This window comes from Kitasatospora sp. NPDC051853 (genome assembly GCF_044452665.1).
In the GTDB taxonomy this organism is placed as follows: domain Bacteria; phylum Actinomycetota; class Actinomycetes; order Streptomycetales; family Streptomycetaceae; genus Kitasatospora.
The window spans coordinates 55,796-171,138 of sequence record NZ_JBITBY010000012.1 but is presented as its reverse complement, the minus strand read 5'-3'; the positions used below and the strand labels follow the sequence as shown (position 1 = coordinate 171,138).

The window sequence follows — 115,343 nt, the reverse complement described above, 5'->3', positions numbered from 1 at the left end:
GGGGCCAGCAGGCGTTGGGCGGCGAGGTCGCTCAGGGCCAGCAGCACCGCGCCGAGCAGGGCGGAGGCGAGCAGGTTGGGGCCGGTGGCACGGGTGAGGCGGCGGACGGCCTGGGGGGCGATCAGGGCGACGAAGGGGATCGGGCCGGCCGCCGCGGTGGCGGCGGCGGTGAGGGCCACGCCGACCAGGACCACCCCCGCGCGGACGGGTTCGGCGCGGATGCCGAGGGCGGTGGCGGTGTCGTCGCCCATCTCCAGCAGCCGCAGCGAGCGGCCGAGGACGAGGGCGGTCGGGAGGAGCAGCAGCAGGACGACGGCCAGCGGGCCGCAGTGCTCCCACCCCCGGGCGTTGAGGCTGCCGGTGAGCCAGACGGCCGCGCTCTGGGCATCGGTGAAGGAGGCCCGGGCGATCAGGTAGGCGTTGAGGGAGGCGAGCAGCGAGCTGACGCCGATGCCGACCAGCACCAGGCGGTAGCTCTGGGCGCCGCCCTTGCGGGCCAGCAGGTAGACGGCGGCCGAGGTGAGCAGGCCGCCCGCCACCGCTCCTCCGGCGACGGTCGCCGCGCTGCCGCCGATGACCAGGATCACCGCGAGCGCGCCGGTCGCCGAGCCGACCGTGAAGCCGATGACGTCCGGGCTGCCGAGCGGGTTGCGGGCCAGGGTCTGGAACAGCGCCCCGGCCAGCCCGAGGGCGGCGCCGACCAGCAAGGCGGTCAGCACCCGGGGCAGCCGCAGCTCGGTGACGACGTACCGGGTGCCCTTCGGCCCGGAGCCGAGCAGCGCGTCGACCACGCCGGAGGCCGGGACCGGGAAGTCACCGACCGTCAGGGCCCAGACGGCGCAGGCGAGCAGACCGAGGGTCAGCAGGAGGCAGACCGCCATGGCGCGCGGGTGCAGCCGGAGCGAGAGGCCGCGCGGCAGGCGCAGCGAGGTGGGGGTGTTCACAACTGGGCGATCCTCCGGCCCCGGACCAGGGCGATGAAGAGCGGGGCGCCGAGGAAGGCGGTGACGACGCCGACCTGGAGTTCGGCGGGGTGCAGGGCGAGCCGGCCGAGGATGTCGGAGCCGAGCAGCAGGACGGGGGCGAAGACGGCGGAGAGCAGCAGCACCCACCGCTGGTCGGCCCCGGCCACGTACCGGGCGAGGTGTGGAACGGCCAGGCCGACGAAGGCGATCGGGCCGACGGCGGCGGTGGCCGCGCCGCACAGCAGGGTGATGGCGAGCAGGCTGAGCAGCCGGGTGCGCAGCGGCCGGGCGCCGAGGGCCTGGCCGGTCTCGTCGCCGAGGGCGAGGGCGTTGAGCGGGCGGGCCAGCGCCAGGCAGAGCAGCGCGCCGACCGCCAGGAAGGGCAGCACCTGGCGGAGCACGGCGGCGTCCAGGCCGCCCAGGGTGCCGACCTGCCAGAACCGGAAGCGGTTCAGGGTGAGCGGGTCGAGCAGGATCAGGCCGTTGACGAAGGCGGTGAGCACCGCCGTGACGGCGGTGCCGGCCAGGGCCAGCCGGGCCGGGGTGGCGGAGGCCCGGCCACCGGAGCCGAGCAACTGGACCACCAGGGCGGCGATTCCGGCCCCGGCGAGGGCGAACCAGACGAAGGAGTGGAAGCCCCGCAGGCCGAACAGCGCCGTCCCGGCCGCCACCGCGGCCGCCGCGCCGCCGTTGACGCCGAGCAGGCCCGGGTCGGCCAGCGGGTTGCGGGTGACGGCCTGCATCAGGGTGCCGGCCAGGCCGAGCGCGGCGCCGATCACGACGGCGAGCAGGGTGCGGGGGATCCGGGCGTGGTGGACCACGATCCAGTCCTCGTCGGTGGGCTGACGGTGCAGCAGCACGTCGACGACCCGGGCGGGCGGCACCCAGCGGGCCCCGACGGCGATCCCGGCCAGCATCAGCAGCGCGAGCAGGACCAGCCCGCCGAGCAGCCAGCCGACCCGCCGCCCGGTGGACTGCCCTCGCCGGGTGGCCGCCTCCCGCCGCAGCGGGGGCGGGGCGGTGAGGGTGTCGGTGCTCATGGGGGTCCTCAGGAGGAGTGCGGTCGGACGACGGGCTCAGGCGTGCTCGTGCTCGTCGTCCTCGTGGTGGTCGTGGTTGGCGGTGCCGCGCTTCCAGTAGCCGTCCACGTCGACCTGCTGCTTCAACAGGCCGCGATCGTTGCGCAGGTGACGGCGGATCGGCTTGAGGGTGTTGGCCTCGCCCGCCACCCAGCAGTAGCCCATGCCCTCGGGGAGGACGGCGGCGCGGATCGCCCGCTCCAGCAGGTCGGTGGTGCCGGCCGGGGCGGTGCCGCGGTGCAGCCAGGTCATGGTGAGGTCGGTGGCGGTCTCGAAGACCTGCTCGTCCTCGGGGCCGGGGACCTCGGCGAAGGCGAGCACCTTCACCCCGGCCGGCAGCATCTCGATCCAGCGGGCGAGGGCCGGCAGGGCGGTCTCCTCGGCGGCCAGCAGGTACCAGTCGTGGACGAAGTCGATCACCTCGGAGCCGCGCGGCCCGAAGACGCCGAGCTTCATCCCCGGCTCGGCGGCGGCCGCCCAGGAGGATCCGACCCCGGTGCCGTGCAGCACCATGTCGATGTCCAACTCCTGCTCCGCCCGCCGGTAGTGACGGATGGTGTAGTCCCGGGTGAGCGGCTCGGACATGCCCTCGGGGGCGTCCACCCAGGTGTCGTCCACCACGACGGGCTCGACCGGAGCAGCAGCCCCCTCCTCCGCGAAGCAGAGCTTCACGTGGTCGGTGGGCTGCTGCTCGCAGAAGCCTTCCAGGGCCTCGCCGCCGAAGGTGACCCGCACCGTGCCCGGGGTGACCCGGAGCACCCGCTTCACTTCCAGGAAACGGTACTTGAGCGGGTGCCGGACGATCCGCAGCCGGGGCGGAACGGTCACGGCGGGCACGGCGGCTTCGGTGGTCATGGTCGGCCCGTTCGGTGCGGAGGCAGAAAGGTGATCAAGTGAGCTTAGGCTAGCCTAACTTCACTGCAGAACACCAGCCGCCTCCGAATCCGCCACCACCCGGCCGTCCGCCATCCGCACCACCCGGGGCAGCCGCGCGATGGTCTCCGGCCGGTGCGCGATCACTATCAGCGTGCAGTCCGCCCGCAGCTCGTCCAGCGCGTGCTCCAGCCGGGCGGCCGTCGCCGGGTCGATGTCGGCCGTGGCCTCGTCCAGCACCAGCACCGCCGGATCGGCCAGCACCGCCCGGACCAGGCCCAGGATCTGACGCTCCCCCGCCGACAGGTTCCCGCCCCGCTGCCCGACCTCGGCGTCCAGGCCGCCGGGCAGGCCGGCGATCCAGTCGGCCAGGCCGAGCCGCTCCACCGTCCACTCGATCTGCGCGCGGGTCGGGGCGCCCTGCACCAGGGCCAGGTTCTCCGCCACCGTGCCGGTGACCATCCGGACCTCCTGCGGCACCAGCACCACCCGGCGCCGCAGTTCGGCCTCGGGCACCTCGCGCAGGTCGGTGCCGCCGAAGCTCACCGTTCCGCCGTCCGGCGGGTAGAGGCCGCAGAGCAGCTTGGACAGGGTGGTCTTGCCGGAGCCGGTCTCGCCGACCACACCGGTGCGGCTGCCGGCCGGGAAGGAGAGCGAGACGGCGTGCAGGGTCCGCCGGTCGGCGCGGTAGTGGTAGTCCACCGCCTCGCAGCGCAGCTCGCCGTGGTCCGGCAGCGAGGCCGGACCGGCGGGCCCCGACGGGGCGGTGGCGTCGAGCAGTTCGAGCAGCCGGGCCAGGCCGGTCTTCGCGCCCTGCACCTCGCCGACCAGCTGGGAGAGCTCGGTGAAGGAGTCGAACAGGTTCCGGCTGGCCAGCACGAAGACCACCACCGTGCCGAGGCTCATGGTGTCCTGGGTGACCATCCAGCCGCCGACCGCGAGCAGCACCACCAGCGCCAGGCCCTCGACCAGCGAGACCAGGTCGATCCGGTTCTCCACCAGCAGGGCCCGCCGGGCGGCGGTGACGGCGTGGGCGTTCTCCCGGTCGAAGCGCCTGCTCCAGCCGGACAGTCCGCGCGAGGTCTGCAGCGCCTCACGGGCCGTCAGGGTCTCGGTGAAGGTGGCCGCGACGGCCGCCTCCGCCTGGGCCTTGCCGCCGAAGGCGGCACCGGCGTCGCGCTGGAACCACCGGGTCACCAGCAGGGTGAGCGGCAGGAAGACGGCCAGCTGCACCAGCAGCATCAGCCAGGAGTACCCGGCCAGCAGCACCACGGTGAAGAGCAGGGTGGCCCCCGAGGAGACCAGGTTGCGCAGGTGCAGCCGGACGAAGGCGGCCAGCGCGGCCACCTCCCCGGTCGCCCGGCGCAGCAGCTCGCCGCTGCGGTGGGTCTCCAGGAAGCGCAGCGGGGCGGTGGCCAGGTTCTCCACGGCCCGCTCGCGCAGCGTGCGGACCACCTCCTCACCGGACTTGATGAGCAGCAGCTCGCCGGTGCGGGCCAGCGCGAGCTGCGCCACCGCCACCACCACCAGCAGGGCCACCGCGAGGCCGAGCACCCCGCGGTCGCCGTCCGTCAGCGCGTCGGTGGCCAGGCCGACCAGCGGCGCGACGGCCACCAGGGCGGCCGAATCGGCCAGCCCGACGCCCAGCGCGATGCCGAGCTTGGTGCGGTGCGGCCGCAGGTACGGGGCCGCGCGGCGCAGCACCTGCTTCTGGTCGGCCTCGTCCTTCAGCACGGCCTGCTCAGCCACGGGACACCTCCTCGGTACGGTCCTCCGCCTCGGCGGAGTGGAGCGGGGCGGCCAGCGTGACCACCCGGTCGGCGGCGGCCAGCACGGCGGAGCGGTGGGTGCAGAAGACCACGGTGCGGTCCTCGGCCCAGACCTTCAGGCGCTCCAGCACCAGCTGCTCGGTGCTGGTGTCCAGGGCGGAGGTGGAGTCGTCCAGCAGCAGCACCTTCGGATCGCCGAGCAGCGCCCGGGCGATGGCCAGGCGCTGGACCTGACCGCCCGACAGGGCGGTGCCGCCCTCGCCGAGTTCGGTGGCGTAGCCGTCCGGCATCGCGGCCAGCTGGTCGTGGATGCCGGCGGTGCGGCAGGCCTCGACCAGCGCCTCCTCGGGCAGGTCGCGGCCGAGCCGCAGGTTGTCGGCCACCGTGCCGGAGAGCAGCACGGGGCGCTGGGCCACGTAGGCGATCCGGGTGCGGACCTCGTCCAGCGTCACCTCCCGCAGGTCGGTGGGGCCGTAGCGGACGGTGCCGGTGGCCGGGTCGTCCAGCCGGACCAGCAGCCGGAGCAGGGTGGACTTGCCGGAGCCGGTGGCCCCGTCGAGCGCGAGGAACTCGCCGTGCGCGACGGTGAGGTCGAGCGGGGCCAGCACGGTGCGGCCGTCCCGGACGGCGCTGACGCCCGTCAGGGTGAGCGCCCCGGTGGCGGGCAGCGGCTTCGCGGCGCCGGGGGCGGGCTCGACCACGGTGGGGAGGATGGAGAGCGCCTCGTCGATCCGGGCGGCTGCCACGTCGGCCTGGCCGCGCTCCAGCAGCCGGTCCACCAGGACCCGGGTGGCCAGGGTGATGATGGCCATCCAGGAGATGAAGGCGACCAGCGCGCCCTTCTTCAGCGAGCCGTCCAGGACGGCCAGGCCGCCGATGCCGACCCCGGCCGCGACCGCGATCCGCGGGACGAACGGCGCCGCGGCCGCCCAGCTCGCCTCGACCCGGGCGGCGATCACGGTCCGCCGCTTGACCTCGGCGCTGGCCAGGTGGTGACGGTCCACCAGGGGGCGGTGGCCGCCGGTGCCGCGCAGGCCGGTGCCGACCTGGAGCAGGTCGGCCACCGCGTCGGCCCGGTCGCCGTGCGCCGTGGCCAGCTCGCCGCTGGCGGCGGCGAAGCGCTTGGGGAAGTACAGGTTGACCCAGACCAGGAACGGCAGGGTGGCCAGGGCGACCAGCAGCAGGCTGACGTCCGTGGCGGCGAGTGCGGGCAGCACCACCACGAAGGTGGTGGCCAGCACCACCCAGATCGCCAGGCCGTGCACCCACTCGCGGACCAGGTCGGTGTCCCGGGTGGCCCGCATCGACAGGTCGCCGTGGCCGCGCGAGGCGAGCGCGCCCCGGTCGAGCGAGGACAGGTGGCGCAGCAGGCGCGAGCGCAGGTCGGCGCCGACCTTGCAGTCCGCGTAGGCGGAGAGGAACTGCCAGCCGAACAGGCCGGCGAACTGCACCACGGCGGTGGCCAGGGTGGCCACGCTCCAGAACAGCAGGGTGCCGCTGTCGTTCTTCTCCAGGCCCTCGTCGATGGCCTGCTGCACGCACCACGGCACGGCCAGCAGGGCGAGTTGGCGGATCGCGGCGGCCACCATCGCGGCGGCCACCAGGCCCCGGTGCGGGCGCAGCGCGCCGCGCAGCAGGGCGCGGGCCCGGCGGCGGCGCTCGGGCGAGAGCGCGGCGGGGTCCAGGTCCTCGTCGGCGAGGTCCTCGGCGGTCAGCCCGCCGGGGTCGGCCGGGGCGATCTGATCGGTGCTCAACTGGTGTCCGTCTGTTCGGGAGCGGAAGTGGTCCGGGGCGGGGGCGGTGGCGCGGGGCTCACCGCCCCCGGATGCCACGGATCAGGCGGAGGCGGCCTCGGTCCGGGCGATCAGGCTGGCCGGGCGCATGTCGGTCCAGTGGGCGTCCACGTAGTCGGTGCAGCCCTGGCGGCTGTCCTCGCCGTGCACGACGGTCCAGCCGGCCGGGACCTCGGCGAAGGCGGGCCAGAGCGAGTGCTGGTTCTCCTCGTTGACCAGCACGTAGTACTGGGCGGCGTCGTCCTCGAAGGGGTTGGTCGAGCTCATGGGGTTCTCCTCTGGGGTGGGGAAGGTGAGTGGGTGTCAGTCCTGGCAGGTGGGGGCGTCCGCCACCGGGCCGGCCAGGAGTTCGGCGAGGGCGGCGACGGTGGGCCGGGCGAGCACGTCGCCCAGGCAGAGGCCGTCGCCCTCGAAGTCGGCCCGCAGGTGCTGGAGCAGCGCCATCGCGAGCAGGGAGTGGCCGCCGAGGTCGAAGAAGTTCTCGTCGATGCCGAGGTCCGGCAGCCCGAGCACGTCGGTGAAGGCGGAGTGCACCAGTACCTCGGCGTGGGTGCGCGGTGCCCGGACGGGGCCGGTGGCGGTGAAGTCCGCGCCGGTCGGCGCGGGGAGCGCCTTGCGGTCCAGCTTGCCGTTGACGGTCAGCGGGAGCGCGTCCAGCACCACGAACGCCGAGGGGACCATGTAGTCCGGCAGACGCTCCGTCAGCATACGACGGACGGCGGCGGTCTCCACCCGCGCCCCGGCAGCCGACACCAGGTAGGCGGCCAGGCGCTTCACACCCGGAGCGTCCTCCCGCACCACCACGGCGGCCTGAGCCACCGTCGGGTGCAGGGCGAGGGCGTCCTCGATCTCGCCGGGCTCGACCCGGTAACCGCGGATCTTCACCTGGTCGTCGACCCGGCCCAGGAAGTCCAGCAGCCCGTCCGGCCGCCAGGCCACCACGTCGCCGGTCCGGTACATCCGGGAGCCCGGCTCGCCGAACGGGTCGGCGACGAAGCGCTCGGCGGTCAGCCCGGGGCGGTTGAGGTAACCGCGGGCCAGGCCGACGCCGTTGACGTACAGCTCGCCGGGGACGCCCACCGGCACCGGGCGGAGCGAGCCGTCCAGCACGTGGGCCCGGGTGTTCCAGATCGGACGGCCGACGGTCGCGGTGTCCGAGTCCAGGGTGCCGCCGCCCAGGGTGTTGATGGTGTACTCGGTCGGCCCGTAGAGGTTGTAGCCGAGCAGGCCCGGGGTGTCCCGCAGCTTGGACCACAGGGTCTCGGCGACGGCCTCGCCGCCGAGCAGGACGAGCACCGGGCGGTGCCGGTCCTCGTCCAACAGGCCCTGGTCGACCAGTGCCTGGGCGTACGAGGGGGTGACGTTGATGACGTCGACGGCGTGCTCGGCGCAGTAGGCGGCGAGCGCCTCGGCGTCGCGGCGCAGCGCCTCGTCCATCACGTGCACCTCGTGGCCCTCGACCAGCCAGAGCAGCTCCTCCCACGACATGTCGAAGGAGAACGACACCGTGTGCGCGATCCGCAGCCGGCGGCCCGCGGCCAGCGCCACCGTCGGGTCGAAGATCGCCTCACGGTGGTTCAGCTGCATGTTCGTCAGACCCCGGTACGGCGTGACCACGCCCTTGGGGCGGCCCGTCGATCCCGAGGTGAAGATGACGTACGCCGGGGAGTCCTGATCCACCGTCACGCCCAGCGGGCCGACCGGCAGGGCGGCCAGCTCGGCTGCCACGGCCGGGTCGTCCAGCAGCAGGCGGGGCACACCGGGGGCCTCGGGCATCCGGGGCAGCGCGGTGGAGTCGGTGACCAGGACGACCGGGGCGGTGTCCTCGACCATGAACTCCAGGCGGTCCTTCGGGTAGTCCAGCTCCAGCGGCAGGTACGCCGCCCCGGAGCGCAGCACCGCGAACAGCGCCGCCACCATCTCCAGCGAACGCGGCAGCCCCAGCGCCACCACCGTCTCCGGACCGGCGCCCCGCGCCGTGAACAGCCGCGCCAGCCGGTCGACCTGGGCGTCCAGCTCGGCGTACGTCCACGAGCGCTCGCCGGAGACCAGCGCGGTCTCCGTCGGCACCAGCGCGGCCCGCTCGGCCAGCAGGTCCGCCACCGTGGCGTCGGGGAGCTCGCGGGCGGTTGCGGCCCACTCCCCCAGCACCAGCTCCTGCTCACGGACCGTCAGCACGTCCAGTGACCCGATCCGGCGGGCCGGGTCGGCCGCGACCTGGGCCAGCACCGCGAGCAGCCGCTCGACCAGGGCCTCGGCGGTGCTCCGCTCGTAGAGGTCGGTGGCGTACTCGAAGGCGATGTCGATCTGCTCCTCGGAGGAGACCTCCTCGAAGTTGAAGTCCAGTTCGAACTTCACCGCGCCCAGCTCGAAGGGCAGGATGCGGCTCTTCAGCCCGAGCAGGCTGCCCTCTCCGCCGGCGCTGTGCTGGTAGCCCAGCATCACCTGGAAGAGCGGGTGACGGCCGGGCACCCGGGGCGGGTTGACGGCCTCCACCAGGCGGTCGAAGGGCAGGTCCTGGTGGGCGAAGGCGGCCAGGTCGGTGTCCCGGGTGCGGGCCAGCAGCTCGCTGAAGGTCGGGTCGCCGGCCAGGTCGTTGCGGAGCACGACCGTGTTGACGAAGAAGCCGACCAGCCCGTCCAGGGCACTGTCCGAGCGCCCTGCCACCGGGGCACCGAGCGGGATGTCGGTGCCGGCGCCGAGGCGGTGCAGCAGGGTGGCCACGGCGGCCTGGAGCACCATGAAGGTGGTGGTGCCGCTCGCCTGGGCTGCGGCCCGCAGGCCGCGGTAGACGACCGGGGGCACCTGGGCGTACACGGTGTCGCCCGCCAGGCGGGCGGTGGGCAGCCGCGGGTGGTCGGTCGGCAGCGGCAGCTCCTCGGGGAGCCCGGCCAGCGCCTCGCGCCAGTAGCCCGCCTGACGCTCCGCCAGACCCGTGGCTCCGTCCAGCAGCTCCTGCTGCCAGAGGGTGTAGTCGGCGTACTGCACCGGCAGCGGCGCCCAGCCGGGCTGCCCGCCGGTCAGGTGGGCGGCGTACGCCTGGTTCAGGTCCTCGATGAACGGGAGCATCGACCACTCGTCACCGGCGATGTGGTGGAACAGCAGCACCACCACGTGCTCGGCCTCGCCCAGCTCCAGCACCGAGACCCGGAGCGGGAGTTCGGCGGCCAGGTCGAAGCCGTACCGGACCTCGGCCTCGACGTCGGCGGTCAGCGTCTCCTCGGTGGAGCGGCGGACGTGCACCTCGCCGGCCGGGGCCAGCACGGTCTGGAAGACCCCGCCGTCCCGCTCGGTGAAGACGGTGCGCAGGCTCTCGTGCCGCTCGGTGACGGAGCGGACGGCCGCCCGCAGCGCGTCCAGGTCCAGCGCGCCGCTGACCCGGACGACCAGCGGCACGTTGTACGTGGCGCCGGAACCGTCGAGGTTCTGCAGGAACCACATCCGGCGCTGGGCGTGCGAGAGCGGCAGGTCGGCCGGGCGCTCGCGGCGGGCCAGCGCCGGGCGCGGGTCGGTGGTCTCGGTGCGCAGGGCCAGCCCGGCAGGGGTCGGCGCCTCGAAGAGGTCACGGACCGTCAGGCGGGTGCCCAGCGCGGCCTTGACCTTGCCGACCAGGCGGGTGGCCAGCAGCGAGTGGCCGCCCAGCTCGAAGAAGTGCTGCTCGGGGCCGACCTCGGCCAGACCGAGCACCTCGGCGAACAGGCCGCAGAGCAACTCCTCGCGGGCGTCGCGCGGGGCCCGCCCGGTACCCGTGCCACCGCTCTCGGGGGCGGGGAGGGCAGCGCGGTCCAGCTTGCCGTTGACGGTCAGCGGGAGCGCCTCCAGCACCACGAAGGCGGCGGGCACCATGTACTCGGGCAGCCGCGCGGCGAGCTCGGCCCGGACGGCGGCCACGTCGATGCCGGCCTCGGTGGCCGGCACCAGGTAGGCGGCCAACCGCTTGACGCCCGGGGCGTCCTCACGGACCAGCACGGCGGCCTGAGCGACCGTCGGGTGGAGGGCGAGGGCGTCCTCGATCTCGCCGGGCTCCACCCGGTAGCCCCGGATCTTCACCTGGTCGTCAGCCCGGCCCAGGAAGTCGAGCAGGCCGTCGCCGCGCCACCGCACCACGTCGCCGGTGCGGTACATCCGGGAGCCCGGCTCGCCGAACGGGTCGGCGACGAAGCGCTCCGCCGTCAGCCCGGGGCGGTTGAGGTAACCGCGGGCCAGGCCGACGCCGTTGACGTACAGCTCGCCGGGCACGCCGACCGGGACGGGACGCAGGAAGGTATCCAGCACGTGGGCCCGGGTGTTCCAGATCGGACGGCCGACGGTCGCGGTGTCCGAGTCCAGGGTGCCGCCGCCCAGGGTGTTGATGGTGTACTCGGTCGGCCCGTAGAGGTTGTAGCCGAGCACCCCGGGGGTGTCCCGCAGCTTCGACCACAGGGTCTCGGCCACCGCCTCACCACCCAGCAGCACCAGCACCGGACGGTGCCGGTCCTCGTCCAAGAGCCCGCAGTCCACCAGGGCCTGGGCGTACGAGGGAGTGACGTTGATGACGTCGATGGCCTGCGCGTCGAGGTAGTCCGCCAGGCCCTGGGCGTCACGGCGCTGCGCCTCGTCGAGGACGTGCACCTCGTGGCCCTCGACCAGCCAGAGCAGCTCCTCCCACGACATGTCGAAGGAGAACGAGACGGTGTGCGCGATCCGCAGCCGTCGGCCACCGGCCAGCGCCACCGTCGGGTCGAAGATCGCCTCGCGGTGGTTGAGCTGCATGTTCGTCAGACCCCGGTACGGCGTGACCACGCCCTTCGGGCGGCCCGTCGAGCCGGAGGTGAAGATGACGTACGCCGGGGAGTCCTGATCCACCGTCACGCCCAGGGCCTCGGAGGACAGCCCGGCCAGCTCGGCCGCCACCGCCGGGTCGTCCAGCAGGACGGTCGCGGCGTGCTCCGGCATCAGACCGGCCGCCGTGGAGTCGGTCACCAGCACCACCGGCGCGGTGTCCTCGACCATGAAGCCGAGGCGGTCCTTCGGGTAGTCCAGCTCCAGCGGCAGGTACGCCGCACCCGTGCGCAGCACCGCGAACAGCGCCGCCACCATCTCCAGCGAACGCGGCAGCCCCAGAGCCACCACCGTCTCCGGTCCGGCACCCCGCGCCACGAACAACCGCGCCAGCCGGTTCACCGTGGCGTCCAGCTCCGCGTACGTCCACGACCGGGCACCGAACACCAACGCCGTCTCGGACGGCACCAACGCCGCCCGCTCCGCCAGCAGATCCGCCACCGTCGCCTCCGGCAGCTCCCGCGCGGTCTCCGCCCACTCCCCCAGCACCAGAGCGCGCTCACGCACCGTCAGCACGTCGACGTCACGCACCCGCAGGCCCGGGTCGGTCACCAGGGCGGTGAGCAGGGCCACCATCCGCTCGGCGTGCTGTTCGACGGTCTCCCGGTCGAAGACGTCCGGGCGGTACTTGAACTCGAAGTCCAGCACCTCGCCGGGGTTGGTGATGAAGATCAGCGGGAGGTGGGTGGCGTCCACGTCGGCGATCTGCTCGACGCCGAGCGCGGCCCGGATGCGGTCCCGCAGCTCGTCGTCGGCGGGGGTGTTGCGGACCACCTGGAGGGTGTCGAAGAGCCGGCCGAGGCCGGTGTCCCGCTGGATCTCGCCCAGGCCGGTCTGGTGGTGCGGGAGCAGCTCGGTCTGCTCGCGCTGGAGTCGGGCCAGGAGGTCGGCGACCCGCTCGCCGCCGTCCAGCCGGGCCCGCACCGGCACGGTGTTGAGGAACATGCCGATGGTGGCGTCGATGCCGGGCAGCTCGGCCGGGCGGCCGGAGACGGTGGCGCCGAAGACCACGTCCTGACGGCCGGTCAGTCCGGCCAGCAGCAGCGCCCAGGCGCCGGAGACCACGGTGTTCAGGGTCAGGCCCTGGCCGCGGGCGTACGAGGCCATCCGGGCGGAGAGCTCTGCGGAGAGCCCGAAGGTGACCTGCTCGGGCAGCAGGGCGGCGCGCTCGCGGGCCTGCGGGGCCAGCAGGGTGGCCTCCTCCAGGCCGGCCAGCGCGGTGCGCCAGACGGCCCGGCCCTGCTCCTGGTCCTGGGCGGCGAGCCAGCGCAGGAAGTCCCGGTAGGGCAGGCCGGGCTCGGGGAGCGAGGGGCCGTCGGCGGTGCCGGTGAGGCCGAGGTGGCAGCGGGTCAGCAGCTCCTGGAGCACCAGGCCGGCCGACCAGCCGTCCCAGAGCAGGGCGTGGTTGGTGAGAAGGATACGCTGGCCGCCGTCGGGGGCGAGCACCGAGACCACCCGCAGCAGCGGCGGATTGGCCAGATCGAAGCGGGTGTGCGCCTCGGCCTCGACCAGGCGGTCGAGTTCGGCCTCGAAGGCCGGTGCGTCCAGCTCCGAGAGGTCGGTCTCGGTGAGCGGGACCTCGACCTCGCGCGGCAGGAAGGCGACGGGGCGCTCCAGCGCGTCGGCCAGGAAGCCCGCCCGCAGGTTCGGGTGCTGCTCCAGGAGTCCGGCGAGCGCGCCGTGCAGCACGGCGAGCGGGACCCGGGTGGAGAGCGAGATGACGTCCCGTGAGGTGTAGACGTCGATGCCCTGGTCGTCGTACCCGGCCTCGAAGAGCAGGCCCTGCTGGAGCGGGGAGACCGGCCAGAGCTCGGCCACCTCCAGCTTGGGCACGGCGGCGGCCGCGAGCCGCAGCTCCGCCTCGGTGGCGGCCGGGAGTTCGGGCAGCTCGGGCCCGGCCTCGGCGCTCTCCCGCTGGTCCGCGAGGGCGGCCAGGGCGGCGGGGGTGCGGAGCTCGAAGACGTCGCGCGGGCTGAGCGCCAGGCCCTCGGCGCGGGCGGCGCCCACCAGGCGGATGGAGGAGATGGAGTCGCCGCCGAGGCGGAAGAAGTCGGCGTCGGCGCCGGTCTCCGGCAGTCCGAGCACCTCGGCGAACAGCTCGCAGAGCAGCTCCTCGGTCTCGGTCTCGGCGGCCCGGGTGCCGCTCTCGCCGGTGAAGTCGAGGGAGAGCGCGGCCAGCGCGGCCCGGTCCAGCTTGCCGCTGATGTTCAACGGGAGGGCGTCCAGCACGGCGAAGGCGGACGGCACCATGTACTCGGGCAGCCGGGCGGAGAGCGCCGCGTGCAGCTCGTCCGGGGTCGGCGCGGCCGCACCGGCGGCGGGCACCACGTAGGCGGCGATCCGGCGGACGGCGCCGGGGAGCACCAGCACGGCGGCGTGGGCGAGGCCGGGCAGCCCGGTCAGGGCGGCCTCGATCTCGCCGGGCTCGATCCGGTGACCGCGGATCTTCACCTGGTCGTCGGTACGGCCGAGGTACTCGATCACGCCGTCGGCGCGGCGGCGCACCAGGTCGCCGGTGCGGTACATCCGGCCCCCCGGCTCGCCGTGCGGATCGGCGACGAAGCGCCCGGCGGTCAGACCGGGACGGTCCAGGTAGCCCCGGGCCAACTGGGGTCCCGCCAGGTACAGTTCGCCGACCGCACCGGCCGGGGCGGTCCGCAGCAGGCCGTCCAGCACGTACGCGCGGGAGCCGCGCAGCGGGCGGCCGACCACCGGCTCGGCGGTGTCGGCCAGGTCGGCGAGCAGGGCGTCGACGGTGGCCTCGGTCGGGCCGTAGTAGTTGAGCGCGGTCAGGCCGGGCACGGCGCGCAGCTCGGTCCAGAGCGCCTCGGGCAACGCCTCGCCGCCGAGCAGCAGTACCGAGGGGCGGTGAGCGCCCGTCAGCAGGCCGCTGTCGAGCAGCTGACGGGTGTAGCTCGGGGTGTTGTCGAGCACGTCGATGCGCTCGGCGCCGACGTACGCCACCACGGCCTCCGCGTCGCGGCGGTCGGCCTCGCCGAGCAGGTGCAGCTGGTGACCGCCGAGCAGCCAGAGCAGCTGGTCCCAGCTGGAGTCGAAGGCGAACGAGGCGGTCCCGAGCACCCGCAGCCGGCGGCCGGCGGCCACCTCGGCGAACGGGCCGCCGAGGTGCTCCTCGGCGAGCGTGCCCAGGCCCCGGTGGGTGATCACCACGCCCTTGGGGCGGCCGGTCGAGCCGGAGGTGTGGATGACGTAGGCGGGGGTGTCCTGATCGACCGTCACCGCCGGGGCGGTGGCGGGCAGGGCGGCCAGCTCGGCGGTGACGGCCGGGTCGTCCAGCAGCAGCACGGTGGCGCCGGGGACGGCGGGCAGGCGGGGGGCCACCGCACGGGTGGTCAGCACCACGGCGGGACGGGTGTCCGCCAGCAGGGCGGCGAGGCGCTCGTCCGGGTGGTCCAGGTCCAGCGGGAGGTAGGCCCCGCCGGCCCGGAGGGTGGCCAGGATCGCGGTGACGGCCTCGGCGGAGCGGGGCAGCGCCAGGGCGGCGGTCCGCTCGGCGCCCAGCCCGTTCGCCAGCAGCAGGTGGGCCAGGCGGCTCGCGGCGCCGTCGAGTTCGACGAAGGACAGCTCGGCGGTGCCGCCCGCCAGGGCCGGGGCGACCAGCGCGCGGTCGTGCGGGGTGGCGGCGGCCTGCGCGGCCAGGCGCTGGGTGACGGGGCCGGCCGGGACGGCCAGCGGGCCGCCGGAGACGGCGGCGGGAAGCGCGGCGCGCTCGTCCACGGTGAGCAGGTCGAGCCGGGCCAGCGGGGTGTCCGGGTCGGCGGCGAAGGCGGCCAGCAGGGCGAGGAAGCGCCGGGCGGCGAGGGCGGCCTCGGCGGGGGTGAACAGGTCGGTGCGGTGGTCGAGTTCGATCCGCAGCTCGCTGCCGGGCAGCAGGGTCAGGCCGAGCGGGTAGTGGGTGGCGTCGCGGGCACCGAGGCCGGTGATCGCCAGCCCGGCGGGCGCGCCGAAGGACTCGACGAGGCCCTCGCCGCTGCCCTGGTAGTTCTCCACCACCAGCAGGGTGTCGAAGAGCGGGCCCTCGGCGGCGGCCTGCTTCTGGATCGCGGCCAGGCCGAGGTGCTGATGGGCCATCAGGGCGGCCTGCTCACGCTGTACCCGGGCGGTGGCGCCGGCCAGCGTGTCGGCGGCCGAGAGCCGGACCCGGACGGGCACGGTGTTGATGAAGAGGCCGACCATGCCCTCCGCGCCCGGCAGGTCGTCGGGGCGGCCGGAGACGGTGGTGCCGAAGACCACGTCGGCGGTGCCGGTGAGCGAGCCGAGCTGCACGGCCCAGAGGGTGTGGGCGAGGTTGCCGAGGGTCAGGCCGCGGGAGCGGGCGGCGGCGGTCACCGCGGCGGACAGCTCGGGCCCGGCGGCGAGCTCCACGGTGGCGGTCGGCGCGCCGGAGACGGCGGGGCCGACGGGGTGCGGCTGGTCGAACCCGGCCAGCGCCTCGCCCCAGGCCGCCTCGGCGGCGGCGGTGTCCCGGGTGGCGAGCAGCGCCAGGTGGTCCCGGTACGGGCGCACCGGCGGCAGGACCGCGGCGTCGCCGTGCGAGCCGTACAGCGCCAGCAGTTCGCGGACCAGGATCGGCATCGACCAGCCGTCCAGCAGCAGGTGGTGACAGGTGATCACCAGCCGCGCGGAGTCCGCGCCGAGCCGGGCCAGGGTGAGCCGCAGCAGCGGCGGCGCGGAGAGGTCGAAGCGGCGCTGCCGGTCCTCGGCCATCGCCGCGTCCACCGCGGCCGCCTGGGCCTCCCCGGCGAAAGCGGTCAGATCGGCCTCGCGCAGCGGGGTGGCCACGGTGCGCGGGACGAACTGGACCACCGCCTCCGGGTCCTCGTACCAGAACCCGGCCCGCAGGTTGGCGTGCCGCACGAGCAGCGCGTCCACGGCGGCGGCCAGCCGGGTGGTGTCGACGTCCCCGGCCAGGTCGAGGTGCGACTGCACCACGTAGACGTCCTGCGCGGTGTCGTCGTAGAGGGCGTGGAAGAGCAGGCCCTCCTGGAGCGAGGACAGCGGGTAGACGTCCTCCAGGTCGGACATGGCCGGCTGCTGGTCGGTCGGTTCGGCGGAGTTCGTCACGGTGCTCTCGGTGCTCTCGGGGTTCTCGGGGTTCTCGGTACGGACGGGGCGGTCGGGGGCGGTCACGGGCGGCGCCTCCGGCTCGGGCGGGCGCCGCCGCGCAGGCGGGCCTCCAGGCGGTCGATCTGGGCCTGCTTGAGGGTGACCAGGCCGAGGTCGGAGGGGGTCAGCCCGCCGGCCCCGTCTCCGGTGCCGTGCCGGGCCAGGGCGTCGAGGGCGGCGAACCAGGCGTCGGCCAGTGCCTCGGCCTGAGCGCCGGTCAGCAGGGCCTCGGGCCAGCTGAGTTCGACGGCCAGCTCGGGCCGGCCGTCCGGGCCGCCCTGCACCACGGCGTCGATCTCCAGCGGGTACCCGGCGGCCTGGGCGGCGTCCGGCCCGGCGGCGCCGGTGACCACCGCGCGCTCCTCGGCCGGAGCGAGCGGCCAGCCGCCGAGCGGGGCGCCCGCGCCGTCCAGTCGGCCCCGGTAGTTGAACAGCACCTCGGAGCGGCGGACTCCGGCCAGCACGGCGGCGGTCTGCGGGTTGAGGTGGCGCAGCAGACCGTAGCCCAGCCCCTTGTCGGGGGCGGCACGGAGCTGCTCCTTGACCTGCTTGAGCACCTGCCCGGCCTGCTCGCCGCCGCCCAGGGCGGCGGCCGGGTCGAGCCCGGCCAGGTCGAGCCGGACGGGGTGCACGGTGGTCAACCAGCCGACGGTGCGGGCCAGATCGGGCGCGGGCACCCCGGTCAGCCCGGCACCCCGGCCGTGGCCCTCCAGGTCGATCTGGAGGACGGGGGCGGCTTCGGGGTGGGCGGTCGCGACGCCGAGCGCGAGCCCGGCCAGCAGCACCTCGTCCACGCCCGCGTTGAACGCCTGCGGCAGCTCGGTGAGCAACGGCGCGGTGCGGTCGGCGGGCAGGGTGCGGCGCAGCGTGCGCAGGGTGGCGACGGTGTCCCGCTCCGGGTCGGCGGTCAGGTCGCCGAGCGGGCCGGCCGGGCCGGCCAGCGCGGTGCGCCAGTACGCCGCCTCGGCCACCCGGGGACGGCAGTGGGCCTCGGCGAGCAGGGCACGGGCCCAGTCGGCGAGGCCGAGGGCCTCCGGTTCGGCGGCGGGGGCGAGCCCGGCGGCGGCCCGGGCGTAGCCGGCGGCCAGTTCGGGCAGCAGGGTGCGCCAGGAGACGCCGTCCACGGCGAGGTGGTGGACCGTCAGCAGCAGGCGGCCGTCCTGCGGTCCGGCATCGAACCAGACCGCGCGCAGCACCCGGCCGCTGTCCGGGTCGAGCCCGGCGGCGGCCCGGTCGGCTTCCGCTGCGAGCGCGCCGAGTCCGGTGACCACGCGGAGCGTCGCCGGGTCGGTGGCGGCCGGGGCCTGGGCGGCGGGCAGCACCTCCTGGGTCCACACCCCGTCGGTGCGGTCCAGCTTGAGGCGCAGCGCCGGGTGGTTGCTGGCGAGGGCGGCCAGCGCGGTGCGCAGGGCGCGCTCGTCCAGGCCCGCCGGGACGGTGAGCAGCACGGACTGGTTGAAGCGGTCGATCGGGCCGCCGCGCTCGCGCAGCCAGTGCACCACCGGGAGCGAGGGCAGCTCGCCGTCCTGCACCACCGGGAGCACGGCCGCTGACGGTGTGTCGGCCACTCCGGTGGCGGCCGCGGCCAGTGCGGCCGGGGTCGGGTGGGTGAAGACGTCCTTGGCGGTGATCTCCAGTCCGGCCTTGCGGGCCTTGCTGACCAGCTGGATCGAGACGATGGAGTCGCCGCCGAGGGCGAAGAAGTTCTCGTCCTCGCCGACCGAGTCGAGGCCGAGCACCTCCGCGAAGACCCGGGCCATCGCGGCGGCGGGCTTCCCGCTCGGTGCGGCCGCGGCGACCGGGCCGCGCGACGGGTCGGGCAGCGCCTTGCGGTCCAGCTTGCCGTTGACGCTCAGCGGCAGCGCGTCCAGCACCGTGACCACGGCGGGCACCAGGTGCTCGGGCAGGGTGGCGGCCAGCGCGGAGCGGACGGCGGCCGGGTCGACGGCGCCGGTGACGTAGCCGAGCAGCTGCCGCGCCCCGCCCTCGGTGAGGGCGCGGGCGGTGACGGCGGCCTGGGCGACGCCCGGGACGGCGGCCAACGCGGCCTCCACCTCGCCGAGTTCGATCCGGAAGCCGCGGATCTTCACCTGGTCGTCGGTGCGGCCGAGGTACTCCACCTCGCCGTCGACCCGGCGGCGCACCAGGTCGCCGGTGCGGTACATCCGGCCGCCCGCCGCGAACGGGTCGGCGACGAACCGGCCGGCCGTCAGGCCGGGGCGGCCGAGGTAGCCGCGGGCCAGCTGGACGCCGGCCAGGTAGAGCTCACCGGGCACGCCGACCGGCACCGGCCGCAGCCGCGCGTCCAGCACGTACAGCTTGGTGTTCCAGACCGGGCGGCCGATCGGGACGGTGCCCGCGCCGGACCAGGCCCGGTGGTAGGTGACGTCCACGGCGGCCTCGGTGGGGCCGTAGAGGTTGTGCAGCTCGATCTGCGGCCAGAGCGCGGCGAAGCGGTCCACGGCTGCGGCGGGCAGCGCCTCGCCGGAGCAGAACACCTTCCGCACGCCGGTGAAGCCGTCCCGCAGCGCCGGGTCCTGCTCGGCCGCGGTGGTGAAGGCGGTGAGCATCGAGGGCACGAAGTGACAGGCCGTCACCCCGGCGGAGGCGGCCAGCCCGGCCAGGTAGACCGGGTCGCGGTGGCCGCCCGGGCGGGCGAGCACCACCCGGGCGCCGGTGACCAGCGGGAGGAAGAACTCCCAGACCGAGACGTCGAAGCTGGCCGGGGTCTTCTGCAGGATCCGGTCCTCGGCGGTGACGCGGTAGACCTCGGCCATCCAGTCGAGCCGGTTGACGATGGCCTGGTGGGTGACCAGCACGCCCTTGGGGCGGCCGGTGGAGCCGGAGGTGAAGATGACGTACGCGCCGTGGTCCGGGCCGGGGGCGGCGGGTTCGGCCTGCGGCCCGTCGGCGTCCACCGCGAGCAGCGGCGCCCCAGGCAGCGCGGGGAGCTCCACGCCCGGCACCGTGAGCACCGCGACGGGCGCGGCGTCCTCGACCATGGCGGCCAGCCGCTCGGCCGGGTACTCGGTGTCCAGCGGCAGGTACGCCGCACCGGACTTGAGCACGCCCACCAGCGCCACCATCAGCTCGGCGGAGCGCGGCACCGCGACGGCCACGATCCGGTCAGGACCGGCGCCCCGGGCGGCCAGCACCCGGGCCAGCCGCCCGGCCCGCTCGTCCAGCTGACGGTAGGTCAGCGTCTCGCCCTCGAAGTCCACGGCGACGGCCTCCGGCGTGGCGGCCACCCGCTCCGCGATCCTGGTCAGCAGGGTGCCGTCCCGGACCTCGCGGTCGGTGGCGTTCCACTCCCCCGCCAGGCCCCGGCGCTCCTGCGCGGAGAGCGGCTCGATCAGCCCGGCCTCCCGGCCAGGGGCGGCCAACGCGGCGGTGAGCACGGCCAGCAGGCGCTCGCCGAACAGGCGGGCGGTCGCGCGGTCGAAGAGGTCCTCGGCATGGATGACGGTCAGCTCGGTGCGGGAGCCGTCGGCGGATTCGGCGAAGTTCAGCGCCAGGTCGAAGCGCGCGGCGTGCACCGGGTCGGGCAGCAGCTCGGTGCGGGCGCCGAACAGGCCGGTGTGCCCATCGGTGGCCTTGCGGTGCTGGACCATCACCTGGAACAGCGGGTGGCGGCCGAGCGAGCGCTCCGGGTTGACGATCTCCACCAGCCGGTCGAACGGCAGGTCCTGGTGGGCCAGCGCGCCGAACACCACGTCCCGGCTGCGCTCCACGAGTGCGTCGAAGCTCGGGGCGCCGCCGAGGTCGTGACGGAGCACCAGGGTGTTGACGAAGAAGCCGACCACCGACTCCACCGCCTCGTCGGTGCGTCCGGCCACGGGGGTGCCGAAGGCGACGTCCGACGTCCCGGCCAGCGTGCCGAGCAGCAGCGCGGCGGCGGCCTGGGTGACCACGAAGGGGGTGACGCCACGTCGGCGGGCGTAGCCGAGCAGCTCGGTGTGCAGCGCCTCGGGCAGCGCCAGCCGGACGGCGCCGCCGCGCCCGCTCGGCTCGGCCGGCCGGGGCCGGTCGGTCGGCAGCGCCAACTCCGCCGGGAGGGCTTCCAGTTGCCGCGCCCAGTAGGCGCCCTGCTGGGCGGCCGGGCCCTCGGTGGCGGCCAGCAGCTCGGCCTGCCAGAGGGCGACGTCGGCGTACTGGAGCGGCAGTGGGGCGAAGGCGGGCTCGGTGCCGGCCTGTCGGGCCGCGTACGCCTGGTCGAGCTCGCGCAGCAGCACGCCCTCCGACCACTCGTCACCGGCGATGTGGTGCACCGCGATGCTCAGCACGTGCCGCTCGGGCCCGGTGGTGAGCAGGGTGGCGCGGACCGGGATCTCCTCGGCCAGCTCGAAGGCGTACGCCCCGGCGGCGGCCACCGCCCGGGACAGCCGGTGCACGGTGGTCTCCTCCACCGTGAACGGCACCCCGGCCTGAGCGGGCGTCAGGATCCGCTGGTACGGACGGCCGTCGCGGTCCGGGAAGACGGTGCGCAGCGCCTCGTGCCGGGCCAGCACGTCGCCGAAGGCGGCGCGCAGGGCCTCGGTGTCCAGCGGGCCGTCGATCCGCACCGCGCACGGGATGGTGTAGGCGGCGGTGGCGCCGTCCAGCCGGTACTGGAACCAGAGCCGGGCCTGAGCGGCGGAGAGCGGCAGCAGCTCCGGGCGCGGGCGGGCGGTCGGGCCGGGGCGCCCCGCGGCAGCCGTCGCGAGGCGGGTGGCGAGGGCGGCGGGGGTGCGGGTCTCGAACAGGTCCCGGACGGCGGTCTCCACGCCGAGCCCGGCCCGCAGGCGGCCGGTGACCCGGGTGGCGAGCAGGGAGTGGCCGCCGAGGGCGAAGAAGTCCTCGTCCGGTCCGACGGCGGGCAGGCCGAGCACCTCGGCGAAGACCGAGCAGACCAGGGCCTCGCGCTCGTCCCGGGGCGGACGGCCGCTCGGCGCCGCGTAGGCGGCGGCGTCCGGCGCGGGCAGCGCCTGGCGGTCCAGCTTGCCGTTGACGTTCAGCGGCAGCCGGTCCAGCGCCACGATCGCGGACGGCACCAGGTACTCGGGCAGGGTGGCGGCCAGCGCCTTGCGCAGCACGGCGGTGTCCAGCTGCGCGGGGGCGGCGTAGCCGACCAGGCGCTTGGCCCCGCCGGGAGCGGGCAGCACCAGCACGGCGGCCTGGGTGACCCCGGGCAGGGCGGCCAGCGCGGCCTCCGCTTCGCCGGGCTCGACCCGGAAGCCGCGGATCTTCACCTGGTCGTCGCCCCGGCCGAGGTAGTCCAGCGTGCCGTCGGGGCGGCGGCGGACCAGGTCGCCGGTGCGGTACATCCGGGTGCCGGGGGCGCCGTACGGGTCGGCGGTGAAGCGCGCGGCGGTCAGCGCCGGGCGGTTGCCGTAGCCGCGGGCCAGGCCGGGGCCGGCGATGTAGAGCTCACCGGCCACCCCGGCGGGGACCGGCCGGAGGCGGGCATCGAGCACGTAGACCCGGGTGTTGCCGATCGGGCGGCCGACGGACGGGGTCGGGCTGTCGGCCAGGTCGGCGCCGAGGGTGTCGACGGTGTACTCGGTCGGGCCGTAGAAGTTGTGGCCGATCACGCCCTCGGTCTCCCGCAGCCGGGTCCAGAGCGCCTCGTCCACCGCCTCGCCGCCGACCAGGAAGAGCAGCGGCCGGTGCGCCGGGTCGTCCAGCAGGCCGCACTCGACCAGCTGGCGGCCGAAGGACGGGGTGACGTCCAGGGTGTCGATCCGGTCGGCCAGCAGACGGGCCGTCAGCGCCTCCGGGTCGCGGCGCAGCTCCTCGCCGTAGACGTGCAGCGGGTGGCCGGTGAGCAGCCAGAGCAGCTGCTCCCAGGAGGAGTCGAAGGAGAAGGAGGCGGTGTGCGCGGCGCGCAGGCGCCGGCCCCCGGCCGCCTCCACCGCGCGGGCGAAGACCGTGCCGGCGTGGTGCTCCAGCATGTTGGCCAGGCCCCGGTGCGGCACCTGGACGCCCTTGGGGCGGCCGGTGGAGCCGGAGGTGTGGATGACGTAGGCCAGGTCGTCGGGGTGCGGGGCCACCGGCTCGGCCGACAGCGCGCCCAGACGCTCCGTCAGCACCGGGCCGAGGCCGTACGCGTCCAGGACCGGCAGGCGCTCGGCCACCTCGGCGGTGGTCAGGGTGAGCAGTGGCTCGGCGTCCTCCAGCATCAGCGCGACGCGCTCGGCCGGATGGTCCAGGTCGACCGGCAGGTAGGCGGCGCCGGACTTCAGCACGCCGAGCAGGGCGGCGACCGACTCGGCGGAGCGCGGCAGCGCGAGGGCCACCACGGTGCCGGGGCGGGCGCCCAGGGCCGCCAGGTGACGGGCGGTTAGCTCGGCGCGGGCGGCCAGCTCGGCGAAGGTCAGGCGCTGCTCGCCGCAGACCACGGCGAGCGCCTCGGGGGTGGCGGCCACGGTGGCCGCGAAGACGTCCAGCACGGTGCCGCCGGGCAGCGGGCGGGTGGTGGCGTTCCACCCGTCCAGCAGCTGGGCGCGCTCGGCCCCGTCGAGGACGTCCAGGGTGCCGACGGGAGCCTGCGGGGTCTCGGCGACGGCGGTGAGCAGGCGCAGGAGGCGGGCGCCGACGGCGGCGGCCTGGGCGTCGGTGAAGACGTCGGGGCGGTACTCGACGGTGAGCTGCGGGTGCTCGCCGGGGAGGGTGAGCACGGTCAGCGGGTAGTGGGTGGCGCCCCGGTGGGTGAGGCCGGCCACCCGGAGCCCACGGGCCGTCAGGGCGTCCGGGTCGACGGGGTAGTTCTCCACCACCAGCAGGGTGTCGAAGAGCGTGCCCTGCCCGGCGAGGGCCTGGATCTCGGCGAGACCGAGCAGCTGGTGGTCGAGCAGCGCGGACTGCGCGGACTGCAGGCGGGCCAGCTCCTCCACCACCGGCTCGTCCTCGCGCGGCTCGAAGCGCACCGGCACGGTGTTGGAGAACAGGCCGACCATCGACTCCACGCCCGGCAGGTCGGCGGGGCGGCCGGAGACGGTGGCGCCGAAGACCACGTCGGCGCGGCCGGTGAGGCGGGTCAGCAGGATCGCCCAGGCGCCCTGGACCAGGGTGTTGAGGGTCAGTCCGTGGGCGCGGGCGGTGGCGGTCAGGGCGGCGGCCAGCTCCGGGCCGATGGGCAGCTCCAGCTCCCGGCCGGGGGCGCTCCCGGCGGCGGGCGCGCCGAGCGCGTCGGCCAGCAGGGTCGGGCCCTCCAGTCCGGCGAGCGCCGCGCTCCAGGCGGCGGAGTCGGCGGCCTGGTCCCGGCCGGCGAGGCGCTCCAGGTGGCGGGCGTAGGGGGTGGTGGCGGGCAGCGCGACGATCTCCGTGCCGCCGTAGGCGGCGAACAGCTCGCGCAGCAGCACCGGCATCGACCAGCCGTCGATGACGGTGTGGTGACGGGTCAGCACCAGGTGGTGGTGGTCGGCGCCGAGGGCGACCAAGGCGCAGCGCACCAGCGGTGCGGCCGCCAGGTCGAAGCGGCGGGCGGCCTCCTGCTGCTCGATCTCGGCGAGCGCGGCGGCCTGCCCCTCGACGGGCAGGGCGGTCAGGTCGTGCCGGGTCCACGGGACGGTGACCTGACGGGCGATCAGCTGGACGGGGCGGCCGAGGGCGTCGGTGGTGAAGGAGGCGCGCAGCGCGGCGTGCCGGTTGACGACGCCGTCGACGGCGGCGGCCAGGCGCTCGCGGTCGAGCGGGCCGTGCAGTTGGAGGGAGGTGAGCGAGGTGTAGAGGTCGTCGGCGTCGTCGGCGCGCTGCTGCTCGGCGTGGAACAGCAGGCCCTCCTGGAGCGGGGAGAGCGGCAGCACGTCCTCGGCCCAGGGCTGGGCGGCGAGCAGCCGCTCGCGCTGCTCGGGGTCGAGCAGGGGGCCGTGCTCGGTCTCGACCGGCCCGGTCGCGGCCTCGACGGCGGCGGCGATCCCCGCCACGGTGCGGCGCTCGAAGACCACCCGGGGCGTGATGGCGTACCCGGCCCGGCGGGCCCGGCTGCCCAGCTGGATGGCGGAGATCGAGTCCCCGCCGAGGGTGAAGAAGTTCTCGTCCACGCCGAGTTCGGCCAGGCCGAGCACCTCCTTGACCAGGTCGGCGATCACCCGCTCGGTCTCGGTCCGGGGTGCCCGGCCCGCGGTCGCGCTGAGCTCCGGGTCCGGCAGCGCCCGGCGGTCGATCTTGCCGTTGGCGGTCAGCGGGAAGGCGTCCAGCACCACGAACGCGGCGGGGACCATGTACTCGGGCAGGGCGGCGGCGACCTCGGCGCGCAGCGCGGCCGGATCGACCTCGGCACCGCTGACGTAGGCGATCAGCTGCGGCCGCCCGGGGGACGTCTCGCGGACCACGGCGACGGCGCGGGTGACGCCCGGACGGGCCGTCAGCGCGGCCTCCACCTCGCCGAGTTCGATCCGGAAGCCGCGCAGCTTGACCTGGTCGTCCACCCGGGAGAGGAAGTGCAGGCCGCCGTCGGGAGTGCGGCGGACCAGGTCGCCGGTGCGGTACATCCGGGCGCCGTGGTCGAAGGGATCGGCGACGAAGCGGCCGGCGGTCAGGCCGGGGCGGCCGAGGTAGCCGCGGGCCAGCTGGCCGCCGGCGAGGTAGAGCTCCCCGGGGACGCCGGGCGGGACGGGCCGCAGGGCGCCGTCCAGGACGTGGGCCCTGGTCCCGGCGAACGGGACGCCGATGCCGGGCACTCCGGTGTGGTCGGGCGCCAGCTCGGCGGAGGTGGCCCAGACGGTCACCTCGGTCGGGCCGTACACGTTGGTCACCCGCCGGGTCGCCCGGGCCAGCCGCCCGGCCAGCTCGGCGGGCAGCGCCTCGCCGCCGACCAGCGCGTGCACCCCGGCCAGCGCCGGGAATGCGCCCTCGGCGGCCTCGGTCAGCAGCAGGTGCCAGAGCGTCGGCGTCGCCTGAACGGCCTTCGGCCGGTGCGCCTGCACCAGGGCGCCGAGCGCCGCCGGGTCGAGCACGGTGTCGCGGTCGGCGAGGACCAGGGTGGCGCCGGTGCTCAGCGGGCCGTGCAGCTCCAGTCCGGCGATGTCGAAGGAGACCGTGGTGACGGCCACCAGCGAGTCGCCGGGTCCGAGTTCGAGCTGCGGGCGCATCGCGGCCAGGAAGCCAGCCAGTGCCCCGTGCTCCACCACCACGCCCTTGGGCCTGCCGGTCGATCCGGAGGTGTGGATCACGTACGCGGGCGCGGCCGGGTCCGGGGCGGTCACCGGGGCCGGGGTCACGGCCGCGAGCTCCGCCTCGGTGGCCGGGTCGTCCAGTACGACCACCGGTACGCCCGCCGGCACCAGGTGGGCGACGGCCGCCGTGGTGACGGCGCAGACCGGGCGGGCGTCCTCGGCCATGTAGGCGAGGCGGTCGGCCGGGTAGTCCAGGTCCATCGGCAGGTAGGCGCCGCCGGCCCGGAGCACGGCGAGCGCGGCCACCGGCAGCGCGGTGGTCCTCGGCACCGCGAGCGCGACGAAGCGCCCCGCCGCGCCGCGACCGGCGAGCAGCGCGGCCAACCGGCCCACCCGCTCGTCCAGCTGACCGTACGTCAGGGTGCCGTCCACGGCGCTCACCGCGGTCGCCTCCGGCGCGGCGGCGGCCCGCTCGGCGAACAGCTCGACCACCGACCGGGCTCCCGCCGGGTGCCCGGTGGCGTTCCAGGCGGCCAGGGCCTCCTGCTCCGCGGCGGTCAGCAGCGGCAGGTCCCGCAGCGCCCGCCCGGGGGCCTCGGCCAGCGTCACCAGCAGCGCGGCGCAGCGCTCGGCGTGGGCGGCCAGCTCCTCGGCGGTGTACAGCGCGGGGTTGGCGTCGAACTCCAGGGCGATCACGTCGTCCGGGCTCTTGGTGACGGCCAGCTGGAGGTCGTCCACCGGGCCGGCCGCCAGGTTGACGGTGTGTCCGGCCACCCCGGCGAAGTCCAGTGCCAGGTCGAACGGCTTGATGTTCAACAGCGGCCCGTAGAGCCGCTGTTCGGTGCCGACCAGGCCCAGGTCGCGGCGCAGCTCCTCGCCCCGGTGGTGCTGGTGGCGGCGGGCCTCCTTGAGGGCGGCGGCGGCGCGGCGCAGCAGCGCGGTGAAGTCCTCGGTGCCGTTCACCGGCAGCCGCAGCGGGAGGATGTTGACGGCGGTGGCGGCCACCCGCAGGGTGCCGGGGGCGGTGCGGGCCATGAAGTGGGTGCCGATCACCGGCTCGGGGCTGCCGGTCATCCGGTGCAGGTACGCGGCGTACCCGGCGGTGGCCGCCTCGGCCCAGGTGGCCTTGGCGGCGTGGGCGGCGGCCAGCACCGCGGCCGACCGGGCGGCCGTCAGCTCCAGCCGGTGGCGGAGCACGGTGGCCGAGGCCGGGGCAGTGAGCTCGGTCAGCCCGGGGGCGCCGGGCAGGTCGGCGAAGCGGGCCGTCCAGTAGGCGCGGTCCTCGGCCGCCCGCGGGGAGGCGAGGTAGGCGGCCTCGGCCTCGGCGAGCACGGCCGGCGGGCGCAGCGGCGAGGGCCCGGGCTCCCGCCCGGCGGCCAGCTCGGTGTACACCTCGGCCACCCGGCGGGTGAGCATCGCCACCGCGTAGCCGTCCACCACCAGGTGGTGGAACCACTGGAACAGCAGGTACCGCTGCTCCCCGGTGCGGGCCAGCAGCGCGCCCGGCTTCGGCCCCTCACCGGTCAACTCGACCGGCCGGGCCAGCACTTCGCGGACCACCGCGACCGCATCGGCATCCGGGTCGGCGGCCGCCCGGGTGTCCAGGCGCTCCAGCCGCCACGCCTCGGCGTCGAAGGCCGGAGGCAGCCGGAAGGCGGCGCCGTCCCGTTCGGCGAGCCGGAAGTCCAGCCCGCCGGCCTCGGTGAGCACCTGCCGCAGTGCCCGCTCCAGCAGGGCGGCGTCCACCGGGCCGTCGAGCTCGACGTACTGGCCGACGTTGTAGCAGGGGTTCTCCGGGTCGATCCGCTGGGCGGCCAGCACGCCCGCCTCGGCGGCGGTGAGCGGCAGGGCGGCCTGCGCGGTGGTCTCCGTCGGCTGGTTGCTCGCCTCTGCCATGCTCGGTCTCTCCGGGGGTGCGGTGCGGGAGTTGCGGGGCGCGGCCCGGCCGTGGTGCGGGCGCGCGCGGGGGCCGGGCGGCCGCCACTGCTCGGCGGCCGCCCGGGGTCTCACCGGGGCTAGAGCCCCTTGAGGATCGTCTCGATCTGATTCAGCACGTCGATCGAGGTGCCGTAGCGGTCGGTGGTGGCGTAGCCGACCGGCACGACCTTCCCGGCCTTGACGGCCTTGAGGTTCTGCCAGGAGGGCTGCTTCTCCAAGTCCTTGGTGTCCTGCGGCACCTGGCCGGTGGCCACCGTCTTGGGCACCAGGATCACGTCCGCGTCGCCGAGCACGTCGAGCTTCTCGGTCGAGTAGGTGACCTCGTGCTCCTTGTCGTCGGCCGAGGCGGTGGAGAACTGGGCGCCGGCGTCGGCCAGCACCCGCCCGACCCAGCTGCTCCTGGTGTCGACCAGGAACTCACCGCCGCCGTAGGAGGAGGCGATGGTCCACTTCACCGAGTTGAGCTTGGCGGCGTGGTCGGTCCTGATCTTGGCGGCCTTGGCCTCGTAGTCCGACTTCAGCTTCTTGAACTCGGCCTCCTTGCCCACCGCGGTGGCGATCTTCTCCTGCGCGTTCAGCAGGTCGACCGGCTTGTCCACCGCGAAGTACAGCACCGGGGCGCCGAGGCCCTCCAGCTTCTTGATGCCCCAGTCGAAGGCGCTGGCGCCCTCGACCACGATCAGGTCCGGGCGGAGCGAGGCGATCTTCTCGATGTTGAGCTCGATGCCGGAGCCGATCGGCTCGATCTTCGCCGCCGCCTCCTTCTGCGAGGGCAGCAGCTCGACCGGGTTGTTCTCGTCCAGGGTGGACGTGCCGACCGGCTGGACGCCGAGGTCGAGCAGCGCGCCGGTGGCGTACGAGACGGTGACGACCCGCTCGACCTTCGCCGGGACGGTGATGGCGCCGTTGGTGGCCTGGACGGTCTTGGGAGCAGCGGCGGACGCCTTGGCGTCGCCGGACGTGCTCGCGTCCTCGGCGGCGTCGGAGCCGCAGGCGGCCAGCGAGAGCACCGCGGCGGCCGTGGCGGCGGCGGCGATTCTGCGGCTGGTCAGGACACGGGTGTTCATGGTTCTCCTAGAGAAGGGGGGTGCTGACGGCAGGTCAGGCCGCGAGGGCGGCGGCCCAGCCGGCCAGGGTGGGGGTGGGGGCCAGTTCGACCAGGTCGGCGAACCCGAGGGCGGCCCCGCGGGCCCGCCAGGTCTCCACCAGGCTCATCAGCCGGATCGAGTCCAACCCGAGGTCCCGCAGGTCGTCCTCGTCCCCGATGTCCTCCGGCTCCTCGCCGAGCACCTCGGCGAGATCGGCCCGCAGGCTCTCCAGATCGAGTCCGGGCATCACGTCATCCGTTCGTAAGCGGCGGTCACCCCGCAGGGGCACCGAAGGTTGCTGGTGGTCACCCCGGAGGCACCGGAGGTTGGCGGCGGTCACCCCGCGGGGCCGGAGGCTGGTGGTGGTCACCCCGGGGGCGCCGGAGGTTGGCGGCGGTCACCCCGCAGGGCCGGAGGCTGGTGGTGGTCACCCCGCAGGGCCGGAGGCTGGTGGTGGTCACCCCGGGGGCGCGGGGAACTGCGCGAGTCGGAAGGGGGCGGCCCGTGTGCCGGGTACGGAGAACCACTTGCAAGTGCAGGCCCGTACCCGACAGTCGGGCCACTCCCTTCCGCTGCGCGCAGTTCCTCGCGCCCCTGGGCACTGCCTAGTTGGCCATCGCGCAAAGGCGCCGCCGCAGCAGCAGCGAGTCGCTGATCTCGCCGGAGCGCACCGCGAGGGTGGAGAGCAGCGAGGACGTGATCCCGTGGGTGTGCTCGGTGCCACCCTGGAGGTAGATGCCGACCTCCACCTCGTCGGCGGTGAGCACCCGGTGGTCGCGGTCCACCCGCAGGCGCCCGCCCCCGTCCACCAGGCAGTCCGCCGCGAGCGGGCCGAGCAGCTCGCGCGGGTCGACGTGGGCGTACCCGGTGGCGAGCACCACGGCGTCGGAGTCGAGCCCGTACTCCTCGCCGGTGGCGAGGTTGCGCACCGCCGCCCGGGCCCCGTCCGCGATCTGCTCGACGCCGGCCAGCCGGGTGGTGTTGAGCATCCGCAGCCGCTCCCGCCCGGCCACCTTCTCCTGGTACACCGTCCGGTACAGCTGCTCGATCAGGTCGCCGTCGACCACCGAGTAGTTGGTGTTCGCGTGCAGGTCGAGCAGCCGCTGCTTCACCGGTTCGGGGGCGCCGTAGTAGTGGTCCACCGCCTCCGGGTCGAAGATCCGGTTGGCGAAGGGGCTGTCGTCGGCCGGGCTGTAGCCGTACCGGGAGAAGACCGCGCAGACCTCGGCCTCGGGGAAGGTGCGGTGCAGGTACTCGACCGCCTCGGCGGCCGACTGCCCCGCACCGACCACGGTGAACCGCCGGTGCCTCAGCTCCGTCAACTCCGGTGCGCGGTACAGCAGGTCACGCGTGTGCCAGACCCGCTCCCCGGCCGTGACGCCCTCCGGCAGGCACGGGGTGAGCCCGGTGCCGACCGACAGGTTGCGGGCCCGGTGGGTCCGCCGCTCGGCCCCTCCCGCCGCGGCCTCCGTCACGACCTCCACCGCCACCACCCGGCCCGCCTCGGCCACCGGCCGGACCTCCACCGCGCGGCGGCCGTAGTCCACCGCGTCGGTGAACTCGGCGGCGCACCACTCCAGGTAGTCGTGGAACTCCAGGCGGGTGGGGTAGAAGGACTTCTGGTTGATGAAGTCGGCCAGCCGGCCGCGCTCCTGGAGGTAGGACAGGAAGGTGAAGCGGCTGCGCGGGTCGCGCATGGTCACCAGGTCCTTGAGGAAGGCGACCTGCATGGTGGCGCCCTCCAGCAGCATGCCCCGGTGCCAGCCGAAGCGCTCCTGCCGCTCCACGAAGCGGGCGGAGAGCGCCTCCTGCGGGTTCCGCTCGTTGTGCGCGTCGACGGCGATGGCCAGCGCCAGGTTCGCGGGGCCGAAGCCTATGCCGATCAGGTCCTCGGCACCGGCGTCCCGCCCGGGGCTGGTCTCGCGCAGACGCGACATCGTGGTCCTTCCGTTGGAATCAAGGTCAGAAATGATTAGGTAAGGCTTACCTAATCAACCTCTCGCATGACTGATCGAGAGTCAAATTCGGTACGTGCACCAACTAGGGCAGCACGGTGGTGCCCGTGCCGGAGCCGCCCAGCGCCGCCAGCAGGCTGTGCCGCACCCGCCCGTCCAGCACCTGGGCCGCGCCCACCCCGGAGCGCACCGCCCGCAGGCAGGCCTCCATCTTGGGCAGCATCCCCCCGGCCAGCGAGGGCAGCAGCCCCTCCAGCTGGCCGGCGGTCAACTCCCCTATGACTTCCGGGGATTCCGGCCAGTTCGCGTACAGCCCCGGCACGTCCGTGAGCACCACCAGCACCTCGGCGCCCAGCGCCACCGCCATCGCGGAGGCGGCGGTGTCGGCGTTGACGTTGTAGACGTGACCGTCGGCCCCGCGCGCGATCGAGGAGATCACCGGGATCCGGCCGTCCGCGATCAGCGCCCGCACCGCACCCGCCTCGACGCTCACCACGTCGCCCACCAGGCCGATGTCCACCGGCTCGCCGTCCACCACCGCGTACCGCTTCACGGCCGTCATGGTGCGGGCGTCCTCGCCCGTCAGCCCCACCGCCAGCGGCCCGTGCCGGTTGAGCAGCCCGACCAGCTCGCGCTGGACCCGGCCGGCCAGCACCATCCGGACCACGTCCATGGTCTCCGGCGTGGTCACCCGCAGCCCCGCCGTGAAGCTCGACTCCAGCCCCAGCCGGTCGAGCTGGGAGCTGATCTGCGGACCACCCCCGTGCACCACCACCGGGTGCACCCCGGCCCGGTGCAGGGCGACCACGTCCCGGGCGAAGGCGGACTTCAGCTCCTCGTCCACCATGGCGTTCCCGCCGAACTTCACCACCACGATGCGGCTGGCCAACGGACACCCCTTCGAAAAGACTTAGGTAAGGTTTACCTTACTGTCTTTTCGGGGCATCCGTCACCACCCTGACCGCCCGTCACCCCGCCACGGCCGTTCCGCCCTTGCGGAACGGCCGGTGCCCCGGCGGACCGCCGAAGCGGACCACCGGGGCACCGGGGAGGTGGATCACCCGCGAAGGGCTCAGAAGTCGGCCGAGACGGTCACCCCCGAGAAGCCCTGCCGGGCCTGCAGGCTGAAGAACACGTAGCCGGCCGGCGGGTCGGTGACGGTCAGGGTCTCCGCGTTGTCCGGCCCGGCCGAGGCCGTGACGTAGGCGTTGTCGTAGGCCCAGCCGTACGGGTTGTAGCGCAGGTCGCCGTTGCCGGTGCCGCCGCTGGTGGTCACCCGCAGCTGCCTGGTCCCGGCCGGGACCAGGACGTAGAAGTGCGCGTAGTTCCCGGTGGTGGCCCAGACATCGGTCCGGGCGCAGTTCGCGCCCAGCTGCCGCCGGTCGCCGCCGCACTCCGCCAGCACCGGGCCGGTCGGCAGCACGGCGCAGGCCCCGGCCGCGCAGCGGTACAGCCACTGGTCGAAGTCCGCGTCGTAGCGGGTGCCGATGGTGGACTTCAGCAGGGTGCGGGCACCCTCCCAGTCACCGGTGCGGTACTTCGCCAGCACCGCGTCCGTGTCGGCCCGGCGCTGCTCCAGCATGTAACGGACCGCCAGGTAGCCCCACCGGTAGGTGCGGTCCTGGGTGGTGTTGGCGTAGGTGGTGTCGAACAGCTCGCTCAGCCGGTAGTCGTGCCGACCCGCCGCCAGGGTGATGGCGGCCTGGTTGACCTGCTTGGTGTAGGAGGTGGCGAGGTACTCGGCGAAGCCCTCGGTCCACCAGACCGTCGGGGTGACGCTGCCCTCCTCGAAGGTGCCGTGCATGGTGAACCGGGCGTCGAGGTAGTGGGTGTACTCGTGGTTGAGGTTCCACACCTCCCACTGCGGGCGCCAGTCGGCCTCGTAGGCCACGAACCGCGCCTCGTTGCCGGGCCTGGCCGGGTCGCCCTCCAGGTACATCCCGCCGTTGTCGGTCCTGATCCCGTAGATCGCCGCCGCCAGGGCGGTGTACTCCCAGGAGGTGTCGAAGATGACGACCTCCATCCGGGAGTTGAGGTCGTTCGCCACCGGGCCCTTGTCCCGTGCGATGGCGTGGAAGAAGGCGTCCTGGCCCGTCAGGCTGGTGCAGGCACCGGCCAGTTGGGCGGTGGTGGCAGCCTGGGCCCGGATGGCGATGCTCGGGCTGCAGGAGTGGGAGACGGTCAGGTTGGCCGCCTTGAGCCGCTCCGGCTCCTCGCAGGTGCCGTAGTAGCCGCAGTTCTCGGGGTCGGAGTAGCGGATCGAGGCGACCACGGCGGCCCGCTGGTAGCGGGTGTCGCCGGTGACCGAGGAGCGGTCCAGCAGGGTGCGCAGCATCGGCTGGAGCCGGGGCCGGAAGTCGGGATAGGCGACGAAGCGGCCCAGCTCGTTGACGGAGTGCCAGAACACCCGGCGGTCGGGGCCGCTGAGCAGCGCCTGGTTGCGCAGGGTGAAGCCGTACAGGGCGTCCAGCACGCCCCGGTCGGCGCGGACGGCGTCCACGAAACCGGGCTGCGCGTGGCCGGTGAACAGCAGGGTGAAGACCGGGTTCACGGCCCAGGCCAGGCCCTGCCGGTCCCAGGTGGCGCTGTCGTAGGCGTTCAGCAGCCGCTTGACGATCGGCAGGTAGCGGGTGCTCTCCCGCAGGCAGTCCAGCAGGACGGCGGCGCGGGTGAGCGGCTCGGCGTTGGCCGAAGTGACGTCCCCCGAGCGGGGGTTGGCGAAGAAGGCGTCCACCGCGGCCCGGACGGCGGTCCGCAGGGCGGGGCTGTAGGGGCCCTGCACGGCGGTGTTGTTGGACTGCCAGAAGTAGCCGGCCTGGAGGTAGTACATCAGCTGGACGATGCGCCCGCCGTTGTCGCCCCGGTAGGCGGTGGCGGCCTCGGCCGCGGCGTTGGCCACCGCGGTCATCTGCGCCTCGGCGAAGGCCAGCCTTCCCTCGGCCGGCGGGAGCACGAACAGGCCGTTGATGCACCAGAAGTCCACCGCCTTGACCTGTTGGACCAGGGCGGCCCCGGTCCGGCCGGTGAAGTCGGAGACGTTGCAGGCGGCGGCCTCCGTGTCCGCCGCTGCGGCGCCGAGGCCCTTCGCCGTCGCCGGCTCCGGTCGCGGCGGGGTGAGTTGGACCGGCGCCAGGCTGTCCGGCGCCAGGTGTTCGTCCCGGGCCGCCTCGCCCTGCACGGTGGGCGGGGCGGCGGTTGCCGGGCCGGGCATGGGGGTCTCGGCCCGGCCGTCCGGTGCGACGACGGCGGGGCCGGTCGGGGTCGGGGTCGCGGCCTGCCCGTTGGGGGCGGACAGGCCGACGGCCAGCAGCAGGATCAGGGTGGTCGTCAGGAGTCTTGCCGACTGCGGGAGTCGCCAAGGACGTGAGGTACTCACGTGGGGGTGCTCCGGTGTGCTCATCGGCCGCGCAGTGGGGTGCGGCCGGTGTGGGGTAGCGGACCGGCGAGCAGCGGTGACCCGTCGGCCTCCGGCGTGAACGCGGTGGGGAATGGTGAATACCATGGCACATGTCACACGCCGTTGGAATGCGGATTTCGGCCACGCGTGTGCGATCGCGTTCGGAATCGGTGCTTGACAGCCCGCTTCGGTTCGGATCCGGTGCGGAATCGTTCGGTCAACGGTGGGCGGGGCGCGGCCAGCTGTGGTGGTGACGGTCGATCACGTACCGGTGCCCGTGGGCGAATCCGCCCTCCTCCGGGCGCGCGTCGGCCAGGTGCGGGTGGCCGGGCGGCAGGTCGGTGTGCCGGTGCTCCAGCGCCTCGGGGTCACCGGCCGGCCAGAGCCGCACCGCCGCCACCGCCGCGCCGAGCGCCACCGCCCCCAGCACCGCCGCCGTCACCGGCAGCCCGGCCACCACCGCCGACCAACCGGCCAGCGGGTAGGTCAGCAGCCAACAGGCGTGCGAGAGCGAGAACTGCGCGGCGAACGCGGCCGGCAGGTCCGCCTCCGCCGCCGACCGCCGCAGCACCCGCCCGCCCGGCGTCAGCGCCGCCGAACCCGCCGCACCGATCAGCGCCCAGGCCGCCAGCAGCGCCGCCCAGGCCCAACTCCCCCGCCCCGCGCCGAGGATCACCACCACTCCCCCGAGCGCCACCGGCAGCGCCAGCGCGGCGGGCAGCATCACCGCCCGGTCGCTCAGCCCGGCCAGCAGGCGCGGCAGCAGCAGGGCCGCCACCATCGAGCCGGCCCCGAACGCCCCGAGCGCCAGGGTCACCGCCCCGGCCGGACGGTGGAAGTGCTCGCGGACCAGCACCACCGTGTCCACGTAGACCAGCGCCCCGGCCGCGGCCACCGCCAGGTCCAGCGCGAGCAGCGCCCGCAGCCGCGGTGTCGCCCGGAACAGCCGCACCCCGGACACCGCCCGCCCGTAACCGCCCTCCTCCCCCTGGGGGTTCGGCAGCACGACCGACACCACCAACGCCGCCGAGGCGACGAAGCCGAGCGCCGTCCCGGCGAACAGCCAGTGGTACGACACCACCGTCAGCAGCACGGCCGCCAGCGCCGGACTGAACAGCGCCTCCAGGTCGTAGGCCAGCCGGGAGAGCGACAGCGCGGTGGTGTACTCCCGCTCCTCCGGCAGGAGTTCGGGAATCACCGCCTGGAAGGTCGGCGTGAACGCCGCCGAGGCGGACTGCAGCAGGAGCACCGCCAGGTACACCTGCCACACCTCGGTGACGAACGGCAGCGCCACCGCCACCCCGGCCCGCACCACGTCCGCCCCCACCAGCACCGCCCGCCGCGGCACCACCCGCGCCAGCACCCCCGCCAACGGAGCCACCGCCACGTACGCCACCATCTTCACCGCGAGCGCCGTCCCCAGCACCGCCCCGGCCCTCGCCCCGGCCAGGTCGTACGCCAGCAGCGCGAGCGCCACCGTGGCCAGCCCCGTCCCGGCCAGGGATACCACCTGGGCGGCGAACAGCCGCCGGTAGGCGCGGTGTCGCAGGACGGAGATCATCGGCACGCCCCCGTGGGTTCGCTTCGGGCCACTCCCCACCAGCATAGGGACATGTGCACGGCTGCGCACATGTCCCTATGCTGGAATCCGCCCCTCGCCCTGCTCGGACTACGGCTTCTTGACCGCGACCAACGCGTTGGGCAGACGGCGCTCGTACGGGTCGCTCCGGTCCGGGGTGCCCCAGTCGTCCATCGGGTTGTTCTGGAGGACACCGTTCAACACCAGCCCGGTGTCACCGCCGCAGCCCATCGAGAGGGCCTGCTCGGCTCCCAGCCACCGCATCAGCCCGGCCGTCTCCAGGAAGGTCATGCCGACGCTGGCGCTCGGGTCGCGACCGTCCACGGTGACCATCTGGATCTTGCCGTCGGCCGTGATGCCGACCAGCGTCCGAGGATGCCGCTCGGCCGACCCGCTGTTGAGCTTGCCGTTGCCCCCGAGCAGGCCGTTGGCCTTCACGTTGAGGAAGACCTGACCGTCCCTCAGCAGGGACGGGCCGCAGCCGCCCGCGACGACCCCCAGGTCGGCGTTGGTGATGGACTTCCCGGTCGGGGTGTCCAGGATGTCGGCGGACGGCTTGAGCACGGTGCCCACGGCCTGGTACTTCATCAGCCAGTCCCGGCTCGCGCCGATGCCCTGCAGCACGATCTTCCCGTTCGGGACCGGCACCCCGGGCTCGTGCACCCCCTGGACCACCCAGGTGGAACTGAGCAGCAGTTCGAAGGGCTCCGCCCCGAGGTCCGGCGAGACCGCCGGCACCTGGGTGCCCCACTCCGGCCTGATGACCGTGAGGTCGTCCGGGTTCGTACAGGGGAAGTACCGCCGCGGCGCCGCCTCCTCGGGCCTGGCGCTCTCGAAGCCGCAGCCGATGACGTAGCCCGCGGGACGGTTGATGCCGAAGGCCCTGCGCGGGTCGGGCTGCCCGGTGACCGGGTCGGTCGCGGTCACCTTGACCGTGGTGGTGACCTCCCCGATCCGGGCGGGGACGATCGGGCCGGCCTGGTTCGCCGGGTTCCTGCCGTTCAGCACCAGGGCGCTGCGGCCGTTGTTGGCCTCGCTGTCGATCCGGTTGTTCCGCACCTGGACGCCCTGGACGTCCCCGGTGTAGGTGTCCGGCGCGGGCACCCCCGGCTGGTACTTGCCGGGCACGCCCTCGGAGGCGTTGATCCCGACCACCGCACCGCTCGCCCTCACCATGTCCCGCACCGAGTTGGGGTTGGCTATGGTCCCGCCGAAGGTGCTCTGGACGTTGTACTTCGCCGGGTCGACGGTCACCACCCGCACCGACCACGGCCCGGTCGTCGGGCGCCCGTCCAGGGCGTCGTAGAGCACCCGGGCCGTGTAGCGCACCGGCTTGCCGTCCACGACGACCGGCTGACCGTCCTTCAGCACGTACCCCAGGTTCCCGCCGTCCTGGAAGGCCGCGGCCTCGGCCTTCGAGCCGAAGCTCCCGACCCGCACGGCCCAGGCCACGGGCGCGTCGGCCGCCGGGACGTCCCCGGCCCAGCCGTCCGCGGCCGTCGGGGCGGAGACCGGCACGGCGCGCGCCACCCCGGCCAGCGCCGGCACGTCCTGGACGAGCTTGGCCACCTGCGCGTCCGCGTCCGCCTTCCGCGTCTTCAGGACCTCGGTGCCCCCGGGCTCGTAATGGACCGACAGGGTCCAGTGGTCACCGGCCGCCTCACCGTACGGCGCGCCCGAGGGGAAGCCCTGGGTGTACGTCCGGTAGGTGATGCCGTCCGCGATCTGCTGCGGCCCCTCCTTCGGCCAGGCCACGGTCCACGTCCGCGGGTCGGCCGGATCGTACGGACCGATCGGCATCTGACCCGGCGGCAGAGCGCTCAGCGGAGCGTCCGTGGCGAAGGAGCTCGACGGCACCGCGACGGGCACCATGCCCAGCACCAGCAGCGCCGGAAGCAGGGAGCGGATCTTGCGCATGTTCACCCTCGCGGTTCGTACGACAGGAGAAGGACCGGGCCACCTCGTCCGTGACCGCCGATGATCTTCCCACGCACACCCCCGAGGGCCCGCACCCTCCACAGAGCGTCAGCCGACCACCAGGACCGAGGAGAGCTCCGACACGTCGAAGCCGCCCCTCGCGAACTCCCCCACCAACTCCCGCCGTTCCTCCGTCAGCCGCGGCCTCCGACGACCGGCCCGGTACGCATCGACCACCGTCCCGGCGGCCTCAGCCGACCCGAACCGCCGCGCCATCAGGTACGCCGGCCCACTGACCGTCAGTACCAGTCGAAGCCCTCACCGAGCACCTCGGCCACGAGACGCCGCGCGACGGCGGGGGCCGTCCACTTCGCCATGCCGCCGCCCCTTCCGTCCGTGTTCGGCGACTCCCCGCCCCGTTCCGGATGATCCCGCACCGCCCGGAACCACCGGAGGTTCAGTCGTGCGGCGGCAGCGCCCCGATCTGATGGTCCGCCACGTTCAACGCCTCGTCCACCAACCGCCGCAGGTGCCCGTGCCCCAACGCGTACACCACCCGCCGCCCTTCCTTCCGCCCCACCACCAGCCCGGCCGCCCGCAGCTTCGCCAGGTGCTGACTGACCGCCGTCCGGGCCGCCCCGGTCGACTCCACCAGCGTGGTGACGTCCGCCTCCCCGCGGCCCAGCCGCTCCATCAACGCCAGCCGCGTCCGGTCCGCCAGCAGCCCGAGCACGGTGGCGGCGACGGCGATGCGGTCGGGGCCGGGCGGATGCGAGTGGCGTGCAGTTGCGACATGGTGGCCAACGCTCATACAGCCCATGCTATGCCGGGAAAAACCGTGCGCGTGGGCGAACGTGATGGCCTCCGCCGTTCAGCTCGATGCTCACTCCTTTCCCTCTGCTCCGCCGACCTGACGAGCGAAGACCGGCAGCGGCTGGGCCTGAACCCACGGAGTGCGGGCGACGAAGAGCTTCAGGACGTCGGACACGCTCTGCGTGAACTCCAACGGCGCGTCGAAGGGAAGGTCAGCCAGATGCCCGGAAATGAAGGACATTCTCAATTGAAATGCCTGGTCGTCGTACCAGACGTACACGGTGCCCGGCCGACCCGATCCATCGGTCGCCGCATCCTGCAACCAGGCATCAATGGCATCGTTCACGACTGCGGCGAGTTCCTCCTGGTCCACCCCCAAGGCATCCGAATCGAGCGTGAAGCACTCGAGGTTCTCGATGGCCTCCTCGAAGACGTCTCCTTCCCCTCGCCAGACACCGTATCCGGCCACTTCTTCGACCGTCTCCACCAGACTCCGGAATTCCATCCAGCTCCTCCTTCTCGCACAACCGACGATGGCGGTGCCCGCAGACCATGCGAGCACCGCCATCAGCTACATCGGACTAGCCGTCCGAGGGAACTTTACCTTCTCCGGACAACCTTGCCCTTCTTGCCCTTGTGCTTCTTGTCGGCGTAGGTGCCGCAGACGCAGGCGTCCTTGTGATGGACAAACTCCTTCTTCACCTTGCGCATCACCTTGAACCGGATCTTGGCGTGGCCGGCAGTGTCGGCGGACCACCAGAAAACATCACCGTTCCGGTCCGGCTTCTGCTCGTGATAGGTGTGGCCACCCTGTCGCTCGACCCGCCCGGTGCTCCTCCTCGAGGTCAGCTTCCACGGCCGCTTCACCGCACCGTGGATCGGGCAGACCTCGGTGCTGTTGTGCGTGACGATATCGCCGCCGGCCCCGTCGGAGACCGTGAAGGTGTGCACGTTGCCGACGTTGAGGTTGATGACCAGCTGCTCGGCCACCTCACCCTCGTCGACGACGGTGACAACCTCGCTGCGCCGACCGTTCGCGGCAATCAGGTGGTCACCGGGCCGGATGTTCTCTGCCTCAGTCCACCCCTTGCCATCCACCCAGATGGGATGGTAAGCGGTCGCACGAAGACCGGGGGTCTGCCCGTCGGCGTCCGTCGAGATGTCCACCATGTGCTTCGTGGCGTAGGTCGTGAAGACCGCGACCACCGGCTCGGCCGTGGTCCGCCCCGTCACCGGATCGGTGGCGGACACCAGGTCTCCCACTTCGATGTCACCGATGGCGACGTACGAGCCGTCGGCCATCAGGACCGGTGTCTGCTGGTCGAAGGAGTTGCAACCGGACCGTCGGACCGCGTTCCTGACGGAACGCACCGTGGCCCGATAGGCGTTCCTCGCCACCGAAGCTGCCCGGCCGACGCGAGTCGCGGCCCTGGTGGCCTTCACGGCGGTGAACCCCGCCTTGACGGCCGTGTTGGCTCCTACCAGGCTGGCGGCAGCCGTGACGGCCATCTCGGCGGCCTTGGCCCAGTTGCCGGTCGCCGCGTACGACACCGACGAGACCGCTGCGGCGATGCCGCCGATCGGACCCGGGATGTAGGACGCGACCTCTGCGACCTTGGCGACGACGTTGAGGACCTTCTTGAAGGAGAAGCCCCAGTTGCCGTCCAGGTCGGTGCAGTTGACCGGGTCGCCCGAGCAGTAGTCGTACGGGCTGGCGTTGCCGCCCGGCTGCGGGTCGACCTGGAGGAAGCGGCCGAGCGCCGGGCTGTAGAGGCGGGCACCCATGAGGATGTCGCCGTCCAGGGCCTCGGCGGAGCGCTGCTTGCCGCCGAGCCAGCCGTAGCGGACCTTGGCCTGGCCGTCCTGCGGGATGCCGAACTCGTCGAAGTCCAGCACCACCGGAGTGGTCAGCGCGGTGTCGGTGGTGACCACCACGCTGCCCTGGAGGTTGGTCAGCTGGAGCCGGACGTCACCGGTCTTCGAGGTGGTCGCCGAGAGGTCGGCGTCCGGACCGGAGACGTTGCGGGTCAGCGTGCCCTGGGTGGTGTCCTCGATGACCCAGCGGACCTCGTCGCTGTCGTCACCGTAGTGGTTGAGCTTGGAGGTGGCGTTGGCCCAGGAGCCGTCCGCCTGCTTCTTGCTCGTGGTGAACGCGGTCAGACGGTGGGCGATGTCGACGGCCCACTCCTGCTTGTCGTCCCCCTTCACCTGGGACGCGACCTTGTCGTTCGCCCAGTAGGTGTTGGTCGCGCCGGTGCTGGTGGTGACGGTCCGTCCGAAGGCGTCGTAGCCGAAGCCCTGGTCGGTGATCCGGTCCGCACTGTCGTAGGTGTGGTTCTCGGCGACCGCGTTGTCCGTCGAGCAACCGGTGGCACTCGTCGGCGAGGTCAGCTTGGACGTCCGGTTGGAGTGACCGTCGAAGGAGTACTGACGCGTCACGCAGCCGGCCGCGACCGTGGTCTGCTCCGCCTTGGTCAGACGACCCAGACGGTCGTAGGTGTACGCACGGGTGGCCGCCGACGAGGTGTCCTTGGCGACCGCACCCTGGGTGGAGAGCTCGATGCTCTGCGACCAGACCACCGCGCCGTCCGACGCCCTGGTGTAGCTACGGCCGGTCGCACTGCCCACCGCGTTGAAGCTGTCCTTGCGGACGATGCCGCCCGGGTAGGACTGCTCGACCAACTGGCCGTCCGGACCGTACGTGGCGGTGAACTCACCCGCCAGACTGTCGTTGACGGAGGTGACCAGACCGCGCGGTTCCTTCGTCCGGTCGTAGGTGTAGGTGGTGAAGCCGGTCGGGTCGGAGACCTTGGTCGGCTTGCCGAACTTGTCGAACTCCGTGGTGGTGGTGCCACCGTCGGCGTCCGTGTAGGAGATCAGCCGACCCAGGGCGTCCTGGTTCCGGGTGATCGACTTCTCGGCCGCAGTGCCCTTGCCGGAGTACGTCTTGACGATGTCTCCGGTGGCCTGGTCGTACTCGGTGGTGACCGCCGGGAGGGCCTTGCCCTCGTCCGAGGTGATCTCGGTGGACAGGATCCGGTCCGCACCGTCGAAGACGGTCACGGCCTTCCGGGTCTTGCCCGCGTTGGTCTCGGTGGTCTCCTCCGCGTCGCCGAACCGGGAGTAGCGGGTGATCCGCTTGACCGGCAGGGTGGTCGGCATCCGGGCCGAGTCGGCCCCGACGATGGCGCCGCCCGGGCCGGTGGTGCAGGGATTGCCCGCCCACTCCGGACGGTTGCCGCACGCCACGTCGTCGGCGTTGGCACCGGCGGTGTAGAAGACGGTCTTCACCGTCGAGGCGTCCGCGCCGGCGCTGCCCGGCTTGCGCGACTCGAGCGCGTGGCCCGAGGCGTCGTACTTGATGGTCGCGGTGAGCGCCTGGCCCGCCGCGTCGGTGGTCACCGAGGTCGGGGTCTTCAGGACCCAGCCGGAGGTGCCACCGATCGGGGTGCCGTAGCCGTTCTTGGTGACCCGGAGCTCGGCATCGGCGGCGTAGCCCTCGATCCGAGCGCCGTCGGTCGAGGTGGTGACGAGGTGGTAGGCCTGACCGTCCGGCTTCCCTTCGTCGTAGGTGTTGGTGTTGTGATCCCGGACCAGCACCGAAGTACCCGCGAGGATGGTCGGGTTGACGGTGGTCTTGGTCAGGGTGAAGGTGTCGAAGCCGGCGTGGAACCGCTCGCCGGTGGAGGCGGCGTTGGTGCCGGTCACCAGCATCTTGAGCGAGTGGTCACCGCGCGCCAGGTGGATCGGCGCACCCGTGGTGAACGGCGCCACCGCCGGAGTCGCGGAGTACTCGTCGATCGGGGAACCGAGGTTGGTGCCGTCGATCGACAACTGCACGATGCCGTGGTCGTTGTACCGGGTGAGCTGGCCGCTGAGGACGTAGTCGCCCTCCTCCGGCACGCTCACCCGCACCGTGTCCTCGGCACCGGCCGCCGTGCCGCGCAGACTCAGCTGCGCACCACCCGACCAGGTCAGGCCACAGCAGTCGGCATCCATCTTCAGCGGGTAGTTCGCACCCAACTGCGGAAGGGTCTCCGCCTCCGCCGTGACGACGACCGGGTTGGTCTGGCCCGCCATGGTCTCGGCGAGGGTCGCCCGGTAGAGCGGACCGAGCGTCTCGGCGACGTCCTGACCGTCGAGGGTGTAGGTGGTGCGGGAGTCGAGCAGCCGCGCCCGGTCCGCCGAGGCGGTGGGCAGGCCGAGCTCGGCCTCGAAACGGGTGGTGTCGGGGTGCTTGCCGAGCGCGATGGAACGGTTGGTCGCCTCGAGGGACCTGACGACGTGTCCGAAGCGGTCGTACTCGCTGGTGTCGATGTCCCCGTCCGAAGTCACCGACGGAGTGGCGGTGTTGACCTCCTGCCCGGAGGCGTTGAGGTAGTGGACGGTGGCCGGCTTGTAGCCGTCCTGGCCCGGGGTGGTGGCCGAGGCACTGTGCGTGCCCGGCTCGTCCTCCGGCCCGAAGACCGCCGTCGCATCGGTCGGCGCATCGGTCTGCGCCCACTTCGCGACATCCGCACCCGCCATGTCGTACGGACCGCCCGCGCCACGGGTCAGCGGCACGCCGTAGACCACCTTGGTCGCGATCTCGCCGTTGACGACGTCCTTGCTGCCCGTCGCCAGGGTGCCCCGGCGGACCTTCAGCAGCCGACCGGCGTCGGGGTCACCGACGGCCTGGCCGTAGTCCACGTTCCACGGCAGCTCACCGACCGGGCTGAGCTTGGTGACCCGACCCGCGGCGTCGTAGGTGTACGAGGTCTTCAGCGGGGTCGCCAGACGCGGGTCCCAGACCTGCGCCAGCCGGCCCTGCTCGTCGTACGCGTAGTGCGCGACCTCCACGGCCTCCTGCTGGGAGGTGGCCGGGTTCCACGACCAGACCTTGACCGAGCGGACCCGGTCGACGTAGTCGCCGGGGGTGCCGGCCACGGCCGTGGTGACGACCGGGTAGTCGTAGTCCATGACCTCGCAGCCGCGCGGCAGCGGGTTCAACGTGCAGCCGTTGAGGTCGTCGACCCCGGGCTCGACCGGTGCGATCACGCGCTTGGGCAGCGAGCGCCCGTCGGTGGTGTCGTAGGAGTACCGGGTGGTCGACGCGGCGTCAGGACCGGTCTCCGTCGTCACCTGGTAGACCTCGGAGCCCGCCTGACGGGAGAACAGCGTGTACGAGCCGTCCAGCTCGGAGAGCTTGTACGCGGTGCCGTTGGTCTGGAGGTCCCAGATCTGCCAGGAGCCGCCCCAGCAGGTCCAGATGGTGCCGCCGAGGTTGGCGTCCAGGCACTTGCCGGACTGGCCGTTGACCAGCGACTTGTTGGCCTGCAGGCGCCACTGCTGGTTCGGGCTGCCCGAACCGCAGGTCCACAGCACCATCCGGGTGTTGTCAGCGGTGGCGCCCCACGGGTTGTCCAGGCAGTAGCCCATGATCTTCAGGGACAGGTCGGCCCCGTAGGTCCACTGCTGGTTCGGTGCACCGGTGCAGGTCGCGTACTGCAGGTTCACGCCGTTGGCCGGAGCGCCGTTCGGCACCTCCAGGCACTGCCCGAAGGAGGTGACCAGCGCACCGGCCGGAGCCGGGCTCGCGGTCAGGGTCAGCGACTCCGCACCGGGCTCCGGGAAGAAGGTCCCGTCGGTGCCCTTGGCGAAGGTGGTGACCGAGTCGTCGGTGTGCTTGATCTCGACCAGGTCGGACTCCGGGAAGGAGAGCGACCGGTACTCGGAGCCGGTGCCCGCGTCGGGACCGCCCGCCCACTGCGGGCCGAACGGGGCGACGATCTCCTTCAGCGAGATGTCGTCGAAGAAGACCTCCTTCCCGCTGCCGCCCACGTTGCCGTTGTAGAGCCGGAACCACGCCTCGGTGGCGTCCTTCGGCACGACCATGTCCAGCGTCAGCTGCTGCCAGCCGTCCGTGAACGAGGCCTTCGACGAAGCCGTCTCGCCGTACGTGCCAGCGTTCTTGTACACACCCACGATCCGCAGACCGCGGTGCGGCAGCGCGCTGGTGTCCAGGCCTGTCGCCGACGGGACGTAGATCCAGGCACTCAGCCGGTAGGTCTTGCCGGGCTTCATGCCCTGGCCGAGGGTGTACTCCGGGCCGACCGCCGCGAAGGAGTCCCAGCCGCTCGCGGCCGGCACCACCCGCAGCGAGTCGGTGGAGTTGTCGTGGCCGCGCACCGTCGAACGCTCCACCGTCGCCTGGCCGGCCGTGAAGCCGGTGGTGTCGGTGGAGACCTGACGCTGATTGGCCGTCAGACGCTCGCCCTGGGTCTCCCAGCCACGGCCGAGGCCGCGCGAGGAGAAGGTGCGCTTGACCGACATGCCGAACTCGTCGGCGTCCGTGACGTCGGTCGAGTAGTCACCGGTCAGCAGGTTGACCGAACCCGGTCCGACCTCGGAACTGGCCGCGCCGTCCGCGTTCTGGTCCACCGTCATGGTGTTCCAGCCGGTGGCGACACCGGCGCCGGAGCCGTCCTCGGGGAACATCAGCGCCCGGACCTGGACCACACCGCCGACGTTGCCGAGGGTGTCGACCACCGTCCAGTTGGCGTGCGTCCCCAGGTCTGCCAGGCGCGGCTTCGGGTCGGTGACCGGGGTGTTGTCGGCCTTGGTGAGGTTGGCCAGCGGCACGTTGTACTCGGTGGCGCCCGGGCCACGGCGGTACTGGTAGACCACCCGCTTGAGGTCGGCCTGCGCCTCCACCGAGAGCTTCACGCGCTTGGCGGACTGGCTGCCGTCGACCGGCGAGGTCAGACCGGCCCGGCCCACCTGGAAGGCGAAGCTGGTGGCGTCGGAGAGGTTTCCGGCCCGGTCCTTGGCCTGCACCTTGAGGGTGTGCTTGCCGTCGGTGGCCGGGGTGATGGAGGTGGTGATCGTCTGGTTGGCGGCGACCGTCACCGGCGCCCCGCCGTCCAGCGTGTAGACGAACCCGATCAGGTCGGTCTGGCCGGCCACCGGCGTGAAGGTGAACTGGCCCGCCTGTCCGGCCCCGCCGTGCCACAGGCCGTCGGCCGGGTAGGTGGGCGAGGTGACGAACGGCGCACCGGGCTTGACGGTGTCGACCACGAACGCGGTGCCGACCCAGCCGGACTGCGCGTTGGCGTCGGAGACCCGGCCCCAGATCGAGTAGGTGGTGTCCTCGTCGAGCTTGGCCACACCGAGGTCGGCCGGCGTCACCTGGAGGTAGGTGCCCGCGGGCACGGTCCGGTAGATGCCGTTGACGAAGGTGGAGCCCTTCCAGAGGTCGACGTTGACGCCGACGTTGCCGCCGTCCGCGTCGGCCGCCAGCACCTGGAAGCGCGGGGTGGCCGAGCTGGTGTAGGCCGGGTTGCCCGGCACCGACGGCAGCACGTCCATCGAACTCGGCGTCGGCGGGACGGAGTTGTACGTCACCGACAGGTAGGGCGGGTAGGCGCCCTCGGAGGAGTAGAAGCGCTTCCAGGCGTAGGAGTCCGACTCGTTGTCGGCCTTCAGGCCCAGGGCGTTGTAGTCGTTGGAGTTGGCGGCCCAGGCGGCGGCCAGGTTCTTGACGTCCGCCTTGACCCAGCCGCTGCCGTCACCGTTGGCGCACTGGTACGCGTCGCCGGTGTCGGTGTCGCGGGTGTCGAAGGACCACGCGTACTCCTGGCCCCAGGCCGGCTGAGCCGTCCAACGGGTGCCGGTGGAGGCGTAGTTGGTGTTCCAGACCTCCCACTCCTTGGCCGTGCAGGAGAAGGAGTGGTAGTTGTACAGGTTCAGCGTGGCGCCGAGGATCTGCTTGCCGCGGAACCCGTACGTCGGAAAGTGCAGGAACGAGCGGGCCACCGTGGTGCCGCCGTCGTACGTGCCGACCTTGAGGTCGGTCGAGGACGACTGGTCGGTGGTGGTGCCCTTCTGCACGAAGGTGTCGAAGTTGGTGCCCAGGTCCACCGTCGGGTCGATGGTGACCGGGTACTGGGTCTTCGGGTCCGTGAGGAACGCGGCGTCGGCGGTGAACACCAGCTCGGCGTCCGCACCCTGGCCGCGCAGCTCCATGGAGACCGCGCCGCGGTTGAGGTGCTCGCCGGACTTCTCGTCCACGGCGGCGTCCCACATCACCGGGGCCGGAACCTTGACGGTGGGCTTGTGGCCGACGTGGTCCACCAGGTGGATCGAGCCGTCGTCCTGCTTCTCCACCGCGTAGCCGGTGGTGTCCAGCGGGAGGTTGAGCGTCCCGGCCTGGGAGACCGCGTTGCGGTCCTTGACCACCAGGAACTGCTCGAAGCCGGTCCGGGTGGCCTCCAGCACCAGGTCGACGCCCGGGCGGGCGTTGACGTAGGTGGCCTTGTTGCCGGACAGCTTGGGCTTCGGGAGCTTGCCGAGCCAGCCGAGCTCGACCTGGGCCTCGCCGTTGCCGACCTTCACGAGGTCGCGCTCGGCGGGGGCGGCCGGGGTCTTCGGGTCGGCGGCCGGTGCGGCGGCGCGCAGCGCCGAACGGGCGGCGTGCTGCTGGGCGGTGGCCGAGGCCGTCGCGCCGGGCGTCGCCGTGGCGGAGGCCGTCGCCGACGGGGAGGCCGACAGGGGTGCGGTCTCCTTCGCCGTTGCGGACACCGAGGCCGACGCGGACGGGGAAGCGGCCGCTGACGGAACGTTGGCCGGCGCGGCCGGGGTGGTGCCCGGCAGGGCGTCGCCGATCTGGACGGCCGCGTCACCGCCGGAGAACTTCAGGCCCTCCGGGTGCGCCTTCGGCGCGACCGCGCCGTCGGCCGTCTCGACCAGGGTGGTGTCCACCGGGACCCACGCCTCGCCGACCTTCATGCGGACCGGACCGCCGGCCACCTCCTGGGTCAGCGTGCCCTCGGGGTTGGCCCAGAGCGTGGTGTTCTCGGTCCGGGCCCCGGTCACCTCGATCCGGCGCTTGTTCAGCCGGGCGGCGAGCAGTGCTGACGCCTCGTCAGGAGCCTCGTTGACGGGCGAGGCCACCGGCGGCTTGGGCTCGGCGGCAGCGGTGGAGGCGGGGGTCAACGCACCGAGCGCGACGCCGGTCTCCACCACCAGCCCGAGTGCGGCGAGCACGGCTATTCGCCGCACCCTGCGCACAGAGAAGGCTCCGCCCGCGTACGCGTGCGAAGCCTGGGAATTGCGTAGCAAAGCTACTCCCATGAGTAGATAAAGGATACATAAGCCCACGACATGGGCGGGGCCAACCTCTCATACGGAGAAGGCATCCGATCTTCTGGGGGATGTCCAGCACTCGGCCATCAATGACGAAAAATCATCCACAATCGGTCATTTGACGCCGCTCCTGCTCACGACCTCCTCACTTCCTCCGCAATGTGCTCCTTCCAGCAGGTCATGACCGTGGTCGCCGCCATCACCGACACATCGGCCCGGCCACGCGCCGGAGAGCCGAAGACCTCCGGCAACCCGCTCACGTCCACCACCAGCACCATCCCGTCCTTGCGGACCACCGCCGACCCGTCGGCCCGGACGAAGGCCGCCTCCCCCAGCCCGGTCAACTCCCGCACCACACCCCCCGAGCCGCGCAGCCCCTCGAAGTCCGCACCGGCCGCCCCGCCCGACTCCCGCACCGAGAGCACCATCGTCCCCGCTGCGTACACGTACGGGCAGCTGTACACCCGCCCGTCCCAGCTCCCGACCGGTGCCGTGACCGGCTCTCCCCCGAGGGCGCCGGCCAACTGCCGCAGCACGAAACCCCCGCACACCATCCGGGAGGCCTCCGACGGACCGGACGACGCCGAGGCGGCGGAGCGCGCGCCCTCGTGGTGGTGCTCCGCCGGCCCACCGGGAGCGCATCCCGACCAGATCAGCAGGAGGGCGAGCACGGCGAGCGGTCGGAATCGGCGCGGGTGGATCATGGGCTCCTCCTCGGGAACGGAACGGCCCCGGGGCCCACCCACCCGTAGGAGGTGGAAGGCGGACGGGCCCCGGAGCCTGACTGCGGGTCGACTGCTTCGGCTACGGCACTACGGCAGGCGGTACTGCGCGTTCAGCGCGGCGCCCCTCTGCGGCTGGTTCTGGTCGTAGCCGCGCGGGTCGCACTGGAGGCCGCCCACGATGCAGTGGTTCACCAGGGCGGCCAGGGTCGGCGGGTCCCAGGCGTTGAAGAAGTCGTAGTGGAAGGTGAAGCCCCGTCCGCTGGAGAGGTGGAGCTGCGCCAGGTGGTCGAGGTCGGCCGGGAAGCCGACCTTGAACTCGATCATCGGCACCGCCACCGGGTGGGTGGCGGGGCAGACGCCGTTGATCGGGTAGGCCATGTGGCTCTTGTGGTCGGGGGTGTCGAGGTGGACGCCGTTCCAGCAGCTCGGCGCCTGGTAGCGGATCGCCACGTCACCGCCGCCGGGGCAGGCGGTCGGCAGGTCGACGCTGTGGTAGCCGTCGCCGCACTCCCAACCCGCGACGTAGCCGGGGCTGGTGGCGAACTCGGTGGCACTGGCCGTCGGGCTGCCGACCACGAAGCGCAGGCCCGGCGGGAACGGCCGGACGCTGGTGTAGTCGGTGACCGCGCCCTTGTAGTAGATGGTCTGGAGGTTGTTCGGCATCACCGGGGTGTTGCCGTCCAGCACGGTCGGCATCCAGTACCCGGACTTGTCGCCGGGTGCCAGGCACGTGGTGGTCCCGGCCGCCAGCGAGGCGAGGGTGCTGCCCGCCGTCACCGTCGGGTTGCCGAGGAAGGTGTGCAGGTGGGAGGCGCCGGCCTTGCCCGGGTACACAATCGGGTCGTCCGGCAGGTTGTGGGTGGCGGTGCAGTTGGCCTGGAACTCGTGGAAGTACGCGTGCGGCGGCTGGTACGTGGAGGGCACCACCCCGGTCACCGGCGGGTCGGCGTACACGTACCCCGTGGTCGGGGTGGTGACCTGCCCGTAGACCTTGAACTCGTACAGCGAGTACCCGTAGCCGTTCGCCCGCTGGGTGGCGGTCAGCCGCACGTAGCGGCCGCTGCCGGAGACCGACAGGCTCTGGTCGCCGCCGGCGGCGGCCGCGTTCTCGTAGACCGTGCTCCAGCTGACCGCGTCCGGCGAGGTCTGGATCCGGAACGCCTTGGCGTACGCGGCCTCCCACTGGAGCTCGACCTTGCTGACCGTCGCCGGCCCGCCGAGGTCGATCTGGATCCACTGCGGGTCGCTCCACGCACTGGCCCACCGGGTGGCGGGGTCGTTGTCGACCACCGCGCCCGCCGGGAAGTTGGCGCTCTCGATCGAGGAGGCCGTCACCGGCTTGGAGACGGAGATCAGCGGATCGGCGGCCGCGGCCGCGTGCCAGGTCGCGCCGGTCAGGCCGGCGAAGGCGAGCACCGCGGTGAACGCGGCGGCCAGCGCCGCGCGCGGGGCACCGCGCGAGAGGAATCGGGGTCGCATCGGACCTCCAGGTCGGGTGGATGGGTGGGACCCCGGACCGGGCCGGGTGGGGCAGGCCCCGGCCGGGGGGAATGTGGGAGCGCGCTGAGGGACCGTCAGGCGTAGACACCGAACTCGTACAGCGAGTAGCCGTAGGCGGTGCCGCGCTGGGTCATCAGCACCCGGACGTACCGGCCGGTGCCGGAGACCTCCAGGTCCTCCAGCCCGCCGGCGCCGGCCGTGGTGGTGTACCCGGTGGTCCACTGCGTGCCGTCCGCCGAGAACTGCACCTGGTACGCCTTCGCGTACGCGGGCTCCCAGCCGAGCCGGACGTGCCGCACTACGGCCACCCGGCCCAGGTCCACCTGGAGCCACTGCGGGTCGCTCCATTCACTGGCCCACCGGGTGGACCAGTTCCCGTCGGTGGCGTTGGCCGGCGGGTAGGGCGCGCCGTTGCCGTTGGCCTGGTAGGAGGATGCGGTGGCCGGGCGGCCGGTGGAGAGGTCGGTGCCGGGCGCGGGGCCGGGCACCACCCGGACGGTGCGGGTTTCGATGCCGACGTTGCCGTGGCCGTCGTGGGCCTGGAGGTAGACCTTCCAGACCCCGAGCGTCCGGGGCGCCGTGACGGTGAAGGCGCCGTTGCCGCCCTCGGTCCACTCCGCCTGCCGGAGTCCGCCACTGCCGTCCAAGGTCCGTGTCCCGTACAGGACTTGGTAGCGGATCAGGTCGGCGTCCGGGTCCGTCACGGTGGCGGTGAGGGTGAGTTTCCCGCCCGCCGCCACCGTGGCGTCGGCCGTCAGGGAGGAGATCACCGGCGGGGTGTTCCCCTGTGCGGCCGTCCCGCCGTACGCGGCGGCCAGGGCGTGGAAGCCCAGCCGCTTCCACCGGTTCGGCGTCAGGTTGTACCAGACACCCGCGAAGTCGTACTCCTGGCCGTAGTTGAACATCGTGGCGCCGAGCGCGACGCCGGGGTGGCCGGTCACGCAGCCCCAGGCCCGGGTGTAGCCGTCGCGCTTCTCCCGGTCGGTCGGCTCGGTCGGAGCGCCGTTGGCGTCGTTCGGCACCTCCCACTCGCCGCGCGGGCCGGTCTCGGTGACGATGTACGGCTTGCCGTACCCGCCGTTCAGCCAGTCCTGCCGGACGTTGCAGACCGAGCCGTAGGCGTTCACGGCCAGCAGGTCCAGACTGGGGGTGTGGTCCCGGTAGTAGGCCCAGGCACCGGTGTAGGCGTCGGTGGAGGTGACCGGGTGGTCGGGGTCCACCGCGTGGACGGCGCGGGCGAGTTGCTCCACGAACTGCGCGTAGGCGACCCGCTGCTGCTCCACCGTCGCACCGCCGCGGGCCTGCGCGGTGAGGATCACCTCGTTGCCGAGGTCCCACATCAGGACGCCGGGGTGGTCCTTGTAGGTGGTGACCCACTGGCGGACGGAGTCCAGGGTGGCATTCTTGTACGCCGTGTCGTTCACGTAGTCCGCACCCTGGTCGAGCCAGAAGCCGGCCACCACCTTGAGGCCGTGCGCGGCCGCCGTGTCCAGCAGCGGCCGGCTGCTCGCGTCGGTGCCCCAGGTGCGCACCGTGTTGACCCCGGCCGCCTTCAGCTCGCGCACGTACGCGGAGGCGTCGGCGGCGGCCGGGCCCCAGGTCACGCCCTTCACTTGGTACGGCGCACCGTTCACCGTCAGACCCCAACTTCCCTGCGATCCAGTCACCTTGACGATGGATCGACCGCTCGGCACCGCCGGGTCGGCCATCGGCGCCGGGGCCGGCCCGGAGGCCGTACGGACCGTCACCGAGTCCACGGCCAGCGTCCCGCCGGGGGTGGTCGCGGCCGTCGGCGTGGTGCAGCCGCAGACCGCGTCCGGGTAGCCGCCACCGATGCCGAGGTTGAGCACCAGGTAGAAGCCCCGGTGGACGGCCCGGTCCCAGGCCGCGACGCCGACCTGCGACTCGTTCACCTGCCAGACCTGACGGCCGTCCAGGTACCAGCGGACCTGCTCGTCGGTGGTCGAGCGGTCCAGCACCACCGAGTACTCGTGCACGCCGCCCTGGCAGCCCGGGCAGCTCGCCAGGCCACTGGTCAGACCGTTCGGCTCGTTGCAGACCCCGCCGGGGTTGCTGCCGCAGTGCAGGGTGGCGCCCAGCCGGCTGTGACCGTTCACCGCCTCCAGCAGGTCCAACTCCCCCGCGCCCGGCCACTTGTCGAGCCCGTCACGGTTGCCGGCGCCCATCACCCGGACCGAGGGCCAGTAGCCGGCGGCCTCGGCCGCGTCGGGCTGACGGGCGTTCACGGTGATCATCAGCTTGCCGCCGGCGGGGGCCGCGAAGTCGGAGCGGCGGCTCTCCACCCGCCCCGAGGTCCAGGCCCCGGCCCCGTCCCGACGAGCCGTCAGAGCCAGCTGCCCGGCGCCGTCGAGCCCGACGTTGGCGGCGGCGTCGGTCGCGGTCTGCACCTCCCCGGTACCCCAGCCGGCCGGGCCGCCGGGGTAGGAGCGGCCGGTCTGCACCGTCCAGTCGGCGGCTGACGGGCGGGTTCCGGCGGCGCCGTCGAAGGTGTCGCTGAAGACCGTGCTCCACCCGGGCTCCGGAGTGCTCCCGTCGGTCCCGTACACCTGGAACTCCCAGACGGAGTAGCCGTACTGGGTCGCCCGCTGAGTACCGAACAGCCGGACGTACCGCCCCTGCCCGGTGACCGCGAGCGTCTCGGTGCCGCCACGGCCATCGGCGGTCGAGTAGGCCGTCGTCCAGGCGGAACCGTCCGCCGAGAGCTCGATCCGGTACGCCTTCGCGTACGCCGTCTCCCAGCGGATCACCACCTGCCCGACCGCCCGCACAGCGCCCAGGTCCACCTGGAGCCACTGCGGATCGGCGGCGGCACTGGACCACCGGGTGGCCGGGTCGCCGTCCACGGCGTTGGCGGGCACGGTGCCGTAGTGCTCGGTGCTCGACGCCGTGACCGGGCGGCCCTGCGAGAGCAGCAGCGGTGCCGCCTGGGCCCGGGGCGGCGGGAGGAACAGCAGGGCGGCCACGGTCAGGGCGAGCGCGAGCAGCAGGGCCAGGGCGGGTGGGCGCACTGGTGATGCGGGCATGGGGGACTCTCCGGGCGTCGGGGTGGGGGATGACCGGAACGCGACGGGAGAGCGCTCTCCCACTCGCTGAGAGAGTGCTGCCAGCCTGAGCTACTGTCAAGAGTCGTACGGATAAAGGCAGATGGAGGCGCCGATGACGACACCTCCTGAACCATTCGGGCCTCGCGAACGACTGCGCCCCGGCCGGTGGGGTCCGGCCGGGGCGCAGGGCCTTGCGGGGTGGGTCAGTTGACGTTCACGACCGGGCTGCCGGCCTGGCTGGTGTCGGCGACCGGGCCGTAGGCGGCGGAGAAGTAGCCCTCGCCCGGGCAGAGGCTGGAGCCGCCGCTCTTGACGAAGTACTCGTTGCGGAAGGAGAGGCTGTGGGCGGCGTTGTCGGCGTTGCCGGCGAAGGCTCCGCTCAGCTGGTACGTGCAGGTGAGCGTCCCGAACCAGGAGTTGAGCACGGCCGTCGCCTGGATCGGCCCGGCCGTCCCGCCGGCCATGGTGACCGGGAGGCCGGCCGCGTCGCTGACCGAGACGGTGTAGGGCAGGTTTCCGACCGTCAGGCTCTTGACGGAGGTGACGCCGGTGACGTTCGCCGTACAGGAACTGAAGGTCTGTCCGGTCAGCGCGGCGGTCGCGACGCCGGGCGCGGCGGGATTGGAGGTGACCTTGGAGGTGTACTGCGAGACCGCGCAGGTGACGCCGGTGCCACCGGCGGCGGTGGAGTAGAAGGTGGCCTTGCTGCCGGACACCAGCGGAGCGGTGAGGACGTCGCCGACCGCGACGGCCGGGCCGGCCACGCCGCCGGTGGTGAGGACGGCGGCGGCCACCGGCGAGGCGGGCGCCGCGGCCGAGGCGGGGAGGGCACCGACGGCGAGGGTGGCGGCCGCGGCGGCGAGGGCCAGGTGGGTGCGAACACGCATGGGAAAGCCTCTTTCTCGGTAGGGGCGAGAAGGTGAACTTCCACGACCACCCGAAGACTTGGGGCCCTCCGGACGGCGTCCCTACGTTGTAGGCCCCTGGCGGTGCGCGGTCAACCCTTGCTGACGAATTGTCAGCACTATCCGCCGATGCGGCAGATCCAGTGGCTTCCCCCCGCGTAGTACCTGCGCTCGGCCCCGGACGGGCCGGTCACCACCACGTCCCGGCCGCCGTAGTCGATCCGCTCGCCCGCCGCGACGAAGACCGCCCGGTCCAACCCCACGTGGAAATCGGTGCCGAGCAGGAACTCGGAGACCATCGTCAGCCGCGGCAGGGGCTCGTTCCGTTCGAGGAGGAGGCTCATGCCACGACCCTCCCGCACCGCCCGCACCGCGGTCGACCGCTTTTCCCCGGCTACGCCCCCTCGCCCGGGTAGACGTCGGCGATGGTCCTGCGGGTGGTGTCGAGCTTCTTCAGGACGTGGGCGACGTGCTGTTCGACGGTGCGCGGGGAGAGGAAGAGGGCCTGGGCGATGGCCTGGTTGGTGGCGCCCTCCAGAAGGAGGTCGGCCACCTGGCGTTCGCGGGGTGAGAGGCTGCTGCCGTAGCCCTGGCGGCCGCGGGCGGCGGGGCGGGTGAGGCCGAGTTCGCGGAGCAGGGGGCCGCAGCGGGCGGCGTCGGCGGTGGCGCCGAGGCGGGTGAAGGTGTCGACGGCTTCGGTGAGCCGGGCGGCGGCCCGGTCGCGGGAGGCGGACGCGAGCAGGGCCCGGGCCAGGTGTTCGGTGGCCCGGGCGGTGTCGTACGGGCGGCCGACCGCCTGCCAGAGGTCGCGGGCGGCGGTGAAGTGCTCGGTGGCGAGGGCCGGTTGGTCCTGCTCGACGACCAGGCCCCGGGCGACGTGCAGTTCGGCGGAGGCACCCGGGCCGTCCCGTCCGCGCAGGCCCTCCCCCGCCTGCTCGACCAGGGCCGTCGCGGCCGTCACCTCCTCGCAGGCGAGGGCCGCCGCCACGGCCACCGGGAGCAGTCCGGTCGCCCGGGCCCAGGCTCCCGCGCGGGCGAGCAGCCGCACCGCCGGGCCTGCGGTGGCCCAGGCGTCCTGCGGGGCGCCCTCGGCGAGGCGGGCGGCCGCCAGGCCGGCGGCGGCCCGGACGGCGGAGGTCACCTGGGCCTCCCGTTCGCCGCGCTCGGCGGCGGCTCGGAACAGGCGCAGTGCCTCGGCGGTCCGGCCCCGGGCGGCGGCCAGCCGGCCGAGGGTGAGGCTCTCCTCCGTCCCGGCCATCGCCATGTCGGGGTACTGGTCGGCCAGTTCGGCGAAGCCCTGCTCGATCCCCTCCCACCTCCCGGCCAGCGCGTCCAGCCGCAGCAGGGCGATCCGGCTGTAGCACTCCAGGTAGGGGATGTCCGCCCGGCGGGCCAACTCCCGGCTCTCGGCCAGGAGTTCGGCGGCCCTTCGGTCGTGGCCGAGCTCGACGGCGAGTTCGCCGACGTTGTAGACCGCCCGGGTGGTCTGGCGCAGCACGTCGGTGTCGGCCGAACGGCGTGGGAGGCGGTCGAGTTCGGCCCAGACCGCCGGGTCCCCGTCCCGGGCCAGCAGGGTCAGCCGGGTGGCCCGGGCGGCCGCCCGGACGGCCTGGTCGGGGCTGCCGGTGAGGGTCTGCTCGGCCCGTTCCAGCCAGGACCGGGAGCGGGCCGCCGCCTCGTCCCGTTCGTTCATCGCCATGGCGATCATCGCCCGGGCGGCCTTCTCCGGCTTGGACTCCAACTCCTCGATGGAGCGGGCGATCTCCTCGCAGCCGGAGCGGTCGCCGCCGTGGTTGACCATCAGCAGACCGAGGTCCATCCGGATCTCGCCGCAGGTGGCGGTGGGCAGCCGGGGGTCGGCCAGGATGGAGCGCAGCACGGCGGCGTTGGCCAGGTGGTCGGGTCCGTTCACCGCGATCCGGCCGAGGGCCAGGGCGGTGCGGGAGCGCTCCTCGGCGGAGAGGTGGGGCTGTTCGAGCGCCTGGTGCAGCAGCGTGGCGGCGGTGCCGGTGTCGCCGAGGGCGATGGACTGCTCGGCCGCCTCCTCGACCCGGGGCAGCCAGGCCTCCCGGTCACCGGCGGCCAGGGTGTGGTGGGCGATCTGCACCAGCGGAGGGGGCGTCAGGGCGCGCAGCGCCTCGACGGCCTGGCGGTGGAGCCGGGCCCGCTGCGGCCCGGGCACGTGACGGTACGCCACCTGCTGCGCCAGCACGTGCCGGAAGACGTACCGCCCGCCGTGGCCGGGGCCGTCCCCCGCCCCGGGCCCGGCGCCGTGCGGCGCTCCGTCGTCCCGGCCGGTGTCGCGCGGCCCGGTGTCGCGCGGCCCGGTGTCACGCTGCGTCTGGTCGCCGCGGCTGTTGTCTCTGTGCCCGATGTCCCGGTGCCCGGTGTCGCGGTGCCCGGTCTCGCGCAGGACCGCCGCCTGGAGCGCCTCGGTCAGCCCCTCCGCGCCGCGCTCCGGGTCGAGTCCGGCGACTGCGGCGAGCAGCTCCTCGGTGGCGGGGACGGCCAGCACGGCGGCGGCGTCCACCACCGCGGCGCCGGTCTCGGAGAGGGTGGCCAGGCGTTCGGTGACGGCTTCGCGCAGGCCGCGGGGGACCTCGGCGTGGGCCAGGCGGGCGGCGGCCTCGGCCGGAAGGCCGTGCGGGCCCTGCTCGGCGAGGGTGATCAGGTCCTCCTCGGCGACCAGCGGTAGTCCCTCGCTGCGCTGGTAGAGGGCGGCGGTCAGGTCGGGAGTGGCGTTCTCGCCGAGGGCGGCGGTGGCCAGTTCGCCGATCGCCGCTTCGGAGAGCGGGGCCAGCCGGATCACGGCGCCGCTGGTGCCGGGCGGGCGCCGGTAGGCGGCGCCGAGGACGGGGGTGCGGGGCGGCAGGTCCTCGGCCCGGTAGGTGCCGACCAGGCCGAGCCGCTCGGGCAGGTCGCGGGCGAGCAGCAGGAGGAGTTCGCGGGTGGCCTCGTCGACCCAGTGCAGGTCCTCGACCACCAGCACGGCCGGGCCGATGGCGGAGAGGAACGCCCTTACCCCGTGGACGAGTTGGTACCTCTCGGCCTGGGCGTCCCGGGCCCGGGGCGGCGGGGGCGGCAGGCGGTCGGCGAGGTCGGGCAGCAGCGGGGCCAGGGCGCCGGCGGTGGGCGGGACGCCCTCGGCGGGGAGCCAGCGGCCGCCCTTGCGCAGGGCGTCCATCACCGGGCCGTAGCGGAAGGGCTCGCGCAGCGGGTGGCAGTGGCCGGTGAGCACCCGGTGGCCCTCGGCGGTCAGGGCGAGCGCGGCCTCGTGGACCAGCCGGGACTTCCCGATCCCGGCCTCCCCCTCGACCAGGACCACGGCGGGCGGGTGCCGCACGGCCGCCAGCAGGAGCCCGAGCTCCTGCTGGCGGCCGACGAACTCGAAGCTCCTGCCGGGGGCCGGTCGCCCGGGGCCTGCTGCCACGCGATCACCTTCCCTGTCCTGGCCACGCTAGATCGGCGCAGGTCAGGGGGCAAACGGCGGAGCACCTCCAGCGGGGCGGCCGCCGCTGCCCGGGCCCGGCGGTCAGCCGTCGTCGCGGCAGAGGCAGAAGGGGTGGCCGGCCGGGTCGAGCAGGACCCGGACGTGGGCCTGCGGCTGGTGGCCGGCCGGGGTCGCGCCGAGGGCGAGGGCCTCGGCCACCGCCTCCTCCAGGTCCCCCACCTGGAAGTCGAGGTGCATCATCGGGCGCTGCGCACCCTCCGCCGGGGGCCAGACCGGGGTGCGGTAGCCGTCCGCCTGCTGGAAGACCAGGAACGGGCCCTGCGGCGAGGAGGCGACCACCGAGGTGCCGGGCTCCTCGTGGGCGAGGTGCCAGCCCAGCAGGGCGACGTAGAACGCCGCCAGTGCGGAGGGATCGGGGGCTTCGATCGTCGTGCCCCACCACATGCCCTCGGTCCGTGATCTCATCCCCACACCCTGGCACACCGCGGTGACATCACGCGGCTTCGGGCACCAGCAGTTCGGCCGTCACCTGGGTGCCTGAGCCGGTACGGCGGATGGTGCAGCCGGCCGCGTAGGCCTCGACCAGCATCAGGCCGCGGCCGGTGCAGTCCTCGGGACCGGTGGCGGCCTGCGGGCGCCAGTGGCCGTTGTCCCGGACCTGGACGACCACCGTGACGCCGTCGCTGGCGAGCAGCAGGGCCACCTCGGGGCTCCCGCTGTGCCGCACCGCGTTGGCGACCAGTTCGGTCACGATCAGCGCGAGGGCCTCCTCGACGCTGTCCGGTACCTCCCACTGCCTGGCCAGCACCTGGGCGAAGTGCCTCAGTGCCGGTACCGCGGCCGGATCGGCCGGCATGGCGCAGGCTGCCGAACCCTCGCGGACGGCGAGGACGGGGGCGGTCTGGTCGATGGCGATCATCTGCGACTCCCGAAGGCGTGTGGGGCGGGCCTCCTGCCGGACAGCCTCGCCCGAACCCGGCACGGGATCAACCGGGGGCGCCCAAGTCACGGGTACCTATTTAATGCGCGGAGTCCCGCGTTCCGGCCCGTCCGACCCCTCCGAGCCGTCCGACTCCGCCGACCCCGCCGGCCCGTCCGACCCCACCGGCCCGGCCCGCCGCCGTCCCCCTCGCCGCCGCTCAGCCGTAGGTCCGCGCCATCCAGGTCTGGAAGTGCGGGGCCCGGCTGATCAGCTCGCGGTAGGACTCCACGGCCGAGCGGTAGAGGGTCTCGGCCACCTCGCCGGCCCGGCCGTCCCGGCGCCAGACCAGCAGGTAGCGGGTCCACAGCGGGGTGCCGGCCAGCGGTTTCACGATCACGCCGGGGATGGGCTGGATGGTGGCCTGCACGACGGAGACGCCCAGGCCTTCGGCGATCATCCGCTGGAGCTGCACCTGGTCGCCGAGGAACTCGTGCACCACCGCCGGGGTGAAGCCGGCCGCCGCGCAGGCGGCGTGGAAGAAGCCGGGCCAGCCGGCCCCGTCGTCGGGGGTGAGGAACCAGGCCTCGTCAGCCAGCTCGGCCAGCGAGACCTCGGCCCGGTGGCGCAGCCGGTGCCCGGCGGGGAGGGCCAGGAAGACCGGCTCGGTGATGATGCCGCGGTGCTCGACGGCGGTGGAGTGCGGCAGTTCCTGGCCGGGGTAGTCGACGGCCAGCGCGGCGTCGATCTCCTCCTGCTCCAGCAGTTCGACGATGGCGGAGGAGGCGTAGACGCTGCTGACGGTCAGGGGGACCTCGGGCAGCTGGCCGCGCAGCCGCCGGACCAGTCCGGGCAGCACGGGGGTGTTGGTGGCGGCCAGCCGCAGCGCGCGTCCGGTGGGCAGGGCCGGGCCGGCCTCGCCCTCACGGCGGCCGATCCGCTCGACCGCCGCGAGTGCCTCGCGGGCCTGGGCCAGGATCTGGGCACCGTAGGCGGTCGGCTTGACACCGGTGGGCGTCCGGAGGAACAGGTCCTCGCCGAAGTGCCGTTCGATGCGCCCGAGTTGGGTGCTGACGGCCGGTTGGCTGTGGCCGAGCACGGTCGCGGCCCGGCCGAGGCTGCCCGCCTCGGCGATCACGCACAGGGTGCGCAGGTGGCGCAGCTCCAGTTCCACGCGCCGTCCCCCCTCTCCTCCGGTGAGCACCACTGCTCCCGCCGGGAGGTTATGGGAGATCCGCCGTCCCGCCAAGAGCCGGGAGCGAACCCGTCCACGGGGCTCGGTACCGGCTCCGACCTGCTGAAACACCGTCCGGAGATTCCTGTTATCCGGGCCGTTCCGCTTGCTCTCCCAGATGTCGGCTGTGGCCGTCCGGGCGCCTCCCCGGGTCCGGACGTGCCGGACGGCCCGGCCCACCGTGCTGGGCCGGGCCGTCCTGCGTACCGGGCGGTCCGGGTTACCCACGATCCGCTCCGCCCGGGTCCCGCCGGTCGCGCGGGGTCGGTCAGTACGTGGTGGAGACCGACGCCCCGCTGAACCCCTGCTGGGCGTAGAGGCTGATGTAGTTCCAGCCCGCCGGCGGGTTGCTGATGGTCAGGGTCTCGGCGTTGGTGGCGCCGGTGGACCGCGAGGTGTACGAGGTGCTGGTGGCCCAGCCGTTGGCGTTGTAGTAGAGGTCGGCGTTGCCGGTGCCGCCGCTGCTGGTGATGGTGAGCTTGGGGGTGCCGGCCGGGAGGTAGATGTACAGGTAGGCAAGGTTCCCGGTGGTGGCGGAGAGGTTGGAGCGGCCGCAGTTCTTGTCGAGCTGACGGCTGTCCGCGTTGGTGCACTGGGGCACCGGCGGGGTGGTGACGGTGCCGCAGTTGCCGGCGTTGCAGGCGGTGAGCCAGGTGTTGAAGTCGGCGTCGTAGCGGGTGCCGATGGTGGACTTCAGGTAGGTGTAGGCGCCCGCGTAGTCACCGGTGCGGTACTTGGCGAGGACGGCGTCCACGTCGGAGCGGTGCGACTGGAGCATGTAACGGGTCGCCAGGTAGCCCCAGTTGTAGGTGCGGGCCTGGTCGGTGTTGTCGTAGGTGGTGTCGAAGAGCGTGGAGAGCGCGTAGCGGTGGGTGCCCGCCTCGGTGATCGCGTCGGTGTACGTCACGCCCCGGTAGTGGTAGGAGACGTACTCGGCGAAGCCCTCCACCCACCAGATGATCGGCTTGACCTGGCCGGCCTCGAAGTCGCCGTGGGTGTCGTAGCGGCCGTCGAGGTAGTGGGTGTACTCGTGGTTGAGGTTCCAGATCTGGAAGTCCGGGCGGACCCACTCGGCCTCGTAGGCGATGAACCGGGCCTGGTTGCCGACCACCTCCGGCTTGCCCTCCAGGTACATGCCGCCGTTGTCGGTGTCGATGCCGAAGATGACGCCGGCGTAGGTCTGGTAGTCGCTGCTGGAGTCGAAGACCGAGACCTCGAGGTTGGTGTTGTTGTCGTTGGCGACCGGGCCGTTGTCACGGACCAGGCCGTGGAAGAAGGCGTCCTGGTTGGCCAGGCTGGTGCAGGTGGCACTGAGTTCGGCGGCGCTCATCTGCTGGGCCTGGATCTTCAGGCTGGGGCTGCAGGTCTGACGGACGGTCAGGATCGCGGCCTTCACCCGGTTGGACAGGTCGCAGGTGCCGTAGTACGAGCAGTTGGCCTGGTCGTACGAGTCCGCCATCTCGGCCACGCCCATCCAGAGCGCGGAGGTGCGGCCGGTCAGCTGGCTCTGGTCGAGCAGGTGCTTGGCCAGCGGGCGGACGGTGGGCTGGAGCGGGGCCTCCTGGAGGAAGCGGGCGAGCTCGCGGCCGGCGTTGGAGACCAGGTAGCCGGTGTCGGTGCCGAGCTTGGCGTTCCACTTGGTGGCGAAGGAGTCCAGCTGGGTGAGCACGCTGGTGTCGTTCTGCACCGCGGTGACGAACTCGGGCATCTGGTGGCCGCGCCAGAGCACCGTGTAGACGTTGTTGACGGCGGCCTTCATGCCCCAGTAGGCGTCGTAGGAGGTGCCGTAGCCGTTGAGCAGGCGCTTGACGACGTACAGGTAGCGGGCGTTCTCGCCGGAGCTGTCGATCAGCGTGACGGCCTCGCTCAGGATGTCGCCGTTGGCGTCGGTGACGTCACCGGAGCGCGGGGCGGCGTAGAAGGCGTCCAGCGCGGGCCGGACGGCGCTCTTCAGGGCCGTGCCGTAGCTGCCGACGGCGGCGGAGTTGTAGAACTGCACGTAGTACCCGGCGCGCAGGTAGAGCACCAACTGCGCGGTCGAAGTGGTGTTGTTGCCGGGGTAGTTGACGGCCACGTCGCGCAGCGCGTTGGCGATGGTGACCATCTGGGCCTCGCGGAACGCCTTGTTGGCGTCGGTGCCGGTGAGGCTGAACAGCGTGTTCACGCAGTCCACGGTGGCGCCCTTGACCGCCGTCACCAGGGCGCTGCCGGTGCGGGAGGTGAAGTCCGCGGTGTTGCAGGCGGCGGCCGCCTGGGCGCTCGGGGCCGACCGGGCCTTCGACGTGGCGTTCGCCGACTCCCGGGTACGGGGCGCGGTGCGCGGGGCCCGCTGGCTGAGGTCGAGCCCGGCCTCCTCCTTGGCGTGCGCGGCCCGCTCCTCCGCGACGGTGGCCGCGGCGGGCTGCGGGGCGGGGCGGGTGGGGCCGGTGGCGCTCGTACCGCTCGGTGCCTGGAACGGGCTGTTGGGGGCAGCCTGGCTCTGGGCCGAGAAGGCGCCGAGCGCCATGGTGCAGGTGAGCGCTGCGGTGAGCAGCGCTCTGGGCATGCCTGTCAGGCGCATGGTGAAGGTCCTCCGACAGCAGTGGGGGGTGCTGGGTGACATGTACCATTGCACGCCCATTGGCTGTTCAGGAAGGGGATAACCCCCAACTTGTCCTGCCCATAACAGGGTTAGGCCCCGTACCGGCACGGGTAGCGCGGCTTCCCGCATCCCGGCCCTCCGTGTCCCTAGGATCACCAGTGCTTCGTACGGACGGGACGTTCGTATGGACGGGACGAGGGAGGAGAACGCCGGATGAGCACCGCGGACGAGGTGGCCCGGGCGTACGGGCTGGTGCCGCTGCCCGCCGAGGGCGGCCGGTTCGACCGGATCTGGGCCGGGCCAGAGGACGCCGCCGGCCGCCCGGCCGGCTCGGTGATCCTCGCCCTGCTCGGCTCCGGGCCCGGCGACTTCTCCGCCCTGCACCGGCTCCCCCGGGACGAGGTCTGGCACTTCTACCGCGGCGACCCCCTGGAGCTGCTGCTGCTCCACCCGGACGGCACCGACGAGTTGGTGCTCCTCGGTGGCGACGGCCCCGCCCCGCGCGTCCAGCACGTGGTGCCCGGCGGCAGCTGGATGGGCGCCCGGGTCGCCCCGGGCGGCGACTGGTCGCTGTTCGGTGCCAGCATGGCGCCGGGTTTCCTCCCCTCCGACTACCAGGGCGGCAGCGCCTCGGAGTTGACCGCCGCCTACCCGCAACGAGCCGGGCTGATCCGGCAGTTGTGCCGCACGGACGGACCGCTCACCATGGCGGCCGAATCGCACTGGAAGGGCCGCCATGACTGACCCTCACCCCACTCCGCCGCCGACCGGCCGACCGGGCGGCCCCACCGACGCCCTGGGCCTGGCCGGCCGGGTCGTGCTGGTGGTCGGAGCCACGGGTGGCATCGGCGCGGGAGTGGCGGAGCGCTTCGCCGAGGTGGGCGCGGCGGTGGTGCTGCACGGCCGCCGGCCCTCCCCCGCCCTGGCCGAGGCCGCCGGGCGGATCACCGCCGACGGCGGCCGCGCCACCACCGTCCACGGCGACCTCGGCAACGAGGCCGAGACCGTCCGGGCCGTCCGGCAGGCCGCCTCGCACCACGGAGGCCTGGACGCCGTGGTCAACTGCGCGGGCATCCAGCCCGTCACGCCCTTCGGCCAACTCACCGAATCCGACTGGCAGTCGGTGGTGGACACCGACCTCCACGGCCCCGTCCGCCTGACCCGCGCCGCCGTTCCCCTCCTGCCCCGGGGCGGCTCGGTCACCCACCTCGCCTCCATCGAGGGCTCCCAGCCCGCCCCCGGCCACGCCCACTACGCCACCGCCAAGGCCGCCCTGCTGATGTTCGCCCGTGCCGCCGCCCTGGAACTCGGCCCCCTCGGCCTGCGCGTCAACACCGTCTCCCCCGGCCTGATCACCCGCCCCGGCCTCGCCGAGGCCTGGCCCGAGGGAGTCGACCGCTGGCAGCGCGCCGCCCCGCTGACCCGCCTCGGCACCCCGCGCGACGTCGCCGACGCCTGCCTCTTCCTCGCCTCCCCGCTCGCCTCCTGGATCACCGGCCACGACCTGGTCGTCGACGGCGGTGTCAGCGCCCACCCGACCTGGTGACGTCCCGTCACCCGGCCGGGCCCGCAGGCCGTACCGCGCCGTGTCGCGCTGCGCCGCGCCGGCTCAGACCAGTGAGGGAGCAAAGTAGTCACGGAGGCGGGCGATCCTCCCGTCCCGGAGGCGGAACACCTGCACCAGCGAGACGGTCTCCTCCTCTTCGCCTTCCTCGCCGTCGAAGACGGTGTCGATCTCCGCGATGAAGACGTCCGGGTCGGCGGTGGTGTGGAGCACGTACCCCGACTTCTCCAGGTTCGGCGTCCTCGGGCCGCCCACCGGCCGCGCGTAGTACTCGGCCAGTGCGGCGCGGATCGCCTCCCGGCCCGCCGTCCGCCGGGGGAACGCCGAGCCCGCTGCCAGCAGCGGCGCCTCCAACACCCCGTCCTCGGTGAAGAGTTCGGCCAGGGCGTCGGCGTTGCGCGTCATCGCTCCGGCGTACACGTAGCGCTGAAAGATCTCCTGCGGCGTGGCGGACACCACGGCCTCCTCATCTCGCACCGGCAACTCACCCCCAGCCAACCACACTCAGGACCGCGTCCCCGGCAGCCCCCTCCACAGCGCGACGTGGTCGCCGGGCGCCCCGTCCGGCGCGTACTCGCGGTCGCGCTCCAGGCCGAGCACCGTGCCGTCCGCGAACAGCAGGACGTGCAGCCCGGCCTCGGACGTGAGCCAGACCTCCGCCGAGGCCCGGAACTGGTGCCCGGTCATCCTCAGGGCGGCAAGGACGTCACCCTCCCGGACCACGAGCGTCACCTCCGCCCCGGGCTCGGGGAGCTTGGTCACCACCTCGGCGACACCCCGCCACAACTCCTCGAACGGCACCACGAGTTGCGGGTCGCGCTCCGACATCACCGTCGGCGTCGCCGCCGCCCTCGCGGCCTCCAGCACCGCCGGGCCGAGCTCCGCCAACCGCTCGGGGGCATCCGTCGGCACCGCTCCGAGCAGGCGGAACGGCGTGTCGAAGTGCTCCGACCACCACTCCCCCAGCCCCTCGACCGTCCGCCGCAGCTCGATCTCCTTCTGCAGCGCGACCATCCTGGCCTTCACCGCCACCCGGTCGATCCCGGCCTCCCGCCCTGCCATCCGTCCGTCCTTTCCCGACCGTCCACGGACCGTCATTCTCACCCGGCGCGCCCCCGATCCCTGCCCCCGCCTCCGTCACGCGGGTACTGTGGTCCCATGACGCTGCGTCAACTGGACCCGCTGCTGCTGGACGCCGACCTCGCGGACTGGCTCGAAGCCACCGCCGCCAAGGCCGGCCTCAGCACGGCCGAGTACCTGACCGGTCTGGTCGCCGCCGACCGCCACCACGGCGACGTCCTCGACCGCGCGCACCGCCTCGCCGCCCCGGCCTACCGCTCCTGGGTCGACGACGGCCGCCCGACCGGCGACGGCCTCACCGCCGACGAGGTCTTCGGCCCCTGACCGCCCGCGCGCCCCGTCCCACGGAACCGCGCCCGCAGCGCCCCGTCCTCCGCGACGATCCGGTTCGCCCCCTCCCGGTGACCGCCCGCGCCCCCACCCGGCCCGGTCCGCCACCAGCGGTTCTCCCCCCGTCCCGTCCGCCGTCCGGCCGCGCCGCCCCACCGGGAATTCCAGCCCACGAACCGTCCGCGAACTGCCATGCTGTGCGGGCACCGCCGTCGCACCCACCGCGCGCCCGCCTGAGGAGCCGTCATGTTCCGCAGCTCTGCCCCGCTCCCGCCCCCCGAGCTGCCCGGTTGGCCGGAGCTGCTGCGGGAGTTCGGCTGCCCGGCCGCCGCGCTGGCCCGCCCCCGCCCCACCTGGCTCCGCCTCGCCGGGAGCTCCGGCACCGACGGCACGACCCACCAGCTCGACCTGGACTACTACGAGGACCACACCCTGCTGGTCCGCGTCACCACCCACCGCGTCCCGCCGCCCCTCGCCCCCGACCCCGCCGCCCTCCTCCTCGACTTCCTCCCCACCACCTCCCCTTCCGGTCCCCTCACCCCGGCCACCGGCACCGGCTGGCTCTTCGTCGACGGCAGCGCGGTCGAGGGCCGACGCCTCACCCACCACGACCACGTCCTCACCATCGCCACCATCGCCGCCGAGACGGTGGCCGTCGCCAGCACCGCCGTCCTCCACGACGAGGCCGTCCACCTCACGTTCCACACCCCGCCGCTCCCCGCCTGACCGCGGCCCCGCACGCGTCACCCGACCAGCGGACGCCGACATGCGGGTCGTGGGCGAACCGGGGCTCCATCATGTGCTCATGACGAAGAAGATGCTGCTCGTCGCAGCCCTCACCATCGCCGGGACCTTCCTCGCCGGCGGCACGGCGACCGCCTCGGCCCCGACGACCGTCAGGACCGGAACGGAACACCGGTCCACCGACTTCTGGGCGTTCGTGCCCGTGCAGTTCGTCGAGGAACTGCTCGACGAGTGGACCCCCGTCGGGTAGGAGCTCACCCGACTCGACGGCTGACGCCTCACACCAGCGCCGCACCGCCGTCCACCGCGAGCGTGGTGCCGGTGACGTAGGCGTTGGCCATCGCGAAGAGGTAGGCCGCCGCGGCTTCCTCCGCGGTGCCCACCCGTCGCGTGAGCAGCCCGGACCCGGCGCCCTGCAGGAAGGCCTCCGGGTCCGGGACGCTGCCGTCCCACAGCTCGGTGCGGATCACCCCGGGCTGGACCACGTTGACGCGCAGCGGGGCGAGTTCGACGGCGAGGGCGCGGGTCAGTGCCTCGACACCGCCGGTGATGCCGGCCGCGAGTGCGGTCCCCGGCAGGGGGCGGACGGCCAGGACGCCGGAGCTGAAGGTGATCGATCCGCCCTCGCGCAGCCGTGGTGCGGCGTACTTGGCAGAGAGGAACGCGCCCCAGAAGCGGCGCTCGAAGACCGCCCTGGCCTCCTGCGGGGCGGTGTCCGCCAGAGGCTTGATCAGCAGGGACTCGCCCGCGGTGTAGACGAGGTGGTCCAACTCCCGCACCTGCTCGAAGAACCCGGCGATGGCGTCGCCGTCGGCGACGTCCAGACGGTGCCCTTCGGCCGGCCCGCCCAGGTGCTCCACCGCGGCGTCCACCCGCTCCTGACTGCTGGAGGCGACCACGACCTCCGCACCGGCCGCCACGGCCTGCCGGGCCACCGCGAGGCCGATGCCGGAGGTTCCACCGATGATCACGATCTTCTTGCCGGCCAGGGACACGGGCCCACTCCTTCGTCGATGCGGCGCCGGGATTCGGCCGCCGCCTGGCAACGAACGTAAGCCCCGGCTCCTGAGACGCTGAATGCCTCCGAATCTTGATTCCCTGTCAGATCGTCTCGCCGCAGAGGGACTAGAGTGCCGCCGTGGACATCCTGAGCGACACCCTCGAAGTCCTGCGCACGGGACGCCCGATGGTGACCCGCACCGACGCGCACGCCCCGTGGGCCCTGAGGTTCCGGCCCCTCTCCGGAGCCGGTTTCCACGTGGTCGTCGAGGGCCGCTGCCACCTCCTGCCCCCGCACGGCCGACCGGTCGCACTCGGGCCCGGCGACATCGTCTTCCTCCAGCGCGGCAGCGGACACGTCCTGTGCGACCTGCCGGGCCGCGACCCGGTGGACTTCGTACCGGAGCGCGTGGACCGTTCCTCACCGATCGGCCGGCTCACCGTGGACGGACCGGGGCCGCGCACCGTACTGGTCTGCGGCGCGTACGCGATCGACGTCGACCGCCCGCACCCCCTCTTCGGCGACCTGCCCGAGGTCGTCCACCTCCCCGCCGTCCCCGGCCGCCACCCGGTGCTGCGCTCGGCGGTCGACCAGCTGTGCGCCGAATTCCACGCACCGCAGCCGGGATCGGACGCGGTCGTCACGGCCCTCGTCGACCTGCTCCTCCTGTACATCCTGCGGTCCTGGTACGCCGAACTCCCGCAGGACCGCACCCGCGGCTGGGCCGCCGCCCTCACCGACCCGGCGGTCGCCCCCGCCCTCAAGGCCATCCACGACGACCCCGGCCACCCCTGGACCGTCGAGTCCCTGGGCGCCCGCGCCGGACTGTCCCGCGCGGCGTTCGCCCGCCGCTTCACCTCGGTCGTCGGCGAGCCCCCGCTCACCTACCTGACCACCTGGCGGATGGCCACCGCCGCACGGCTGCTGCAACAGTCCCCGTCCTCCCTCGGCACGATCGCCCAACGCACCGGCTACACCTCGGAGTTCGCCTTCGCCAAGGCCTTCAAACGCCACTTCGGCACCCCACCCGGGGCCTACCGCAAGCAGGCCAGGACCGCGGTCGACGAACGGGGCGCCCACGGGCAGGAGAACCTCCCGTCCTGATGGTCCCCCGCGGGGCCGTGACATCGGCTCACTTTCCATGACAGGAAGCGTGTTTCATGATCCGTCCAGAAGTCACCGCATTCGTCGCCCTGGGCAGACTGCCCGCCGAGGACGACGACCGGCCGGACGAAGTCGTCGAAGCGGCCATCGACCGCGCCGTGGACCTTCTGGAGCGCATCGCTCACCCCGTCACCGATGAAGAGGCGCACGCCCTGGCGGAGTGCTTCGGTGAGGACCTGTGCTTCGGCGTGGCCTGGACTCTCCTGCACACCATCGAAACGGCGCCGCACGCGCGCGAGGACCAGCCCGAGGCCGCGCGACGATGGCGCGAGGGCCTGACGAACGAATAGCCCTCCGGACCAGGGCGTTTCGCCACTAGTGACTACGGCGCCGCCGTCGCCCCTCGGACGTGGACCACTCGGTCGGGTTCGCCCAGGTCGGTGCGGTTGATCCGGCCGCGGCCGCGGTCGGCGCCCTCGGCTGCGAGACGCGCTCGGAGTTCGGGTGGGGCGAACGGTGTCTCGAAGCCTTCGCAGAGGCCTCTTCCGTTGTCGGCGTACTCGTAGCGCTGGGCGTAGACCTTCCCTCGTGAAGCCACACGCAACGGACCAGCGGTCGCACCGGGACGGCCTCGAAAGTGCCTGGCCGGTGCCCGGTCGACCGGAACGGTCGGCGCGCTCGGCGGCATACTGGCGGGATGAGCTTCGGGGCGGAGTCGGGCGAGAACGGCGGGGGCGGCGTGACACTCGGGGAGAGGTTGCTGCGTACGGCGGAACGCCTCGGGGTCGTCCTGCCCGCGCAGGAGACGTGGAGCAGCGCAGCGGAGCGCCTTGGGGTGACCTTCCCCGAGCCGGAGAAGTTCGGTTACGAAGCCGAGTACGCCGACGCGGGGCTCGACCGGCGGGCGACGGTGACTCCGGCCGACGAGGAGCATGGGGCCTACTGGGTGTACCTGCGGAGCGGCCGTCTGCACCTGGCCGACGGGTTCACCGCCGATCCGGCCGAGATGGTCAGGGCGGTGGTGGCCTGGCTCGGCGGAGCGGGGCTGGAGGAGACCAAGGAGCAGGCCCCGTGCATCGAGTACCGCCCTTGGGCTCTCGCGCACGAGCAGGAGCCGCTCGATACGGTCGAGTTGGAGTGGTGCCTCAGGCTCGATCGCTTCCGCAGGTGGCCGATGAACCGGTTCCCGCGCGTGCACGCGCTGTTGGTGGCGGCGTACGCCCAACCGGTGCTCCGCCAGCTGATGCCGGTGACCAGCCACAACAACCTCTGGTTCTCCACCAGCACCAAGCCGAACCGGCGGATCACCGGGGTCGGACCGATGATCTGGCCGCACTACGAGAGGTCCTACGCGGTACGGGACGGGCATGAGGTGCTCGCGCGTTTCGAAACGCCGGAGGAGGCCGTCGCCTTCGTGGTGGCCGGCCTGCCGGAGGGGATCGGGCCCGCAAGTTGACGCGTCGTCCGAGCGGTACCGGCAGCGATCGTGGTCGTCGTCGGGTTCGGCCGCACCCGCACCGGCGCTCCTCATCGCCGGGACACGGCCCAGCCACGCGGCCGCGCCCTCACCGCGCAGCGGCGGCGGCCGGGACGAGGTCGCTGCGGAGGCGGGCGTGCAGGTGGGCGTCGTGGCGGCCGTCGGACTGGAGCCAGGCGCTGCGGCGGGTGCCCTCCAGGGGGAAGGCGGTCTTGGTGGCCACCCGGCAGGAGGCGGTGTTGCCCACGGCGTGGGACAGTTCGAGGCGGTGGAAGCCCGCCGTGCCGAAGGCCCAGTCCGCCATCGCCTCGACGGCGCGCGGGGCGACGCCCCGGCCGCGGGCCTGCGGGGCCACCCAGTAGGCCACCTCGGCGGTGCCGTCGGCGAGTTGGAGGTGCTTGAGGGCGGCCCGGCCGAGCAGGGCGTCACCGTCGACGACGGCCCACTGCGCCTCGGTCTCGGTCGTCCAGCCGCCGCGCCAGTCGGTGATCCACTCCTCGGCCTCGGCCACCGAGTCCGCCCGCCGCACGTGCCAGTGCTGGATCGCCGGGTCCTGGTACGCCGTCACCACGGCCGGGGCGTCGCCGAGTTGCCAGGGGCGGAGCAGCAGGCCGCCGGGGGCCGGCAGGACGGGCTGCGGCCGCGCCGCCAGCGAGCCGGTCGGGACGGTCGGCGTGACGAGAGTGGGCATGCACCGGATCATGCCGCACCGTTCCCCGGCTCCGGACGGCGGGGGCTGTCGGAGGCGTGCGGCAGGATGGCGCCTCATGACGGACCATGTGGACCCCACGGACGGCACGCACGGCACGGACGGAATCACCTGGCTCGCGAAGCCGCGGAGCATCTCCTTCGAGGGCTACAGCGTGACGCTCGGCCGGGGCATCGCGCTCGCCGAACTGGCCGCGCGGGTCGTCGAGTCGGCGGAGCACGAGGCGCTGCGGATGGTGATGCTCGGGGACCTGACGGCCGAGGAGCTGGTGGAGGAGATCGAGGAGGTGAACCGGGACGACACCGGCCTGAGGTTCGGCGAGCACGGGGAGTGGGCCTTCGTCGTCAAGCACGGCAACTGGCCGGGGAAGTTCGGGCTCGATCCGGCACTGTCCGTGGACGGCGCCGAGGTCTTCCTCCTCGAGTACGAGGAGGAGAACGGCAAGCCGGTGCCACCGGAGTTCTGGTACGTCCGGGACGGGCGCACGATGTGCCGGTTCAACCTGCACCTGGACGACTCCTGGGGCCACGGGGAGGTCTCGGGTGACCCTGAAGTCGCCGCACAGGTCCGGGAGTTGCTGGCCGCCGCCGGGCTGCCCGATCACGACCGGCCGCGCCGGGAGGTGCACCGCACCGTCCTGGAGGTGCTGGAGGGGCACTTCGGTCTCTCCCTCCCCCGGGCGCTGGCCCTGAACGCCCCGCTCCCGGCCGTCATCCTGGAGGAAACCTGACCTGACCTGACCGATTACCGCTTGCGGAGCAGGAGTTGGACTCCCCGCGAGCGGTTGCCGTTCATCGTCGCCACCTCGATCGGCCGCTCCTCCAGCACCTCGAAGCCGTCCAGCAGCGCGTGCAGATGGGCGCGGTCGTGGTGGCGGCAGACCGCGCCGTCGTCCGTGGCGAAGACCCCGTACGGGGTCCCGAACTCCTCGGCGTGGGCGGCGTAACGGAGTTGGTTGCGCTCGTCGTCCTGGAGCAGCAGGTCGCTGACGTACAGCAGTCCGCCGGGTGCCAGGACGCGGTGCAGCTCCTCGGTCAACGCCCGCTGGGCGCCCTCGTCCGGCACACAGGTCAGCACCGCGAACAGCAGCACCACGTCGAAGCTCTCGGCGGGCACCGCGAGACCCGGTGGGGCCTCCAGCACGTCGAACCGCAGGTCCGGGCGGGCCCGCCGGCCCCGCTCGACCAGCGCCGACGAGACGTCGACCCCGGACAGGTCGAGGAACCCCTGCTCGCTCAACTCGGCCATCAGACGGCCGTATCCGCACCCGTAGTCCAGGATCCGGGCCGCCGGGCCGACCCCGGCCAGCAGGCCGGGGTCCAGGGGATGGGTGAAGGTCTTCGTGGCTCCGACGCCGTCCCAGTACTCCCTCTGATCACCAAGATCCGTCATGCGGACAGAGCATAGCCGCCGCGAACGCCGCCAGCAGTTGCCGCGAGGCCTCCCGCATCGCGGCGTGCGTCATCCCCGCCGCGTGCGGCGAGAGCGTGCAGTACGGGTTCCCGGCGAGCACCGAGCCGTAGCCGACCGTGCCCTCCCGTTCGAAGACGTCGACACCGGCCGCGGCCAACCCCGCCGACGGGTCGCGCAGGACCCGGTCCAGGGCCGCCTCGTCCACCACGCTCGCCCGCGCCGTGTTCACCAGCACCGACCCCGGGCGCATCAGGCGCAGCTCCGCCTCCCCGATCAGCCCCGCCGTCTCCTCCGTGGCCGGGACGTGTACCGAGACCACCTCACACTCCGTCAGCAGCTCCGCCAGCGAGCCGGTCCGCCGCCCCGGCCACCCCGCCGCCCGTCCGGGCGTGAAGCGGGGTGAGCCGTGCACCAGGACCTCGGCCCCGAAGGCCGCCGCCAGCGAGGCCACCCGCCGGGCGACGGCACCGGTGCCGACCAGGCCGAACCGTGCGCCCGCGAGCCCGGCCACCGGGAGGCCGGCCACCGCGCCCGCCCAGTCGCCGCCGTGCAGAGCGGCCGAACGGCGCGAGACACCGCGCAGGGCGTCCAGGGCGAGTGCGAGGGTGAGTTCGGCGACGGCGGCGGCGTTGGCGCCCGGGGTGGTCAGCAGGGTGACCCCCGACTCCCGGGCGGCCACCGGGTCGAAGGTCTCGGAGCCGCTGGCCGCCCGGCCGGCCACGGCCAGCCGCCGGGTCAGCCCGGGCGCGGTGGCGCGGGCCAGGACCGCCCGGGTGAGCGGGATGCCGGCCCGGCACTTGAGGGCCTGGTGGCCCCGGCCGCCGTCCTCCAGGTGGGTGGCGAGCTGCTCGGCGTCGAAGCCGTCGAAGTCGACGACGGGCCAGCGGGCGGCGATCCGCTCGCGCAGGGCGGGGTCGGTGACGCGGCGCAGGTTGACGGTCGGCCGCAGGCCCATCGCCTCGAAGGCCGCCAGTTCGGCCAGTGCCTCCTCGGGCGGTGCGGTGTCCACCACCAGGACGCGCCCGGGGGCCGGGTCGCTCACCGCTTCCTCGCGGAGAGGGCGACGGCGGGCAGGACCGCCAGGGAGAGCACGCCGCCGGTGAGGGCGAGCGCGGGGTAGCCGGCGGCGGAGACCATCAGGCCGGAGGTGATGCCGCCGGTCGCGCCGGCCAGGGCGATGGTGACGTCCACCATGCCCTGGGTGCGGGCCCGGGTGGCGAGCGGGACGGTGTCGGTGATGATCGCGGTGCCGGTGACCAGGCCGAAGTTCCAGCCGATCCCGAGCAGGGCCAGGGCCAGCGCGAGCAGGCCGACCGAGTCGGCGGGGGCGGTGGCGGCGATCAGCCCGGCGGCCAGCAGGGTGGCGCCCGAGGCGAGGGCCAGCGGCATCCGCCCGTAGCGGTCCACCAGCCAGCCGGTCAGCGGGGAGGGCAGGTACATCGCGCCGATGTGCACCGCGATGACCAGGCCGGAGGCGGCGGTGCCGTGGCCGTGGTCGTGCATGTGCACGGGTGTCATCGTCATGACGGCGACCATCACCAGCTGGGTCACCACCATCACCAGCACGCCGAGCATCAGGCCGCCGGAGCCCGGCACCTCCTCGTCCGCCGCCTGCGCACGCCCCGGCCCCGAGGCACCGTCGGCCGGCTGTCGGGCCGCCAACTCCCGTGCCAGCAGCAGCGGGTCGGGCTTCAGGAAGAGTGCCAGCACGCAGGCCGCCAGCGCGTACGCGGTGCCCGAGAGCAGGAACGGCCCGGCCAGCGCGGGGATGCCGATCGACTCGGCGAACCGCCCGGTGGGCGCGGCCAGGTTGGGCCCGGCCACCCCGCCGAGGGTGGTGGCGACCAGCACGGTGGAGACGGCCCGGGCACGGCGGTCCGGGGCCGCCAGGTCGGCCCCGGCGTAGCGGGCCTGGAGGTTGGTGGCGGTGCCGGCGCCGTAGACGAAGAGCGCGAGGAAGAGCAGGACCGGCTGGTCGAGGACGGCGGCGGCGATCACCCCGGCCGAACCGATCGCGCCGACCAGGTAGCCCCCGGCCAGGCCCGGACGGCGGCCCCCGGTCTGCGAGATCCGGCCGACCGCCACGGCGGTGAGCGCGGACCCGGCGGTGAAGAGGGCGCTGGGCAGTCCGGCCAGGCCGGTGGAGCCCAGCATCTGCTGGGCCAGCAGCGCGCCGACCGTGATCCCGGCGGCCAGGCCGGCACCGCTGAGGATCTGCGAGGCGACCAGGACCCGCAGGACGCGGCGCTGCGCGGCGGCCTGGTCGGGTATCGGGGCGGCGGAGCCGGGTCCGGCGGTGGCGGAGCTGGTCATGGTTCTCCGTGACGGTGGTCGGGGCGCCCGTCCGGGCGCGAACACGTGCACCGCCGATCGTGCCAGCCCCGCGCGCCGCCGCACCCACCGAGGGTCCTCGTGGCGCGAAGTGACCGCCCGTCACCGCCGGAGGGCGGTCAGCCCTGGCGGGCCTTGGAGCGGGGGTCCTTCCGGTTGATCACGTAGACCTTGCCGCGGCGGCGCACGATCTGGGCACCGGGCTTGTTCTTCAACGACCGCAGCGAATTGCGTACCTTCATGCGAATCCCTCCAAGGGGTCGTGGCCCGCCGGTGCGGGTCGTGGGTCCCAACCACGGGACCCTGGTGGTTCATTCCACCGACCTAACGGCTTCTTGCCACCACAAGCATGAGAACCGAGGAGACCGGATCAGACCCGGCGGGGCAGGGTAGGACGAAAATCCGTCGACGGCCGGGCGCCGCCTCGGGCAGGATCCGCGCTGATGAGCGAGACGGAAACGGAAGCGGACGACGCACGGCGGTACGCGCGGCCCGACACCCTGGAGGGCATGCTCCAGCGTGGCCGGGGCATGGGCGCGATCCTGGCGGCCCGGGACCCGGCGGGGGCCGCGGAGCCGGTCCGCCGGTGCCTCCGGCAGGACTGGCGGTGGGACTCCGTCGACGAGCGGAGCGTGTACCTGGCGCGGCTGGTCAGGGACCTGGAGCTGCCGCTGGAGCCGGTGGTCGAACTGCTGGCGGAGGACCGGGAGAGCTGTGAACGGGCCACCGGTGTGCTGGAGTTGCTCGCGGTGTCCGGTTCGGCGCAGGCCCGGGAGGCGCTGCGCGACCACGTCCGGACCGGGCCGCACTGGCTGGACGTCCTGGAGTCGGTGGCGGACCGCTGGCCCCCCGCGTGGTGGCGCGACCTGGCCGGGGTCGCGCGGGCGAGGCTCGACGGCGACGAGCAGCTGTCGGCGGACGAGGAGGCGCGGGGGACCCTGGACTCGCTCTTCTCGCCTGACGGCCCGCCACCTCCCCACCCCTCGCGCCGCCTGAGCCGGGTCGAGCTGACGCCCCCGAGCCCGCGCCTGCTGGCCCTGCTCGCCGACCCCGGTGCGCCCGAAGGCGCGAAGGGCCCTGCCCTCCGGCTGCTCGCCGGCCGCGCCCCGGAACCGGACCTGCTCCCCCTGGTACCCACGCTCGGCAGCAGCTACGGCTCCTTCCCGGCCCCGTTCCTGGCCGCCGCGGTCCGCCGCTGCGGCGCCCTCGCGCTGCCCGCGGCCCGGACCTGGGTGGCGGACGACCGGAGCTGGCTCGCCTGGATCGGGCTGGAGGTGCTGGCCGAACACGGCGAGGACGTCGACCTCCCGGTCCTGTCCGCGCACCTCACCGACGAGTACCGGCGGCGCGGTTGGTGCGGCCCCAAGATGATCGCGGCCGGACTGGCCCGCTTCGGCCCCGCCGCGGCCGAGGCCGTGCCGGTGCTGCGCCGGTACTACGTGCACACCCCGCACTCCTACGAGCGGGCCGCCTTTCTGGAAGCCCTGGCCGCGATCGACCCCGAGGGGCTGGAGGCGGCGTACACCGAGGGGCTCTGGGACTGCGAGGCGGACGTCCGCCTGCTGGCCGTCGCCGGCGCGCCCGACCTGCCGCACGTACGCGACCGGCTGGAGCTGCTCCGTGACGACCCGTTGGAGACCCCGGAGGTCCGCCGCGCCGCGGCGGCACGGCTCGACCGGCCCGGGCTCCCCGGGACGCGCCGGGAAGCCGCGGGCGCGTGACGGTCAGCGGGAGAGGACGGCCCGCAGGTGCTTCTTGTCGGGCTTGCCGACCGGGGTGAGCGGGATCTCGGGGACCAGGTGGACGGCCTCCGGTGCGTAGATGCGTCCCTTGTGGGTGGTGACGAAGGCGCGCAGCTCGTCGAGGTCGGGCCGCTGCCCCGGGGCGGGGACGACGACGGCGTGGACGTGTTCGACCTGGTGGGCGTCGCGGAGGCCGACCACGGCGGCCTGGGCGACGGAGGGATGGGTGATCAGCAGGTCCTCGACCTCGGAGGGGTGGACGTGGCCCCCGACGACGATGATCTTGTCCGAGTGACGGCCGGTCAGGTAGAGGTAGCCGTCCCGGTCGAGGTAGCCGATGTCTCCGGTGTGCAGCCAACCGTCGCGCAGCACCTCGGCGGTGAGGTCGGGCCGCTTCCAGTACCCGGCCATCAGGCCGTAGGAGCGCACGTGGATCTCGCCGACCGCCTCGGGCGGCAGCTCCGCGCCGGTCTCGTCGCGGACCACCACCTGCACCCCCGGCAGCGGGCGGCCGACCGGGATCCGGCCGTCGGGTCCGGCCCGGTCGTGGTCCCGGGGTTCGAGGACGGCGATGTTCATCGCCTCCGACATCCCGTAGCCGCTGGTCAGGATCGGCCCGAACACCTCCAGGGCCTCGCGCACCCGGGTCGGCGAGGCGACGCTGCCGCCGTAGCCGATGAAGTGCAGGCTGGAGAGGTCGGTACGGCCGATCGCCGGGTGGTCCAGCAGGCGGTGCAGCAGCGGCGGCAGGACCCAGAGGTCGGTGATGCGCTCGCGTTCGACGGCGGCCAGCACCTCGCCGGGGTCGAAGGAGCGCTGCAGGATCACCTCCCCGCCGTGGTGGAGCGTCAGGTCGCTCAGCACGCCCGCGAGGTGGGCGAGCGAGGTGGCGGCGAGGAAGCGGGTGCGCCGGTCGGCGGAGCCGAACGGGACGTCGAAGGCCCGGCGGTAGGGGCCGTGCAGGCTGAGGATGCCCTTGGGGACGCCGGTGGTGCCGCCGGTGTGCCGGATGCCCAGGTGGTCCTCCGGGCCGACCCGCGGCGCCGGGGCCCCGGCGGGCCGCCCGGCCGAGGCCGCGATCACGTCCTCGCCGATCTCCCCCGCGCCCGGCCCCAGGGTCAGGACGGTCGGCACGTCGGCCAGGGCGAGCAACTCCGGTGCGTCTGCGTACCGTTCGGCGTCCACCAGGAGGACGGCAGTGTCGACGCTGGTGACGATCTCGGCGAGCACCTCCGCGCTCATCCCGTCGTACAGGTTGACCACCCGCGCGCCCGCGATCCCGGCCGCGTGCCGGGCGCTGAGCGCCTCGGGGGTGTTGCCGGTGAGCAGGGACACGGTCGTGCCGCGGCCGACGCCCCGGGCGATCAGCTCGTGGGCCAGCCGGTGGGTCGCGGCGACGTACTCGCCGGCGGTGATCCTGCCGCCGTCCGCGGTGGTGAGCGCCACCCGGTCCGGCTCCCGGGAGAGGGACCGGAGGATCAGGGCGGGCGCGCTGACGAACTCCGGTTCGCTCATGGCCGGTTCCCTCCTGCTGCCGTTGGTTGGTGTCCGAATCGACAGCCTAGACGAGCGCTCCGGCGGCCGTACGGGGTTTCCCGCCACCGCCCCTGACACCGCGTCACCCCCTGCCGGGGCCCACCTCGTGGCGGACGTACCACTCGGTGCCGGTCAGCGCCTCCCGCTCGGCGGCGCTCATCGCGGCCAGCCGGCCGGGCAGGGCGCCGCGCTCCACCTCACTGCGGTGGGCGAAGACCGCGCAGAGCTTGGTCCGCAACCACGGCCGGACGTCCACCGCCTCCCCGACCAGCTCGTCCGGCATCGCGTACCGGACCCGGCCCGGCTTGAGCAGCCGCCGCCCCAACTCCCTTGCCACGGACTCCGGGTGGGTGGCGGCGTACACCGCCGCAGGCCGCCAGGCGGGCCCCGCCTCGGGGTACAGCAGCCCCAGGCCGGCGGCCTCGGCGGCGAGCAGGGTGACCCGGTGGGTCTGCCGGTGGTCCGGATGCCCGCTGAGACCGCCGTACGCGTCGTGGGTGAGCAGCACCTCTGGCCGGAACTCGCGGATGTGCGCCACCAGCCGCCCGACCGCCTCGTCCAGCGGCACGTCGCACCAGCGGGCCGCCCCCGGCGCCGACTCCGCCACCTTGGCGTCGGCGTACCCGAGCAGCCGGGGCTTCCCGGCCCCCAGGATGCCGACCGCCTCCGCCAGCTCCGCCGCGCGGCCGGTGCCCTCCGCCCAGGTCGCGGTGACCACCGCCGTCCGCGCCCCGGCGGCGGCCCGGGCAGCCAGGACACCGCCGGCCCCGAGGGACTCGTCGTCCGGGTGCGCGAATACCGCAAGCACGCTGCCCGCCACCTCGAGCTCCACAAGTCCCCCTGGTGTCACGGTGGTTCACCACGTCCCCACACCCACGGACCACCGATCCTGCCACCGGCCACCCTCCCCCGGAAGCCCCGCGCCCGCCCGTCACCCGATGGTGTGCCACTGCCGCCCGTCCGGGCTGTCGGCGCGCCGTGCCAGACTCCCGCCCCGACAGTGCGTCCCCGACCGAAGCGTGCAGCCATGAACCCCACCCCCGAGCAGTACCGCCCCGCCATGTCCTGGGACCGCTTCTGGGAACTGGTCCGACGCCTCGGCGTGGCCGAGGACGGCACGGTCGCCTGCGCCGCCCTCGACGAGGCCTGCGAGGAGCTCACCGCCGCGCTGGCCGAGGAGCCGGTCGAGCAGATCCTCGGCTTCGGCGAACGCCTCGCGGAGGCCCTGTACACCCTCGACCGGAAGGAGTTCTGCGCCCTCCCGGTCCTCGGCCCGACCGAACCGGACGGCTCCCCCTTCCCCCGGTCCGCCGACGGCTTCCTCTACTCCCGCGCCGCCGTCGTCGCCGCCGGCCGCCGCACCTACGAGAGCGTCCTCGGCCGCCCCGAACGCTTCGCCCCCTTCACCGGCCTGCACGCCGAGCCCCTCCTCTACGTCCACGAGGAGGCCTACGAACGGGCCACCGGCGAGCAGTGGGACCACCTCACCTTCCACGACTACGAGACCGGCTCCAACGAATCCGGCCGGCCCGGGCCGGACTCCTGACGCACCGTCCGACGGGGCCCCAGGCGGCGGCACCTGCACGGCCTCGCTGATCGACGCGGGCTCCGCCATGCTTTCCGTCCGTGCTCCGGGCCACTAGGGTTTCCCCGCCCACCCATGATCGGAGTCAACGGTGCCGCCTGAGCCGAACCCGGCCGTGCTCTACCCCGACGTGGCCGCGTACGGGAGTCTCGCGGCGGCGCTGCGCGCTCTGGCGGACGCCGACGGCACGGTGCTCGACCTGACGGCCAGTTCGGTGGACCCGCTGCGCCAGGCCTCTGCGACCGGCGTGCACGCGCACCGCAAGTCGCTGGCCGTCTCCGCGCACCCCACCGAACGGCGGTGGAGCGTCACGGCGTTCGGGAACAACGGGCTGCTGCTCTCCGGGAGCACGGACGACCTCGGCCACCTGCCGCCCGTGATCGAGGCCTGGGTCTCCGGGGCCCCGCTGGAGGCGGTCGCGGAGAGCGCGCGGTTCGACGTGCTGAGCGGACGTCCGGAGGTCGTGGACGGCACGGCCGCCGACGTGATCGCCGCGGAGTGGGCGTGGATCCTCCGGCAGGCCCGGGACGCCGACTGGCCCGAGCACCTGGCACTGGTCGAGGCCGCCCACGCCGAGCCGCGGTTGCGGGAGCTCTACCCCTTCACCAGCCACTGGGCCCTGAGCTTCGCCGCCGGACCCGACGCCCCGCCGGACGCCCCGCCCTTCCTCTCCCTCCAGGCTCCGCACGGTACGCCGCCCTACACGGTCAGGGAGTCCTGGAACGGGCCGGTCCTCGCCCGGGTCGACGGCCCGGCCGCGGCGGTCGCCTTCGCCGTGGCCCGCCTCCCCGGGTGGCGGACCCTCGTCTCCCTGCTCTGAAAGCGCGGGAAAGCCCGACGGCCCGCCGGTCACGAGGACCGACGGGCCGCCTTGGGGCCTACCGTGCTTACTTCAGGCCGGTGTTGATGGCGCTGACCAGCTCACCGTTGCTGGTGTCGCCGCTGAACTCCCAGAAGAAGGCGCCCTTCAGGCCCTGCGACTTCGTCCAGGCCATCTTGGAGTTGATGGTGGCGGGGGTGTCGTAGCTCCACCAGTTGGTGCCGCAGTGGGCGTAGGCGGTGCCGGCGACCGTGCCGTTGGCGGGGCAGGTGTTCTTCAGGACCTTGTAGTCCTCGATGCCCTGCTCGTAGGTGCCGGTGGCGGGGCCGGTGGCGGTGCCGCCCGGGGCGGACTGGGTGACGCCGGTCCAGCCGCGGCCGTAGAAGCCGATGCCGAGCAGCAGCTTGCTGGCCGGGACGCCGATCGACTTGTACTTGGCGATGGCCTCGGCCGAGCTGAAGCCGGCCTTCGGGATGCCGTCGTACGAGGTGAGCGGGGAGTGCGGGGCGGTCGGGCCCTTGGCGTTCCACGCACCGAAGAAGTCGTACGTCATGACGTTGAACCAGTTCATGTACTGGGCGCCGCCGGCGTAGTCGGCCTTGTCGATGTTGCCGCCGGTGGAGGCGTCGGCGGTGACGGCCGCGGTGATGAGGTCGTTGCCGAACTCGGCGCGCATCGCCTGCATCATCTTCTTGAAGGAGTCGGCGCCGCTGGTGTCACAGGACAGGCCGCAGGCGTTCGGGTACTCCCAGTCCAGGTCGATGCCGTCGAAGACGTCGGCCCAGCGCGGGTCCTCGACCAGGTCGTGGCAGGACTTGGCGAAGGCGGCCGGGTTCTGCATCGCCTGGCCGAAGCCGCCGGACCAGGTCCAGCCGCCGAAGGACCAGATCACCTTGATGTGCGGGTACAGCTGCTTGAGCTTGCGCAGCTGGTTGAAGTTGCCGCGCAGCGGCTGGTCCCAGGTGTCGGCCTTGCCGTCCACCGCGAGGTCGGCGGTGTAGGCGCGGTCGTAGTCGGCGTAGGCGTCGCCGATGGTGCACTTGCCGCCCTGGACGTTGCCGAAGGCGTAGTTGATGTGGGTGATCTTGGCGGCGGAGCCGGAGGTCACCAGGTTCTTCACGTGGTAGTTGCGGCCGTAGACGCCCCAGTTGGTGAAGTAGCCGAGCTTGACCTTGTCGCCCGGGTCGATCACGGTGCCGGAGGTCTTGATCGCACCCGCGGCGCTGGCCGGGCCGGTCAGGTCCTCGGTGTCGCGGGCGACCACGGTGTAGGTGTACGTCGTACCGGCCGTCAGGCCGCTGTCGGCGTAGGTGAGTCCGGTGACGGTGGCGATCTTCACGCCGTCGCGGAAGAGGTCGTAGTTCTTGACCCCCGCGTCGTCGGTGGCGGCGCCCCAGGAGACCTTGAGCGAGGTCTCCAGGATGTCGGAGCCGGTGGGGGTGCCGGGCGCGGTGGGCGCCTTGTTGCCACCGGGGATCTCGGTGCCGTCGCAGGAGCCGCCGTTGAGCTTGCAGCCGCTGGGGTTGCCGGGGCCGACGCCGTTGAAGCCGAAGGTGGCGGTGGCGCCGGGGGCCAGGGTGCCGTTCCAGCCCTTGTCCTTGGCGGTCCAGTGGGTGCCGGTGTTGGTGACGGTGGCGTCCCAGGCGGAGCCGACGCTGGTGCCGGCGGGGAAGTCCCACTCGACGGTCCAGGAGGTGAGCGTGGTGGTACCGGTGTTCTTGATGGTCCACGAGCCGCCGAAGCCGCTGCCCCAGTCGGAGCCCTTGGTGAAGGTGGCCGTGGCCGAGGTGGCCGCCTGGGCCGGGGTGGACAGGCCGACGACGGCGGCCAACGGAAGCACCAGCGCGGTCAGGCCGGCTGCTGCCGCCCTGAACCTGCTCCTGGGCATGGTGGTTCGAGTGCTCAACGGGGCTCCTCGACGTGGGGGAACGGACGAAAGGTGGGGAGTCCGGGCAGACCGCACGGCCGTCGCGGCTGCTCCGCCGACCTTAGAAAGGTCCGTACCAACTCGTCAATAGGTCCAGACCACTTGGGCTTTACTCCGTTTTTGCCTCGCCCTCCGGCGCCCCGCTCCGCCTGACGGCCCGGCAGCACGGGCCTCCCCCGGGCCCGTTCCGGAATTCCGGGATCGTTCCGACCGGGGGGAGAGAACTGCGGAGAATGCGGTGGCGATCGCCACGAGATCCGTTTCCCCACCGGCATCGTGACTGTTCAGCAGCACCACCGGAATTCCCGGAAACCGCCCGGCGCCGCGGCCGCACGCCGGATGAATGCGAACCCGCCCCGCATTCCGCCGCCCTGACACCCCCTCGGCCCGGGCACCCCGGCGGGGCCCCTGGGGAGCGGACTGTCCGTCCGAGCCGCTAGCTTTGCCGCAACACCGCACGGAGTGTCCGACTCCCTCCGTCTCTGCGGTGGTTTTCGACGACTTGACACGTACGTGGCACGAGATCGAGGTGTGGAGCGCATGGGCTGGCTGGCAGCTGGCGAGGGGTACGAGATATCCCTGGTGGAGGGCAAGGTGACGGCACGTTCGACGTCCGGGCGGGCAGCGGGACGGGAGTTGAAGACCCTGCCCAAGGCCGTCCGCGAACATCCGGAGACGGAGAAGCTGCGCCGCTTCGCCGAATGGCTGGACCGGCACGCCGCCTCCTGCGTGGCGCAGGCGGACGCCTGGATGGTCTCCTCCCTCCCCGTCCCGACCGGGCTGCTGGCCCGGGTCTGGCCGGACGCCGCCTGGCAGGCCGCGCTGCGCGACCTGGTGGTGGTCGGCGCGGACGAGACCGAGGTCGGCCTGCTGCGCGACGTCACCGCCGAGGGCGAGCTGCGGCTGGTGGACCTGGACGGCGAGACCGTCCGGATCTCCCCCGCCACCGTCACCTTCCCGCACCCGGTGCTGCTGCCGGACCTGGCGGACCTGCGCGAGTTCGCCGCCGAGCTCGGCGTCGTGCAGGGCGTGGAGCAGATCCACCGCGCCACCTGGGAGCGCCCGGCCGAGTTCGCCGAGAACGTCACCGAGGTCAAGGACTTCGCGGGCGGCCGGTTCCCGTCCCGCTTCGGCCTGGCCGCCCGCGCCACCTCGCTCGGTTACAAGGTGACCGGCGGCTACGCCTCCACCCGGGTCCGCGACGGGCTGCGCACCCTGGAGGCCAACGTCTGGATCGGCGAGCCCTACTGGGACGGCGACTCGGAGACCGGCGGGCTCAGCTGGCACGGCGAGGACGGCCGGGCACTGCCGCTGCGCGAGGTCGGCGCGGTGGCCTGGTCGGAGGGGATGCGGATGGCCGCGGCGCTGTACGCCGGCCGTTCGGTGCAGCAGGAGGGCGAGGACGCATGAGCGGGACCACCACCGAGGACGGCGCGACGATGAGCACGGGGACGACCCTGACCGAGGCCCAGGCCGAGGAGCTGCTGCTGGCCGGTGCGGTGCTGCCGCCCGGCACCGAGGGCGCGGGCCGCCGCGCGGTGCCGCTGACCGCGCGCACCTACCACCACCCCGCCGTCGAGGGCCGGGTCGTGGTCCGCCTGGTCCCGGCCGAGCTGGGCGCCGCCGAGGACCTGGCGGCCGGCTACCTCGGTCTGGCCCCGCAGGGCGAGCCCGCCGAGGTCGGCCTCGGCATGCGCCAGGCGCTCGGCTTCCCGGAGTGGGTGCTCGCCCACCACCCGGCGGACGGCCACCACGCGCTCGGCGTCATGCCGGAGTTGGAGCGGATCGCCCGCCAGGCGAAGTCCAAGCCGAAGGCCGCGCTGGACGCCTACCAGGAGCTGGCCGGGCGCCTGGCCGCCGCCGTGCCGCACTTCCTGCCCACCTTCTACGAGCAGGCCGGCCGGGTCTTCCTCGGGGTGGAGAACGTCACCTACGCCTCCCAGATGTTCACCAAGGCCCGCCGCGCCGAGGCGCAGCACGGCCTGGCCCTGGACGAGGAGCGCCTGGACGCGGTCTTCCTGGAGTTCGCGCTGGCGGGCGCACTGCCCGTCAAGGTGCTCTCCGGGTACGGCAAGGAGCTGACCGCCCGGGTGTCGGCCGAGGAGGCGTTCGCCCGCTTCCGCGAGCTGTGCGTGCGCCGCACGGCCGGCGGCCTGCAGCCCTCCGCGCAGATGGCGACCGACCTGCGCCGCCTGGCCAGGTCGGCCGGCCTGGACCCGGACACGGCCGAGGGCGAGTACCTCGCCGAGCTGCTGGAGCTGCCGGCCACCCTGCGGGCGGCGGCCGGCTGGTGGAAGGGCCACCGGAGCGCGCTGATCGCGCTGGGCCGCCGCGACGAGGCGGTGCGCGGCCGGCTGCTGAACCTGATGCCGACCGGCGACGACTACGAACTCCCGGGCCTGTGGCTGGAGATCCTCTCTGAGTCGGGCGCGGACGCGGGCCTGGTCGACGTCTCGCTGCCCGAGGCGCAGCGCCCGGCCGACGGGAGCGCGGGCTGGTTCCGCCGGTTCACCACGTGGCGGAACCGGGGCTGGTACCAGGTGGCGCGGATCCCCGTGCTGCACCCGCTGACCGAGCGGATGGCCGAGGTGCTGCGGGCCGAGCTGGCGGGCACCGGGGAGGTGCTGCCGCTGCTCCCGTCCGACGTCGACCTGGTGGACCAACTCCTCTCGCTGGAGCTTCCGTTGGAGGAGCCGAAGGAGAACACCACGCTGTTCCTGGAGGCGTGGGCGCAGCAGGAGGAGGGCCGCCGCGACCTGCTGGCGCTGGCCGCCGACGAGCGGTTCCACCAGGCGTTCCGCCGGGGGCTGGACCGGATCTCGGACGACCACGAGGGCCGGATCGCCCTCTCCGTGCTGGCCGGCTCCCCCGGCGGCCGCCCGCTGCTGGCCGAGTGGACCGCGACGGTGGCGAGGAGCTCCGCGGCCGCCGGGCTGCCCGGTCTGCCGAGCGCCCTCTCCCGGCTGGGCTGGCTGCCGGGCGAGGTGCTGGCGCTGGCCGAGGAGGAGGTGCGGGAGGCCGCGGCCTTCGACCTCGGGGAGACCCTTGCCAAGGCGCTGCGGGCCGGCGTCATGGACGAACTGGGCTGGGACGCCTGGGACTCGGCCACCTCGGAGCTGGTGCCGCGCAAGGACGTGGACGAGATCATCGTGGCGGACGCCTGGCCGTACCTGATCGCGGCCGGCCCGTCCCAGGCCCGGGTGCTGGGGGCCGACGGCGCCGTGCTCACCCACGACCTGCGGATCCCGGCCGGGGACTCCGGCGGCCGGGACCGGGGCTACCTCTACACCGACGGCTCGCTGCTGGTGCAGTGGGACTCGCGGGCCAACAACCACCGCTCGACCGGCTACTGGCACACCGCCGCGGACCGGACCTTCGCCTTCGGCGAGCGCACCGAGTCCCGCGGCATGCGGACCACCTGGCTGGGCGCGCTGCGCAGCCACGGACTGCCGCTGGCCGGCGGCGGGTTCACCACCGGCATGGGCGTGGTGCACGTCGGTGACACGGCCCTGCCGGGTGACCGGGCGATCGTCTCCGACGGCACCTCGTTCTGGGTCTGGGAGGACCCGGGCGGCACCGACCCGTACACCTGGTTCGAGTACGACCCCGCGAGCAACACCACCGGCCGCGCCTCGCTGCCCGCCTTCCTGGCCGACGCCGCCAAGGACGACCCGGCCGGCAGCCGCCGGATCGGCGGCTGGCTGCTGCCCACCGCCGACGCCGCCGAGGGCCCGTCCTCCGGCCCGGCGGGCGGTCTGCTCGGCTGGCGCACCGTCAAGCTGGCGGACGGCCGGTACCGGGGCGAGGACATGGCGGGCCGTCAGGTCTTCCTGCCCGAGGACGCGGAGTCCCCCGACGCCCTGGTGGTCTTCCCCGGCGCCGAGCGGCCGGTCGCCGTGGTGCGCGGCAGCTACCGGGCCAAGCTGTACCAGGAGGACGGCAGCCTGCTGGCCGAGATGCGCACGGACGACGTGCCGGGCGAGTTCGCCGAGGGCACGCCGCTGCTGCCGCCGATGCGGTACTGGCACCGGCTGCGCCCGCGCGACGAGGCGGGCTCGCTCGCCCTGCGCGCGATGGACCGGGAGACCGCCTCCGCGCTGCTCAGGGCCGCGGTCGCGGCGGACGGCCCCCGGCCGGGCGACCTCCAGGTCACCCTGGCCGTGCTGCTGCCGCAGGTGACGCACCCGGCGCTGCGGGCCGGCCTGGCCGGCGTGCTGCGCTACGCCGCCCGCCAGCAGGCCGTGCTGGACCAGGTGACGGTGCGGCTCACCGAGCGGCTGAACGGCGGCCCGAGCACCGACGCGCCGACCGGCCCGGCCGACGTGGAGCTCTCGGCGGCGCTCAGCGGCACCGGGCTGCTGTCCCGCTGGTGGGGACGGCACGCGACCCACTACGTCTCGGGCCAGTTCGCCTTCCTGGAGGCCGCCGCCCGGCCGGAGTCGCCCGCCCTGCCGGCCGGCACCCTGCACGTGGACTGCCCGGAGACCCCGTACAAGGCGGTCCCCTGGGAGCAGTTGCCGCTGCTGGCGGAGGCGGCGGCGCTGCGGGCCGCCACCGCCCCGGACGGGGACCAGCGGGAGGCGGCCGCCTGGTTCGCCGGGCGGCTGGCCGGGCTGGGCCTGACCGGATCGGCGCCGCACTGGCGCAAGGCGGTGCTGGAGCTGGCGGGCCATCACCTGCTGGGCCCGGACGGGGACCACCGCGGCGGCGGTCGGGACGCGCTGCTGGCGCTGGGCGGCGGGGCGTTCGTGCTGTTCGCCGACACCCGGCAGCTGACGGACGGTTCGACCGTCTCCACCGTGCTCCTGCACGACCCGGCGGGGCTGTTCGAGGTGCCCTCGCCGTACACCGTCCACTCGATCGGCGAGGTCGGCACCGGCGGCCCGGAGGGCGTGGTCGCGGCCACCCTGGAGCTGGCGGCCGAGCGCGGCCCGGCGCCGTGGCGGCCGGCGGCGGCCGAGCGGTTCGCCGAGCTGACCGGTGTGACGCCGACCCTGGCCGCGCTGGTGGTGGCCGGTCTGCCGCAGGTGGACTCGCACGAGCGGAACTTCCTGTCGGCCGAGGCCCGGACCGCCCTCGGGCTGAAGGTGGCCGAGGCCGCCGTGGCCCGGGACGAGCTGCGGGCGGTGGCGACGGAGACCCGTCAGCACCTGATCCGCGCCCTGCTGCCGGCCGACCCGGCCGCGCTCTGGGAGGACGGCCCGGACGTCGAGGCCGTCGCCGCGGTCTGGGTCCAGGCCCTCGGCCGCCGCCTGGCGGTGCCGGAGGCCCTGCTGGCCGACGCGGTGAAGGGCCTGCGCACCTCCTGGACGGTCGGCCAGGCGCTGGCGGCGGTCCTGGAGCCGGACGCGGCCGAGGAGTTGGCCAAGGACCTGGACTGGACGGTGCGCGGCGACCGCTGCGTGCCGGTCGAGTCCGGTGCGAGCGGCTTCACCGCGAACATCCTGACCGGCGCGCTGGCCACCGCCGCCTGGCTGGCCCACCGGCTGCCCGCCGGCGACCCGCTGCGCGCCGCCCTCCCGGCCGCGCTGGCCGCCGTCCGGGCCCGGCTGGCCCACCCGGGGCTGATCCTGGACTTCGGACGGTACGTCAGCCTGCCGGACTTCAAGAAGTCGGCGGGCGCGCCGACCGAGGTGGGCGAGGGTTACGAGCGCTACGGCGCCGTGATCATGGCCACCCACGACGACCGCCCCGCACCGGGCATCCGCACGGCGCTGCTCGACTCCGCCGGGCAGGACCCGTACCTGCCGGTGCTGCGCGGCGACGGCGGGCCCTTCGCCGCCGAGGTGGCACTGCGGCTCGCCGCGTCCGCCGACTTCGCCGCGCTGCTGGCCGACCCGGGCGCCCCGGCGGCCGGCGAGGCGGGTGCGGACGGCACCTGGTGGCCGCAGGACCCGTCCCGTTCGGTGCCGGAGCTGGTCGCCGGGGTCCGCGAGGCGCACGGGCTCGGCGAGGACGCCGCGGTGCTCTACCTGATGCTGCTGGCCATGCCCGACCCGACGGACAAGAACACCGCCCGCTGGACCGGCTGGCGCCCGGCCCGGCTGAAGGCGGCGCGGGCCGAACTGGCCGCCACCGACCTGGTGGTGACGGCCACCCGGACCAGGGCGGGCCGCTCGCTCTTCCTGCCCGGCGCCTGGACCGAGCGGCGCACCCCGTACCTGCCGCTGGAGACCTGGAAGCTCCCGCTGCTCGGCGAGCTCGCGGAGGAGGACGTGCCGCTCGGCACCCTGGTGCCGGGCGCGCCGGCGGCCGAGCTGTACCGCCGGGCCTGGCAGCGGATCCAGGACGGCGACCTGCCGCGCTTCGAGGAGCTCAAGGTGAAGCGCGCCGGCCGGCGCCGCTGACCCTCCGTCACATCCCCCGGCCGGGGTGCGGCCCCCGCCGCACCCCGGCCCCCATCACCGAGGAACCCTTCATGACCACCGTCACCGAACAGCCCGCCCGGCAGGTCCTCCCCGCCGAGGAGAAGCACGCCGAGGAGCTGGCCTTCCTGGCCGCCCACGACAACGGCCCGCGTCCGCCGGGCTGGGCGCTCACCCCGGCCGCCGTCGTCACCTTCGTCTGCGGCAGCGACGGGGCGCTCACCCTCACCCCCGCCCGCCGCAAGGGCACCGGGCTGCCCGCCTCGCTGACCGTCAGCCGCAAGTTCGTCGGCGACCGCGCGCTGGTCGAGCGCTGCGTCGTCACCCTGGCCGGGGAGCGCGGCCTGCTGCTGGTCGGCGAGCCCGGCACCGCCAAGTCGATGCTCTCCGAGCTGCTCTCGGCCGCCGTCAGCGGCACCAGCGAGCTGACCGTCCAGGGCACCGCCGGCACCACCGAGGACGCCTTCCGCTACGGCTGGAACTACGCGCTGCTGCTGGCCCAGGGCCCCACCCCGCAGGCGCTGGTCGCCTCGCCGGTGCTGACCGCGATGCGCACCGGGAAGGTCGCCCGGATCGAGGAGGTGACGCGCTGCCTGCCCGAGGTCCAGGACGCGCTGGTCTCCATCCTCTCCGACCGCCGGGTCTCCGTCCCCGAGCTGGCCGGCACCCCGGACGCCACGGTGCCCGCCACCCCCGGCTTCACCGTGATCGCCACCGCCAACCTGCGGGACCGGGGCGTCTCCGAGATGTCCGCCGCGCTCAAGCGCCGCTTCAACTTCGAGACCGTGGAGCCGATCGCGGACGCGGACGCCGAGACCGCCCTGGTGCGGGAGCGGGCGGGCGCCGCCGTCGAGCGGGCCGGGGCCGCGTTCGGCGTCGACGACGCCGTGCTCGACGCGCTGGTGACGGTCTTCCGCGACCTGCGCAGCGGCCGCTCCGCCGAGGGCTGGGACGTCGAGCGCCCCGGCACCGTGATGTCCACCGCCGAGGCCGTCCAGGTCGCCTCCTCCCTGGGCCTGGCCCGCGCCTACCTCCCCGGCACCTCCGCCGACGCCCTCGACCTGATGCCCGGTCACCTCCTCGGCGCCGTCCGCAAGGACGACCCCGCCGACCACGCCCGCCTCCTCGGCTACTGGGACGGCCCCGTCCGCCGCCGCGCCGAGGACGGCTCGGCCCTGTGGCGCCGCCTCTGGGACCTGCGGGAGAACCTCCGGTGACCGACGCACTGACCACCGCCGCACCGACGGCGGACCCGCGCGAGGCGATGGCCGAACTCGCCGACGGGGACGGGCCGTTCCTGATCGGGGTGCGGCACCACAGCCCGGCGCTGGCCGCCGTGCTGCCGCAGCTGTTGGAGGGCGCCGCACCGCAGGTGCTCTGCGTCGAGCTGCCCGCCGACTTCGACCGCTGGCTGCCCCACCTGGCCGACCCCGGCACCGTCGCCCCCGTGGCGCTGGCCGGGGCCGGGGCGGACGGGCGGCTCGGGTTCTACCCGTTCGCGGACTTCTCCCCCGAGCTGGCCGCGATCCGCTGGGCGCACCGCAACGGTGTCGAAGTCCGCTGCTGCGACCTGCCGTTGGGCGATCCGGGCTGGTCGGCCCACGGTCCGTCCGAGGACGGCCCGGAACGCCCCGGCCCGTCCTGGGCCGACGGACTGGCCGCCGGGAACACCGGGCGTGCCGGTGACGACCTGTGGGACCGGACCGTGGAGGTCCGGGCCCCGGGCAGCACGCCCGAGGCCGTCCGCCGCGCCGCCCTGGCCGTCGGCTGGGCCCTGCGCCAGGACTCCGCCGAGCGCGGCGGCGTCCCGGCCGTGGACCTGGCCCGCGAGGCGCACATGCGCCGGGTGGTCGCGGAGGCCGCCGGGGGCGGGCGCCGGGTCGCCGTCCTGGTCGGCTCCTTCCACGCCGCCGCGCTCACCCCTTCGGCCTTCCGCGCCACGGAGGCCGGGCCCTCCCCGGACGGCGCGGCGGACGGCGCCCCCGGGGCCGGGACGGGCACCTTCACTGCCCAGCCCGCCGCCCCGTCCGACGCCCCCGAGGTGACGACCTCTCTGGTGCCGTACACCTTCGGCCTGTTGGACGCCCGCTCCGGCTACCCCGCCGGCATCCGGGACCCGCGCTGGCAGCAGGCCGTCCTCACCGCGGGCGGCTCCCCCGAGCGGGTGCAGGAGGCCGCCGCCCGGACCATCACCGAGGTCTGCCGGGAGCTGCGCGCCGCCGGCCACCCCGCCGGCACCGGCGAGGCCGCCGAGACGCTCCGCCTGGCCGGTGACCTGGCCCGGCTGCGCGGCCTGCCCGCCCCCGGCCGGGGCGAGCTGCTGGAGTCCGTCACCACCGTGCTCGGCCAGGGTGAACTCCTGGGCCGCGGCAGGGCCTTGGCCCGCGCCCTGGAGACCGTGATGGTCGGCACCGACCGGGGCCGGACGGCCCCGGGCACGCCCCGGTCGGGCCTCGGCCCGGCCGTGGAGGCGGAGCTCGCCGAGCTGCGCCTGCCGGCCCCGGAGGACCCGGACTCCCGCGAGCTCCGGCTGGACCCGCTGCGCTCCGCCCTCGACCGCCGCCGCGAGACGCTGCTCCAGCGTCTGGAGGTCTGCGGCGCGGGCTACGCGGACCGCGTCGCCGTCTCCGGCACCGGCGACGGCAGCGCCCTCGGCACCCGCTGGCGGGCGGCCTGGACGCCCGGTGTCCCGGCCCGCTTGGACCTCGCGGGGGTGCGCGGCGTGACGGTCGAACAGGCCGCCACCGGCACCCTGCGCGAGCGGGCCCGCCAGCAGGCCGCCGACGGCGGCCCCAGCTGCGCGCAGCTGCTCGACGGGCTGCGCGCCGCCGCCCTCTGCGACCTCCCCGCCCTGGTGGCGGAGCGGCTCGCCGAGGCGGCGGAGGCCCTGCCGGCCGCCGCCTCCCTGCCCGAACTGCTGTCCGCCCTCGACCTGTTGGAGGCCCTGCGCCTCGGCCACCTGCCCGGCGCCACCGACCCCACCCGCGCCGAGGCGGCCGTCCTCGCCGAGACCCTGCTGGACGCCGCCGTGCGCGGCCTGCCCGGCCTGGCCGGGAGCGAGGACCTCGCCGACGCCGCCGCGCTCACCGCCCTGGCCACCCGCGCCGCCGAGCACCGCCTCGGCCTGCGGTTGGACGGCGCCCTGGCCGAACTGGCCGCCACCGGTTCGCCGTTGGTGCAGGGCGCGGCACTGGCCGCCCGGGTGCTGCTCGACCTGGACGCCCCGGAGTTGGTCGGCACCCGCACCGCCGGGTGGATCGACACCGCCACCCACCCGGACGCCCGGCGCCGGCTCGCCCGGCACCTGGCCGGGCTGCTCACCGCGGGCGGCCCGCTGCTCCAGTACGCGCCGACCGCCCTCTCCCCGCTGCTGGACCGCGTCGACCACCTCCCCGACCAGGGCTTCCTGGACCGGCTGCCCGCCCTGCGGGCCGGGTTCGACGCGCTCAGCCCGGCCGCGCGCGGCCGCCTGCTGGGCGAGGTCACCGAACGGCTCGGCGAGCAGCCCGACCTCACCCTGACGGCCGCGCCCGGGCTGCTCGCCCTCTGGACGGCCGCCGACACCGCCGCCGCCGCGGCCCTCGCCACCCTCGGCCTCGGTGCCACCGGGGCCGGAACAGCCGAAGCCCCCTCCCCGGGAGCGGAACCGGAGGTGGAGCCGGCCGAGCCCCGGCAGGCCGACCCGAAGGCCCTGCTGGCCCCCGTCGACCGCTGGCGGCTGCTGCTCGGGCGCGAGCCGGAGAAGCTGGCGAACGGCGCCCGCCGCTACGCCAACGCCCTGGACGAGCTCTACGGCACCGGCCGGGGCGAGGGCGCCGACGACCTGTCGGCCGGTGACGGCGGCGGGAGCGACGCCTCCTTCCCGACCGCGCGCGAGTGGTCCGAGGAGCTGGCGGCGCTGTTCGGCGCCGAGGTCCGTGAGGAGGTGCTCGGCAGCGCGGCCGAGGCCGGACGCACGGACGTGCTGGCCGAGTTGGACCCGGCCTCGGTCCGCCCCTCGGTCGAGCTGCTGAGCTCGGTGCTCAACCTGGCCGGCGGCCTGCCCGAGGCCAGGATCGCGAGCCTGCGTCCGCTGGTGCGCCGTCTGGTCGAGGAGCTGGCCAAGGAGTTGGCCACCCGGCTGCGCCCGGCCCTGCACGGTCTGGCCAACCCCCGCCCGACCCACCGCCCCGGCGGCAGGCTCGACCTGCCGCGCACCCTGCGCGCCAACCTGGCGCACACCCAGCGGCTGGCCGACGGCCGCACCGTCGTCCTCCCCGAACGGCCGGTCTTCTCCACCCGGGCCCGCAAGGAGGCCGACTGGCGGCTGGTGCTGGTGGTGGACGTCTCCGGCTCGATGGAGGCCTCCGTCATCTGGTCCGCCCTCACCGCCGCCGTGCTCGGCGGGGTGCCGACGCTCTCCACCCACTTCCTGGCCTTCTCCACCGAGATCGCCGACCTCACCGAGCGGGTGGACGACCCGCTCTCCCTCCTGCTGGAGGTCCGGGTCGGCGGCGGCACCCACATCGCCAAGGCGCTGGCCCACGCCCGCTCCCTGGTGACCGTGCCCAGCCGCACCCTGGTGGTCGTGGTCAGCGACTTCGAGGAGGGCGGCTCGGTCGGCGGCCTGCTGGCCGAGGTCCGCGCCCTGGCCTCCTCCGGGGTGCACCTGATGGGCTGTGCGGCGCTGGACGACACCGGTGCCCCGCGCTACTCGGTGCCGATCGCGCGGCAGCTCGTCGCCGCCGGGATGCCGGTGGCCGCCCTCAGTCCCCTCGCCCTGGCCCGCTGGGTCGGCGACCGTCTCCGCGGGGAGCACCGATGACCGCAGCCGACACCACCGCCCTGCCGCCCGCGGCACCGGAGTTGACGGCCGCCGCCGTGGGCGCCCTCACCTCCCGGCTGGCCAAGAAGCTCGACGCCACCGTGGAGCAGTACGCCCAGCTCCCGGTGGAGCCGGCCGAGGGCGGCGGGGTGACGGTCCGCTGCGGCGAGGACGCCGTGGTGACCCTGGCCCCGGGCCCGGACGGGGTGCTCCGCACCGAGGAGCAGGCGAGCTGCGGCTGCCTGCTCGCGCCGCGCTGCCTGCACCGGGCCGCGCTGCTCCAGCTCTGCCCGCTGGCCGACGCCGCGGCTCCGGAGGCCGTCGCACCGCCGTCGTCGGCGCCCGGGGCACCGGCGACGGCGGACGGCCCGGCCCCCGAGCCGACGCAGCCCGCGCAGTCCGTGCAGCCGGCCGCCGAGCCGGAGGCCCCCGCGACGGCAACCGCCGCCCAGGTCAAGGCGGCTGACTCCCTGTGGGCGGCGGCCGCGGCGGTCCTCGCCGCCGGCCTGCCCTCCGCCGGGGCGGTGCCGCAGGCGGAGCTCCTGCGCGCCGCCCACACCGCCCGCCTGGCCGGCCTGCTCCGGGCCGAGGCGGCGGCCCTGCGGGTGGTGCGCGGTCTGCGCGGCGCGCGGGCCCGCACCGGCAGCCGTCCGCTGGCCGGCCTGACCGCCGCGCTGCGCGAACTCCTGCTCACCACCGCCCTGGTGCGGGCCGGACGCGGTGACGCCGCACTGGTCGGCACCGCCCGGCGGGCCTACCAGGCGGGCGGTGCGCTCCGGGTGACCGGGGTGTTCCGCGAGCCGGTGCTCACCGCCACCGGGTACGGCGGCGTGGTCACCCATCTGGTGGACGCGGACGGCCGGTGGTACTCGGTCGCCGACGTCCGCCCGGGCGGCCCGGGCCGGGCCCGGGGCGCGGCCGACGCGCCGGTGGCGATCGGGGCGGCCGCGATGGACCACCGGCAGCTCTCGTACGGCGGTCTGCTGATCTCGGGCGCCACCGTCTCGGCGGACGGCCGGCTCGGCTCCGGCAAGGGCGTCAAGGCCAATCCGGTGCCCGGACTCCCGTGGACGGCGGGCCCGTTGGCCGCGCTGTTCACCCGCCCGCTGGCCGAGGCGGCCGCCGAACGCCTCGGCGACGGCCCGCTCGCCGACCCGGCGGACGACTCCCGGCAACGGCAGCCCGTCGGCTGCGACGTGGTCCTCCTCGGCGCCGTCGGCGACGCGGTCCTGGCCCGCGCCGTCGCCCCGGCCCCTGCCGCCGCCCCCGGAGGCACGACCGGCGGCACGACCGGCGGCACCGCCGCCCTGGAGGCCCCCGCCGGGAGCGGCCCGGCCCCCGACCCGGCCGAACCCGCCGCCCCGGCCGCGCTCGCCGCGGACGACCGCGCGTACGGCCCGGTGCTGCGCCTGGCCGCCGCGCACGGCCACCCAGAGCTGTCCCACGCCGAGAACCTGCGCCAACTGGCCGCTCACCCGGGCACCTTGGTCCGGGTCCTCGGCCGGGTCGACCCCGACCGGGTGGCCACCCTGCGGGTGCTGGCCGTCGCGCCGGTGCCGGGCGAGGACCCGGAGCTGACGCTCCGTCTGCCCGACGCCTGGAACGGCCGCGCCGACCTCGGCTACGACCGCCTGGTGGGCGCGCACTTCCCGCCGGCCACCGGGGCGACGGCCGGCGCCGGCTCCCCGGGCCCCGACCCGCTGACGGACTCGCCGCTCTGGCGGCTGCGGCGACTGGTCGAGCTCGGCGTGGCCGGCGGCCGGCGGGCCGTCGCGGAGTCCGCCCGTACCGGCGGGGCGCGGACCGATGCCGCCGCGCTGACCCGTTCCGGCTTCCAGCGGGCGGCCGCCCTGGGCACGGCCCTCGCCGAGGCGGCGGACCGGCGCGGCCGGGACGTGTTCGGCCGTCTGACGGACGACGCGGGCGACGCGTACGCGGAGAGCTGGCTGGCAGCCGCTCTCCAACTGACGCTCGCCGAGCGTGAGTTGGTGCGGAGCTCCTGGCGTTCCCCGGAGCACTGACGACTGCGGGGAGGGGGCGGCGCCCGTGCCGGGTGCCGCCCCCTCCCCGCTCCGGCTCCCCGCTGCGGCTCAGCGCTCGGAGAGCTCCGTCGGCGCCTCCTGCACGGTCCAGCCGTTGCCGTCGGGGTCGGTGAAGGAGAGGAAGGAGTTCCACTCCCCGCCCTTGCCGTCGGCCCAGCCCGTCTCGCCCAGGTGCCTCACCGGGGTCACCTCCACGCCGCGCGCGACCAGCTGGGCGTGGGCGGCCTCGATGTCGGTGACGCAGAGCTGGACGCCCTGGAGGCTTCCCGGCGCCATCCCGCCCGACGCGGGCGCACCCGGCATCCCCGACATCATCACGACCGAGCAGCGCGAGCCGGGCGGGGTGAGCTGGATGATCCGCACCCCGGGCGCGACCTCACTGTCCAGGTCGACCTTGAAGCCGACCTTCTCGGCGTAGAACTCCTTGGCGCGGTCCAGGTCGGTGACCGGGACGGGGACGACCTCGAGGGTCCAGTTCACGGCGGCTCTCCTTCTCGTGCGGGCGGTCCGGCCCACCGTCCCGCAGACCGTACCCGGAGTGCACGGCGAAACGCCGGGCCATCCGGCGAGAAAGCGCTCTCAAAGCAACAGAAGCACCCACCGTCGCACCCGAACTGACGGAGATTCACAGCACAGCAGGTCAGAGCCCTGCGCCTGACATTGCCATGACGACCACCCCTCCGTACCATTCAGGCGAACACGGCAAGGCCACGTCATTTCAGAGAGCGCTCTCACCCCCACAGAGAGGCCATCCATGGCTGCCACACTCCGCAGGCCCCGCCGCCTGCTCGGCGTCCTGCTGCCCGCACTCGCCGCCGTCCTCGCGCTGGCCGGCCCCACCGCGGCCCGCACCGAGCCGGCCCCCGTCACCGCCGCCCCGGCGGCCGCCGCCGCGGCCGTCACCACCTGGGCGGACGAGTTCAACGGACCCGCCGGGGCCGCCCCCGACCCCGGCAAGTGGACGATGGAGACCGGGGGTTCGGGCTTCGGCAACCACGAGCTCCAGTACTACACCGGCGGCAACGCCAACGCCGCCCAGGACGGCCAGGGCAACCTGGTGATCACCGCCCGCCGCAACACCAACACCAACCTCGGCTGCTGGTACGGCACTTGCCAGTACACCTCGGCCCGGATGAACACCGCGCAGACCTTCACCCAGGCCTACGGCCACTTCGAGTCCCGGATCAGGATCCCGCGCGGGCAGGGCATCTGGCCCGCGTTCTGGATGCTCGGCAACGACCTCGGCTCGGTCGGCTGGCCCAACAGCGGCGAGATCGACATCATGGAGAACATCGGCCGCGAGCCCTCCACCGTGCACGGCACCCTGCACGGCCCCGGCTACTCCGGCGCCGCCGGTCTCGGCTCCGCCTACAGCCTGCCGAACGGCCAGGCCTTCGCCGACGCCTTCCACGTCTTCGCCGTCGACTGGAGCCCCGGCTCCATCACCTGGTCGGTGGACGGCCAGGCCTACCGCACCCGCACCACGGCCGACACCAACGGCAACCGCTGGGTCTTCGACCACCCGTTCTTCCTGATCCTCAACCTGGCCGTCGGCGGCGACTGGCCGGGCAGCCCGGACGGTTCCTCCACCTTCCCGCAGACCATGACGGTGGACTACGTCCGCGCCTCCACCTCCAACGGCGGCCCGACCCGCACCGGCCAGATCTCCGGCATCGGCGGCATGTGCGTGGACGTGGCCGGCGGCTCCAGCGCCGACCGGACCCCGATCCAGCTGCACAACTGCACCGGCAACACCGCCCAGCAGTGGACCACCGGCGACGGCACCGTCCGCGCGCTCGGCAAGTGCCTGGACGTCGACGCCGCCAACAGCGCCGACGGCACCGCGATCCAGCTCTACACCTGCAACGGCACCAACGCCCAGCGCTGGAGCATCAACGGCGACGGCACCATCCGGGCCCTCGGCAAGTGCCTGGACGCCGCCGGCGGCTCCTCCGCCGACGGCACCCGGCTGATCCTGTGGACCTGCAACGGCGGCGCCAACCAGCGCTGGACGCTCGGCTGATCCACCCACCCCCCTCGGGCTCCCTGCCCCCGCCCGCAGCGTCCACCCTCCGCCCTCTTCCCTCCCCCACGCGAAGAACGGACACCGCCACCCATGACGTCCCGTCACCACCGCCCGCCGCTCTCCCGGCGCGGCGTGCTCACCGCCGCCGGCGCGGCCCTCGCCGTCCCCGCCCTCGGCGGTCTGCTCCGCTCCACCGCCTCCTCCGCGAACGCCGCCACCACCCCCACCCTGGCGCTGGACCTGGCCAACACCACCGGCAGCAACACCGTCTACGCCTACGTGGTCGGCCGCGACCCGTCCGCGGGCGGGAGCTGGGCCTTCCTGCGCTCCGACGGCGTCTCGCTGTACCGCCCGCCGAACCCGCCCGCCAACCAGACCCCGCTGGGCGTGGACTGCGCGATCGCGCTGGGCGCCTCCGGCGCCGGGCCCCGCCGGGTCACCCTGCCCCGGCTGGACAGCGGCCGGATCTACTTCTCGGTCGGCGCCAAGCTCACCTTCCTCATGAACGTCGGCGGCGGCCTGGCCCTGCCCTCGGTCTCCAACCCGACCGACCCGAACATCGACGTCCGGCACGACTTCTGCGAATTCACCTACAACGCGGACCAGTTGTACGCCAACATCACCTTCGTCGACATGGTCGGCCTGCCGATCTCGTTCCGCCTGGAGACCGGCCAGGGCACCCAGACGGTGGCCGGCCTGCCCACCGACGGCCTGGCCCGGGTGGCCGCCGCGCTGCGCTCCCAGTCCGCCGCCGACGGCTCCGACTGGAGCCGTCTGGTCGTCACCCGGGGCGGCGGGGACCTGCGCGTGCTCAGCCCCAACCTGGCCATCCGGGGCAACACCTCCCTCTTCGCCGGGTACTTCGACTCCTACGTGGACCAGGTCTGGAGCAAGTACCGCACCACCGACCTGCGGATCGACACCCAGTTCACCTGGGGCACCGTCACCGGCCGGGTCTCCGGCGAGACCCTCACCTTCCCGGGCGTGGGCAGCTTCGGCCGCCCCTCCACCCTCGCGGTCTTCTCCTGCAGCGACGCGCCCTTCACCACCGGCAACGACCTGATGGGCAATCTGAGCGCCCGCCTGGCCGCCGCGTTCAACCGCACCACCCTGCTGGACAACGCGCTCCAGCCCACCAACGAGAACCCGGCCGCCTTCTACACCAAGCCGCGCACCAACCACTACGCCCGCATCCTGCACTCCACCACCGCCGACCGGCTCGGCTACGCCTTCCCCTACGACGACGTGCACCCCTCCGGCACCGACTTCGAGGGCAAGGTCCAGTCGGGCGACCCGCGGCTGTGGACCATCACCGTCGGCGGCGGCGCCACCGGCCCCGGCCCGTCCCCCAGCCCCACCCCGACCGGCGGCACCGTCAGTGCCTTCTCCACCGTCCAGGCCGAGTCCTTCCGGGCCCAGAACGGCGCCCAGGTGGAGGCCTGTTCGGACACCGGCGGCGGCTCGGACGTCGGCTGGCTGGCCAACGGCGACTGGCTCCGCTACAGCCTGGACTTCGGCTCCACCGGCGCCACCCGCTTCTCGGCCCGGGTCGCCTCCGGCGCCGCCGCCGGGGTCAGCGGACTGGTCCAGGTCCGCCTGGGCAGCCCCACGGCCGCCCCGGTGGGCAGCTTCGCCCTCGCCAACACCGGCGGCTGGCAGGCCTGGCGCACCGTCCCGGCCGACATCGCCCGCACCACCGGCGTGCGCGACGTCTACCTGACCTTCGACAGCGGCCAGCCCGCCGACTTCGTCAACCTCAACTGGTTCACCTTCTCCTGACGCCCCCTCACCCCGGCACCCCGGCCGGACGCCCCGCTCCCACCCCTCGGGAGCGGGGCGTCCCCGGAGCGCCCTTCTCATGGGTCGTGGCCGTCCCTACCATGAGAACCATGAGAGTCGACGAGCTTCCCGGCGGTGGGGCGCCACTCCTCGGGGAACCCCTCCCGATCGAGCTGGCCAACACCACCCACGCCGTGCGCGGCCGCCTGCTGGACGGCCTGGACACCGCCGAACACCTGGCGGCCTGGCTCCGCGACACCCGCGCGCGCCTCAGCGAACCCGTGCCCGACCACGCGCTGCTCGCCCTCGGCCCCGCCGAGCTGGAGGCCGCCCGGCAACTGCGCGACGCCGTGCGTCAGTTGGCCGCGGCCGCCGCCCACCGCACCCGGCCGCCGCAGCAGGCGCTGGACACCGTCAACCAGCGGATCCGCGCCGCCCCGCGCTGGCGCGAGCTGAGCTGGGACGCCGAGGCGCCCGCCGCCGTCCCGCGCAGCTCCGGGTCGCCGGTCGGCACCGCGCTGGCGGAGCTCGCCCAGCAGGCCGTGGACCTGTTCAGCGGGCCCGAACTGCCACTGGTGACCGCCTGTCAGGGCCCGGGCTGCGTGCTCCACTTCGTGAAGGACTCGCCGCGCCGGGGCTGGTGCTCCCCCGCCTGCGGCAACCGGGCCCGGGCCGCCCGGCACTACGCCCGCACCAAGCAGGCTGGCTGACGGCGGCCCGGCCTCCTCCGGGGTCAGCCGCAGTGGGTCCAGCCGCTGGTCCAGCTGGTGCCCTGGTAGGAACCGCCCCACTGGACGCAGGTGTCGGGCGCGCGCTTGACGACCGGGCCCGCGTAGGAGGCGAAGTTGCCCGGGTTGCTCCCCGACGCGCCGCCCTTGACCGCCAGCGTGGCGTTCATCGGCACCGGGCCGGCCGGCTTGTTGACGACGGTGGTGACGCAGTTGTCGCCGGTGGCGGACTTGTAGAGCAGGTAGATCGTGGCACCGCCGAGGCTGTGCGAGTCGATCACGTTGAACCCGCTCCCGCAGATCTCCACCGGGGTGTAGGACTTGCCGGGGCTCTGGGTCGGCGTCGGGGACGGCGGCCTCGCCGAGGTGGTACCGGGGGCGGGCTGCGTGGCGGGCGGCTGCGGACCCTGGGTGGCGGCGGGCGGGGTCGGCTGACCGGGCGCCGTGGTCGCCGGCCGGGTCGGGCCGGCCGAGGTCCGGCCGGGCCCCGGGGCGGAGGGCGCGGCGGAGGTGCCCGGGGCCCCGGGGGAAGGGACGGCCTCGCCGCTGGCGGGGGCGGAGGCGGCCGGTGAGGCCTCGCCCGGCGCGGTGGCGGACGGGTCCCCGGTGGGTGACGACTCGTCGGCCACCGGGACGGAGGCGGTGTCCTCCCCCGCCGCCACCGGACGGCCGCTGCCGCCGCTGCCGCCGTCCTTCGCCGCCTGGCCCTTGCCGCCACCGGGCAGCGCGAGCGCCACCATGCCGCCGACGGCGGCAGTCGCGACCACGCCGACCGCCACCGCCCGCAACTGCTTGCGGCGTCGGCGCTGCTCCTCGTGACGGTCCGCCATGGCCTGCCAGTCCGGCTCCGCCGTGGTGGTCACCACAGTCACCACCGGCTCGCCGATGCCGTCCGGCCATGATCCCCGTTGCTCCGTCATGGCCCGAAATAATAGAACACCCGTCAGTTCGCCCAGGTCCCTGGCCCTTTGAAGAGCTTGTGCGGACCTCGTGAACCCGTCCGCGCCTACACCGCCGTGAGGGCCACCGGCAGGGTGTCGTAGGCGGCCACGAAGTTCGACGCCCGGCGGGCGGGCGTCCCGGTCACGGCGATCGACTCCACCCGGGCCAGCAGGGCCTCGAAGACCAGCCGCAGCTGACTGCGGGCCAGCGCCGAGCCCATGCAGAAGTGCTTGCCGCTGGTGAAGGCCAGGTGCGGGTTGACCGCCCGGTCCACCCGGAAGGAGTCCGGGTCGTCGAAGACCTCCTCGTCGCGGTTGGCGGAGGGGATCCAGAGGCAGAGCAGCTCGCCGGGCTCCAGCGCGGTGCCGGCCAGCCGGACGGGCCGCAGCACCGTGCGGGTCAGGTGCAGCGGCGGCGTGGTCCACCGCAGCACCTCCTCGATCGCCCGTTCCAGGTGCTCGGGGTGGCGGCGCAGCCACTGCCACTGCCCGGGGTGGGCGGCGAAGGCGGCCACCCCGGCGGCGAGGGTGTTCTTGGTGGTCTCGTTGCTGCCGATCGCCAGGTTGAGGCAGTTCAGCAGCACCTCCTCCCGGGTCAGCCGGTCCCCGTCCAGTTCGGCGTCCAGCAGCCGCCGGACCAGCCCGTCCTCGGCCAGCTCGCTGTGGTCCAGCAGTCCGGCCAGGTGCATCAGCAGCTGCCCGTTGGCGGTGGCGGTGGAGCGCCGCCGCACCGTCAGGTCGCCCACCCCGGGGTCGTGTTCGCCGAGCGAGCCGCAGACCGCCCGGCTCGCCCGGTCGGCCAGGGTCGCCCACTCCCCTTCCGGGAGGCCGAGCAGCATCCCGGCCGCGGCGGACGGCACCCGGGCGGCGACGGCCCCGACGAAGTCGGTCTCCCCGTCCCGGACGGCCCGCTCCACCCAGCCCTCGACCCGGTCCCGGAGCAGCCCGTCCACGGTGCGGGCGGCCGAGCGGTTCAGCCCGCTGCTGACCAGGCGGCGCAGCCGCTGGTGGCGCGGCGGGTCGGTGAGCTCGATCATCCGCCCGGCCGCCGGGTCCCGTTCGCCGAGCGAGGTGTCCAGGGTCATGCCCCACTCGGAGCTGAAGCCCGTCGCGTCCCGCAGCACGGTGTCGACGTCCCGGTAGCGGGTGACCGAGAGGAACGGCGGTGCGCCGTCGCGCTCCTGACGGTGCAGCGTCCCGCTGCGGCGCTGCTCGCGCCAGAGCGCGTGGGGCGGGTCCGGTAGGAAGGCCCTCGGGTCCGACAGGTCGGTGGCGGGCCCCGCCTCGAGGAGCTCAGACACGGACGGCCCCCTCGGCGACCCGGCTCCCCGCGCTCGCGGCCGCGGCCCGGCGGGCCGGGTCGGCCGGGTCGGGGATGAACCCGGAGGCGTGGAAGTAGCCGATGTAGGCGTCCAGCAGCGCGGCGTCCACCGGCGGGCAGCTCAGCCCGCTGCCGACCAGGTCCCGTTCGATCCGGGCCCGGTCGAGCCGGGGTGAGTACCGAGCGGTGGCCAGCTCCTCCACCGTCACCCCGCCGCTGCCAGAGGCCTCGGTGGTGAACAGCGGGGCGAACGGCGCGAACGGGTGGTCCGGGCGGTCCGCCAGGTGGTCCAGCAGGGCGTCCACCCAGCCGTGGTAGCCGATGGTGCGGACGGCGTGGCCGTGTGCCCGCAGCCGCTCGACGAAGTCGGCGAGCATCGCCTCCCGCGGGTTGGTCAGGTGGTAGGTCTGTCCCTCGGCGGGGTGACGGGTCGCCAGGTGCACCAGCGCCCCGGCCGCGAAGTCGACCGGCACCAGGTTGAGCGGCAGGTCCAGCTCGGGCGCGAGCCCCAGCTCGGCGATCACCCGGAAGAACTCGCAGAGCGCGGCCGCGCTGTTCCAGGTGTACGAGGTGGTGTCCCCGGAGATCTCGTACGGGCGGTGCACCGCCACCGGCAGCCCGGCCCGGCCCGCTCCCCGCACCAGCTCCTCGGCCACCCACTTGGACTCGGTGTAGCCCATGGAGAGCAGCTCCACGTGGGAGAGCGGGGTGGTCTCGGTGACCTCCCGCAGGCCGGCCGCGCCCATCCCGTGCACCACCGCGACGGTCGACACGTGGTGCAGCGGCACGGCCCGCCGGGACGCCAGCCGGACGACCTCCCGGGTGCCGTACACGTTGGCGGCGCGCAGCTTCTCGTACGGGTAGAGGAAGTTGACCTCGGCACCGCAGTGGACGACCAGGTCGGCGCCGTCGGCCTGGTAGTCCCACTCCAGGGCGCTCAGGCCCAGCCGGGGCAGCGTCAGGTCGCCGAGCACCGGGCGGACCCGGTCGGCGGGCAGCGGGCGGACCCGGTCGGCGGGCAGCGGGCGGACCCGGTCGGCGGGCAGCGGGCGGCCGATGCCGTAGCGGAGCTGGGCCTCGGCCAGGCGCCGGTGGGCGTGGTCGGTGTCGCGGGCCCGGACCAGCACGTGCACCTGGGCCTCGGTGCGGTCGAGCAGTTCGCGCAGCAGGTAGGCGCCGAAGAAGCCGCTGGCGCCGGTGAGCAGCACGTGCTGCGGTCTGCGCCAGACGGGGTGCGGAGAGCCGGCGATGACCGTCGGCCGCTCCCACGCCAGGTCCGGCCGCCAGCGGTCTCCCTCCTTCTGCACCGTCCCTTCGACCCCCGGCCCTCCCGTCGCCGACGTCTCCGTGGCCACCTTCTCGACCGCGGCCGTGAACGCGCTCGGCAGCGGCTCCGCCAGCAGTTCGGTCACCAGCCGGAAGTTGTGCCGGTCGTCGATGCCCAGTTCCTGCTGCACCCGGGCCACCAACTGCACGGCCAGCAGCGAACTCCCGCCGGCCGCGAAGAAGTCCGTCTCCTCCTCCCCGCCGTCGGCGGCCCGCGCACCGGGCAGCAGCACGGCCCAGACCCGGGCGACCGTCTCGGCCACCGACTCCCCGTCCGTCCGCGCCCGTTCGGCCTCCGCCGCCGGGGCGGGCAGGGCCGAGCGGTCCACCTTCCCGTTGGGGGCCAGCGGCAGCCGGTCCAGCACGGTGAGGGTGGCGGGAAGCATGAAGGCGGGCAGCCGCTCGGCCAGGTGCGCCCGCAGCCCGGCCCGGGTGACGGCCGCTCCGGCCCGCACCGCCGCGTAGGCGGCGAGGCTGCGGGTGGTGCCGTCCTCGACCGCGACGAGCACCGCGTCCGTGACGTCCGGGTGGGCGGTCAGCGCCCGGCGGACCTCCTCGGGCTCGATCCGGAAGCCGCGCACCTTGACCTGGTCGTCACGGCGCCCCCGGTACTCCAGCGTCCCGTCGGCCCGCCGCACCACGAAGTCCCCGCTGCGGTACAGCCGTTCGGCGCCCTTCCCGTCCGCTCCCCCGACGGTGAGGAAGCGGCGGGCGCTCTCCTGCGGGTCGTTCAGGTAGCCAGTGGCGATGCCCCCGCCGCCGATGTGGAGCTCGCCCTCCTCGCCGTCGGCGGCCGGGCTGCCGTCCTCGCGCAGCACGTGGCAGACGGTGTCGGCGATCGGCCGCCCGATCGGCACGCCGCTCGCGCCGTCCGGCACCTCGGTGACCAGCTGGGCCGTGGCCACGCAGGCCGCCTCGGTGGGGCCGTAGGCGTTCACCAGGTGCTGCGGACGGCCGAGTTCGAGCACCCGCCGGGCGGCGTCGGCGCGCAGCGCCTCGCCACCGGTCAGCACGTAGCGCAGCCCCGCGAAGGTCTCCGGCCGGTCCTGGGCGATCCGGTGGAAGATGCTGGTGGTGAGGAACAGTGCGGTGATCCCGCGCTCACGCACCACCCGCTGCAACTCCGCGGCGGAGAGCAGCACTTCGGAGGCGACCGGCACCAGGCAGGCGCCGTTGAGCAGGGTCGGCCAGAACTCCAGCACCGAGGCGTCGAAGGAGAGCGTCGCCGCGTGCAGCACCCGGTCGCCGGGGCCCGGCTCGAAGAACCCGTTCGCCACCGCCAGCCGGGCCACCCCGCGCTGCGGCACCGCCACGGCCTTCGGCCGCCCGGTGGTCCCGGAGGTGAACATCACGTACGCCGCGGCCCCCTGCCCCCTCGGCAGCTCGAACGCCTCTCCTCCTTCGGACTCCTGACCGGCCGTCAGCACCTCCTGGTACCGCAGCACCGGCACCGCCGCCCCGGCCAGCCGTCCGGCCCCCGGCAGCCGGACCACCGCCACCGCCCCGGCGTCGGCCACCATCCCGTGCACCCGCTCGGCCGGCAGCCCGGCGTCCACCGGCAGGTAGGTCGCCCCGGCGTACGCCACCCCGAGCAGCGCCGCACAGGCCTCCGGTCCGCGCTGCCCCACCACCCCGACCACCGCACCCGGCCCGATCCCGGCCGCGGCCAGCCCACGGGCGAACCGCTCGGCCAGCACCCCGAGTTCGGCGTACGTGTACCGGGCATCCGGGCCCTCCACCGCCGTCCGCCGCGGATGTGTGCGCACCTGCTCCGCGAACAGCTCAGCCAGTGATCTGCTGTACGTCGTCATCGCTCGTGCCCCTTCGGCAGGTCCCGCACCTCGATCCCCCGAACGCCGGGAGCGTAGGGCGGGACCGCCGAGAGTGACGAGCCGTCAGGCAGCTGCTGCGGAAGGAAGAACGTGCAGGTCAGAGGCGGCCCCAGCCACCGAAGCGGAATCACACTCCCCCAAGTAGACCCTCACGAACGCCCATCTGGCACCCGGGCGATCCGTTCAGTCAGCCCACGTCTCCTCTCAACACCCTTGATCTGTCGAACATGTGACGTGACATCAGACCGGCACGGGAACGGCGACGGGCTCGGGCAGGACCAGGGTGCCGCCGCAGTCCGGTGCGAAGGCGTCGAGGAGGCTGTGCGGCACCCGACCGTCCATGATCCGGGCAGCCGGGACACCGGAGCGGACGGCGTCCAGGCACGCCTCCGTCTTGGGCAGCATCCCGGAGCTCAACCGCGGCATCAGCTCGGCGAGCTGGCCTGCGGTCAGCCGGTCGATCACCGTGGAGGGGTCCGGCCAGTCCGCGTACAGCCCCGCCACGTCCGTGAGCACCACCAGCAGCTCCGCCCCCAGCGCCACCGCCACCGCCGCCGCGGCGGTGTCCGCGTTGACGTTGTAGACCTGCCCGTCCAGGCCCCGGGCGATCGAGGAGACCACCGGGATCCGGCCGTCCCCGACCAGCGCGCAGAGCAGGGCCGGGTCGACCGCCATGACGTCGCCCACCAGTCCGATGTCCACCTGCTCCCCGCCCACCACCGCGTACCGCTTCACCGCCGTCATGGTGTGCGCGTCCTCGCCGGTCAGCCCGACCGCGAACGGCCCGTACTCGTTCAGCAGCCCGACCAGCTCCCGCTGCACCTGACCGGCCAGCACCATCCGGACCACGTCCATGGTCTCCGGCGTGGTCACCCGCAGACCGGCCGTGAAGCTCGACTCCAGCCCCAGCCTCTCCAACTGCGAGCTGATCTGCGGCCCGCCCCCGTGCACCACCACCGGGCAGAGCCCGGCCTCCCGCAGGAACACCACGTCCTGCGCGAACGCCGCCTTCAACTCCTCGTCCACCATGGCGTTCCCACCGAACTTCACCACGACCACGCGGCCCCGGTAACGCGACAGCGACAACGGCACGGCCAGCCTCCTACGGTTCACGACACACGGCACGGGCGGCCCCTTTTATCCCGCCGCCGGATGAAGCCCGGTCGGCGCCGCCCTGACACCGAGGTTCGTTCTCCCTGAACAGACGGAGCCCGTCCCCCGCGTCCCCCGTCCTGAGTACCCTCGAACCGTCGGTTCCGCGGTCGGGGAGGCCAGAGTTGGGACGTTCGTGGCGTTGGTTCGTGGCGGCCGGGGTGGTCCTGGTGGCGTTCGCCGTTCCGGCGGTGGTCTGCGGCGTGTGGGTGCTGCCGCCCCTGATCAAGGACGTGGCCGCCCGCTGGGCGGTGGCCACCGCGGTCGGCGCGGCCCTGGCCGCACTGGCCGTCCTCTGGGGCCAGAACTTCGCCTCCCCCACCCGCCCCACCACCCCCTCGGTCACCGCCTCGGGCACCCGCGCGATCGCGGTGGGCGGCTCCGTCACGGGGGCCGTCCTCTCCACCGGCGACCACACCACACCCCCACCGCCGGCCCCGCCCGCCCCGGCCGCTCCAGCCACCCCCGCCCCGCCTCCGCCCCCGGGATCGGTGACCGCCTCCGGCGACCGCTCCATCGCCATCGGTGGCGACTTCAACGGCACCGCCACCACCGGAGACCACCCGGGCGGCCCCACCCCGTGAACCAGCCGGACCCCCGCGCGCCTACCTACGCCTGCTCACCTCCGACCCCGAGGCCCAAGGCCCCTGATCAGAGCTGTCCGTCAAAGCGGATCGAGCCCACAAGGCCGTGGTAGACGTGAGCCTCGAGGCACTGTGGGGCGTCCAGGCTGACGGCTTCGCCCCGGTAGAGGGCGATGAGTGAGTCCTTGCCCCGCCACCAGGAGTCGGTCAGGCCCTGCACTTCGGGCACCGGTGCGTAGCCCTTGAGGTCAAGGGAGTCGACGGCCTTTCCGGTGATCCGGGTGACGGTCCTGGCCCAGCGGCGCGCGTGGGCGGCCAGTGCCAGCGACTCCACCCAGCCTTCGGTGCTGGCATGCAGCGGCGTCCAGCGGTAGCCGTGGATGCCGAACTCGCCGTCGGGGCCGAGCAGGAATCCGTAGGCCGTGGAGCAGTGGAAGTCTCCGGCCGGGATCCACCAGCCCTCGGCGGCCGAGCCTTCCGGAACGTCCGCGCCCAGGACGCGGGGCCCGCTCTCGTAGAACGGTGCCGGGGGCAGCGCGAGGCCGCCCCATCGCGCCTCGTAGGCCACCGCGCGATTGATCTCCGCAGTCGGAACGCCGTGCTCGGTCCAGGCGTCGCGGTACCGCTCGAGGTCCCGTCGGGAGACCTGCACGCCCTCCGTCTCGACGAACCTCCGGGCCCTCGGGGTCAGACCGGTCGGTGCGACCGGGACGGGCGATGCGGGAGTGGCTGCCATCATGGCGCCGGACTCTACTTTCCAGGCTGCGGATGTCGGTACTGGTTTCAAGGCCCGGGCCATGGCCGGAGCCAGGGGCGACTGATCATTCAGAACGAGTTCGGGTCTGGGGCATGGCAGTTGGGGGACTGAGGCGGCAGAGGGCTCCTGGCCGGCCGCCCGTGGATGACCGTGCCGCGCTTCGTGGCATCGAGTGCGTGCTGTGCAAGGGCGTGAGCCGGCGGGACGTGCCAGCGGGGCGGACCGGGCCCGGATCGCCGCCGAGCACGGCCCGGTCCGCCCGGTCAACCACCGGGCGGAGGGTGTTGTCGCCCGCCGCGGCTGACGCGGCCTCAGATCGCCAGCAGGAAGCGCACCAGACGGGCAGCGCGCAGGTCGGCGCCGCCGTACTGCCTGGCTCTCCTACGCGGCCGCGAGTGCTTCGCCGGGGCCGGGGCCGGGGCCGGGCGGCGGACTTCGGCGGACGTCAGCGGCCCTGGCTATCGTCGTTGCCATGGACTCAAGCGATCATCTGCTCGACCTCATCGAGAGCAGGCCGGACATCTACGGGCTGCTGCGGGCGTCCTTCGAGTTCGACGTCGAGCGGAAGGGGTGCGGTGTCGGCCTGAGGCTTGCCTCGGGCGCGCCGTTGGAGCCGATCGCAGGGGATTTCACCGGCGGGGCGTACTTCCTTTGCCCTGAGGAAGGCGGTCGCCGAGCGGTGGTGTTCGCGAGCTCCGAAGGGGAGGGCGGTCTGATCGCCGACGACCTGGCGGACGCGCTGGAGATCATCGTCGGGCTGCAGTGGCGGGACTGCCTGAGCTTCTCCGGGGCCGGCGACCCGGAGGTCATGCTGGCGTCCGCCCAGCAGCTTGAGGGGTATCTGACCAGGGACAACCCGGAGGTCGCCGAAGAGCGCGCTCGGGTGGCTGCGGCTCTGTCACTGCGTGTCCTACCTGCCCCCGACCTGGTCACCCGCCTGCACAAGGCTGCGGCCAGGACTGACTACGTCGTGGCAACCGACGACGGGGATGTCTACGGCCCGCTGTTCGGCGAGTACCCGGAACCGCGGCACGGTGGCTGGCGCTGAGTCGGACGAGTACCGATCCGTTCGAGGCGCCGACCGTGGCGGCTCCGCTGGTGTCCGAGAGCGGGTCCGCACCCCGTCCCGCTGAGCCGGGCCGTCGGCGCGGTGGCGTCACTTCGGGGCCCGGACGGGGACGGTGGGCCCGAAGTCGCTCAGGACCACGATGTTGCGGGCCTTCTTCATGGAGGGAGCAGCGGTGAAGCTCTGCTCGAAACGGATCACGTGGCCCTTGGCGTCGACCCACACGTCGTACGTCATCTGCTTGCTGTTCATGGCGAGCAGTGTCTTGTACGTCTCCTGGTCGACGGTGCCGACCTGATCGGTCGTCAGCCGTCCCGACAGGTGGTGTGCGGGCACACCGCCCTGCTGCTCGATGCCCTTGCGTGCGCCCGGACCGCCCTGGAGGAGGAGCTGGGCGAACAGCGCGTAGTCACCGGCAGTGGAGCTGCCGCCGACTGCCGTCTGCTGCCACGTGCGGTCGCCGTTCTTGGAGAGGTCGCGGGTGTAGGTCGTGCCTCCGACCCGGACGACCTCCATGTCGACGGCCCGGTCCTGCGGAACCACGTCACCCGAGCGGACCCGCAGCATGCCCTTGTCGGGGGAGTTGAAGTTCAGTCGGCCGGTCATCGTCTGCGCGACCTGGTTGTCCATCGTGGCCGATATCTCCACCTGGGCCGAGTACGGGGCCGTTCCGGCGGCCTTGAGCACCTCGGCGACGTCGAACGCCTCCGTGGCGGACGGCGAGGGCGACGCCACGGCCGGCGCGGACGTGGCGACGGTGGCCGCGGGGGCGCCGTCGGAGGTGGTTGCGCCCTGGCCTGGGGCGGCGCAGCCGCTGAGGACCGCGGCACCGGCGACCAGCAGTGCGGCAGCGCCGAGACGAGCACGTCGTTCTATGAGCACGATGGATTTCCCTGGAGAAGCAGCTTTGGTGACGAGTGATCATCTCCGACCTTGCGAGTGATGTCCAAAGCGTTGCGAGCGTGCGAGTACTGACAGGCAGGCGGTCCTGCACGACTGGGGAGGTCGGCGCGTTCAAGCAGGTGAGTCGGTGAGGGCGGGCGCGGAACGGTCTTCCCGAACGACGGACCGCCGGTCGGCCACCGTGCACGAGCCCGAATGCACCTCGGTGCGGCGGGCGCCGGCCGTAAGGTACCCGGAGTACGTACCGGCCCGGCCGCGAGGAGCCCGCACCCATGACCGCCGACCACCCCGCCCCCGCCTCCTTCGAAGCGGTGTTGGCGGGGGCGTTCGCCCTCCTGCTCGGCGACGAAGGCGGTGAGGATCCCGGCGCGCGCTACGGGGTCTTCCACGCCGACGACTCGCTGGACGAGTACCTGTTCCCGAACACCTGGTGCAGCGCGGAGCAGCTCGCCGATCCCGCACCGCGTGAACTCCCTTACGGGGAGGACGAGTACGTGCTCGGGGCGGCCGGCCGGCGGTTCCTCCCGGCGGAGAGCCTGTTCCGCTTCGACCCGATGCTGCTGGACGGCACCGGCCCCTGGGGCGAGGACGGCCACAAGGGGCCCCGGCCGTTCGACGCCGACTTCGCCGCGGCGGTCCGGGCCGCCGGGGTGGAGCCGGAGGAGGACGGCGAGGTGCTGGTCCGCGGCACCGACCTGGCCGTCCTGCTGGCCCGGCACGGGGTCGACCTGGCCTCCGTCGGCGCGCTCAACGGCTGGCTGGGCGTGGTGCTGCGGGTCGCCACCGACGGGACGCTGACGGACGCGATGCGCGCGGCCACCTTCACCACCGGCGCCCCGGCCGACTGGGCTCCGCTTCCCGGGGAGGAACGGGAGTCGACCGCCGCCGAACCGTGGCAGGAGGCCCTGGCCGCCGTCCCCGACCCCGTCCTCCGACAGCGACTGCGGCACCTCAGCCGCACCCCGCAGGACGCCCGCTCCCGCGGAGCCCGCTACCGCGCCGCCGACGCCTGGCCCGCTGCCACCGACGCCGTGGCGGCCGGGGGCCATCTCCTCCTCGCCGCCTGGGAGTTCGGCGAATGCCAGGCCGGCACGGTGGTCGTCCGCCTCGCCGGTCCGGACGCGGCGGTATAGCGCAGTACGGCAACAGCCCCCGCAGAGAACCACCCCTCGCCTGGCCGGACGCCTGACGAAGCACTACTGGTCGACGCTGAACTCCTCGGCGACGATCTCCACCGTGCTCGGGCCGGTGATGGTCAGCCAGTGCAGCACGGAGCAGTTGTTGTGGTGCTGGAGAAGGTGGTGGGCCTCGACCGGCCACGGGCCGTACCGGGGCAGTTCCCGCACGACCACCTGGTCCACGAAATCGGCGTCCGGGCTGCTGATGTCGGCTCTGGCGTGCACGATCCCGGCCAGGCGGAGGGTCACGTCGGTACCCTCCCCCGAACTCAGCACGACAACAGCCTCGCTGGGCTCCACATCGGTGCGCAGGACGACCGACGTCAACCAGTGGCCGCGCACGTGCTCAAGATTCACGGCCGCACACTACCCGCCGCCGGGCGGCCGACTCCGACAGCACTCGATCGAGTTCAGTGGTGTGCGAGAATCCACCGACACCTACGTCCTCGGGAAGTACACATGCCTCGCCGGTCACCGGGCGAGATCAGGTCCCAGCTGCCGCTGCGGAACACGAAGCACTCCAGGCGGACCGTCATACCAGGGCTGTCCGCCTCGGCGAACCGACAGATCGTCACATTCGAGCGCAGGCTGGGCCTACCACGGGGCGACGTCGCTCTCGCCTTCCGACGCTGGGCACTCCGGGCCGGCCGGCCCCGCAACGCCGAAGACCAGCACTACGGCTACGCGGATGTCCCCACCGGGCACATCCGCACGCTGCTCGAAGTGGCGGCCTGCAATCTGCGTCTCCGGGCCCGACGTGAACTGCGCGCCGCGCTGGCCCCCGTCGACGCCCGCGTCGTCCGCAGGACCGTCAACGACCCGTTCGCTCCCCACCACCTCCCCTGGTGGCAACGGCGCATCGAGATCTGATCCGCGGAGGACCGGCCACGTCCCCGGGGCCGCCGAGTCCCGGGGAGGTGGCCCGATATCCGGTCGACGGGTCCCGCCTCGCCGCTCTACCCTCACGCCGTGACGAACGAGGTGGAGACCGGCGAGGACTTCCGTGTGCTGCTGCGGCGGCTCATCGCGCGGTTCGAGGGCCTCGGCTCCGGTGCCCCGGAGGTCGACGACCTCCTGTTGCGCTGGGCCGGTCTCCTTCCCGACCGTGCCCCGGAGCCCGGTTGGCCGGGCCTGGCCGACCAGTTGCTCCGCGCGGTGGACGCCCCGTCGGCCGGGCACGCCGAGCCCGCGCCCCTGGCGGAGGAGCCACCGGTCGCGTCGTCCGGCGAGCTGCGCGTCCTGCTGCGAACGTTGGCGGCCGACTACGCCCGCGCGCGGGCCTGGACGCGGGACAGGGTGGATCGAGGGCTCTGGGCCGGTGACAGCAGCGGCTGGGCGAGCGGATCGACGGCTCGGTTCCTGGAGTCCTGGGAGTCCTGGCTCGGGGACAGCCTCGGCCGGCCCGCCAGGTTCCCCGGCACGCCACCGCTCGAACCCGTGAACTGGGCATCCGTGGCGTGGCAGCTCGGCGCGGCCCGCGTCTACGAGTGAACGGGTGCCGACCGGCCCGTCGCGAAACCCCGACAGAGCGTCATCCTCCCATCCGGACAGGCCAGTTCGGCTGTCGGCGAGGGCCACTACAGTGCCGTGCATGCGATCACTGATCTCCGTCATCCGCCAGGACGACGACCTCGCCGACTTCCTCTCCTGGCCCGGCGACCTGGACCTCGACCACGGTGACCACGTCGAGGAGGTGCACCTGGCGTCCGGGGCGGCCTTGGAGGGCTTCGCGGGTGACGGTGCCGGGGGCACCTACTACTTCTGCGGTGACGGCGGCGAGGAGCGTCCGGTGCTCTACGCCGACTCCGAGGGCCAGGCCGCCCTGCTCGCGATCGGGCTGCCGGAGTTGCTGCAACTGCTGCTCGTCGCACCGTGGTGGCGCGACTGCCCCACGCTCACCGCCGAGGAGGGCGCCGAGCGGGCCGCCGAGTACCTGGAGGACATGCCGGACCTGGAGGTGCGCCGGGACCGGGCCGCCGCCGCGCTCGGCCTCACCCTCCCGACCGAGGCCGAGGCCCTGACCCGCTTGCGCGAGGTCGCCGTCGGCGCGGGGGCGGACTACGCCCTGGTCTTCACGCCGGAGGGCACGGTCTACGAGCCGCTCATCGCGTTCTGAGCCGACCGGGCGACTGTCCGGCGGCTGACACGGGCAAACGTCGGAAACCTACAAACCGTCAGGGCGGGACGCGGTAAGGAAGAACACCAAGGGACGAACTGCGGCTTGGCAGAGTGGCGTTCGGCCGGCGAAGAACTCGCCCGTCGGCCTGTGTCACCCCTACAGAAGGAGCCTCGCCATGACCGTCCTCGAAGACGTGCTCGTCACCGGCCTCGGCGCCACCACTCCACTCGGCGGCGACGTGCCGACCACCTGGGCCGCGATGCTGGCCGGGCAGTCGGGGATCACCGCCATCGAGGAGGAGTGGGCCGAGGGCTTCCCCGTACGGATCGCCGGGAGGCTGGCGGTGGAGCCGTCCACCGTGATGGACCGGGTGCAGGCCCGGCGGTTGGACCGGTGCGAGCAGGTGGCGCTGATCGCGGCGCGGGAGGCGTGGGCCGACGCCGGGTCGCCGGAGGTGGATCCGGAGCGGTTGGCGGTGGTGATCGGGACGGGGACGGGCGGAGCGCTGACCCTGCTCGGGCAGCACAACGTCCTCCAGGACAGCGGTGTCCGCAAGGTGTCGCCGCACACCGTGCCGATGCTGATGGCCAACGGCCCGGCCGCCTGGGTGAGTCTGGAGCTGAACGCCCGGGCCGGAGCCCACACGCCCGTCTCGGCCTGTGCCTCCGGGGCCGAGGCCATCGCCCTCGGGCTGGACCTGATCCGTCTCGGCCGGGCGGACGTGGTGGTGGCCGGCGGGGCCGAGGCCTGCATCCACCCGCTGCCCCTCGCCGGGTTCGCCCAGGCCCGCGCGCACTCCACCCGCAACGACGAACCCGCCGAAGCCTCAAGGCCGTTCGACCTCGGGCGGGAGGGTTTCGTGATCGGGGAGGGCGCCGCCGTGGTGGTGCTGGAGCGGGCCTCCTTCGCGGCCGCCCGCTCCGCCCGGCGGCACGCCCGTCTGGCCGGGGCGGCCGTCACCTCCGACGCCCACCACATCACCGCCGGGCACACCGACGGCCAGGCCAGGGCCATCCGCCGGGCGGTCGCCGAGGCCGGGCTGACGCCCGCCGACATCGCGCTCGTCCAGGCCCACGCCACCTCCACCCAGCTCGGCGACCTCACCGAGGCCCGCTCGATCGCCACCGCGGTCGGCACCCACCCGGCCGTCACCGCCGTGAAGTCGATGACCGGTCACCTCTTCGGCGCCGCAGGCGCGTTGGGTGCCCTGGCCACGGTGCTCTCGCTCCGCGACGCCATCACCCCGCCCACCGCCAACCTCACCGACCCGGACCCCGAGATCCCCCTGGACATCGTGACCGGCAAGCCCCGCGAGGGGGTCCTGACCGCCGCCCTGGCCAACGCCTTCGGCTTCGGCGGCCACAACGTCAGCCTGGTCCTGACTCCCTGACGGCCCGCCACCCGCAGCCGGCCGGACTCCGGCCCCGGCTTGCTGCGGGTGCCCTTCAGGAGTCGACCCCCACGGGGAAGAGGGCGTCGAGCCGAGGCGTCCCGGCCCTCACCGTGGCTCCGACGGTGTCGTCGATCTCCTCTTCGGGCCCCGCCCACGTCTCCTGAAGGGCGTTCAGGGCCTCGTAGAACGCCTCCTGGCAGTCGTCCTCCTGCCCCGTCAGCTCGTCGAACACCTCCCCGGCCACGTAGTCGAGCTCCTCCCACTCCGGCCACTCGTCGTCACGCCACTCCCGCAGGTCCCGTCCCACCAGGGCCCGTACCTCGGCGACGTCGGCGAGGGCATCCGGATCGGCGAGCACCGCGTCGTACGTCCCTCGCCCTTGGGCCACCAACCAGAGCGCGAAGTAGTCGAAACCGTCGTCGGAGCACAAGCCCCCCTCGATCCGGTGCACCGCCCGCCACAGCGCGGCCGTGCCGACCACCGCGCACGCCGACTCCAGGCGTGCCTGGAACTCCACCGCCTCCGCGGCCGGCCTGCGCCGCAAAGTCCCGCGCAGCCACTCCAACCGCTCGTCCCGGCCACCCGGCCGGAGGCTCAGCTCGTCCATGAGTGCCCAGAAGGTCCTGTCGTCCATGCCGGACAGGATGACGACCACCACTGACACCCCCTGCACCGCTCGACCGGGCTGACGCGAGCTCAGGTCGGTGGCAGGTCCGTGCCCAACAGCGCCCGCGGCGAGAGCCGCGCAGGCTTCGGCGAACAGCGTCTCGCCCCGACCGTGAGGATCCTCTGCATCCGGTGTCATACCGCCGTTGACAGCAGGCGCCTGCGACACGGCCACGACCACCGGCGGGCGGAGCGGCCCGGCGGCGGTGTCACCCTCGCCTGGTTCGATGACCCGAAGACACGGCACCACCATCGGGAGGGCACCTCATGGGTACTTGGGGCAGCGGGAACTTCGAGAGCGACGCGGCACTCGATCACCTGTCCATCGTCGTCGACCGGCTCGTCAGCGAGGTCGCCGAGGCGATGGCCGACGATCCGGTCGCCATCGAACCCGATGAGTACTGGGGTGTTGCCGTGCCGTGCAACCTGGAGCTGCTGCACGTCCTCGCCCAGGCCGGCTACGCCCGCGACGACCTGCCCGAAGCCGAGGTGATCGAGGGCTGGAAGAGGACGTTCATGGCCGTCTGGGAGCGGACCATCGACGGCCTCGAGCCTTCACCGCGCTTCAAGGACGAGCGGCGGGCGGTGCTGAACCGCACGTTCGACCAACTGATCGACGCCACCACCCGTCCCCCGGCGGCCGACCCGGTGCCAGGAACAGGAAGCTGAGGGCTGCCCCGTTCAAGCAGGTGAGTCGGTGCGGGCAGGCGCGGTACGGTTCTCGGATGGAGCTCCTGGACCCGGCCTGTCCGCTGCACGGGCCCGGCATCGACCCCTCGTCCTTGGTCGGCAGCCGGCTTGTCGAGGTGCTGGCGTCCTGGCATACGTACGGCGAGCGACCTGCCGACGGCCCGGTTGAGGTGTGGCTGATCGACGATCACGGTGGGTCTACCAACATCGCCAGCGGAACGGACTGGTGCCTCGTGGTCGAGTCCTCCGGGCCGGATGACGGGTTCGACATGGGCGACTGGGGACGGATCGACGTTCGACCCGTACGTGACGAGACCCCGTTCGCAGCCCACCTTGGCGAAGTCGTGCTCGACGTCCGGCAGGAGTGGGAGCCGGCGACAGGGCGTGTGGCGCTTGAGCTGGATTTCCGATCGGGCAGTGTCCGCTGCGAGAGCTGGAGCGGTGACCTTCGGGTCCTGGCCGTGGGGGGGGCCCCGGGCCCCCCCCCCCCCCACCCCAAACCAACAAAATTGAGTTGGTGGGGTTTTAAAAGCGGCGGAGCCCGCCGAAAAAACAACCCTGGCGCCGCGAGGCCCCAGCAACCCCGCCCCCCCCCCC

At 74.0% G+C, this 115,343-nt stretch carries 79 protein-coding genes (1 of these 79 cut by a window edge); 29 read left to right on the top strand and 50 right to left on the bottom strand.

Annotated features, from left to right (window positions below):
* The 30 genes from ACIA8O_RS31075 to ACIA8O_RS30930 form a co-directional block, all read right to left on the bottom strand.
* On the bottom strand, positions 1-944 hold the 5' portion of the coding sequence (locus tag ACIA8O_RS31075) for a FecCD family ABC transporter permease (RefSeq protein ID WP_396297316.1). 88 nt of this gene lie to the left of the window's left edge; the window shows 944 of its 1,032 coding nt (coding positions 1-944); it begins with the start codon at positions 942-944; its stop codon lies off the left edge, out of view.
* On the bottom strand, positions 941-2,005 hold the full coding sequence (locus ACIA8O_RS31070) for a FecCD family ABC transporter permease (RefSeq protein ID WP_396297315.1): 1,065 nt from the start codon (positions 2,003-2,005) through the stop codon (positions 941-943). Before ACIA8O_RS31070 ends, ACIA8O_RS31075 begins: the two co-directional genes overlap by 4 nt.
* A gap of 36 nt (positions 2,006-2,041) precedes the next feature.
* Positions 2,042-2,899 carry a siderophore-interacting protein gene (locus ACIA8O_RS31065; RefSeq protein ID WP_396297314.1) on the bottom strand — a complete coding sequence of 286 codons (858 nt, stop codon included), beginning with the start codon at positions 2,897-2,899 and terminating at the stop codon, positions 2,042-2,044.
* A 60-nt stretch (positions 2,900-2,959) separates the two neighbouring features.
* Positions 2,960-4,666: an ABC transporter ATP-binding protein gene (locus tag ACIA8O_RS31060; RefSeq protein WP_396297313.1), complete on the bottom strand. Its 1,707-nt coding sequence runs from the start codon at positions 4,664-4,666 to the stop codon at positions 2,960-2,962.
* A complete protein-coding gene (locus ACIA8O_RS31055; protein ID WP_396297312.1) occupies positions 4,659-6,440 on the bottom strand; it encodes an ABC transporter ATP-binding protein in 1,782 nt (593 codons plus the stop codon). The genes ACIA8O_RS31060 and ACIA8O_RS31055 overlap by 8 nt, the downstream gene beginning before the upstream one ends.
* Positions 6,441-6,521: 81 nt before the next feature.
* Positions 6,522-6,746, bottom strand: a complete 225-nt coding sequence (locus ACIA8O_RS31050; RefSeq protein WP_380149775.1) for an MbtH family protein — start codon at positions 6,744-6,746, stop codon at positions 6,522-6,524.
* Positions 6,747-6,782: 36 nt separating this feature from the next.
* The gene (locus ACIA8O_RS31045; RefSeq protein WP_396297311.1) at positions 6,783-16,451 is read right to left on the bottom strand and encodes an amino acid adenylation domain-containing protein; all 9,669 of its coding nucleotides are present in this window, start codon (positions 16,449-16,451) and stop codon (positions 6,783-6,785) included.
* Complete coding sequence (locus ACIA8O_RS31040) at positions 16,448-27,418, bottom strand: amino acid adenylation domain-containing protein (RefSeq protein ID WP_396297310.1); 10,971 nt, start codon at positions 27,416-27,418, stop codon at positions 16,448-16,450. The genes ACIA8O_RS31045 and ACIA8O_RS31040 overlap by 4 nt, the downstream gene beginning before the upstream one ends.
* Before the next feature lie 119 nt (positions 27,419-27,537).
* Positions 27,538-28,527 carry an ABC transporter substrate-binding protein gene (locus ACIA8O_RS31035; RefSeq protein ID WP_396297309.1) on the bottom strand — a complete coding sequence of 330 codons (990 nt, stop codon included), beginning with the start codon at positions 28,525-28,527 and terminating at the stop codon, positions 27,538-27,540.
* A 34-nt stretch (positions 28,528-28,561) separates the two neighbouring features.
* The gene (locus ACIA8O_RS31030) at positions 28,562-28,795 is read right to left on the bottom strand and encodes a phosphopantetheine-binding protein (RefSeq protein WP_396297308.1); all 234 of its coding nucleotides are present in this window, start codon (positions 28,793-28,795) and stop codon (positions 28,562-28,564) included.
* Between the two features lie 358 nt (positions 28,796-29,153).
* Positions 29,154-30,476: a lysine N(6)-hydroxylase/L-ornithine N(5)-oxygenase family protein gene (locus ACIA8O_RS31025; RefSeq protein ID WP_396297436.1), complete on the bottom strand. Its 1,323-nt coding sequence runs from the start codon at positions 30,474-30,476 to the stop codon at positions 29,154-29,156.
* Positions 30,477-30,588: 112 nt separating this feature from the next.
* Entirely contained in the window at positions 30,589-31,392 is an 804-nt protein-coding gene (argB, locus tag ACIA8O_RS31020) for an acetylglutamate kinase (protein WP_396297307.1), read from the bottom strand.
* A gap of 183 nt (positions 31,393-31,575) precedes the next feature.
* Positions 31,576-33,879, bottom strand: coding sequence for a collagenase (locus tag ACIA8O_RS31015; protein ID WP_396297306.1), 2,304 nt, complete (start codon positions 33,877-33,879; stop codon positions 31,576-31,578).
* A gap of 238 nt (positions 33,880-34,117) precedes the next feature.
* A complete protein-coding gene (locus tag ACIA8O_RS31010; protein ID WP_396297435.1) occupies positions 34,118-35,461 on the bottom strand; it encodes an MFS transporter in 1,344 nt (447 codons plus the stop codon).
* A 108-nt stretch (positions 35,462-35,569) separates the two neighbouring features.
* Positions 35,570-37,396 (bottom strand): phosphodiester glycosidase family protein, encoded by a 1,827-nt coding sequence (locus ACIA8O_RS31005; RefSeq protein WP_396297305.1) that lies wholly within the window; start codon positions 37,394-37,396, stop codon positions 35,570-35,572.
* A gap of 108 nt (positions 37,397-37,504) precedes the next feature.
* Entirely contained in the window at positions 37,505-37,672 is a 168-nt protein-coding gene (locus tag ACIA8O_RS31000; RefSeq protein ID WP_396297304.1) for a hypothetical protein, read from the bottom strand.
* A 23-nt stretch (positions 37,673-37,695) separates the two neighbouring features.
* Positions 37,696-37,833, bottom strand: coding sequence for a hypothetical protein (locus ACIA8O_RS30995; RefSeq protein ID WP_396297303.1), 138 nt, complete (start codon positions 37,831-37,833; stop codon positions 37,696-37,698).
* Between the two features lie 20 nt (positions 37,834-37,853).
* The gene (locus ACIA8O_RS30990; protein WP_396297302.1) at positions 37,854-38,207 is read right to left on the bottom strand and encodes an ArsR/SmtB family transcription factor; all 354 of its coding nucleotides are present in this window, start codon (positions 38,205-38,207) and stop codon (positions 37,854-37,856) included.
* A gap of 72 nt (positions 38,208-38,279) precedes the next feature.
* Positions 38,280-38,714, bottom strand: coding sequence for a hypothetical protein (locus tag ACIA8O_RS30985; protein ID WP_396297301.1), 435 nt, complete (start codon positions 38,712-38,714; stop codon positions 38,280-38,282).
* A gap of 95 nt (positions 38,715-38,809) precedes the next feature.
* The gene (locus ACIA8O_RS30980) at positions 38,810-47,257 is read right to left on the bottom strand and encodes a DNRLRE domain-containing protein (protein WP_396297300.1); all 8,448 of its coding nucleotides are present in this window, start codon (positions 47,255-47,257) and stop codon (positions 38,810-38,812) included.
* 209 nt (positions 47,258-47,466) lie between these two features.
* Positions 47,467-48,036 carry a hypothetical protein gene (locus ACIA8O_RS30975; protein WP_396297299.1) on the bottom strand — a complete coding sequence of 190 codons (570 nt, stop codon included), beginning with the start codon at positions 48,034-48,036 and terminating at the stop codon, positions 47,467-47,469.
* Between the two features lie 108 nt (positions 48,037-48,144).
* The gene (locus ACIA8O_RS30970) at positions 48,145-49,536 is read right to left on the bottom strand and encodes a DUF1996 domain-containing protein (RefSeq protein WP_396297298.1); all 1,392 of its coding nucleotides are present in this window, start codon (positions 49,534-49,536) and stop codon (positions 48,145-48,147) included.
* A gap of 95 nt (positions 49,537-49,631) precedes the next feature.
* A complete protein-coding gene (locus ACIA8O_RS30965) occupies positions 49,632-52,601 on the bottom strand; it encodes a discoidin domain-containing protein (protein WP_396297297.1) in 2,970 nt (989 codons plus the stop codon).
* Between the two features lie 224 nt (positions 52,602-52,825).
* Positions 52,826-53,509, bottom strand: coding sequence for a Tat pathway signal sequence domain protein (locus ACIA8O_RS30960; protein ID WP_396297296.1), 684 nt, complete (start codon positions 53,507-53,509; stop codon positions 52,826-52,828).
* A gap of 137 nt (positions 53,510-53,646) precedes the next feature.
* The gene (locus ACIA8O_RS30955) at positions 53,647-53,871 is read right to left on the bottom strand and encodes a hypothetical protein (RefSeq protein ID WP_396297295.1); all 225 of its coding nucleotides are present in this window, start codon (positions 53,869-53,871) and stop codon (positions 53,647-53,649) included.
* A gap of 50 nt (positions 53,872-53,921) precedes the next feature.
* A complete protein-coding gene (locus ACIA8O_RS30950) occupies positions 53,922-56,957 on the bottom strand; it encodes an ATP-binding protein (RefSeq protein ID WP_396297294.1) in 3,036 nt (1,011 codons plus the stop codon).
* A 102-nt stretch (positions 56,958-57,059) separates the two neighbouring features.
* Positions 57,060-57,443, bottom strand: coding sequence for a VOC family protein (locus tag ACIA8O_RS30945; RefSeq protein WP_396297293.1), 384 nt, complete (start codon positions 57,441-57,443; stop codon positions 57,060-57,062).
* A 28-nt stretch (positions 57,444-57,471) separates the two neighbouring features.
* Complete coding sequence (locus ACIA8O_RS30940) at positions 57,472-57,897, bottom strand: ATP-binding protein (RefSeq protein ID WP_396297292.1); 426 nt, start codon at positions 57,895-57,897, stop codon at positions 57,472-57,474.
* A 220-nt stretch (positions 57,898-58,117) separates the two neighbouring features.
* Entirely contained in the window at positions 58,118-59,071 is a 954-nt protein-coding gene (locus ACIA8O_RS30935) for a LysR family transcriptional regulator (RefSeq protein WP_396297291.1), read from the bottom strand.
* Positions 59,072-59,399: 328 nt separating this feature from the next.
* Positions 59,400-61,691, bottom strand: a complete 2,292-nt coding sequence (locus ACIA8O_RS30930) for a M9 family metallopeptidase (protein ID WP_396297290.1) — start codon at positions 61,689-61,691, stop codon at positions 59,400-59,402.
* A 234-nt stretch (positions 61,692-61,925) separates the two neighbouring features.
* On the opposite strand from ACIA8O_RS30930, the gene ACIA8O_RS30925 reads away from it, so the two are divergent.
* Together ACIA8O_RS30925 and ACIA8O_RS30920 are read left to right on the top strand one after the other, a co-directional pair.
* Positions 61,926-62,456, top strand: a complete 531-nt coding sequence (locus ACIA8O_RS30925; protein ID WP_396297289.1) for a cupin domain-containing protein — start codon at positions 61,926-61,928, stop codon at positions 62,454-62,456.
* Positions 62,449-63,258, top strand: a complete 810-nt coding sequence (locus ACIA8O_RS30920; protein ID WP_396297288.1) for an SDR family NAD(P)-dependent oxidoreductase — start codon at positions 62,449-62,451, stop codon at positions 63,256-63,258. Before ACIA8O_RS30925 ends, ACIA8O_RS30920 begins: the two co-directional genes overlap by 8 nt.
* A gap of 63 nt (positions 63,259-63,321) precedes the next feature.
* Here ACIA8O_RS30920 and ACIA8O_RS30915 read toward each other — a convergent pair whose 3' ends face one another.
* Entirely contained in the window at positions 63,322-63,732 is a 411-nt protein-coding gene (locus tag ACIA8O_RS30915; protein ID WP_396297287.1) for a nuclear transport factor 2 family protein, read from the bottom strand.
* 48 nt (positions 63,733-63,780) lie between these two features.
* Entirely contained in the window at positions 63,781-64,338 is a 558-nt protein-coding gene (locus ACIA8O_RS30910) for a hypothetical protein (RefSeq protein ID WP_396297286.1), read from the bottom strand.
* Positions 64,339-64,434: 96 nt separating this feature from the next.
* Between ACIA8O_RS30910 and ACIA8O_RS30905 the strand changes: the two genes are divergently transcribed.
* The 3 genes from ACIA8O_RS30905 (at position 64,435) to ACIA8O_RS30895 (ending at position 65,680) form a co-directional block, all read left to right on the top strand.
* Positions 64,435-64,680 carry a hypothetical protein gene (locus ACIA8O_RS30905; RefSeq protein ID WP_396297285.1) on the top strand — a complete coding sequence of 82 codons (246 nt, stop codon included), beginning with the start codon at positions 64,435-64,437 and terminating at the stop codon, positions 64,678-64,680.
* Between the two features lie 252 nt (positions 64,681-64,932).
* The gene (locus tag ACIA8O_RS30900) at positions 64,933-65,412 is read left to right on the top strand and encodes a hypothetical protein (RefSeq protein ID WP_396297284.1); all 480 of its coding nucleotides are present in this window, start codon (positions 64,933-64,935) and stop codon (positions 65,410-65,412) included.
* A 79-nt stretch (positions 65,413-65,491) separates the two neighbouring features.
* Positions 65,492-65,680, top strand: coding sequence for a hypothetical protein (locus tag ACIA8O_RS30895; RefSeq protein WP_396297283.1), 189 nt, complete (start codon positions 65,492-65,494; stop codon positions 65,678-65,680).
* A 28-nt stretch (positions 65,681-65,708) separates the two neighbouring features.
* On the opposite strand, the gene ACIA8O_RS30890 is transcribed toward ACIA8O_RS30895, so the two are convergent.
* Entirely contained in the window at positions 65,709-66,425 is a 717-nt protein-coding gene (locus ACIA8O_RS30890) for an SDR family oxidoreductase (protein ID WP_396297282.1), read from the bottom strand.
* Between the two features lie 143 nt (positions 66,426-66,568).
* Between ACIA8O_RS30890 and ACIA8O_RS30885 the strand changes: the two genes are divergently transcribed.
* The 3 genes from ACIA8O_RS30885 to ACIA8O_RS30875 all read left to right on the top strand — a co-directional run bounded on the left by ACIA8O_RS30885 (position 66,569) and on the right by ACIA8O_RS30875 (position 68,990).
* Positions 66,569-67,534, top strand: a complete 966-nt coding sequence (locus ACIA8O_RS30885) for an AraC family transcriptional regulator (RefSeq protein WP_396297281.1) — start codon at positions 66,569-66,571, stop codon at positions 67,532-67,534.
* Positions 67,535-67,590: 56 nt separating this feature from the next.
* Positions 67,591-67,884: a hypothetical protein gene (locus ACIA8O_RS30880; protein ID WP_396297280.1), complete on the top strand. Its 294-nt coding sequence runs from the start codon at positions 67,591-67,593 to the stop codon at positions 67,882-67,884.
* A gap of 347 nt (positions 67,885-68,231) precedes the next feature.
* Entirely contained in the window at positions 68,232-68,990 is a 759-nt protein-coding gene (locus ACIA8O_RS30875; RefSeq protein WP_396297279.1) for a DUF6193 family natural product biosynthesis protein, read from the top strand.
* A 109-nt stretch (positions 68,991-69,099) separates the two neighbouring features.
* Here the strand turns inward: ACIA8O_RS30875 and ACIA8O_RS30870 are convergent, their stop codons facing one another.
* Positions 69,100-69,702, bottom strand: a complete 603-nt coding sequence (locus ACIA8O_RS30870) for a GNAT family N-acetyltransferase (RefSeq protein ID WP_396297278.1) — start codon at positions 69,700-69,702, stop codon at positions 69,100-69,102.
* Between the two features lie 76 nt (positions 69,703-69,778).
* On the opposite strand from ACIA8O_RS30870, the gene ACIA8O_RS30865 reads away from it, so the two are divergent.
* Complete coding sequence (locus tag ACIA8O_RS30865; RefSeq protein ID WP_396297277.1) at positions 69,779-70,450, top strand: hypothetical protein; 672 nt, start codon at positions 69,779-69,781, stop codon at positions 70,448-70,450.
* Positions 70,451-70,464: 14 nt separating this feature from the next.
* On the opposite strand, the gene ACIA8O_RS30860 is transcribed toward ACIA8O_RS30865, so the two are convergent.
* The 4 genes from ACIA8O_RS30860 to ykgO form a co-directional block, all read right to left on the bottom strand.
* Positions 70,465-71,112, bottom strand: a complete 648-nt coding sequence (locus ACIA8O_RS30860) for a class I SAM-dependent methyltransferase (RefSeq protein ID WP_396297276.1) — start codon at positions 71,110-71,112, stop codon at positions 70,465-70,467.
* Positions 71,096-72,175 (bottom strand): NAD(P)-dependent oxidoreductase, encoded by a 1,080-nt coding sequence (locus ACIA8O_RS30855; RefSeq protein ID WP_396297275.1) that lies wholly within the window; start codon positions 72,173-72,175, stop codon positions 71,096-71,098. Before ACIA8O_RS30855 ends, ACIA8O_RS30860 begins: the two co-directional genes overlap by 17 nt.
* Complete coding sequence (locus ACIA8O_RS30850; protein WP_396297274.1) at positions 72,172-73,446, bottom strand: MFS transporter; 1,275 nt, start codon at positions 73,444-73,446, stop codon at positions 72,172-72,174. Before ACIA8O_RS30850 ends, ACIA8O_RS30855 begins: the two co-directional genes overlap by 4 nt.
* Before the next feature lie 137 nt (positions 73,447-73,583).
* Entirely contained in the window at positions 73,584-73,706 is a 123-nt protein-coding gene (ykgO, locus tag ACIA8O_RS30845) for a type B 50S ribosomal protein L36 (RefSeq protein WP_396297273.1), read from the bottom strand.
* Between the two features lie 201 nt (positions 73,707-73,907).
* Here ykgO and ACIA8O_RS30840 point away from each other — a divergent pair, with 201 nt between their 5' ends.
* Entirely contained in the window at positions 73,908-75,185 is a 1,278-nt protein-coding gene (locus ACIA8O_RS30840; protein WP_396297272.1) for a hypothetical protein, read from the top strand.
* 3 nt (positions 75,186-75,188) lie between these two features.
* Here ACIA8O_RS30840 and ACIA8O_RS30835 read toward each other — a convergent pair whose 3' ends face one another.
* Together ACIA8O_RS30835 and ACIA8O_RS30830 are read right to left on the bottom strand one after the other, a co-directional pair.
* Positions 75,189-76,721, bottom strand: a complete 1,533-nt coding sequence (locus tag ACIA8O_RS30835; RefSeq protein ID WP_396297271.1) for an AMP-binding protein — start codon at positions 76,719-76,721, stop codon at positions 75,189-75,191.
* 103 nt (positions 76,722-76,824) lie between these two features.
* Positions 76,825-77,550 (bottom strand): PIG-L deacetylase family protein, encoded by a 726-nt coding sequence (locus tag ACIA8O_RS30830; protein WP_396297270.1) that lies wholly within the window; start codon positions 77,548-77,550, stop codon positions 76,825-76,827.
* Positions 77,551-77,769: 219 nt separating this feature from the next.
* Here ACIA8O_RS30830 and ACIA8O_RS30825 point away from each other — a divergent pair, with 219 nt between their 5' ends.
* Together ACIA8O_RS30825 and ACIA8O_RS30820 are read left to right on the top strand one after the other, a co-directional pair.
* Positions 77,770-78,288: a DUF4240 domain-containing protein gene (locus ACIA8O_RS30825; protein ID WP_396297269.1), complete on the top strand. Its 519-nt coding sequence runs from the start codon at positions 77,770-77,772 to the stop codon at positions 78,286-78,288.
* A gap of 130 nt (positions 78,289-78,418) precedes the next feature.
* Entirely contained in the window at positions 78,419-79,147 is a 729-nt protein-coding gene (locus ACIA8O_RS30820) for a DUF6193 family natural product biosynthesis protein (RefSeq protein WP_396297268.1), read from the top strand.
* Between the two features lie 67 nt (positions 79,148-79,214).
* Here ACIA8O_RS30820 and ACIA8O_RS30815 read toward each other — a convergent pair whose 3' ends face one another.
* Positions 79,215-81,035: a glycosyl hydrolase family 18 protein gene (locus ACIA8O_RS30815; RefSeq protein ID WP_396297434.1), complete on the bottom strand. Its 1,821-nt coding sequence runs from the start codon at positions 81,033-81,035 to the stop codon at positions 79,215-79,217.
* 579 nt (positions 81,036-81,614) lie between these two features.
* On the opposite strand from ACIA8O_RS30815, the gene ACIA8O_RS30810 reads away from it, so the two are divergent.
* From ACIA8O_RS30810 to ACIA8O_RS30790, 5 genes are all read left to right on the top strand, one after another.
* Positions 81,615-82,484: a DUF4132 domain-containing protein gene (locus ACIA8O_RS30810; RefSeq protein ID WP_396297267.1), complete on the top strand. Its 870-nt coding sequence runs from the start codon at positions 81,615-81,617 to the stop codon at positions 82,482-82,484.
* Positions 82,481-87,421, top strand: coding sequence for a DNA-binding protein (locus ACIA8O_RS30805; RefSeq protein WP_396297266.1), 4,941 nt, complete (start codon positions 82,481-82,483; stop codon positions 87,419-87,421). Before ACIA8O_RS30810 ends, ACIA8O_RS30805 begins: the two co-directional genes overlap by 4 nt.
* Positions 87,422-87,492: 71 nt before the next feature.
* Positions 87,493-88,656 (top strand): AAA family ATPase, encoded by a 1,164-nt coding sequence (locus ACIA8O_RS30800; protein WP_396297265.1) that lies wholly within the window; start codon positions 87,493-87,495, stop codon positions 88,654-88,656.
* Between the two features lie 47 nt (positions 88,657-88,703).
* Positions 88,704-92,243, top strand: coding sequence for a DUF5682 family protein (locus ACIA8O_RS30795; protein WP_396297433.1), 3,540 nt, complete (start codon positions 88,704-88,706; stop codon positions 92,241-92,243).
* On the top strand, positions 92,240-94,264 hold the full coding sequence (locus ACIA8O_RS30790; RefSeq protein WP_396297264.1) for a hypothetical protein: 2,025 nt from the start codon (positions 92,240-92,242) through the stop codon (positions 94,262-94,264). The genes ACIA8O_RS30795 and ACIA8O_RS30790 overlap by 4 nt, the downstream gene beginning before the upstream one ends.
* 69 nt (positions 94,265-94,333) lie before the next feature.
* On the opposite strand, the gene ACIA8O_RS30785 is transcribed toward ACIA8O_RS30790, so the two are convergent.
* Positions 94,334-94,765, bottom strand: a complete 432-nt coding sequence (locus tag ACIA8O_RS30785; RefSeq protein ID WP_396297263.1) for a VOC family protein — start codon at positions 94,763-94,765, stop codon at positions 94,334-94,336.
* Between the two features lie 274 nt (positions 94,766-95,039).
* On the opposite strand from ACIA8O_RS30785, the gene ACIA8O_RS30780 reads away from it, so the two are divergent.
* From ACIA8O_RS30780 to ACIA8O_RS30770, 3 genes are all read left to right on the top strand, one after another.
* Entirely contained in the window at positions 95,040-96,308 is a 1,269-nt protein-coding gene (locus tag ACIA8O_RS30780; RefSeq protein ID WP_396297262.1) for a family 16 glycosylhydrolase, read from the top strand.
* A 93-nt stretch (positions 96,309-96,401) separates the two neighbouring features.
* A complete protein-coding gene (locus ACIA8O_RS30775; RefSeq protein ID WP_396297261.1) occupies positions 96,402-98,090 on the top strand; it encodes a beta-1,3-glucanase family protein in 1,689 nt (562 codons plus the stop codon).
* 110 nt (positions 98,091-98,200) lie between these two features.
* A complete protein-coding gene (locus tag ACIA8O_RS30770; protein WP_396297260.1) occupies positions 98,201-98,800 on the top strand; it encodes a CGNR zinc finger domain-containing protein in 600 nt (199 codons plus the stop codon).
* A 23-nt stretch (positions 98,801-98,823) separates the two neighbouring features.
* On the opposite strand, the gene ACIA8O_RS30765 is transcribed toward ACIA8O_RS30770, so the two are convergent.
* The 4 genes from ACIA8O_RS30765 to argB (ACIA8O_RS30750) all read right to left on the bottom strand — a co-directional run bounded on the left by ACIA8O_RS30765 (position 98,824) and on the right by argB (ACIA8O_RS30750) (position 105,330).
* Positions 98,824-99,738 carry a hypothetical protein gene (locus ACIA8O_RS30765; RefSeq protein ID WP_396297259.1) on the bottom strand — a complete coding sequence of 305 codons (915 nt, stop codon included), beginning with the start codon at positions 99,736-99,738 and terminating at the stop codon, positions 98,824-98,826.
* Positions 99,739-99,824: 86 nt separating this feature from the next.
* Positions 99,825-101,060, bottom strand: a complete 1,236-nt coding sequence (locus ACIA8O_RS30760; RefSeq protein ID WP_396297258.1) for a cytochrome P450 — start codon at positions 101,058-101,060, stop codon at positions 99,825-99,827.
* On the bottom strand, positions 101,053-104,217 hold the full coding sequence (locus ACIA8O_RS30755) for an amino acid adenylation domain-containing protein (protein WP_396297257.1): 3,165 nt from the start codon (positions 104,215-104,217) through the stop codon (positions 101,053-101,055). The genes ACIA8O_RS30760 and ACIA8O_RS30755 overlap by 8 nt, the downstream gene beginning before the upstream one ends.
* Positions 104,218-104,478: 261 nt before the next feature.
* On the bottom strand, positions 104,479-105,330 hold the full coding sequence (gene argB, locus ACIA8O_RS30750; RefSeq protein WP_396297256.1) for an acetylglutamate kinase: 852 nt from the start codon (positions 105,328-105,330) through the stop codon (positions 104,479-104,481).
* A 185-nt stretch (positions 105,331-105,515) separates the two neighbouring features.
* Here argB (ACIA8O_RS30750) and ACIA8O_RS30745 point away from each other — a divergent pair, with 185 nt between their 5' ends.
* A complete protein-coding gene (locus ACIA8O_RS30745) occupies positions 105,516-105,974 on the top strand; it encodes a hypothetical protein (protein ID WP_396297255.1) in 459 nt (152 codons plus the stop codon).
* Between the two features lie 67 nt (positions 105,975-106,041).
* On the opposite strand, the gene ACIA8O_RS30740 is transcribed toward ACIA8O_RS30745, so the two are convergent.
* The gene (locus ACIA8O_RS30740) at positions 106,042-106,710 is read right to left on the bottom strand and encodes a hypothetical protein (protein WP_396297432.1); all 669 of its coding nucleotides are present in this window, start codon (positions 106,708-106,710) and stop codon (positions 106,042-106,044) included.
* Between the two features lie 493 nt (positions 106,711-107,203).
* Here ACIA8O_RS30740 and ACIA8O_RS30735 point away from each other — a divergent pair, with 493 nt between their 5' ends.
* A complete protein-coding gene (locus ACIA8O_RS30735) occupies positions 107,204-107,779 on the top strand; it encodes a hypothetical protein (protein WP_396297254.1) in 576 nt (191 codons plus the stop codon).
* 108 nt (positions 107,780-107,887) lie between these two features.
* Here ACIA8O_RS30735 and ACIA8O_RS30730 read toward each other — a convergent pair whose 3' ends face one another.
* On the bottom strand, positions 107,888-108,679 hold the full coding sequence (locus tag ACIA8O_RS30730) for a hypothetical protein (RefSeq protein WP_396297253.1): 792 nt from the start codon (positions 108,677-108,679) through the stop codon (positions 107,888-107,890).
* A 293-nt stretch (positions 108,680-108,972) separates the two neighbouring features.
* Between ACIA8O_RS30730 and ACIA8O_RS30725 the strand changes: the two genes are divergently transcribed.
* Positions 108,973-109,833: a hypothetical protein gene (locus ACIA8O_RS30725; RefSeq protein ID WP_396297252.1), complete on the top strand. Its 861-nt coding sequence runs from the start codon at positions 108,973-108,975 to the stop codon at positions 109,831-109,833.
* Between the two features lie 63 nt (positions 109,834-109,896).
* Here the strand turns inward: ACIA8O_RS30725 and ACIA8O_RS30720 are convergent, their stop codons facing one another.
* On the bottom strand, positions 109,897-110,235 hold the full coding sequence (locus tag ACIA8O_RS30720) for a hypothetical protein (protein WP_396297251.1): 339 nt from the start codon (positions 110,233-110,235) through the stop codon (positions 109,897-109,899).
* A gap of 366 nt (positions 110,236-110,601) precedes the next feature.
* On the opposite strand from ACIA8O_RS30720, the gene ACIA8O_RS30715 reads away from it, so the two are divergent.
* From ACIA8O_RS30715 to ACIA8O_RS30700, 4 genes are all read left to right on the top strand, one after another.
* Complete coding sequence (locus ACIA8O_RS30715; RefSeq protein WP_396297250.1) at positions 110,602-110,748, top strand: hypothetical protein; 147 nt, start codon at positions 110,602-110,604, stop codon at positions 110,746-110,748.
* A gap of 99 nt (positions 110,749-110,847) precedes the next feature.
* Positions 110,848-111,369: a hypothetical protein gene (locus tag ACIA8O_RS30710; protein WP_396297249.1), complete on the top strand. Its 522-nt coding sequence runs from the start codon at positions 110,848-110,850 to the stop codon at positions 111,367-111,369.
* Positions 111,370-111,469: 100 nt separating this feature from the next.
* Positions 111,470-111,994, top strand: coding sequence for a hypothetical protein (locus tag ACIA8O_RS30705; RefSeq protein ID WP_396297248.1), 525 nt, complete (start codon positions 111,470-111,472; stop codon positions 111,992-111,994).
* A 178-nt stretch (positions 111,995-112,172) separates the two neighbouring features.
* On the top strand, positions 112,173-113,387 hold the full coding sequence (locus tag ACIA8O_RS30700; protein ID WP_396297247.1) for a beta-ketoacyl-[acyl-carrier-protein] synthase family protein: 1,215 nt from the start codon (positions 112,173-112,175) through the stop codon (positions 113,385-113,387).
* 55 nt (positions 113,388-113,442) lie between these two features.
* On the opposite strand, the gene ACIA8O_RS30695 is transcribed toward ACIA8O_RS30700, so the two are convergent.
* Complete coding sequence (locus tag ACIA8O_RS30695; RefSeq protein WP_396297246.1) at positions 113,443-114,024, bottom strand: DUF4240 domain-containing protein; 582 nt, start codon at positions 114,022-114,024, stop codon at positions 113,443-113,445.
* A 299-nt stretch (positions 114,025-114,323) separates the two neighbouring features.
* Here ACIA8O_RS30695 and ACIA8O_RS30690 point away from each other — a divergent pair, with 299 nt between their 5' ends.
* Entirely contained in the window at positions 114,324-114,725 is a 402-nt protein-coding gene (locus tag ACIA8O_RS30690; RefSeq protein WP_396297245.1) for a DUF4259 domain-containing protein, read from the top strand.
* A 56-nt stretch (positions 114,726-114,781) separates the two neighbouring features.
* Positions 114,782-115,343, top strand: a 562-nt coding sequence (locus ACIA8O_RS30685; protein WP_396297244.1) for a hypothetical protein, incomplete at its 3' end; no start/stop codon positions are given.

Excerpts from the sequence above, each read along its gene's own strand:
- ACIA8O_RS30735 (WP_396297254.1), top strand. The coding sequence starts at position 107,204 with ATGGACTCAAGCGATCATCTGCTCGACCTCATCGAGAGCAGGCCGGAC.
- ACIA8O_RS30810 (WP_396297267.1), top strand. The coding sequence starts at position 81,615 with ATGGGCTGGCTGGCAGCTGGCGAGGGGTACGAGATATCCCTGGTGGAG.
- ACIA8O_RS30705 (WP_396297248.1), top strand. The coding sequence starts at position 111,470 with ATGCGATCACTGATCTCCGTCATCCGCCAGGACGACGACCTCGCCGAC.
- ACIA8O_RS30905 (WP_396297285.1), top strand. The coding sequence starts at position 64,435 with ATGACGCTGCGTCAACTGGACCCGCTGCTGCTGGACGCCGACCTCGCG.
- ACIA8O_RS31000 (WP_396297304.1), bottom strand. The coding sequence starts at position 37,672 with ATGGCGCGGCGGTTCGGGTCGGCTGAGGCCGCCGGGACGGTGGTCGAT.
- ACIA8O_RS30765 (WP_396297259.1), bottom strand. The coding sequence starts at position 99,738 with ATGACGGAGCAACGGGGATCATGGCCGGACGGCATCGGCGAGCCGGTG.
- ACIA8O_RS30775 (WP_396297261.1), top strand. The coding sequence starts at position 96,402 with ATGACGTCCCGTCACCACCGCCCGCCGCTCTCCCGGCGCGGCGTGCTC.
- ACIA8O_RS30700 (WP_396297247.1), top strand. The coding sequence starts at position 112,173 with ATGACCGTCCTCGAAGACGTGCTCGTCACCGGCCTCGGCGCCACCACT.
- ACIA8O_RS30850 (WP_396297274.1), bottom strand. The coding sequence starts at position 73,446 with ATGACCAGCTCCGCCACCGCCGGACCCGGCTCCGCCGCCCCGATACCC.
- ACIA8O_RS30860 (WP_396297276.1), bottom strand. The coding sequence starts at position 71,112 with ATGACGGATCTTGGTGATCAGAGGGAGTACTGGGACGGCGTCGGAGCC.
- ACIA8O_RS30815 (WP_396297434.1), bottom strand. The coding sequence starts at position 81,035 with ATGCCCAGGAGCAGGTTCAGGGCGGCAGCAGCCGGCCTGACCGCGCTG.
- ACIA8O_RS30970 (WP_396297298.1), bottom strand. The coding sequence starts at position 49,536 with ATGCGACCCCGATTCCTCTCGCGCGGTGCCCCGCGCGCGGCGCTGGCC.
- ACIA8O_RS30870 (WP_396297278.1), bottom strand. The coding sequence starts at position 69,702 with ATGCCCACTCTCGTCACGCCGACCGTCCCGACCGGCTCGCTGGCGGCG.
- ACIA8O_RS30800 (WP_396297265.1), top strand. The coding sequence starts at position 87,493 with ATGACCACCGTCACCGAACAGCCCGCCCGGCAGGTCCTCCCCGCCGAG.
- ACIA8O_RS30920 (WP_396297288.1), top strand. The coding sequence starts at position 62,449 with ATGACTGACCCTCACCCCACTCCGCCGCCGACCGGCCGACCGGGCGGC.
- ACIA8O_RS30965 (WP_396297297.1), bottom strand. The coding sequence starts at position 52,601 with ATGCCCGCATCACCAGTGCGCCCACCCGCCCTGGCCCTGCTGCTCGCG.
- ACIA8O_RS30945 (WP_396297293.1), bottom strand. The coding sequence starts at position 57,443 with ATGAGATCACGGACCGAGGGCATGTGGTGGGGCACGACGATCGAAGCC.
- ACIA8O_RS30925 (WP_396297289.1), top strand. The coding sequence starts at position 61,926 with ATGAGCACCGCGGACGAGGTGGCCCGGGCGTACGGGCTGGTGCCGCTG.
- ACIA8O_RS30975 (WP_396297299.1), bottom strand. The coding sequence starts at position 48,036 with ATGATCCACCCGCGCCGATTCCGACCGCTCGCCGTGCTCGCCCTCCTG.
- ACIA8O_RS30880 (WP_396297280.1), top strand. The coding sequence starts at position 67,591 with ATGATCCGTCCAGAAGTCACCGCATTCGTCGCCCTGGGCAGACTGCCC.
- ACIA8O_RS31050 (WP_380149775.1), bottom strand. The coding sequence starts at position 6,746 with ATGAGCTCGACCAACCCCTTCGAGGACGACGCCGCCCAGTACTACGTG.
- ACIA8O_RS30825 (WP_396297269.1), top strand. The coding sequence starts at position 77,770 with ATGAACCCCACCCCCGAGCAGTACCGCCCCGCCATGTCCTGGGACCGC.
- ACIA8O_RS31005 (WP_396297305.1), bottom strand. The coding sequence starts at position 37,396 with ATGCGCAAGATCCGCTCCCTGCTTCCGGCGCTGCTGGTGCTGGGCATG.
- ACIA8O_RS30910 (WP_396297286.1), bottom strand. The coding sequence starts at position 64,338 with ATGGCAGGGCGGGAGGCCGGGATCGACCGGGTGGCGGTGAAGGCCAGG.
- ACIA8O_RS30695 (WP_396297246.1), bottom strand. The coding sequence starts at position 114,024 with ATGGACGACAGGACCTTCTGGGCACTCATGGACGAGCTGAGCCTCCGG.
- ACIA8O_RS30940 (WP_396297292.1), bottom strand. The coding sequence starts at position 57,897 with ATGATCGCCATCGACCAGACCGCCCCCGTCCTCGCCGTCCGCGAGGGT.
- ACIA8O_RS31035 (WP_396297309.1), bottom strand. The coding sequence starts at position 28,527 with ATGAACACCCGTGTCCTGACCAGCCGCAGAATCGCCGCCGCCGCCACG.
- ACIA8O_RS30930 (WP_396297290.1), bottom strand. The coding sequence starts at position 61,691 with ATGCGCCTGACAGGCATGCCCAGAGCGCTGCTCACCGCAGCGCTCACC.
- ACIA8O_RS30790 (WP_396297264.1), top strand. The coding sequence starts at position 92,240 with ATGACCGCAGCCGACACCACCGCCCTGCCGCCCGCGGCACCGGAGTTG.
- ACIA8O_RS30895 (WP_396297283.1), top strand. The coding sequence starts at position 65,492 with ATGACGAAGAAGATGCTGCTCGTCGCAGCCCTCACCATCGCCGGGACC.
- ACIA8O_RS30835 (WP_396297271.1), bottom strand. The coding sequence starts at position 76,721 with ATGAGCGAACCGGAGTTCGTCAGCGCGCCCGCCCTGATCCTCCGGTCC.
- ACIA8O_RS30805 (WP_396297266.1), top strand. The coding sequence starts at position 82,481 with ATGAGCGGGACCACCACCGAGGACGGCGCGACGATGAGCACGGGGACG.
- ACIA8O_RS30960 (WP_396297296.1), bottom strand. The coding sequence starts at position 53,509 with ATGCGTGTTCGCACCCACCTGGCCCTCGCCGCCGCGGCCGCCACCCTC.
- ACIA8O_RS30740 (WP_396297432.1), bottom strand. The coding sequence starts at position 106,710 with ATGGCAGCCACTCCCGCATCGCCCGTCCCGGTCGCACCGACCGGTCTG.
- ACIA8O_RS30840 (WP_396297272.1), top strand. The coding sequence starts at position 73,908 with ATGAGCGAGACGGAAACGGAAGCGGACGACGCACGGCGGTACGCGCGG.
- ACIA8O_RS30780 (WP_396297262.1), top strand. The coding sequence starts at position 95,040 with ATGGCTGCCACACTCCGCAGGCCCCGCCGCCTGCTCGGCGTCCTGCTG.
- ykgO (WP_396297273.1), bottom strand. The coding sequence starts at position 73,706 with ATGAAGGTACGCAATTCGCTGCGGTCGTTGAAGAACAAGCCCGGTGCC.
- ACIA8O_RS30795 (WP_396297433.1), top strand. The coding sequence starts at position 88,704 with ATGGCCGAACTCGCCGACGGGGACGGGCCGTTCCTGATCGGGGTGCGG.
- ACIA8O_RS31010 (WP_396297435.1), bottom strand. The coding sequence starts at position 35,461 with ATGATCTCCGTCCTGCGACACCGCGCCTACCGGCGGCTGTTCGCCGCC.
- ACIA8O_RS31030 (WP_396297308.1), bottom strand. The coding sequence starts at position 28,795 with ATGCCCGGACTCGATCTGGAGAGCCTGCGGGCCGATCTCGCCGAGGTG.
- ACIA8O_RS31040 (WP_396297310.1), bottom strand. The coding sequence starts at position 27,418 with ATGGCAGAGGCGAGCAACCAGCCGACGGAGACCACCGCGCAGGCCGCC.
- ACIA8O_RS30875 (WP_396297279.1), top strand. The coding sequence starts at position 68,232 with ATGAGCTTCGGGGCGGAGTCGGGCGAGAACGGCGGGGGCGGCGTGACA.
- ACIA8O_RS30990 (WP_396297302.1), bottom strand. The coding sequence starts at position 38,207 with ATGAGCGTTGGCCACCATGTCGCAACTGCACGCCACTCGCATCCGCCC.
- ACIA8O_RS30755 (WP_396297257.1), bottom strand. The coding sequence starts at position 104,217 with ATGACGACGTACAGCAGATCACTGGCTGAGCTGTTCGCGGAGCAGGTG.
- ACIA8O_RS30955 (WP_396297295.1), bottom strand. The coding sequence starts at position 53,871 with ATGAGCCTCCTCCTCGAACGGAACGAGCCCCTGCCGCGGCTGACGATG.
- ACIA8O_RS30725 (WP_396297252.1), top strand. The coding sequence starts at position 108,973 with ATGACCGCCGACCACCCCGCCCCCGCCTCCTTCGAAGCGGTGTTGGCG.
- ACIA8O_RS30865 (WP_396297277.1), top strand. The coding sequence starts at position 69,779 with ATGACGGACCATGTGGACCCCACGGACGGCACGCACGGCACGGACGGA.
- ACIA8O_RS30770 (WP_396297260.1), top strand. The coding sequence starts at position 98,201 with ATGAGAGTCGACGAGCTTCCCGGCGGTGGGGCGCCACTCCTCGGGGAA.
- ACIA8O_RS30900 (WP_396297284.1), top strand. The coding sequence starts at position 64,933 with ATGTTCCGCAGCTCTGCCCCGCTCCCGCCCCCCGAGCTGCCCGGTTGG.
- ACIA8O_RS31070 (WP_396297315.1), bottom strand. The coding sequence starts at position 2,005 with ATGAGCACCGACACCCTCACCGCCCCGCCCCCGCTGCGGCGGGAGGCG.
- ACIA8O_RS30690 (WP_396297245.1), top strand. The coding sequence starts at position 114,324 with ATGGGTACTTGGGGCAGCGGGAACTTCGAGAGCGACGCGGCACTCGAT.
- ACIA8O_RS30985 (WP_396297301.1), bottom strand. The coding sequence starts at position 38,714 with ATGGAATTCCGGAGTCTGGTGGAGACGGTCGAAGAAGTGGCCGGATAC.
- ACIA8O_RS31065 (WP_396297314.1), bottom strand. The coding sequence starts at position 2,899 with ATGACCACCGAAGCCGCCGTGCCCGCCGTGACCGTTCCGCCCCGGCTG.